The following is a 110,017-nucleotide window of genomic DNA, read 5'->3' on the forward strand; positions in this document are numbered from 1 at the left end:
AGTTACCAAATGAAAAAGATCCTACTGGCAAGCGTCGCGCTCAGCATGACCGCTGGCTTCGCGATGGCCGAAGCCCATGGCAAAACCATCCGCATGGGCACCGAGGGCGCCTACCCCCCCTACAACTTCATCAACGACGCCGGCGAAGTCGACGGTTTCGAGCGTGAGCTGGGCGACGAGCTGTGCAAGCGCGCCGAACTGACCTGCGAATGGGTCAAGAACGACTGGGACAGCATCATCCCCAACCTCGTGTCGGGCAACTACGACACCATCATGGCGGGCATGAGCATTACCGACGAGCGTAAGGAAGTCATCGCCTTCACGCAGAACTACTATCCGCCCACCGCCTCGGCCTATGTGGCGGCATCTGAGGACGCGGACCTCGAAGGCGGCGTTGTCGCCGGTCAGACCGCGACCATTCAGGCGGGCTATGTTGCCGAAAGCGGCGCCACGCTGATCGAATTCGCAACCCCGGAAGAGACCGTCGCCGCCGTACGCAACGGTGAGGCCGACGCGGTCTTCGCCGACAAGGATTACCTTGTGCCGATCGTCGAGGAATCCGGCGGTGAGCTGATGTTCGTGGGCGACGATGTGCCGCTCGGCGGTGGCATCGGCATGGGCCTGCGCCAGTCCGACACCGAACTGCGCGACATCTTTGACACCGTCATCACTGAGATGAAGGAAGACGGTACGCTCAACGAGATGCTCAAGAAGTGGTTCGGCGAAGACACCACCACCTACGAGTGATTCCATCTCAGGCGCGCCCGTCGCGGCGCGCCTGACCATGCCTGCGCGGGCCCCGCGCGCAGATCAGCCCACGGGGGCCCATGTTCTCTTTCTGCACCGATCCGTCGACCCTGAATGACTGGCTCTGGACCGCCTGTTACCTGACCACCGGCGTCCATATGTCCTTCTACCTGTCCTTCCTGAAGGTCCTGCTGCTTTTGGCGGTTACCGCCCCCGTGGCGCTGGCCTTCGGCTTTGGCGGGGCCATGATGGCACGCGCGCGTTTCGCGCCGCTCAGCTGGGTCGGCAAGGGCTATATCGCGCTGGTGCGCGGTGTGCCCGACATCGCCTTCTTCCTGTTTTTCGTGATCGCGCTCGATCAGGGCATCGAGTATCTGCGCCACAAGGTGCTCTGTCCCGATTGGGATATGCCGATCCGCCAAGGCAGCGACTTCGTCGTCTGCCAAGAGGCCAAGATGCCCTTGGGCAATGCCGCCCAATGGGTGCATGAGACCTATGGCTTCGGCCTTGCGGTCTTTACCTTTGCCATCGTTTTCGGGGCTTTCGCGGCCAATGTGCTTTTCGGGGCCATGCGCGCCGTGCCGCACCCGCAACTCGAAACCGCCGAAGCCTATGGCATGACCCATCGCCAGACCTTCTGGCGGGTGCTGGTGCCGCAGATGTGGGTCTATGCCCTGCCCGGCCTCAGCAACCTGTGGATGGTGCTGATCAAGGCCACGCCGCTGCTGTTTTTGCTGGGCGTCGAAGACATCGTCTATTGGGCGCGTGAACTGGGCGGGACCAAGACGCCGCGCTTTACCGATTACCCGCACCCGGACTGGCGCATGTGGTACTTCCTCGCGCTGCTGGTGTTCTACCTGCTCTTCACCCGCATTTCCGAGATCACGTTGGACCGTCTGATGAAACGACTGACACGCGGCCAAGCCACCACCGGCGGCGAAGCCCAGCGGAGGGCCGGCGCATGAGCTGTCTGCAAACGATTCAAGACTATGGCCTGCGGTCTCTTGGCTATGGCGAGCGGCTGCTGCCGCGCGACGGTTTCACGCTTTGCGAACAGTTCACGCTCATTGGCTCGGGCATGATCTGGAACGTCTATTTCGGCGTCGTCGCCCTGCTGACCGGGTTTTTCTTTGCCACGGCGCTTGGCGTCGGCAAGGCCAGCGCGAACCCGTGGTTTCGCAAACCGGCGGAGTGGTTCATCTTCATCTTCCGCGGCTCGCCGCTCTTCATCCAGTTCTTCTTTGGCTACTTCCTGTTTCTGTCGCTGAAATCGGAATACGCCTTCTTCGCCCCCTTCACCGCGGCATGGCTTGGCGCGTTAATCGTGCTCTTTCTTAACACTGCCGCATATTCGGGCGAAATTTTTTACGGCGCGCTGCAATCCATCCCCAAGGGCGATGTGGAGGCCGCGGATGCCTATGGTCTGTCCGGTTGGTCGCGCTTTCGCCGGGTGATCTGGCCCACCTCGCTGCGCCTTGCCTGGCCCGCCTATACGAATGAGGCGATTTTTCTGTTTCACGCCACGACACTGGTGTTTTTCAGCGGTTTCCCGGCATGGCAGCAGCGCGGTGACGCGCTCTATTACGCCAGCTATTTCGCGGATAAGACCTTCAACCCCTTCGTCCCCTATCCCATTCTTGCCGGTTATTTCATCCTTCTGACGCTCTGCATCATCGGCGTCTTCGGTTTGATCAATTCCCGCCTCAACCGCCACCTGCCCCAAGCGCAACGCCGTAAAATTCGCTTGCGTCCTAATTTGATCCGGTAGTATCCATTATTTGATCAAATTACGCGGCGCGTGGGCGCCAACCGCTTTTGCCCCCGGGCGAACCGCTTTGTGACATGCCCACCGCCCTTTCAGGTGATGTATGAACAACTGGCTTCGCAAAAATCCTCAGGTCCGCACCATTCGTGTGGCCGCCGCCGACCTCAATGGCCAAGCGCGCGGCAAGCGTATTCCCTCGCGTTTTGCCGATAAGGTGACAACCGAAGGCACCCGCTTTCCCGTCTCAGTGTTGAACCTCGACATCTGGGGCGAGGATATCGACGACAGTCCGCTGGTGTTCGAAACGGGCGATGCGGATGGCGTACTGAAACCGACCGAACGGGGCTTCATGCCGATGCCATGGCTCGACGCGCCCTCGGCCCTGCTGCCGATTTGGATGTTCCGCGAAGATGGCCGCCCCTACCCCGGCGATCCGCGCCATGCGCTGCGCGCGGTCCTGGACCGCTACAAGGCGCGCGGGCTGACGCCGGTCTGCGCCGTTGAGCTGGAATTCTTCCTGATCGACGATTCGGGCCGCAACCTTCAGGTGCCCGTCTCCCCCCGGTCGGGCAAGCGGCGCAAAGCGGCCGAGACCATGTCGATCCGCGCGCTTGACCAGTTCGATCTGTTCTTCACCGATCTTTATGACGCCTGCGAAGAGATGGACATCCCCGCCGACACCGCCATTTCCGAGGCGGGTCTGGGTCAGTTCGAGATCAACCTCATGCATTGCGATGACGCCCTGCGCGCCGCCGATGACGCATGGCTGTTCAAGATGCTGGTCAAGGGTCTGGCACGGCGGCACGGCTTTGCCGCAAGCTTTATGGCGAAACCTTATGAGGATTACTCCGGCTCCGGCCTGCACACGCATTTCTCGGTATTGGATGAGAAGGGCGACAACATCTTCGACGATGGCGGGCCGAAGGGGACCGACACGCTGCGCCACGCTGTGGCGGGCTGCATGAACGCGATGGAGGGCTCGGCGCTGGTCTTTTGCCCGCATGCCAATAGCTTTGACCGGATGGTGCCGGAATCCCACGCGCCCACCGGGGTTTGCTGGGCCTATGAGAACCGCACCGCCGCGATCCGCATCCCCTCGGGCAGCCACAAGGCGCGGCGCATCGAACACCGCGTATCGGGCGGGGATGTGAACCCCTATCTGATGCTCGCCGCCGTGCTGGGTGCAGCGCTCAACGGGATCGAAGATGCGCTTGAGCCGCCCGCCCCGATCACCGGCAACGCCTATGCCGCCGAATTGCCGCGCATGCCGAGCGATTGGAAAACCGCCATCGACCTGTTTGAAAGCTGCCCCCATGTCGCGCGGATTTTCGCGCCCGAGATGATCCGCAACTTCGTGCTGACGAAGCGTCAGGAATTGCATTACATGCAGGAATTGACCCCAGAGGAACAGGTCGAGATCTACCTCGACACTGTGTAACAGGTGACACATGAAAATCGGCATTCTGCAAACCGGCCACTCCCCCGACGACTTCCGCGAACAGCTCGGCGACTACGGGGAGATGTTCACCAAACTGCTGGATGGCCAAGGGTTTGACTTTCAAATCTGGTCGGTCGTCGATGGCATCCTGCCTGACAGCGTGACAGAGGCCGACGGCTGGCTCATCACCGGATCGAAACATGGCGCCTATGAGGATCACGATTGGATCCCCCCGCTTGAGGAGTTCATCCGCCAGACCTATGCCGATGGCCGCCCCATGATCGGCGTCTGTTTCGGACACCAGATCATCGCGCAAGCGCTTGGCGGGAAGGTCGAGAAATTCACCAATGGCTGGTCCATTGGTCGCACCGAATACGATATGGACGGTGACAAACTGGCGCTGAATGCATGGCATCAGGATCAGATTGTGGAACTGCCCGAAGGGGCCCGCGTCGTCGCCTCATCGGACTTTTGCGCCTATGCGGCGCTGGCCTATGACGACCGCATCTGGACAGTGCAGCCGCACCCCGAGTTCGGCCATGACTTCATCGATGGCTTGATCAAAACCCGTGGCAAGGGCGTGGTGCCCGAGCATCTGCTGGAACAGGCGACAGCCGCCTTGGGCGGCCCCATCGACAACCAAAAAATCGCGGACCAAATGGCCGCATTCTTTAAAGACAACAGGAAAGAGAGGGCCTGATGGCCGAGGATTGGACAGAAGCACTACCCGAAGCGGCGCGGGCCTATCTTGAGGGCCGGCGTCTGGACGAAGTGGAATGTATCATCCCCGACCTGCCCGGCATCGCCCGGGGCAAGGCCGTCCCGGCGTCGAAATTCGCGCGGCAAGAGTATTTCCACCTGCCCGACAGCATCTTTTACCAGACCATCACCGGCGAATGGGGCGAAGCGGCGGGCGATGACGGTTTCATCGAAAAAGACATGATCCTGCGCCCGGATATGGAGACGGCCACCGCCGCTCCTTGGACCGGCGATTGGACGCTTCAGGTCATCCACGACGCCTATGACCGCAACGACAAGCCGGTGGCCTATTCGCCGCGCAATGTGCTCAAACGCGTGGTGCAACTTTACCGCGACAAGGGCTGGGAGCCGGTCGTGGCCCCCGAGATGGAGTTTTTCCTTGTGGCCCGCAACATCGACCCGGCCAAGGAAATCCTGCCCATGATGGGCCGTTCGGGCCGCCCGGCGGCGGCGCGGCAGGCCTATTCGATGACCGCGGTGGATGAATTCGGCCCCGTGATCGACGACATCTACGACTTTGCCGAGGCGCAGGGTTTCGAGATCGACGGCATCACCCAAGAGGGCGGCGCGGGCCAGCTTGAGATCAACCTGCAACATGGGGATCCGGTGCGGCTGGCCGATGAGGTGTTCTATTTCAAACGGCTGATCCGCGAAGCGGCGATGCGGCATGAATGCTACGCCACCTTCATGGCCAAACCCATCGCCGATGAACCGGGCAGCGCCATGCATATCCACCATTCGGTGCTGGATGTGAAAACCGGCGAGAACATCTTTGTCGATGCCGAAGGGGAAGAGACCGCCCCCTTCCGCCATTTCATCGCCGGTTTGCAAAACCACATGCCAAGCGCGCTGGCCGTGATCGCGCCCTACGTCAATTCCTACCGTCGCTACGTCAAGGATCACGCCGCGCCGATCAACCTTGAATGGGGACGTGACAACCGCACCACGGGCATTCGCGTGCCGCTCTCGGGGCCAAAGTCGCGCCGGGTGGAAAACCGTCTCGCCGGGATGGACTGCAACCCCTACCTCGGCATCGCCGCCAGCCTTGCCTGCGGCTATCTGGGGCTGATCCAGCAGAAAGACCCGCTGCCCGAATTCAAGGGCGATGCCTATGTCGGCGAAGGGGATATTCCGCAGGTTCTGGGCCAAGCGCTCGACCTTTTCGAGGAGGCGACAGAGTTGCACGAGGCTTTGGGCCCGGATTTCGCCCGCGTCTATTCCATTGTGAAGCGAGCGGAATATGAGGAGTTCCTACAGGTCATCTCGCCTTGGGAACGTGAACATCTGCTGATGAACGTCTGAAGCCCGGAGGCCCGATGAACCTGCTCTACGCCAATGACACGCCCGGCCAGTACCCCACCAGCTGGTACGCCGCCACCGCCACGAAACACGCGGCCTACCCGCCGCTTCAGGGCGATACAAAGGCCGATGTCTGTGTCGTTGGCGGCGGCTACACCGGGCTTTCCGCCGCACTGCATCTGGCCGAGGCAGGTTACGACGTGGTGCTTTTGGACGCGCAGCGCGTCGGCTTCGGCGCCTCGGGCCGCAATGGCGGGCAATTGGGCTCGGGCCAGCGGGTAGAGCAGGATGGCCTCGAAAAGATGCTGGGCGAAGACCATGCCGCCAAGCTGTGGCAGATGGGCGAAGACGCCAAGGAACTGGTCAAATCCCTCATCGCGAAACATGAGATCGACTGTCACCTGAAGCCCGGCGTGGCTTGGACCGGCTCCACCACATCTGATGTGCGGCATCTGCATGATTATGCAGAGCATTTGCAAAAGCGCTATGGCTATGACCAGATCGAAGTGTTGGATCACGCCGCGCTGCAGTCGGTCTGCCCCTCGCCCGACTACAAGGGCGGCGTGCTCGACATGGGGGCCGCGCATCTGCATCCGCTGAACTACGCCCTCGGCCTTGCCCGCGCCGCTGTCGCCGCAGGCGTGCGCATTCATGAGACAAGCCCCGCCGAGAACATCGTCGAAGGCAGCAAGGCGCTGGTGCAAACCGCCACCGGCAGCGTCAGCGCCGATCATGTGGTGCTGGCCTGCAACGGCTATCTGGGCAAGCTCAACGGCGACGTGGCCGCCAAGGTCATGCCGATCAACAATTTCATCGCCGCGACCGAACCCTTGGGCGCGCGCGTGAAAGACGTGCTGCCCCGCGACGTGGCCGTGGCCGACAGCCGCTTTGTGGTAAACTATTTCCGACTGTCGCACGACGGACGGCTGCTGTTTGGCGGCGGCGAGAGCTATGGCTATCGCTTCCCGCAGGACATCGCCGCCAAGGTTCGCAAACCGATGTCGCAGGTCTTTCCGCAGTTGAAGGACGTTAAGATCGACTACGCTTGGGGCGGCACTCTTGGCATCACGATGAAGCGCCTGCCCTATGTGGCCCGGCTCGCGCCGAACATCCTCTCGGCCTCGGGCTATTCCGGTCACGGGGTTGGGACCGCGACCCATGCGGGCTATCTGATGGCCAAGGCGATCGAAGGCGATGCCGCGGGTTTCGACGCGATGGCCGCGATCCCGACGCAGGCTTTCCCCGGCGGGGCCTCTCTGCGGAGCCCGCTTTTGGTGCTTGCGATGCTTTGGTATGCGACGCGGGATCGGTTGGGGCTTTGACTTCGCTCTGAGCGGTCGCGCGGGTTTGGCTGGTGGTGGAGTGCGGGGGCTCTGCCCCCATCGCGCCTTTGGCGCGATTCCCCCGAGGGTATTTAGGAAAGGATGAAGGGGAAGAGGGGGTGGCCCATTGTGGGGGCATCCCCCCTTGGTTTGCGTAGGCGTTTGTTTTACTATTCTGGAAATCATTATTCAGGATTTTGAAATATGGCTTTGCCCGACATGCACCGTGCCGAACCGATCCCTGCCGAAGCGGAGGCCGCCATTGCGGTGCTTTTGCAAAGTGGCGATCTTTTTCGCTATACTGCGGCCAAGGACGCGCCTGTTTCCCTGTTGGAGGTCGAATTTGCGCAGATGATGGGCAGTGAATATGCGCTGGCCGTGTCCTCCTGCTCGGCCGCGCTGTTTCTATCCTTGCTTGCTTTGGACCTGCCGGATGGGGCGCCGGTGTTGATCCCCGGTTTCACCTTTGCTGCTGTGCCTTCTGCGGTGATCCACGCGGGCTGCAAGCCGGTGCTTTGTGAGGTGGGCGAGAATTACCGTGTGGATTTGGAGGATTTCGCCGCCAAACTGCCGGGCGTTCGGGCGGTGATCATCAGCCATATGCGGGGGCATACTTCGGATATGGATGCGATCATGGGGCTTTGCGAGGCCGCTGGCGTGCCGGTGATCGAAGACGCGGCCCATTCGCTGGGCACGCTTTGGCGGGGGCGGAAAATCGGGACGATTGGCAAGATCGGCTGTTTTTCCTTCCAGTCCTACAAGATGATTAACGCAGGCGAAGGCGGCATCCTGATCACCGATGACGCCGATCTGGTGGCGCGGGCGATCATCATGTCGGGCGCTTATGAGCATAATTGGAAGAAACACGCGGCCCTGCAAGACAGTTTTGCCAAGTGGCAGAACCGGCTGCCGCTGTACAATCTGCGCATGTCCAACCTTTCGGCTGCGATCATCCGGCCGCAATTGCCGCATTTGCCGCGCCGGGTGGCCGATGGGCTGCGCAATCACGATCACATGGCGGCGCGGCTGGCGGCCTCCCCCTTGATCGAGGTGCCGAGCCCCCTGCCCGGTGAGACCCGCGCGCCGGATTCGATCCAGTTCAATCTGGTGGGCCTCTCTGACGCCAGCATCCGCGCTTTCGCAACGGCGGCGGAAGTGGCGGGGGTAAAGGTGCAGGTCTTTGGCCAGAGCACCGACAACGCCCGCGCTTTTTGGAACTGGCAATTTATCGAAGACCTGCCCGAGCTGCCGCGCACCCGCGCCATGCTGATGCGGGCCTGCGACGTGCGGCTGCCGGTGCACTTGACGCTGGAGGAGATCGACGCCGTGGCGGATGTGATTTTGGGCGCGCTGAGGGATGTGGCCGAGGCGCAGGCAGCCTGAGGCGGGCGCGCGACGCCCGCGTCTTCTGGGGTTAGTTCAGCTTTGACAGTTTGTCCTGCAACTCTGCCAACTGCTTTTTGATCGCGTCCAGATCGTCGCCCTGTTCGGCCTGCTGTTTGGGCGGCTCTGGCGTGGTGGATTTGGCCCAGCCGCCGGTCATCGCCTTCATGAAGGCTTCTTGCTGCGCCTGCATCGCTTCCATGCCCGGCATCTTGGCCATCGGGTTCATCGCGCTCATGTTTTCGATCGCCTTGGACTGGCCATCGCGCAGCATGTCGAAGGAGGCCTGCAGGAACTGCGGCACCACCGAGACATTGCCCGACATATAGCTGCGCACCAGATCGGTCAGCACATCGACCGGCAAGACGGCCTCGCCCCGGCTTTCGTGTTCGGCGATGATTTGCAACAGATATTGCCGTGTCAGGTCATCGCCGGATTTCAGATCGACGATCTGAACCTCGCGCCCGTCGCGGATGAAACCGGCGATATCTTCCAGCGTGACGTAATCGCTTGTTTCGGTGTTGTAGAGCCTGCGGCTGGCATAGCGTTTTATCAGCAAGGGCTTCGGTTTGTCCGCCATGATGTTACTCCCGACCAATGGTGCTGCATCGCAGCTTAGGACAGCGATCGGCAAATAGAAAGAGCGCATGACAAAAGGGCAGGCCTGTCTGGACCTGCCCTTTCTTTAAGCATCCCCTGGCGCTGGAAAGCCCAGCGTCAGATTTACTTCACAGTCGCTTTCTTGGCGGCCGCCTGTGCGGTGGCCACGCCTTCGGTGGTCGCGGCTTTGGCGTCGCTTTGCAGGTCTTTACCAGCCGACATCATCAGCTCGACGGTGTCCATCTGAACCTTTTTCGCGATCTCGGCAAAGGCGGCCATATGCTCGGCCGCGGATTCGGCGGAGGCGGAGGCGAAATCGGTCATCGCTTTGGCATAGTCTGTGGGCTCGGCTTTGACCTTGGTCATCTCGGTCAGGCGGGCCAGCGTCTCTTTGGTCCAGGCGGTGGAGATATCGGCGGATTTTTCAGCCGCGTCGAAGGCAACGCCGGAGAGTTTCTCGTTCAGGGTGGCGGTGTTTTTGAATGCGTCTTGCATGGCGGCGTTATCCACCGGGAAAGCGCCCAGAACGTCTTTGAACATCGCGGTCATGTCAGGTGTCTTGGTCATGTCTCAATCCTTTTAATGCTACTGTGGCAAGGGAGCGGGGAGACCCGTCCGTTTCGCGTCTGACCACAACATAGATGCCGCAGCGCAGCATTTCAAGGTTTTTTCTGCATTGCAGCATGATCCCGAAGGGTGTTTGGATTACCTAAGGTAATCAGTCGTTTGCCTTGCGGGTCACATAACTGCCCGGGGCATCAGCGAGAATCTCGCGCCCATCGTCGCCGGGAAACCGTGCGGGAATCATTGCCCCTGCCCGTTTGGCGAGCCATTTGCCCCACCGTGGCCACCAAGACCCTTCGTGAAAGGCGGCGGCCTCGCGCCATGCGGCGTAGTCCTGCGTGAGATCGCCGTTCACATAGTGGCCGTATTTCTTCCGATTGGGTGGATTGACGATGCCCGCGATATGGCCCGATTGCGCCATGATGAAGGTCTTGTCCTTCGAGCCCATCTGCTGCACCCCGCGGTAGCAGTCTTTCCACGGCGCGATGTGATCCGTCTCACAGGCCACGGCGCAGAGCGGCACCTCGATATCATCCAGCGTCAGCCGCTCTCCGAGCAGTTTGAAACCGCCCTCGGCCAATTCGTTTCGTTGGCACAGGCCGCGCAGGTATTGCATTGCCATCTGCCCCGGCAGATTGGCCCCGTCGCCGTTCCAATAGAGCAGGTCAAAGGCCGGGGGTGTCTCGCCCATCATGTAGCTGCGCACGGCAGGGCCATAGACCAGATCGTTGGACCGCAGGAATGAAAAGGTGCGCGCCATGACGACCGAGGGCAGAATGCCTTTATCCGCCGTCTCGGCCTCGATCCCGTCGATGAAGTCATTGGTGAGGAAGGGCTGAAACTCTCCTTGATCCGAGAAATCGGTGAGCGCGGTGAAGAAGGTGGCGGATTTGATCGAGCTATCGCCACGTTTTTTCAACAGCGACAGGGTCAGCGCCAGCGTGGTGCCGGCGATGCAATAGCCCACCACGTTGAGGCGCTTTTCCTGAGTGATCGCCTTCACCTCTTCAATCGCGGCGAGGTAGCCTTCTTCGACGTAATCCTCCATGCCGATCTGGGCATAGCTGGCATCGGGGTTCACCCATGAGACGATGAACAGCGTGTGCCCCTGATCGACCAGCCATTTGACGAGGCTGTTCTGCGCCTTGAGGTCGAGAATGTAGAACTTGTTGATCCACGGCGGGAAAATCAACAGCGGGGTTTTATGGACCTCTTTGGTGCTGGGGGAGTATTGGATCAACTCGAACATGCGGTTGCGAAACACCACCTTGCCCGGCGTGGTGGCGATGTTGCGACCCAGCTCAAAGGCGCTGTCATCCGCCAGTTTCACGACCAGCTCGCCGTTATTGGCCTCCAGATCCGCGATCAGGTTCTCCAGACCTTTCACGAGGCTTTCGCCCTCGGTCTCCACCGCGCGTTCCAACACATCGGGATTGGTGGCGAGGAAGTTGGTCGGGGACATCATCGCGATGATCTGCTGGCTGAAATAGACCAGCCGCTTTTTCTCGGCCGGGTCCATGTCTTGGGCATCTTCGACCGCTTGGCGCAGCGCCTCGGCGTTGATCAGATACTGCTGTTTGATGAAGTTGAAATAGGGATGCGTCTGCCACAGCGGATTGGCGAAACGTTTGTCGGTCGGCGCGTCCTCTTCAACCGGGGCCAAACCGCCCTTGGCCAGCGCCTGCTGCGCCTCGACGAAATGGGCGACCGATTTGGTCCAATAGCCCATCTGATGCTCCATCAAACGGGCCGGATTGGTCATCGCTTCGGCCCAGTAAGACTGTGCCGCCTTGGCAAAAAGCTGTTGGTTCGGACCATCGAGCGCGGGCTGATGGCCCTCGCGCTGCGCCATCACACGGGTCAGGCGCTGGCTTAATTCTTCAACCTTTTTCAAGTTTTGCGCCATACGAGACAGGGCTTGAGGCTCGGCAATCTCCGGATTCTCGGATTCTGTTGTCATCTTAACCCTTACCTCCTATCTTCGCAGGTGCAGCATAAAGGAGCCCCCACATGCGCTATATGGCCACCTACGACATGATGGAGTCCATCCGGAACACCAATCAATGGCTCGGCGCGTCTGCGCTTGCTATGGCATCCTACCCGGCTTTCTCTCTGTTTCCAAACCCTGCGATGGAATGGCTCGCCGCTTGGGGTGAGGTGACGGAGCGGACCTTTGCCCGCATGGTCGTGAAACCCGATTGGGACATCCCCCCGGTGGTCGGCCCCAAGGGGCAGGACTGTCTGGTCAGCATCGAGCCGGTGATGGAACGGCCCTTTGGCGATTTGCTGAAATTCTCGGTCCAAGGCCGCGAAGAGACGGGCCGCAAGGTTCTTTTGGTCGCGCCGATGTCGGGTCATTACGCCACGCTGCTCCGTTCCACTGTGATCTCCCTGCTGCCTGATTGCGACGTCTATGTGACGGACTGGCACAATGCGCGTGATATTCCAGTTAGTGCGGGCAAGTTCGACATCGAGGATTATACGCTCTACCTCGTTGATTTCATGCATCACCTTGGCCCCGACACCCATGTGATCGCGGTCTGCCAGCCTGCGCCGCTGACGCTGGCCGCCACCGCCTATCTGGCCGAGGAAGCGCCCGAAGCGCAGCCGCGCACGCTGACGCTGATCGGCGGGCCGATCGACCCCGATGCCGCGCCCACAGACGTGACGGATTTCGGCCATAGCGTGACCATGGGCCAGCTTGAGCAGATGATGATCCAGCAGGTCGGCTTCAAATACGCGGGCGTGGGGCGCAAGGTCTATCCGGGGCTGTTGCAGCTTACCTCTTTCATCTCGATGAACAATGACACTCACCGCGATGCCTTTGCCAATCAGATCACCCGCGTGGCGCAAAAGACGGCGCATGAGCATGACAAGCACAACAAGTTCTACGACGAATACCTCGCCGTGATGGACATGCCGGCGGAGTTCTACCTGTCAACCGTGCAACGCATTTTCAAAGAGCGCGAGATCGCGCGCAACGTCTTCACCGTGGCGGGCCGTCAGGTCGACATCGGCAAGATCACCACCGTCGCCGTCAAAACGGTCGAGGGCAGCAAGGACGACATTTCGGCCCCCGGCCAGTGCATCGCCGCTCTTGATCTGCTGACTGGACTGCCGGATGCCAAGAAGGCCAGCCATCTTGAGCAGGGCGCGGGCCATTACGGGATCTTCGCGGGCAAAAGCTGGCGCAACAACATCCGGCCCTTGGTGCTCGACTTTATCGACGCGAACAACGGCACGCCTGCGCCGCAGAACCCTGCGCCCCAAACTCCCGGCCCGCAAAAGCCTGCCTCTCAGAAACCCGAGGCCAAGAAGAGCGATAAACCGGCAGCGGCCTGACCCGCTGCCCTATTGCAGCACCAGAGGTTGATGCAGCCAGTCGCGCAGCGCGGCGGTGGTCGCCTCTGGCTGCTCTAGGCTGGGCAGATGGCCCGCGTCTTCGAGCACCGTCAGCTTGGCATAGGGGATCATCTCGGCCATGAAGGCATGGCGTTTGACCGGGCAGAGCGTGTCATGCTCCCCACAAAGCACCAGCGCGGGCACCTTGCATTTGCGCAGCACCGCCTGTTGATCGCGCCGCCGTTGCAACGCGCGGGATTGGCGGACGAAGACATCGCCGCCCAGCGTCTCGGCCATCTCCATCGCGCGGGTCAGCACCTCCCCCCGCCCCTTGCCGGGGGCGAGGAAACCATTGGCCATCCGCGCCTGCATCGCCTCCCCCAGCTTGCCCGACTGCGCCATGATGATCTGCGGTTCACGGTCCGCGGCAATGGCGGGCAGTTCGGCCAGCACATGGGTCGCCAGCAGGGCGATGCGGCTGATCCGGTCGGGCGCGCGGCGCAGCAGTTCCAGCGCCACCACACCGCCCATGCCCTGCCCCACCAGCGCGAAACGCGGCGGCAGTTGATCCAACAGGCCCGAGGCGATCTCTTCGATCCGTTCGCCTTGGGTGATCGGGGCCAGCACCACGGTCCCGCGCGGCGAGAGCGCTTGAATCTGCGGCGTGAAGACACGCGCGTCGCACATCATGCCGGGCAGCAGAACGATCGGCTCAGCCATTGGCCAGGCTCCGGTGCGGTATGCGGTTGAAATGACGTGGTTTCATGCCGTCCCCCTTGGGTTTGGCAGTCTCTTAGCATGGGCGGTTTCGGGGGACAGCGGGGCGCAGGCGCGTCGGCGGTTCCATGCCCGCGCCCTTGGTCAGCCCTTGGTCACCCCGCGTCGCCGGAGACCGCGTTGATCGCCTCCACGATCATCGCCAGACAGCGCGCGTCCGAGAACCGGTGATCGGCATCCTCGACCAGCGTCAGTTGCATGTCGGGGCTTTGCGCATGCTCCAACAGCCGCACCGCCGTGGCCGTGCTGACGGCGGTGTCCGCCGTGCCCTGCAACAGGCGCACCGGGAACGGCAGGTTCAGCGGATCGCGCAGCACCAACCGCTTGCGCCCGTCCTCGATCATCCGGCGGGTGATGATGTAGGGCTCCATATAGTCCGACGGCAATTCGACCTGCCCGACCTCTTCCAACGACTGTTTCTGCGCCTCGGTGAAATTCGCCCAATAGCCATCTTCGGTGAAATCGGGGGCCGCGGCGATGCCGACCAGCCCGGCGACCCGCTCGGGCAGATGCCGCGCCAAGAGCAGCGCCTGCCAGCCGCCCATCGAGGAGCCGACGACGATCAGCGGCCCCTCGGTCAGCGCCGCGACTGCGGCCAGCGTGTCTTCGTGCCAATCGCCGATGCACCCTTCGGTAAATAGGCCCGACGATTCCCCATGGCCCGAATAGTCGAAGCGCAGAAAGGCGCGCCCCTCGGCCCGCGCCCAGTCTTCGAGATAGACCGCCTTGGTCCCCATCATGTCGGACTTCAGCCCGCCCAGAAACACCACGCAGGGCCCCGCCCCTTCGGTCTTGTGATAGGCGATGCGCCGCCCCTGCGGCGTGTCGATGAATTTGCTGTCTGCCATGCTGCCTCCGTCGTTCGTCCAATCATGGGCATCGCGGCGGATGAGGGCAAGTCAGTCCTCGGCCAGATGCTCAACCTCCGGCAGCCAATGGGCCAACACGGCGGCGGCCAGCGCCATGACGGCAAAAAGCATCAGCGTTGCTTGCGCCCCGATCAGCGCAGCCCCGCCGCCCAGCACGCCCGCCAGCAGCAAGAGCAGCCCGATCACTGTATTGCTCACCGCCGCATAGGCGGCGCGCTGGTCTTTCGGGGCCATGTCGACCAGATAGGTCGACCGCCCCTGCCGCACGCCGTGATAGGCGATCATCAGGATGAAGAGCACGGCGGGCATCGCCCAGACCGCCTGCGCCAGACCAAGGAACCACAGCCCCACCGCCAGCGCCATCGCCACTGCGCCAACGATGCCGGTCAGCATCAGCACCCGGCGGCTCGACATATCCGACAGCCGCCCCCAGACGTAGGAGCTGACCAAAGACGCCAGCGCCGAGGCCAGCACCAAGGCCCCCAATTGCCCCAACTGCCCGCTCTCTGACGAACCGGCAAGCACCACCAAATAGGGCGGCGCGAGCGCGGTCGAGACCAGAAGCCCGCGCACTAGAATGAAGAGCCACAGATCGTGGTTGCCGCGCAGCAGTTTGAAATCCACGCCATCGGCCTCTTCGGTCTCGCTCGGCGCTTCCATGATCGTCGAGAACAACAGCGCCGCGCCGATCCATAGCGCCGCCGCCAGCGCGATGGCTGCCACGACAACGCCCCGGCTTTGAAACAGCCCCGACATCAAAAGCCCGGCAAAGATCACCACCCCGACCGAGGAGACCGACCCCGCCAAACCTGTCACCGATCCGCGCCGGGTCTTGCCCACGGTCTTGCCCAGAATTTCCTTGAACGACACCGAACAGGCCGCGCGGCAAACGGCGAGCAGCGCCAGCGCGGCGCAAACCGCATAGCCCGCCATGGCCCCCTTAAGGCTGAGCGCAGCAAGGGCGATCAGCCCCGCCGCCACGCCCTGCCCGACCGAGCCCCAGACCCAAGCCCATTTTCGCCGCGCCATGCGCTGCACCACGCCCGCCAGCGCGATCTGCGGCAAAAGCGACCCGGCCTCGCGGATCGGCACCAAGGCGCCCGCGAAAACCGCAGGCGCGCCGAGGGCGCTCAACAGCCATGCTAAGACCAGTTTCGGGTCGATCAGACCATCGGCCACTTTGGTCATTGACAGCGACACGATATGGCGCAGCCCGTTGCGCGCCTCGGCCCTTTGCGCCTTGTCGTCCAACCCCGGTGCCGGGTCGTCCGCCCCCGAAATTGTCTCGAATGCGCGCTGCGCCGTGTCGTCTTGCATCTGACCGATCCTCACTGTTGCCCGCCTGACATAGCGCGCCATCGCCCTGCCGCAACTTTCCCGAAGCGGCCCCGCTTGCATTGACAAGCCGCGCCCGCCCCGCCACATAGGCCCAACACATAACCCGCAACCGGGCGTCTCGTAGGCGCCAAACCGACGAGGAGCGCCCAAGATGGCCCAAATCTCCCTAACCCTTCCCGATGGCAACAGCCGGCAGTACGACGCCGGGATCACCGCTGGTGAAGTGGCTGCCGATATCTCTAAATCGCTCGGCAAAAAGGCCATCAGTGCCACCGTGAACGGCGCGCATTACGATCTGGCTTGGCCGATCGAAACCGACGCCAGCATCGCCATCCACACCATGGCCGACGAGGAACAGGCCAACGAGCTGGTGCGCCACGACCTTGCGCACATCATGGCCCGCGCCGTGCAGGAAATCTGGCCCGACACCAAGGTCACCATCGGCCCGGTGATCAAGGACGGCTGGTATTACGACTTCGACCGCAAAGAGCCCTTTACCCCCGAAGACCTCGGCGCGATCGAAAAGAAGATGAAAGAGATCATCAACAAGCGTGACCCCGTCCGCACCGAGGTCTGGGACCGCGCCCGCGCGATCAAACATTACGAGGACCTGAACGAGCCCTATAAGGTCGAGCTGATCAACGCGATCCCCGGGGATGAGCCGCTGCGCATGTATTGGCATGGCGATTGGCAAGACCTCTGCCGTGGGCCGCATCTGCAACACACCGGCCAAGTGCCGGGCGATGCCTTCAAGCTGATGTCCATCGCCGGTGCCTATTGGCGCGGCGACAGTGACCGCGCCATGTTGCAGCGCATCTACGGCGTGGCCTTCACCGGCAAGGAGAAACTGCGCGCCCACCTCAACATGCTGGAGGAGGCCGCCAAACGCGACCACCGCAAGCTGGGCAAGGAGATGGGCCTGTTCCACATGCAGGAAGAGGCACCCGGTCAGGTCTTCTGGCACCCCAACGGCTGGCGCATCTACACCACCCTGCAAGATTACATGCGGCGGATGCAGGACCGCGACGGCTATGTCGAGGTGAACACCCCGCAGGTCGTGGACCGCAAGCTGTGGGAAAAATCCGGCCACTGGGACAAGTATCAAGAGAACATGTTCATCGTCGAAGTCGACGAGGACCATGCCCGCGAAAAGGCGGTGAATGCGCTCAAGCCGATGAACTGCCCCTGCCACGTTCAGGTCTTCAACCAAGGTCTCAAATCCTACCGCGACCTGCCGCTGCGCATGGCCGAGTTCGGCTCTTGCGCGCGCTACGAGCCTTCGGGCGCGTTGCACGGCATCATGCGGGTGCGCGGCTTTACCCAAGACGACGGCCATATCTTCTGCGCCGAGGATCAGATCACCTCGGAAACCGCGAAATTCATTGCCTTCCTGTCCAAGGTCTATGCCGACCTCGGCTTCCATAACTGGACCATCAAACTCTCCACCCGCCCCGAAAAGCGGATCGGCTCGGACGAGACCTGGGACCACATGGAACAGGCGCTTGGCGATGCCTGCAAGGCCGCGGGCTATGACTTCGAGGTGCTGGAGGGCGAAGGCGCCTTCTACGGCCCGAAGCTGGAGTTCACCCTGACCGACGCCATCGGGCGCAACTGGCAATGCGGCACCCTGCAAGTCGACGCGAACCTGCCCGAACGGCTGGAGGCGAGCTTCATCGGGCAGGACGGCAATAAGCATCGCCCCGTGATGCTGCACCGCGCCACCCTGGGCAGTTTCGAGCGCTTCATCGGCATCCTGATCGAGGAACACGCCGGCAAGCTGCCCTTCTGGATCGCGCCGAGGCAGGTGGTCGTGGCCTCCATCACCTCCGAGGCCGATGACTATGTGGCCGAGGTCGTGGAAACGCTGAGGGCCGCCGGCGTCCGCGCCGAGGCGGACATGCGCAACGAGAAGATCAACTACAAGGTCCGCGAGCATTCGCTGGGCAAGGTGCCGGTGATCCTCGCCGTGGGCGCGCGCGAAGTCGAAGAGCGCACGGTCTCGGTCCGGCGTCTGGGGCAAAAGCAGACATCCGTACAGCCGCTCGACGCACTCACCGCCGAACTGGCACAGGACGCGACCCCGCCTGACCTGCGCTAACGCACTGTAACAAACATGCGCTCCGGCGGATTTGCGGGCAATATGCCCCCTACCTGCCGGAGCGTTTTTGTAACAATCCCTCCCTTCCTGCGCGGGATCGTTACAACTTTCGCCGTTTTTCCGCGCGAATTCTGACGGGACTGTGACACACTCGCTCGTGACTGGCTTGTGAGCGAACGGGCTGCTCTAGTAACCCTGTCAACACCATCAGGAAGGAAATGACAATGTCCAACACACTCAAGACCGCCGCCATCGTAGGGGCCGTCGCCGCCGCACTCGGCAGCCACGCCACCACCGCAACCGCCGCCTCGCAAGAGAAATGCTACGGCGTGTCGCTGGCTGGTGAGAACGACTGCGCCGCCGGTCCCGGCACGACCTGCGCCGGCACATCCGTGACCGATTACCAAGGCAACGCATGGACCCTCGTCGACGAAGGCACCTGCACCGAGATCGACCTGCCCGCCATGGCCGACGGGACCGAGCGGACCGGCTCTTTGGAACCGCTCGACCGCGACCTGCCCGCTTAATCAAAGCGGTCCGGGCGGCACCCGCCCGGACCCTGCCCCGCCCCATGCCGGAGGCCGATATGCGCGACGATACCCCCCCTCTCACCACACTGCCCAATGCCCCCGGGGTCGGATATAGATCCCGGCACTTTGATGGCTTGATGGCTGATCCCGGCCCGGTCCGCTGGATCGAGGTGCATGCCGAGAACTACATGGGCGACGGTGGCCGCCCCCATGCGCAGCTGCGCGCCTTGCAGGAATGTTTCGCCCTGTCGGTTCATGGCGTCGGCCTGTCGATCGGCGGCGAAGGCCCCCTCGACGCAGACCACCTCGCGCGGCTCAAGACCCTCTGTGACCGAACCCAGCCCGCGTCCTTCTCCGAACATCTGGCGTGGTCGACCCATGGGATGGAATATCTCAACGACCTCCTCCCCCTGCCCTATACCGAAGAAACGCTGACCCGCGTCGCCGCGCATATCAATCAGGTGCAAGAGGTCTTGGGGCGGCAAATGCTGCTTGAAAACCCCTCAAGCTACCTCGCATTCGAAGAATCTGACTTGTCCGAAACTGACTTTTTAGCCGAGATCATCGCGCGCACCTCCTGCGGGCTCTTGCTGGATGTCAACAATGTCTTCATTTCAGCCACCAACCTCGGGCTATCGCCGCAGGGCTACATCGACGCCTTCCCGACAGACCATGTGGGGGAGATCCATGTGGGCGGCCATGACGACGACACCGACGATCACGGCGCGCCACTGTTGATCGACAGCCATGGCAAAGAGGTCGTCGATCCGGTCTGGGACTTGCTCAGCTACACGCTGGCCCAAACCGGTCCAAAGCCGGTACTGGTCGAGTGGGACAATGACGTGCCCGACTGGCCCGTCCTGCGGGCCGAAGCCAATCGCGCCGCCGAGGTGCTGGCGTGACCGACCAGCACAGTTTTCGCGCGGGGTTGCTTGATCCCGCACGCCCCGCCCCCGCGGGGCTGCGCGATGGCAAGGGGCAACCGGCGGGCGCGCGCTATGGCGTCTATCGCAACAATGTCACCCATTCCCTGATCGCCGCCCTCGAAGTGGCCTTTCCGCTGGTGCGCAAGCTGATCGGTGCCCGCAATTTTGCCGAACTCGCGCCGCTCTATGTCCGGGCGCATCCGCCGAAATCGCCCCTGATGATGCATTATGGCGCGGATTTCCCGGGGTTCATCGCAGGTTTCGCGCCACTGGCGAGGATCGGCTATCTCGCCGATGCCGCAAGGCTCGACCTCGCGCTGCGGTCTTCCTACCACGCCGCCGACGCGGCACCGCTGGTTCCGCAGACCTTCAAGGCGCTCCCTCCCGATGCGCTGATGGGGGCCAAGCTCACCCTCGCCCCCGCGACCCGCATTTTGCGATCAGATTGGCCGCTTTTCGACATCTGGCGCTATAATTTCAACGATAACGCGCCCAAGCCGCGCAACGTGGCGCAGGACGTGGTGATCACCCGCCCCGCCTATGACCCCGCCCCGCATCTGACACCGCCCGGCGCGGCGCAATGGCTCGGTCACCTTGCCGAGGGGCGGACCTTCGGGACGGCCCATGATGCCACAGTCGGTGCCGCACCTGAGTTCGACCTCGCCGCCGCCCTAGGCTTTGCCCTGAGCCACGGCGTCTTCAGCGCGATTTCCGTGGAGGAAAGCCAATGACCCGATTTCTGCCCCTTTACCGCACCACCGCCGACCGACTGGAGCGGGCCGGCTGGCTGCTTCCGACCCTTGCCCGGTTCCTCTTTGCCGCGGTGTTGCTGGTCTACTTCCTGAACGCCGGTCTAACCAAACTCGGCCCCGGCCCTTTGGGCATCTTCACCCCTTCCACCGGGGCCTACGCCCAGATCTTCCCCCGCGTTTTCGAGGCGGTCGGCTATGACAGCGACGCGCTTGGGCTGTTTCATTGGCTTGTTGTCGTCGCCGGAACAGTGGCGGAGTTCATCCTGCCCCTGCTCATCGTCATCGGGCTGCTGACCCGGCTGGCCGCGCTGGCAATGGTAGGCTTTGTCGTGGTGCAATCGCTGACCGATCTCTACGGCCACGGCAGCGCCCTCGGCGCGTGGTTCGACCGTTTCCCCGACGCCCATATCCTCGACCAGCGGGCGCTCTGGATCTTCTTGCTTTTGGTGCTCGTCATCAAAGGGGCCGGCCCCCTGTCACTGGACCGGCTGATAGCAGGCCGCGGTTAAAGCATCGCTTGAACGTCGGCTTCTATCTCTTTGTTCCACCCCAGAAACAGCCGATCATCCGCCGCAATCAGGGGCCGCTTCATCAGGGCCGGATGGGCTTTAATCAGGGCCAGCGGCTCTTCCTTGCGGGCCGCGTCATCCAAACCCCGCCAGGTGGTCGAACGGGTGTTGAGCAAGGCCGCACCAAACTGCGCATGGGCCTTTTCCAAGACCGCGGTGGGCACGCCCTCCTCCCGCACGTCGACCAATTGCGCCTCTGGCAGCGCCTTTTTCGCCTTACGACAGCTGTCACAATTTTTCAGCCCATAAATTAGCACATCCGTCTCCCTCAGCCTCGCGATCCCACGCCCAGTTGCGGATCTCGCAGCTGATCGCTTGATTTTTTTCCAGTCCGCGCGATCTTTCTATTATGGCGGGTCGCAATTCAATCGCTTTCGCCATTCTGCTGGACGCAGAGACGCAAAGACAAAGGAGGCGCGGAGATTATGCCAACTGGCACCGTGAAATGGTTTAACACCACCAAAGGCTACGGGTTCATCGCCCCCGAAAGCGGCGGTAACGATGTATTTGTTCATATTTCGGCGGTCGAACGGTCTGGCCTGACCGGCTTGGCGGACGATCAAAAGGTCAGCTATGAATTGACCGAAGGCCGCGACGGACGGCAGATGGCCACCGACCTCGCGCTGCTCTAGCCACGATATTGCAAGAAAACACCCGGCGTCCCGCGCCGGGGGTTGCTTGAAAGATCAGTTATACGAACAGCCCTTGGTCCCAACCGGGCAAGGCACGCGGGCTGAACGGCGCGCTGTGACCACGCGGTGACGGCGCTGCACGGGGTGCGCCTTGACCGCAGCATAGGTCATGGTCTGGTTCGGCGTGCCACAACAGATCGCCCCGCCAAGGGTCACCGGTTGCAGCCCCGCCGGGCAGTAATTTGCGGAACTGGGATAGGCGTAGACCTTGGGCTCTGCCGAGACCTGACTGGCCAGCCCGGCTGAAAGCAGCCCTGCCGCCACTGCAATAGCTGTCATTACACGCATGATAACCCTCGTAATTATGTATAATATTAACAAAGATTGCCGGGGCGATTTCTTTTAGTCCAGTCTTTTATGGCAGGCTCGCTTTAGTTCAGCCGCGCCGGGAGCGTCGCATAGCCGTGAAAGCGGATGCGTCCGCCCCCCTGCCGAGCCGCGCCGATTTCATAATCCGGGTAGCGATTTAGGAAGCGTTGAAGCGCGATCTTCCCTTCCATCCGCGCCAAAGTCAGCCCAACGCAGACATGCGGGCCACCGGCAAAGGCCAGATGCCGATTGGGCTTGCGCCCGATATCGAATTTTTTCGGCTTCTCAAAGACTTCCGGGTCTCGGTTCGCAGCCCCGATACAAAGGTGCAGGTTGCTGCCCGCGGCGATCTCGACCCCGCCGATGGTGACCGGGGCCGTGGTTTCCCGGTTGCCGAATTGATTGGGCGAGCGGAAGCGCAGCACCTCTTCGATACAAGGCCCGATCAGGGCAGGCTCGGCCAGCAGCCGGGCCTTTTGGTCGGGATGGTCATGCAGCAGCGCAAGGGCGCTGCCGATCAGATTGGTCGTCGTCTCATGGCCCGCGTTCAGGATGAAAATACAGTTCTGGATTAACTCGATCTCGGTCAGCTGGCCCCCGTCATCCCCCGCGATCAACCGGGTCAACACATCGGTTTCAGGATCCCCCGGTGCGGCCCGGCGCCGCGCGATGAGGTCTTGCAGATAGGCTTTGAACTCGCGCACCGCGGTATGGCCCGCCTCAAGTTCTGCATCGCTCAAGGTCGGCTCCAGCGCGCCGAGGATTGCCAGCGACCAATCGCGAAGCGGGCCACGCTCTTCCATCGGCACGTCCAGCAGATTGCCGATGATCTGCACCGGAATACAACTGGCATAGTCCTCGATCAGGTCCGGCGTGGGGCCCAGCCCCTCAAGCAGCCGGTCGACCGTATCGATCAACCCCGGCTCCATCCGCGCCAGCGCCTTGGGCGTAAGGGCCGAGGTCATGATCCGCCGCACGCGGGTATGCAAAGGCGGGTCATTGAAAACGAGGCTGGTGGTGTGATGTTCGAACAAGGGGCTGCCGGGGCCGAATTTCGGGGCAAAAGCGAGTTTCTTGTCCGAGATATAAAGCGTGGTGTCGCGGTAGATCGCGTTCAGATCCGCATGGCGGCAGATCAGGACCGAGCCGTCAGGCTGGCGCAGCACCGGGGCGTCGCGCAGCAGGCGGTCGTAATGGGGGAACGGGTTCTCGACAAACCCTTCGGGCGGTGCGGATAGATCAAACATGGCCCGCAGTGATGCCCGCCGCGCGGCCTATGTCAATGGCCGGTCAGCAACGGCGCAGCCACTCCCGCGCGATGGCACGCGGACTGGATGTGCGCAGGCAAAGGTTGCCCAATTCGATCCATTCGTCTGGGTCGAACGCGGGAAAGAACGCATCGGCGCCGTCGATCTCCACATCCACTTCGGTCACCAAAAGCCGGTCCGCAAGGGGCAAAAGCGCACGGTAGATGCCTTCGCCGCCGATGCCGTAGACCCGGCGATAGCCCTCTGCCGCGCAATAGCCCAAGGCGGCTTGCGGGTCGCGCGCCACATAGACGCCCTCGACCTCGCTGTTGGAAACGACGCAATTCAACCGGTTTTTCAACGGCTTGAAGGGCAGGCTCTCCCACGTTCGGCGCCCCATGATGATGGCCCCGCCGGTTGTTTCACGCTGAAAGAATTTCAAGTCTTCGGGCAGCGACCAAGGGATATCCCCGTCCTTGCCAATGGCGCCGTTGCGGGCGCGGGCGACGATCAGGCTCAGCATCAGACGGCCACCAGAGCTTTGATCGCGGGGTCCGGATCATAACCCTCAAACGTGAAATCCTCATAGCGGAAATCAAAAATCGAGCTGACCTCGCGGTTGATCCGCAGCTTGGGCAGCGGCTTGGGCGTCCGCGCAAGCTGGGTCTTCACCTGCTCCAGATGGTTGGAATAGATATGCGCGTCACCCATGGAATGCACGAAATCACCCGGCGCATAGCCAGTGACATGGGCCAGCATTTCCAAGAGCAGCGCATAGGAGGCGATGTTGAACGGCACGCCAAGGAACATATCCGCCGAGCGCTGGTAAAGCTGCAAATGCAGCTTGCCACCCGCGATACGCACCTGCCAAAGCGTATGGCAGGGCGGCAGCGCCATCTGGTCCACCTCGCCCGGATTCCACGCCGAAACGATCAGGCGGCGGCTGTCAGGAGTCTTGCGGATCGCCTCGACCAGTTTGGCGATCTGGTCCACCTGCCCGGCCAGATGCAGCACCGTGCCATCGGGCTGGGGCATCGGTTCACCCACCATCGGAAAACGCCGCCACTGGTGGCCATAGACCGGGCCGAGATCACCGTTCTCATCGGCCCATTCGTCCCAGATGCGAACGCCGTTTTCCTTGAGATAGGCAATGTTCGTATCCCCGGCGAGGAACCACAAAAGCTCATGCACGATGGATTTCAGATGCAGCTTTTTCGTGGTGACCAGCGGAAAGCCTTCGGCCATCCGGTAACGCTGCTGCATCCCGAAATGAGAGATCGTCCCCGTTCCCGTGCGGTCGGTCGAGGTCACCCCCTGCTCCAGCACTTCGCGCAGCGCATCATGGTACTGTTTCATGCGGCGACCCTCGTCAATCTTGGCATTTGCCTTTGCGTTGCCTTCCGGGCCTTTAGCCTACAGCCAATCATTGCGCAATCAACTGACATCGCCCGCCCACTTTGACACCGGCGGTTTCGCCCCTAAACTCCACCGCGAAGCGCGAAGGGTTAATTTGCCCCCGCCCGCTTTGAACGACATTCAAGCTTGGAAGGGGCGCCGCCCCGTTCAGGCCAGCCAACCAAAGGAAAACCGATGCCCATCAAATACCTGCACACCATGGTGCGCGTGAAAGATCTCGACGCCTCCATCGCATTTTACAAACTTCTGGGCCTGGTCGAGCGGCGCCGGATCGACAACGAAGGGGGCCGTTTCACGCTGGTTTTCCTATGCCCCCCGGGCATGGACGACGGTCATGCCGATGTTGAGCTGACCTACAATTGGGACGGCGACGACGCGCTGCCCAGCGACAGCCGCCATTTCGGCCACCTAGCCTATACCGTCGAGAATATTTATGAGACCTGCCAGCACCTGCAAGACAACGGCGTGACCATCAACCGCCCGCCGCGCGACGGGCGCATGGCCTTTGTCCGCTCGCCCGACAATATTTCCGTCGAACTGCTGCAAGAGGGTGACGCCCTGCCCGCGCAGGAGCCATGGGCCAGCATGGAAAACACCGGCCATTGGTAAGCGGCTGCATCGGTGCCGCTCTGGCGCTAATGGGCTCCGCGCGGGGGGTCTTCCCGCCTCCCGCGCTTTTCTGATGCTCTGCCGAAGGCGGAGAAAGTAGAGCGATGATCCGTGCCGCCCTCGCCCTTTTTATCAGCCTCACTGGCACGCAATGGGTTGAGGCCGCCTGTCGTCAGGCGCTGGCCTTGGGGCTGGACGTCTCCGGTTCCGTCGATGCGCGGGAGTATCGGTTGCAGATCGGCGGCGTGGCCGAGGCGCTGAACGATCCTCCCGTGCGAGACGCCCTGTTGGCGTTGCCGGGGCATCACGTCGATCTGATGGTCTATGAATGGAGCGGGTCCAGTGATCAGCGGGTGATCCTGCCTTGGACGCCATTGCGCGATGCGGCTACGCTTGACGAAGCAATCGCTCAATTACGCACCACTGAGCGGCGCGCGGCGTCGCCCGGAACGGCCTTGGGCGATGCCATGCAATTCGGCGCGCGGCAGTTGGCGACGCGTTCGGACTGCCGGAAACACACGTTGGATATTTCGGGCGATGGCATCTCGAACTTCGGACCGCGGCCCCGGGATATACGCAGCAGCCTCCAAAACCAGCCCCTTGGGCCACAAGGGCTGACCATCAACGGCTTGGTGATCGGCACAGAAGACGCAGCCCTTGGCGACAGCGGACAGGCCGAGGTCGGCGCGCTGGCGCCATACTACCGGGCCGAAGTCATCCTCGGCCCCGGGGCATTCGTTGAGGCGGCGGAGGGGTTCGAAGATTACGCCCGCGCCATGACCCGAAAACTTCTGCGTGAATTGGACGGGCGGGCCTATGCCCAGCTCCCCCCTGCCCGGGATCAGTAGATATAGCGGATCTGATCCGTCCAATACCGCTCCATCCGTTTGAGCGAGCGGGTAATATCCTCGATCCCCGCATCTCACAAGACGCCCTTGTTTTCCATCCCATCGGCATGGCGCGAGAAAAGATCGGCGACCACATCGCGGATATAGCGCCCCTTTTCGGTCAGCCGCACGCGCACGGAACGGCGGTCAATCTCGCAGCGCTGGTGGTGCATATAGCCCATTTCGACCAGTTTCTTGAGGTTGTAGCTGACGTTGCTGCCCTGATAGTAGCCGCGGCTTTTAAGCTCCCCCGCGGTGACCTCATTATCGCCGATGTTGAACAAAAGCAGCGCCTGCACCGCGTTGATCTCCAAAACGCCGACGCGTTCGAATTCGTCCTTGATCACGTCCAGCAGCAGGCGGTGCAGCCGCTCGACCAAAGACAGGGACTCAAGATAGCCTGCCATGAAACCCTTTATGGCCATCGGCTGCGTGGCGGGGTCTTGAATGCTCATGCGAAATCTCCGGTTCACTTTGTTTGAACCGGAAACTCGCTAAAAAATCAGAATAATTCGTTAAACCCTTTCGGGTTTTTTGAATTAGCCCCGCGCCTCGGCCAATTGCCCGCGGATATCCGCGATTAGAGCCGCATATTCGGCGGGTGCCTCGGCCTGTCCGCTGACCCAAAGATAGAGGTCGTGGTCATTCTCGTTCAGCATTTGGTCGTAGAGCGTGAGGCCCGCGTCATCCATCTGCGGCAACCGCGCCTCGGCATAGGCCGAGAGGATCAGGTCCATCTCTTTGATGCCCCGGCGCATAGAGCGCATTTGCAGGCGTTTGATCCGGTGTTCGGGGGCTTCAGCCATCTGCGGGCTCCATCATGAGGCGCCGAATGCGCTTTTCCAATTTGCCGACAGTCTCGGCCTTTTTCAGCAGGTCGCTGCGCAGGGCGCGCATGTCGGCCAGCACTTCTTCGAGGTCCACACGGCGCGCGGTCTCGCCCGCTTCGGGGGCATCGACCCCCTCGCCTTCGCCATTGATCAGCCACATCATCGAAACGTTGAGCAGCCCCGCCAGCATCGAAAGCCGATTGGCGCGTGGCTCGGACAAGTCCTCTTCCCAGCCGCGCAGGGTGGACAGGCGCACGCCCAGCCGTTTGGCCAGCATCGCCTGTGTCATGCCGGTCTGTTCGCGGGCCGCCGCGACCCGGTCGCCAAAGGTGGCGGCCTCGGGGCCGTACCAGTCAATCTCGTCGGTCATGCTTCCTCTCCTGCCAGACACCCTTGCCGGGTGCGGGGACGCCCCCTATGAACGTGGAGATATTCATAAGCAACCCGAGGCTGAAATGGAACTGCTGTCCGCGACCCTTGATCGGGTCAAACCGTCGCCCACCATCGCCGTCACCACCAAAGCGGCAGAACTCAAGGCCGCGGGGCGCGACATCATCGCGCTTGGCGCGGGCGAGCCGGATTTCGACACGCCGCAGAACATCAAAGACGCAGCCGTGGCCGCGATCAATGCGGGCAAGACGAAATACACCCCCGTCGACGGCATCCCCGAGCTGAAACAGGCGATCTGCGCCAAGTTCAAACGCGACAACGGCCTCGACTACAGGCCCGCACAGGTCAGCGTCGGCACCGGCGGCAAGCAGATCCTCTACAACGCGCTGATGGCCACGATGAACCCCGGCGAAGAAGTCGTGATCCCCGCGCCCTATTGGGTCAGCTACCCCGATATGGTGCTCTTGGCAGGCGGCACGCCGGTCATTGCCCCCGCGACGCTGGAGAACGATTTCAAGCTCACCCCCGAGGCACTGGAAGAGGCGATCACGCCCAAGACCAAGTGGTTCATCTTCAACTCACCCTCAAACCCCACCGGGGCAGGCTACAGCCGCGACGAGCTGAAGGCGCTGACCGACGTGCTGATGCGCCACCCGCATGTCTGGGTGATGACCGACGACATGTATGAGCACCTCGCCTATGACGGTTTCGAGTTCTGCACGCCGGCAGAGGTGGAACCCGCGCTCTACGACCGCACGCTGACGGTCAATGGCGTGTCGAAAGCCTATGCCATGACCGGCTGGCGCATCGGCTATGCCGCAGGGCCGGAAGAGCTGATTGGTGCGATGCGTAAGATCCAGTCACAGAGCACCTCGAACCCCTGTTCGGTCAGCCAATGGGCCGCGGTGGAGGCGCTCAACGGCACACAGGATTACATCGCCGAAAACAACGAGACTTTCGTGCGCCGCCGCAATCTGGTGGTTGAGATGCTCTCGGCCATCGAGGGCATCACCTGCCCCACGCCCGAGGGGGCGTTTTACGTCTATCCCTCCATCGCCGGGCTGATCGGCAAGACTTCGGCAGCGGGCACCAAGATCACGGATGACGAGGCTTTCGCCACCGCTTTGCTGGAAGAAACAGGCGTTGCGGTCGTCTTTGGCGCGGCCTTCGGGCTTTCGCCGAATTTCCGGGTCAGCTACGCTACTTCGGATGAGGCGCTGAAAGAGGCGTGCAGCCGTATCCAGAGCTTCTGCGCCGGGCTGACGTAAGGGACAACACCATGGCGGGCGATCTTCCCGACTATTACTTCAGGGTCCGCGAGAATGGCGCGGCGGTGTTTCGGCTGGACGCCGCCAACCGCCAGCGCCGGATCGAGATGGAGCAGATCGCCGTCGTCAACACCCGCAACGGAGAGGTAAAGCCCCATGGGCAGCACCGTTTGACCGAGGCCGATCAGGCCGAGATTGCCCGCTGGACCAAAGCCCGGCGCGCGACCCTCGCCGCGCGAGAGATCGACGACATCCGCCGCGCGGTGGAGCATCTGAACCTCACCACCCAATGGGCGCAGTCCCGCGCCACGGATGCCGAGCTTGAGGCGGTGACGGATGAGTTGCTGCTGGCGATGCACGACCTGCGCAGCACGCTGGTGCGCAAAAAGGCGGATCGGATGGACCGGGGCTAAGGCCTAAACCGCCAGCCGCTTGACGATGACGCCCCAGAAACGCGCATTCAGCAGCAGCCCGGCCACCGCCAGCCCTGCCACCAGCCCGGCCCAGATGCCCATGGCCCCGAAGCCCAGCACGAAGCCCAGCAGGTAGGAGCAGGGCATGCCGACGATCCAATAGCTGACCGCGGCCATGACCATCGGCACTTTGGTATCCTGCACCCCGCGCAACAGACCAAGGGCTACCACCTGCGCCCCATCGACCAGTTGGAACAGCGCCGCCATCACCAGAAGCCCGGTGCCGATGGCGAGGATTTCAGCCCGCGCGGGCTCATCCTCTTGCATGAAAACCGAGATCAGCGGCTCGGGCCAGCCGACAAAGCCAACCATGGTGAGCAGCGCAAAGACCAGCGACAGCACCAACACGATCACCGCGCCGCGCTTCATATGCGGCACATCGCGGCGGCCATAGGCATTGCCCGCGCGGATGGTGGCGACATTGCTTAGCCCCAGATGCACCATGAAGGTCAGTGAGGCGAGTTGGATCGCGATACCATGCGCCGCCAGCGGGATCGTTCCCAGCCAGCCCATCATCAGCGAGGAGGCCGCGAAAAGGCCAACCTCGCTCAGCGTGGTCAGGCCAATCGGCAGGCCCAGCGTGAACACCCGCAGCAACATCTGCCCGTCCACCCGCCAAAGCCGCAGGAACAGGCTGTGCTGCGGCAGGGCGATCAGCACATAGATCACCACCCCGATCAGCGAGACGCATTGCGTCGTGACCGAGGCCACAGCCGCCCCCATCACGCCAAGCTCCGGCGCGCCCCAGTTGCCGAAGATCAGCGCGTAATTCGCCAACGCATTGACCCCGGCGGCCAGCAGGGTGATCCACAGCACCACCTGCGTGCGCTCCAACGCGGCGAGGTAGGATTTCAACACCATCACCAAAAGCGCGGGCAGAATCCCCCAGCCCGCCACTTTGAGGTAATCGCCCGCCCGGTCAGCAAGGTTCGGCCCCTGCCCCAAAAGGTCCAGCACCGCGGGCGACCAGATCATCGCAGGCAGCGCGATCATGGCGAACCCCACCGAGAGCCACAGCCCCATGCGCGTGGCGCGGCGCAGGCCGATCTCGTCATCTTCGGCGTCATAGGCGGCCACCAAGGGCATTACCGCCATGGCAAAGCCCGACCCAAAGATAAACAGGACGAAGAAATAGGTGCTGCCCAAGACCACCGCCGCCAGTGCCTCGACCGAATACCAGCCGAGCATGACGGTATCGGTCACGCCGATGGCCATCTGTGCCAGATGCCCGCCGATCAACGGCAGGCCGAGTGTCAGGATCGCCCGGACGTGATTGCGGTTGGTCATTGTCTTGCTCATGACACGAGCCTTACGCCGGGTCGCTGCAAAGGGGAAGTGCGGTTTTTACGCTCTGCCATGGGTTTGCGGGGGGTCGATGCCACTGTTTTGCCATGAAATCCTTGCGTCCGCGGCCCTTAACGGCAAAGCTGGTGGCAGGAGGGCTCGCGATGGAACCGACACGGACCGAAACCCGCCGATTGAACGGTCAGGAGATTTTCATTCGCCACTGGGGCGATGAGAGCCTGCCGCCGTTGTTGATGCTCCACGGTTTTCCCGAATACGGCGGCGCGTGGCGTGATCTGGCACCGCTGCTCTGCCGAGATTTCCACTGCATCGCGCCCGACCAGCGCGGCTATGGCCAAAGCAGCGCGCCCGAGGGGATCGAACCCTATGCGATGGCGCATCTCATGGCCGATATGGCCGCTTTGATCGGCGACAGGCCAGTGACCGTCTTGGCACATGACTGGGGGGCCTCCGTGGGCTACGCTTTGGCGATGTTCCGGCCTGAGCTGGTGGCCCGTCTGATCGTGCTCAACGGCGTGCATCCCGTGCCGTTTCAGCGCGCCATGGCCGCAGGCGGGGTGCAGTCGCGCGCCTCGCAATATATTAACGCGCTGCGCGCCGAGGGCAGCGCGGTGCGGCTGGCGCGGGACGATTTCGCGGGACTGCTCGACCTTTTTTCCGCCAATATGGACCTCAGTTGGCTGACGCCCGTGCGGCTTGAGGACTACCGCGCGGAATGGGGGCGGCCTGGGCGGCTCAGGGCGATGATCAACTGGTATCGTGCCTCCCCCCTGCAAGTCGCCGCGCCCGGCAAGCCCCTGCGCGACCTGCCAGAATTCCCGGTCGACCGTTTGCGCGTCCCCTGCCCGCATCTGCTGATCTGGGGAACGGAAGACACCGCCCTTCTGCCCGAAGCCACCGCCGGGTTGGAGGCTTTCGCGCCGGACCTCACCCGGGTCGAGATCGAAGGGGCGGATCATTGGCTGCACCATCAAAAGCCGTCGGAGGTCACGGCGGCGGTGCTCGACTGGAGCAGGCAGCGGCCCTTGTAAAATGGGCGAAACAATGTATATTTGTATATACATTCAGGAGCCGCGCCATGACCCGCATTCACACCAACCACATCGCCACCATGACCGAGATGCGCGAGCCGCATAAGGTGTTAGAACGCTCGGGCGGCAAGCCCGTGGCGGTGATGAAGAACTCGCGCTGCGTGGGCTATTTCGTGCCCGCCGAGGCGACATTGCAAGAAGAGCCGCGCGTGGCCACGCTGGATGAGGTGATGGAGAGCATTGCCGCCACCCGTGAGCAAACCCAACCCGTGCTCGACTACCTCAAAGACAAATGACCTATGTCCTGCTTAACGCCGAGCTTGTCGAAACGATTCACGATGCCGTCTTGAACCCTGGCGAACTCGCGGGTCGGGCGCTGGATAAATCGCTCGATGGGGCACTGGGCCGCGTGGACAACAGGCTGCTTTACGGGATGATCGCGGATACCTTCGATCTTGCCGCCGCCTATTGCGTCGCCGTGGCCACCGGTCATGTCTTCAATGATGCGAACAAACGCACCGCCTATAAGACCATGATCGTCTGCCTTCACCTCAATGGCATCCGCATCGACCACGAAACCATCGAGGCAGGCGATCTGATCCGCGAAGTGGCTCAAGGCCGCATCGATGAAGAGACCCTTGCCGACTGGCTGCGCGCCAAAGCTGGCTAACCGGGGCAAAACAGCAGCCCAAGACAAACCCGCGATTGCCCCCGGCGCGCGGGGCTGTCAAAATGGCCCCCACCCACAAACAAAGAGCAGGCCCGCATGACCGACCTTCTTTCCGGCCAGGAACCCACCGAATACGATGCCTCCTCCATCGAAGTGCTGGAGGGGCTGGAGCCCGTCCGCAAGCGCCCCGGCATGTATATCGGCGGCACCGATGAGCGCGCCCTGCACCATATGGTGGCCGAGGTGCTCGACAACTCGATGGACGAGGCCGTGGCGGGCCACGCTAACCGGATCGAGGTGGAGCTGAACGCCGATTACTCCGTCACCATCCGCGACAACGGCCGCGGCATCCCGATCGACCCGCACCCGAAGTTCCCGGACAAATCCGCGCTAGAGGTGATCCTCTGCACGCTGCACGCGGGCGGCAAGTTCTCGGGCAAGGCCTATCAGACCTCGGGCGGTCTGCACGGCGTGGGCGCCTCGGTCGTGAACGCGCTGTCGGATTCCATGGTGGTTCAGGTCGCACGCAACCGCGAGCTTTTTGAGCAGCGGTTCTCGCGCGGCATCCCGCAAGGCCCGGTGGAGAAGATCGGCGCCGCCCCCAACCGGCGCGGCACTACCGTCACTTTCCACGCCGACGAACAGATTTTCGGCGCGCATCGCTTCAAACCCGCACGCCTGCTCAAGATGGTCCGCTCCAAGGCCTATCTTTTCTCCGGCGTCGAGATCCGCTGGAAGTCCGAGATCGAGGACGGCGACACGCCGATGGAGGCGACCTTCCACTTCCCCGGGGGTCTCGCCGACTACCTGCGCGAGACGCTGGGCAAGGCCACGACCTATGCCGAAAATCCCTTCGCCGGGACGGTCGAGTTTCAGGAACGTTTCGGCGTGCCGGGCAAGGTCGAATGGGCGATCAACTGGACGCCGGCACGCGACGGTTTCATCCAGTCCTATTGTAACACCGTCCCCACGCCCGAGGGCGGCACCCATGAGAGCGGCTTCTGGGCTGCGATCCTCAAGGGCATCCGCGCTTACGGCGAGCTCGCCAACAACCGCAAGGCCAAGGACATCACCCGCGACGACCTGATCACCGGGGGCTGCGCGCTGGTCTCCTGCTTCATCCGCGAGCCGGAGTTCGTGGGCCAGACCAAGGACCGTCTGGCCACCACCGAGGCGCAGCGACTGGTCGAAAACGCCGTGCGCGACCATTTCGACAACTGGCTGGCGGCGGACACGAAATCCGCGGGCGCGATCCTCGACTTCCTGGTGCTGCGCGCCGAGGAGCGGATGCGCCGCAAGCAGGAGAAGGAAACCGCCCGCAAATCCGCCACCAAGAAGCTGCGCCTGCCCGGCAAGCTGACCGATTGCACCAGCAAATCCCGCGAGGGCACGGAGCTTTTCATCGTCGAGGGTGACAGCGCCGGCGGCTCGGGCAAGGGCGCGCGCAACCGTGAGAAACAGGCGCTGCTGCCGCTCAAGGGCAAGATCCTCAACGTGCTGGGCGCGGCCTCAAGCAAGCTTTCGACCAATGCCGAGATCAACGACCTTTGCGAGGCACTCGGTGTCGGCATGGGCACGAAGTTCAACCTCGACGATCTGCGCTACGACAAGATCATCATCATGACCGACGCCGACGTCGACGGCGCGCATATCGCCTCGCTGCTGATGACCTTCTTCTTCACCCAGATGCGCCCGCTCATTGACGCGGGCCACCTCTACCTCGCCTGCCCGCCGCTGTTCCGCCTCACCCAAGGCGCCAAGCGGGTCTATTGCCTCGACGAGGCCGAAAAGAACATGTGGCTGGAGAAGGGCCTTGGCGGGAAAGGCAAGATCGACGTCAGCCGCTTCAAGGGTCTGGGCGAGATGGACGCGAAGGACCTCAAGGAGACCACGATGGACCCCGAGACCCGCAAGCTGATCCGCGTGACCGTGGACGAGGACGTGCCGGGCGAGACCGGGGATTTGGTGGAGCGTTTGATGGGGAAGAAGCCGGAAATGCGGTTCGCGTATATTCAGCAGAATGCGCAGTTTGTGGAGGAGTTGGATGTTTGAGGGGGTAGATTCATGAATTTAGACGTTTTGGATCAGCTATCTGCCGACGACGACAAAAAACTGAGAAAAGCACTATCGGCAGTAGCTGCCGTAACGATATTCGTCGCGGGAATCGAATTAGTCTCGGACGAAATAACTCTACTTGGTTTCTCGGCCCGCATACCGCAATCTAAGCTCCTATCAGGCGGACAGCTTGTGACATTACTTCTGCTGATCTCGTTTATTTTTAGGTCCCTTCCAACTCTCTATGCCTCGATCTCAGGAATATTTAGGAGCGCGGTCAAATCCAAACATGAGCGCGAACGCATACATCTCCAGCTTGACTGGGGGCATCCTGACTACCCGCAATTCGAAGATGGACCAACCGGAGAATTCGAAGAACTGGACTATCGACAAAGGATTAGCGTCAAATCACTCGAAGAAAGGATTAATATTGGGACTGTGGTTCTCAAATCTATCTCAATTATAATTATCGATTACTCTATACCCCTTTTGGTTGGTATTGTCGCTTTGTTCGCGCCTGAATATCCTAGCAACGTATTTTCCTAATTTTTGCACTCTATGGACAGACGCCTGCTATATTTAGTTTGGGGTATCGCAGACTGAGATATCGGGCGCGCCTATCGCGTTCCGCCGCAGGCACAACCAGCCACCTATGTTCCGTATCCCATGCGCCTTTGGCGCATAGCCCCTTCCCTTCCCCCCATGGGGAAGGGGCTTCCACACAACGATAGGTCGGAACCGCAACAATCGTTACCTACACCCTTCGCATTCAGCCCCCAAACTTCCCCCTTGATCCGCCGCCTCCCCCGCGCCTAACTCATCCCATGATCCGCGCGCTTCTCCTCTGCCTCCTCCTCGCCGCCTGCGGTCGACCGCTGACGGACAACGAACGCGCCTATCTCGCCACCCTCCACGGCCCCACCCTCGACTACGACCGCCTGCGTCTGCACGATGGCGCGCCCACCCGCGCGGTCACCTTCCGCCGCAAGCCGCGCCCGCGCACCACCTGCCGCGAGCGTATCCTGCCGCCGCAGGTGGGCGAGACCGTCACCTCGAAACCCGCCGCCGTGGCGCTCTTCAATCATGTGCTCTTCGACAAGGATTGGTACCTCGAGGATTACCTGCCCGATCACCCCGACCGCATCGGGCTGATCGCCGCCATGCTGCTGGCGCATGAGATCACCCATGTCTGGCAATGGCAGAACCGCGACCTCACCGGCTATTCGCCCCTGCGCGCGGCCTCCGAGCAATTCACCAGTCCGGACCCCTACCTCTTCGACGTGGATACCAAGCCGCGGTTTCTCGATTTCGGCTATGAGCAGCAAGGCTCGATCGTGGAGGAATTCGTCTGCTGCCGCGCGCTCGACCCGCAGGCGCCGCGCACCAAGCGGCTGCATGCGATGCTGTCGGAGGTCATGCCCGTGGCCCCCCTGCCCCAGAGCCGCCCCTATGACGTGGGCCTGCCCTGGAACGGGGTCGAGTTAGAAAACATCTGCGGCTGAGTCAGACCGGCACCAACTGCCCCGCCTCGAGCCGGATTTGCCGGTCCATCCGGGCCGCCAGTTCGAGGTTATGGGTGGCGATCACCGCCGAAAGCCCGGTGCCGCGCACCAGCGCCATCAGCGCGGCAAAGACCTGATCCGAGGTTGAGGGGTCGAGGTTGCCCGTTGGCTCATCCGCCAGCAGCAGGCGTGGCGCATTGGCCAGCGCGCGGCAAAAGGCCACCCGCTGCTGCTCACCGCCCGACATGGCGGCGGGGCGGTGATCGGCGCGCTCGGCGATGCCGACCTGCGTCAGTAGCTCCCGCGCCCGCGCCTCGGCCTCCTTGCGCACCACGCCATTTGCCAGCTGCGGCAGCACGATGTTTTCCAGCGCCGTGAACTCGGGCAGCAGGTGGTGGAACTGGTAGATGAAGCCCACGTCGGCGCGGCGCACGGCCGTGCGGCGGCGGTCGCTCTGGCCCGTCAGGTCATCGCCCGCGATCTGCACCGTGCCGCTGTCGGCGGTGTCCAAAAGCCCCGCGATATGCAGCAGCGTCGACTTACCCGCCCCGGAGGGCGCCACCAGCGCGACCACCTCGCCGGGGGCCACCTCAAGGTCGATGCCGCGCAGCACCTGCACCTCATTGGGTGCACCGGGGTTATAGGACTTGGAAATGCCGCTCAGGCGCAGGACGGGATCATTCATAGCGCAGGGCCTCCACCGGGTTCATCCGCGCCGCTCGGCGGGCGGGAAAGATCGTGACGACAAAGGACAGACCAAGCGACAGCGCCACGGCCGAGAGCACGTCGCCCAGTTGCAGTTTCGCGGGCAGGAAGTAGATGCCGCGGATCGAGGCGTCCCAGGCATTGCCGCCGCTGAGGTAGTTCACGAAGCCGAAGATCTGGTCGACGTAAGTGGCAAACAGCACCCCCAGCACGACGCCCGCGGCGGTGCCGATGATGCCGGTGAAGGCCCCGCAGATGAAGAACACCCGCAGCACCGAGCCCTCAGACAGCCCCATGGTGCGCAGGATGCCGATGTCGCGGCCCTTGTTCTTGACCAGCATGATCAGCCCCGAAACGATGTTCATCGCCGCGATCAGCACCAACACGCTGAGGATCACGAACATCACCCGGTCCTCGATATCAAGCGCCGAAAGGAAGGAGCTTGAGGCGTCGCGCCATGTCCAGACCTGCGCGCGCTCACCCGCCGCCTGCATCAGCGCGGGCGCCATGGCATCCACGCCTTCCGGGTCTTCGACCATAACCTCCAGCTCATCCGCCACGCCCTCGCGATTGAAAAAGCTCTGCGCCTCGGTGATCGGCAGGTAGACCCGTGTTTTATCAATATCGTAGCGCCCGGCAGAGAAGATATAGACCACCTCATAGGCATTGACCCGCGGGCTGGTGCCAAAGGCGGTCTTTACCCCATTGGGCGAGATCAGCTTGACGCTATCGCCGACCTGCACGCCCAAGGACTGCGCCACGCCGCTGCCGATGGCCATGCCCTCTTCAAAACGCGTGATGTCACCGAAAGAACGCTCCGAAGGCTGGATGCCGGGGATGGTCATCAAATCATCCGAAGCGATGCCGAAAACCTCAACCCCTGCGTTCGACTGGCGGCGATTGGCCATGACCTGTTGCCGCACCAGCGGGGCGACACGGGTCACGCCTTCGACGGCTGCCACCCGCTCGGCCATGGCCTCGTAATCGTCGATGGTGCGGTCGATCTGGCCGTTGGGCAGCACCTCGCCCATCGTGTAGACGGTGACATGGGCATTGGCCCCGAGGATCGTGTCGACGAACTCGGCGCGGAAGCCCGAGCGGACCGAGAGCGTGGCGATCAGCGCAAAGACCGCCAGCGTGATGCCGATAAGGCTGATCCACGTCATGACGCTGACGCCCCCTTCGGCGCGGCGGGCGCGCAGGTAGCGCCAAGCGATCATCCATTCAAAAGCCGCGAATGGGGCGGTGCGTGTGGGTTTGCTGGCCATGCGGGAAGGCTCCGGTCTGAGGTGCGCGCAACCTGAGGCTTTGCCCCAGCAGGGTCAAGAACGCAATGCCCGGCGGCGGCGGAAGCGCGCGGGCCATGTGGGCAGCCATAGCAGCAGGCGGGTGAGACTGGCCCCCGCGATGAACCCCAAACCAGCGAAGAGCCATTCGGCACGGCTGCGCGGGGCGGTGGGGGCAAAGCCGCGCGGGGCGGCGCGCAAAGCTCCGGCATCCGGGCTGCGCCATAGCAGATAGCAGCGCAGGAAGGGGCCCGCTGATTGGAGCCTCGGCAATGTGGCCTCAAGCCACCCTTGCCGTTCGATGTTGCGGCGCATGTCCAAGCCCCGGCGCTCCAGCAGCGCCGATCCGCGCAGCCGCGCCACGGCGCCTTCCCGGTCGAGCCCCGCGGCCTGCGCGGCGGCATCGAAATCCGCCACGACTTTGGCGAGGCGCTGCTCCGCCGCCTCGAGCTGAAACACATAGGCCCGGGTGAACCCCGGGCCTTGTGCGGCAATGCCTGCGCTTACGATCCCACCGGCCAATGTCAGCGCCCGCAGGATCATCGCGGCCCTCAGACGATACCGGCGTAGATCTTGGCGATCTTCTCAACCGCCTGTTCTGGCGGCAGTTCCTCGCTTTCGCCTGTCCGGCGGCTGGTGAGTTCGACCACGCCATTCTTCAGCCCGCGCGGGCCAACGGTGATGCGCCATGGCAGACCGATGAGGTCCATCGTGGCGAACTTCATCCCCGCCCCGCCCTTGCGGTCGTCATAAAGCGGATCGAGGCCCAGTGCCTTGAGGCTGTTGTAAAGCGCGTCGCAGGCCGCGTCGGCCTCCGCATCGCCCTGTTTGAGGTTCACGATCCCCGCGTGGAAAGGCGTCACCCCCTCGGGCCAAATGATGCCCTTGTCATCATGGCTCGCCTCAATGATCGCGCCCAGCAGACGGCTGACGCCGATGCCGTGGCTGCCCATATGCACCGGCACCTGTTTGCCGTCGGGGCCTTGCACCTTGGCGTTCATCGCGTCGGAATATTTGGTGCCGAAATAGAAGATTTGCCCCACTTCGATGCCGCGGGCGGTGCGCTGGCGCTCTTCGGGCACCTTGGCAAATACCTCCGGATCGTGGGTCTCATCCGTGCGGGCGTAGCGCGAGGTGAACTCCTCCAGCACCGCGCGGCAGGCGTCGTGATCATTGGGGTCGATCTCGCGGTCGCCAAAGGTCAGATCGGTGATCTCGCTGTCATAGAAAACCTCCGATTCACCCGTTTCGGCCAGCACGAGGAACTCATGCGTGTCATCGCCGCCGATGGGGCCAGAGTCGGCGCGCATCGGGATCGCTTGCAGGCCCATCCGCTCATAGGTGCGCAGGTAGCTCACCAGATGGCGGTTATAGGCGTGCAACGCGTCTTCTTTGGTGAGGTCGAAGTTATAGCCGTCCTTCATCAGGAACTCACGGCCCCGCATCACGCCGAAACGCGGGCGGATCTCGTCACGGAATTTCCACTGGATGTGGTAGAGCGTCAGCGGCAGGTCTTTGTAAGAGCCGACATGGCTGCGGAAGATATCGGTGATCATCTCCTCGTTGGTGGGGCCATAGAGCATGTCGCGGTCCTGCCGGTCGCGAATGCGCAGCATTTCGGGGCCATAGGCGTCATAGCGGCCCGATTCCTTCCACAGGTCCGCCGATTGCAGCGTCGGCATCAGCATCGGAATATGGCCCACACGCTGCTGCTCTTGATGCACGATCTCTTCGACCTTGCGCAGCACCTTGTAGCCCAGCGGCAGCCAGGAATAGATCCCCGCGCTGGATTGCTTGATCATCCCCGCCCGCAGCATCAACCGGTGGCTGACGATCTGCGCCTCGGCAGGGTTTTCCTTCAGCACGGGCAGAAAATATTGGGACAGACGCATGGTGTTTCCTCATTGACGCATTGCCCCCTGACTAGTGCATGTCAAAGGGCGAGACAATCACATCGCTGAGGTCTGGCGGCCCGCTGGGCCAGTTCCACCGCTTACCCGTTCCGCGCCCCTGACGCGCGCGCCACCCGCAGCCAAGACTTGAAACAAAACGCCACATGGGCGATGTGATGGCATTCCCTGCCGGAGAGCGCCATGGCCCTGCCAATCAGAGACCAATTGAAGTACTGGGGCATCGCGGCAGCGGTGTTCATGGTGGCGCTGTGGTTCATCGGCGATGTGATGCTGCCCTTCCTGTTGGGCGGGGCGATTGCCTATTTCCTCGACCCCGTGGCCGACCGGTTGGAGCGTTTGGGGCTCAGCCGCACCATGGCCACCGCCGTCATCACCGTGGTGGCGCTTTTGGTCTTCGTGCTGATGGCGCTTTTGGTGATCCCGACGCTGGTCAATCAGACCGTGAACCTGATCGAGACCGCGCCCAAGCTCACCCGTAATTTCACCGATTTCATCACTGACCGTTTCCCCTCTCTCTTGGACGATGATTCGACCCTGCGCACCTCGCTGACGACGCTGGGGACCACCATTCAGGAACGCGGCGGGCAATTGCTGCAAACCGCGCTCGCCTCCTTTGCCTCGCTCATCAACGTCCTGCTCTTGTTCGTCATCGTCCCGGTGGTCGCGGTTTACCTGCTGCTCGATTGGGACCGTATGGTCGCCGCGATCGACCGGCTGCTGCCGCGCGACCATGCCCCGACGATTCGCCAGTTGGCGCGCGAGATTGACGCGACGTTGGCCTCGTTCGTACGCGGCATGGGCACGGTCTGCTTGATCCTTGGCACCTATTACGCCGTGGCGCTGATGCTGGTGGGGCTGCAATTCGGTCTCGTCGTCGGCTTTGTCGCGGGGCTGGTCACCTTCATCCCCTACCTCGGGGCATTGATCGGCGGGGCGCTGGCAATCGGTCTGGCGCTGTTCCAATTCTGGGGCGATTGGCTCTCCATCGGTCTCGTCGCGGGGATCTTCGTGCTGGGCCAAGTGGTCGAGGGCAATTTGCTGACACCAAAGCTCGTGGGTAATTCGGTCGGGCTGCACCCGGTCTGGCTGCTGCTGGCGTTGTCGGTCTTCGGCACGCTTTTCGGCTTCGTGGGTCTGCTGGTCGCGGTGCCCGTGGCCGCCGCCATCGGGGTGATCGCGCGTTTCGCCACGGCGCGCTACCGCGAAAGCGTGCTCTACAAAGGCCGCGAGCCTGAAACGACCGTCGACGAGGACATCCGCTAACATGGCCCACCAACTCGGGTTGAACCTGCCCAGCCGAACGGCTCTGGGCCGCGACGCTTTCTTTGTCGCCCCCTCCAACGCCATGGCCATGGCGATGATCGACGGCTGGCGCGGTTGGGCGGGCGGCAAGCTGGCGCTGACCGGGCCGCAAGGCTCGGGCAAGACCCATCTGACGCATGTTTGGGCGGACCTTTCGGGCGCGCGGATCATCAGTGCGGCGAACCTGCTGGAGGCTGACATTCCCGCCCTCGCCCGTGGCCCCGTGGCGGTGGAGGATGTGCATCTGATCGCCGGAGACGCGGCGGCGCAAACGGCGCTCTTTCATCTGCACAACCTCGTGCTGGCCGAAGGTCAGGCGCTGCTGCTCACCGGCACCGGGCCGGTGGCGCATTGGGGCCTTACGCTGCCCGATCTGGTCAGCCGGATGCGCGGCGCCACGATGGTCGAGATGGAGGCGCCCGACGATGCGCTGCTCTCGGCCCTGCTGGTCAAACTGCTGGCCGACCGGCAGTTGACGCCCAAGCCTGAACTGATCAATTACCTGATGACCCGGATGGATCGTTCCTTTGCCGCCGCCATCGCGCTGGTCGACCGGCTGGATGCCGCCAGCCTCGCGCAGAAGCGCCCCCTGACCCGCGCACTGGCCGCGCAGGTGCTGGACATCGCCCCGCCGCGCGCGTGATACTAGAATAATTAACGCAAGCCTTCGCAAACCCGTTACATTCCAATGTCATGAGGCCCGCATGACCCAAGCCGATTTCCTGCAAGCGCCCTTTCCGCCCGCCACCGATCTGCCCGATCTCGACACCACCGGACCGGGCCGGTTCTTTAACCGTGAGTTGAGCTGGCTCGACTTCAACTGGCGCGTGCTGGAAGAGGCCGAGAACCCGCGCGTGCCGCTGTTGGAGCGGCTGCGCTTCCTGTCGATTTCGGCCACCAATCTGGATGAGTTCTATACCGTGCGCGTGGCGGGCCTGCGCGAGCTTGCGCAGGCGGGCAACACCACCGCCGCTGCCGATGGGCTGAGCCCCGGCGAGCAACTGGTGTTGATTAACGAGGACGCGCGCAATCTGATGATGTCCCAGCAACGGGTGCTGGTCGACCTCATGGCCGAGATGGACGCGCAGAACATCATGCTGGAACGCACCGCCGACCTGACCGAGGCCGATTACAAACATCTAGAAGGGGTGTTCCTCAACCAAGTCTTTGCCGTCCTGTCGCCGCTGGCCATCGACCCGGCGCACCCCTTCCCCTTCATCCCGAACACCGGCTATGCGCTGGCGCTGCAACTAGAGCGCACCCGCGATAAACGCCCGCTACAGGCGCTGCTGCCGATCCCGGCGCAGATCGACCGTTTCGTGCCCCTGCCCGCCCCCGATGGCAGCCTGCGCTATCTGCCACTTGAAGATCTGCTGATCATCAATATTCCCAACCTCTTTCCGGGCTACAAACTTAAGGCGCATTTCGAATTCCGTGTGCTGCGCGACAGCGATCTTGAGGTAGAGGACGAGGCCGAAGACCTCGTGCGGGAATTCGAAGTCGCGTTGAAACGCCGCCGCCGGGGCGAGGTCGTGCGCCTGACCCATTCCGCAGGCGCGCCGGAAAAGCTGAAATCCGTCGTCATGCGCGAGCTTTGCGTGCGCCCCCAAGACGTGATCGAGATCGACGGCATGCTGGGGATCGCCGACCTGTCAAAATTGGTGACCGATGCGCGGCCAGACCTGCTCTGGCCGCAGTTCACCCCGCGCGTGCCTGAGCGAGTCAGCGACCATGACGGCGATATGTTCGCGGCGATCCGGCAGAAAGACATGCTGCTGCACCACCCTTACGAGACCTTCGACATGGTGGTGCGTTTCCTTGCCCAAGCGGCGCGGGATCCGGATGTGGTTGCGATCAAGCAGACGCTCTACCGCACCTCGCGCGACAGCCCCATCGTCAGCGCGCTTTGCGAAGCGGCAGAGGATGGCAAATCGGTCACTGCGCTGGTCGAGCTGAAGGCCCGCTTTGATGAGGCCGCCAACATCCGCCAATCGCGCCGGTTGGAGCGGGCGGGCGCGCATGTGGTCTACGGTTTTCTCGACCTCAAGACCCACGCCAAGATCTCGACCGTGGTGCGGCGCGAGGGTGATCAACTGGTGACCTATACCCACTACGGTACCGGCAACTATCACCCGATCACCGCGCGGATCTATACGGACCTGTCGCTCTTTACCTGCGACTCGAGCCTTGGGCGCGATGCGACGAAAGTGTTCAACTTTCTGTCGGGCTACGCCCCGCCAGAGCAGTTGGAAAACCTCGCCATCTCCCCCACGACGCTCAAGCCGCGCCTGCTTGAGATGATCCGGGCCGAGGCCGAACACGCCCGCGCCGGACGCCCCGCCGTGATCTGGGCCAAGATGAACGCGCTCATTGACGCCGAGGTGATCGACGCGCTGTATGACGCGAGCCAAGCCGGGGTGGAAATCAGCCTCGTCATTCGTGGTATCTGCGGGCTGCGCCCCGGGGTGAAGGGGCTGTCGGACAACATCCGCGTCAAATCCATCATCGGGCGCTTTTTGGAACACAGCCGCATCGTCTGTTTCGGCAATGGCCACGGGCTGCCGCATAAAAAGGCACGGGTCTTCATGTCTTCTGCCGATTGGATGGGCCGCAACTTGAACCGCCGGGTCGAGACATTGGTCGAGATCGAGAACCCCACCGTCAAGGCGCAGATCACCAGCCAAATCATGGCGGCCAATCTGGCTGACGTGGCGCAAAGCTGGGTCATGGGGCCGGATGGTAAATTCACCCGCCCGGCGATCCCCGAAGGCACTTTCGCCTTCAGCTGCCACCGCTTTTTCATGGAAAACCCCTCGCTTTCCGGTCGGGGCAGCGCCGGGGCGTCGGATGTGCCCAAGCTAACCCATACCGAGGATTGACCGGCAAGCGCCCCTTTGGCAATTGACCTCACCGCCCCCCTGCGCCAATTATCCAGTGAAACGGATGGCCCGCAGGAGCATTGATGGCAGACCAGACCGACCCTTCCCGAGCCGCCCCCGTCCCTGAGACGGGTGTGGCGGAACTGGGCCTTTTCGGAAAACCCTTGTTTCAGGATCCGGGCGCGCGGGCGCTGGCGCGCGTCGGCGTGGTGGATGTGGGGTCGAACTCCGTCCGGCTGGTGGTCTTTGACGGCGCGGCGCGCTCTCCGGCCTATTTTTACAACGAAAAGATCATGTGCGCCTTGGGCGCGGGCATGGCCGAGACCGGGCATCTATCCCCCGAAGGGCGCGCCCGCGCGCTCTCAGCCCTGCGGCGGTTCAGCAAATTGGCCGACGGCATGGGCCTGTCGGAGCTTACCGTCGTCGCCACGGCGGCGGTGCGCGATGCCAGTGACGGGCGCGCATTTTGCGCCGATGTGCTGCGCGAGACCGGGTTGCGCATCTGGGTGATCGACGGCGAGGAAGAGGCGCGGCTCTCGGCGCAAGGGGTGCTTTTGGGCTGGCCCGGCGCTTACGGCCTTGTCTGTGACATCGGCGGCTCTTCGATGGAGCTTGCCGAAATATCGGGCGGGCGCGTCGGACGGCGGGTCACCTCGCAGCTTGGCCCGCTTAAGCTGCGCGACCTCAAGGGCGGGGCCAAGGGGCGGCACGCGCATATCAAAGAGGTCATCACCGGGCTTCAGGAAAAGATGGGCAGCCAGCGTGACCGGCTGTTCCTCGTGGGCGGCTCGTGGCGGGCGATCGCGCGGATCGACATGTACCGCCGGGGCTATCCGCTGCATGTGCTACACGAATACCGCATGACCGTGACCTCGGTTCGCGAGACCGTAAAATTCATCCAAACCTCCAATCTGGAAGAGCTGCGCAACGCCTGCGGCGTATCCTCAAGCCGGATGTCGCTGGTCCCCTATGCCGCCGAGGTGCTGAGCCGTCTGGTCAAGACCTTCCGCCCCAAGGACATCGCGATTTCCAGCTACGGCATCCGCGAAGGTATGCTTTACGAACAGATGCCGCAGCGCCTGCGCGACCGTGATCCGCTGATCGAAGCCTGCTATTTCGCCGAGGCCAAAGACGCGCGGATGCCCGGTTTCGGCAAGGTGCTTTATAACTTCATCCTGCCGCTCTACCGCTCTGCCCCCCATGCGCGCAGACGGTTGGTCAAAGCAGCCTGCCTGCTCCATGACGTGAGTTGGCGTGCGCATCCCGACTACCGCGCCGAGACCTGTTTCGACAACGCCACCCGCGCCAACCTCGGTGGCCTGAAACACGCCGAACGCATCTACCTCGGGCTGGCCTTGCTGCACCGCTACTCCAACAAGCGTGAGAACACCCGTTTTGAAGACCTCTATGAGATGGTCGACGAGAAGACCCGGTTGGAGGCCGAAATCCTTGGCAAAGCCATGCGCTTTGGCGCGATGCTCTGGATGGACAAGGGCGAACAGCGCGGCGAACTGCGCTGGTTCCCCAAGAAGAAGCAATTGGAACTCTGGCTCACCCCCGACATGGTGCCGCTTTTCGGCGAGGTCGCAGAGGCGCGGCTGAGCTCACTCGCCAAATCGCTTGAGGCAGAGGTGCATGTTCGGACCGGCAAACGCGCCGCGCGTTAAAGCTCGATCTGCGGCGCGGGTTCGGTCGGGGTCTCAGGCGGCACCATTGGGTGATCGGGCTTGCGGCGGATGATGATATCGCCGTTGGGCTGCATCTCGGGCGCTTGATAGGCGCTCCAATCCTCGACCTCGTCCAAAAGCTCCGTAAGCTTCGGCCCCATCTCCCGCGCGAAGTCACGCAGCGCGGGGCGCATGGCTTCGCTGAACCCTTCAAACCCCTCCATCACCGGGCCCATCTCATCCATGATCCCGTCCATGAACATCTGCGCGCCGCGCTCCATCAGGCCGAGGCCGCGTTCTTCGGACTCCTCCTGCGCATGGACGCCAAGGGGCAGCAGCGCACAAAGGGCGATAAGGGGCATAAAACGTCTCATGCGATTGAGGTAGGCGGCGCCGCGCGCATGTCCAGTCTTGGGCCACGCCGCTGGCAGCCCCCCGCCTAAAGATCGACATCCAGCGTGACGGGGAAGTGATCCGAAGCCGCCAGCAGCGCGTCGCGCAGGGCGATATTTTGCCAGCAGGCCGGGTCATCCATCGGGTGCCAAATCCGCCAGCGGTCCGCGCGGGCCGCGATCTTCGGGCTGACCATGATGTAGTCCAGCAGCGCCTGAAGATAGCGTTCCTCCGGCGCGATCCAGAAACGCGCGCTCGTTGGCGCGGCCCCCAAACGGCGGCTGAGCGCCTGTTTGGCATGGGGGTCGAACAGCGCCGGCGCCCCCTGCCCCAGCACGATCTCGACCGAGGACCGCCCGAAGAGGCTTTCGAATTCATCCAGCCCCGGCCCGTCGTTTAGATCGCCCAAGACCATCACGGGCCGCTCCCCCGCCAAATGCATGTCGATCCGCCGCCTCAGCCAGATCGCCTGCGCCAGTTGCTTGCGCCGATTGGCGATGGCGATGCGCAGCACATCGGCCTCTGACTTGGCCCCATGGGGCGCTTTGGATTTGAGATGCGCGCCGATCATCTGAAAGGCGAAACCGGCCTTCGTGGTGACCTCCAACTCCAAGGGCGGTTTGGAAAAGACCACCGCGTCTTCCGTCGCATCCACGTCAAGGTCGATCCGCAGCGTCTGGTCAAAGCGCGGGGCATGCGCGGCACCCTGCGGCACATGGCGGGCGCTGAGCTTGTCGGGGTCATAGAGCAGCGCGATCTCTTGCTCGGTGTCGTTGGAAAACCCCATGACGGCGGCCCGCGTGCGCAGGGAAAACCGCGCGGCAAAATGCTCAAGCGCCGCCACGGTGGATTGCCGCCGCCCGTGGTTCGGCGCTTCGATCACCATGACCGCATCGGCATCCAGCGCGCTGAACACTTGGCCCAAAGCCGCCGTCTGCTGGGTACGGGTCACCCCGTGCCGCCCGGCCCAAGCGTCATCGTCGTAAAGCCGGTTGTCATCGTCAAAAAGGCTCGCGAACCACTCAACATTGTAGGTCGCGATGCGCATCAAGCGTGTTTGCCCGAGAGCGTTTCCCATGCGCGGTTGATATCGATCATGCGTTTCTCGGCCATCTTGATCGCCTCTTGCGGCAAGCCCCGCGCCACCAGCGCGTCGGGATGGTTTTCGCGCACCAGCCGCCGCCAGGCGCGGCGGGCCTCTTCCAACGTCGCATTGGGGCCGATGCCCAGAACCGTGCGCGGCAGGGGCGAGCTATCGGGCACGAAACGCGCTTTCAGCGAGGCGAAAGCCTCTTCATCCATGCCGAAAATCGCGGCCACATCCTCAAGAAAGGCGTTTTCGTTGGGGTGGTAGATGCCATCGGCCATCGCGATGTGAAACAGCCCCTCCATCAGGTCATGCAGGGTCTGGGGCTGGTCGCTGAACATCCGCGCGATGCGGCGGGCGTAATCCTCGAAACCGGTCACGTCTTGGCGGGCAAGGTTAAAGACCCGCGCCGCCCCTTCCTGATCCGCTTCGGCGATCTGGAACACTTCGCGAAAGGCGGTCACCTCATCGCGGGTCACCAGCCCATCGGCCTTGGCCATCTTGGCGCCAAGCGCGATCACCGCGATGGTAAAGGCGACCGAGCGTTCGGGCGGGCTGCGCAGCCGGTCAAAGACAGCCGACAGCCCCTCGCCCGCGGTGAGGGCTGACAGAGCTTCGGAGATGCGCGTCCAGATCGACATGGGCTGACCCTTTGGTATTCGGCCCCCAGCTTAACCGCTGGCATCGGGGAAGTCAGGATGCAGTCAGCGTTTTTTGCATCAAGATGAGATCAAGCCATTGCCCATGTTTGCGCCCCACCTCGGGCATTCGCCCGACCTGCGCAAAGCCCAGTCTTTCATGGAACGTCACAGCACCGGGATTAGCGCTGCTGATCGCGGCGACCATGGTGTGGCAGCCCTGCGCCGCTGCCGCCTCTATGGCCTGTGTCATCAGGTCGCGGCCCAGCCCCCGCCCCTGCGCCGCCTCGGACAGGACGATGCTATGCTCCACCGTCGCCGCATAGCCCGGCCCGCCGCGAAAGCTGCCATAGGTGACAAAGCCCAGCACCGCGCCCTCCCCTTCGGCCACCCAAAAGGCACTGGCGCGGGCGGCGATCAGCGCTGCGATCTCCTCCGGTGTCTTTTCGTCGGTGGTGAAGGTCGACAGGCTGTCGCGGATCATGCCGTTCCACAGCGCCGCCACCGCGGCGGCATCCTGCGCCACGGCGGGGCGGATCACGCCGCCCTTCAGGGCGGCGCCTCCTTCCCCTTGCATCACTTCCGCGTCTCGCGGATCAGCTTCAGGATGTCCTGCGCGGCGGTCGGGATATTGGTGCCGGGACCAAAGATCGCCTTCACGCCCGCGTCTTGCAGGAACTTGTAGTCCTGCTGCGGGATCACCCCGCCGCAGATCACGAGGATATCCTCCGCCCCCGCATCCTTCAGCGCCTGAATAAGCTGCGGTGCCAAAGTCTTGTGCCCCGCCGCTTGGCTGGAGATGCCGATGACATGCACGTCGTTGTCCACGGCGTCCTGCGCGGCCTCCGCGGGCGTCTGGAACAGCGGGCCCACGTCCACGTCAAAGCCGATGTCGGCAAAGGCAGTGGCGATCACCTTGGCACCGCGGTCGTGGCCGTCCTGACCCATCTTGACCACCAACATACGCGGGCGACGGCCTTCGGCCTCCGCGAACTCATCGACCGATTTCTGAATGTCAGCAAAGCCCGCGTCGCCCTCGTAGGCCGCGCCATAAACGCCCGAGAGCGTCTTGACCTCGGCCCGGTGCCGTCCGAATTCCTTTTCCATCGCCATGCTGATTTCTCCCACTGTGGCGCGTGCGCGCGCGGCCTCGACCGCGGCGTCGAGCAGGTTGCCGCCCTCGGCCGCCCGCCGTGTCAGTTCCGCCAAGGCCGCGGTGCATGCCTCTTCGTCGCGCTCGGCGCGGATGCGCTCCAGACGCGCCACCTGTCCTGCGCGCACCTTGACGTTGTCGACGTCGAGAATGTCGATCGGCTCTTCCTTGTCGCGGCGGTACTTGTTGACGCCCACGATCACCTCGGTGCCGCGGTCGATGCCCGCCTGACGCTGGGCTGCCGCTTCCTCGATCCTGAGCTTAGGCATGCCCGAGGCCACGGCCTTGGTCATGCCGCCCATCTCCTCGACCTCCTCGATCAGCTTCCACGCCGCCTCGGCCAGATCGGCGGTCAGTTTCTCGACGTAGTAGCTGCCCGCCAGCGGGTCGACGACATTGGTGATGCCGGTCTCTTCCTGCAGGATCAGCTGGGTGTTGCGGGCAATGCGCGCGGAATGGTCGGTCGGCAGGCCGATGGCCTCATCCAGCGAGTTGGTGTGCAGCGATTGCGTGCCGCCCAAGACCGCCGAAAGCGCCTCGTAAGCCGTGCGCACCACGTTGTTGTAGGGATCCTGCTCGGCCAAGCTCACGCCGGAGGTCTGGCAATGGGTGCGCAGCATCGAGGACTTGGGGTTCTTCGGCTCGAACTCCTCCATCACCCGCGACCAGAGCAGACGTGCGGCGCGCAGCTTGGCGGCCTCCATGAAGAAGTTCATGCCGATGGCGAAGAAGAACGACAGACGCGGCGCGAAGCGGTCGACGTCCATCCCTGCCGCAATCGCCGTGCGCACATATTCGCGCCCATCGGCGATGGTGAAGGCCAGTTCCTGCACGAGGTTCGCCCCCGCCTCCTGCATGTGGTAGCCTGAGATCGAGATCGAGTTGAACTTCGGCATGTGGTCCGAGGTATATTCAATGATATCCCCGATGATCCGCATCGACGGTTCCGGCGGATAGACATAGGTGTTGCGCACCATGAATTCCTTGAGGATATCATTCTGGATCGTGCCCGAGAGCTTGGCCCGGCCATGCCCCTGCTCTTCGCCCGCGACGATAAAATTGGCGAGGATCGGGATCACCGCGCCGTTCATGGTCATGGAGACCGACACCTGATCGAGCGGGATGCCATCGAAGAGGATCTTCATGTCCTCGACGCTGTCGATGGCCACGCCCGCCTTGCCAACGTCGCCCTCCACGCGGGGATGGTCACTGTCATAGCCGCGGTGGGTGGCGAGGTCGAAGGCGACGGAGACACCCTGCTGGCCTGCCGCCAAGGCGCGTCGGTAGAAGGCGTTGGATTCCTCCGCCGTAGAGAAACCCGCATATTGCCGGATCGTCCAAGGGCGGCCCGCATACATCGTGGCTTTCACGCCGCGCGTAAACGGCGCCTCACCGGGGATGCTGCCGAGATGCTCCAGCCCGTCCACGTCCTCGGCGGTGTAGAGCGGCTGGACGTCGATCCCCTCCAGCGTCTTCCAGGTCAGATCGTCAAGGCTGCGCCCACGCAATTCGCCGGTAGCCAGTTCCTGCCAACGCGCCTTCGCGTCCTTTTGGTCGGATGTCATATGCTTGTCCTTCTCCCTTAGCGCCCGGCGGCAGGCATCGGCCTGCGCAACTGTGGCGGCTGAATTGTCAAAGGCCGCGCCCATAGGGGGATAAATCCCCCCTGCGGCGCTTTGCCCTTCGCAAACTGGCACAGGCCCCCTATATTTGAGGGGACAGGAGCCTTGATGAAACGTTTGATCTCACTAGTTTTTGCAGGATTGATGACCACGGCGGCCATGGCCCAAGGGGCCGATGCCCCGGTGGAGGATCCGTTGTTCCTGCCTGCCGATATGGCTGATCTCAGCACCTTCCAATGGACCAAACGGCCCGTGCTGGTCTTTGCCAATTCCGAGAACGACCCCGCCTTCGTCGCGCAGATGGAATACCTCCGCGAGCGTGAGGATGAGTTGCGCCTGCGCGATGTCGTCGTGCTGACCGATACCGACCCCGCCGCGCGGAGCCCGCTGCGGCTGCGGATGCGCCCGCGTGGTTTCATGCTGGTGCTGGTCGACAAGGAAGGCCAGATCGAGCTACGCAAACCCTTCCCTTGGGACGTGCGCGAGATCACCCGCAGTATCGACAAGATGCCGCTGAGGCAGCGAGAGATCAGAGAGGCGAAGGAGCGCGACATCATCCGCTGATGCCCCGCGCCCTGCCCGCCCTGATCGCCCGCGCGTCGCACCCTATTCGAACTCCATGATCACATCGTCCACCGCAAGGCTGTCGCCCGCACCGGCGTTGACCTTGCTGACGACGCCCTTCTTCTCAGCGCGCAGGATGTTTTCCATCTTCATCGCCTCGATGGTGCAGAGCGCTTGGCCCTCCTGAACCTCGTCGCCCACTTCTACGTCGAGCTTCACCACCAGACCCGGCATCGGGCAGAGCAGCATTTTCGACGTGTCAGGCGGCAGTTTCTCGGGCATCAGGGCCGCCAGTTCCGCCTGCCGCGGCGTGCGGACATGGACCTTCAGATCCGCACCGCGGGTGCGGATGCGGAAGCCGCCTGAGATTTTGCCGACCTTCAGCACCAAAGGCGCGCCATCGACGGTCATCTCGGCCAGTTGGTCGCCCGGGGTCCAGTCACCGCTGACCCGCATTTCGCTGCCGTCGGAGAAAGCCACCGTCGCCCCTTCGGGATCGGCCTTGGTGACAACATCAAAGTTCTCACCCTGAAGCTTCACGTTCCAGTCGCTGCCGACTTTGCGCTCGTGGTTGTCCATCCGGCCCGAGACGCGGGCGCGGCGGATTTCGCCGACGCGGTGCATGGCGGCACAGGCGGCGGCGATGCGGCGCAGCTCGCTCTCCGGCAGGGTCACACCTTCGAATCCATCGGGATATTCCTCGGCGATGAAGGCGGTCGTCATCTCGCCCGAGACGAACTTGGGGTGATCCATCACGGCGCTGAGGAACGGCAGGTTGTGTCCGATGCCCTCGACCTCGAAACTGTCGAGCGCCACGCGCATCTTCTCGATCGCCTCGGCGCGCGTCGGCGCCCATGTGCAGAGCTTGGCGATCATCGGGTCGTAATACATCGAAATCTCGCCGCCCTCGTAGACGCCGGTGTCGTTGCGCACGGCCATGTCACCGGCGGGCGCGTCGCCCTGCCATGTGCCCTGCTCCAGAAGCGGCCCCGCAGCCACCTCCTGCGGCGGGCGGTAGCGGGTCAGGCGGCCGATGGAGGGCAGGAAGCCGCGGTAGGGGTCCTCGGCGTAAAGACGGTTTTCGATGGCCCAGCCGGTCAGGGTCACGTCGTCTTGGGTGATCGACAGCTTCTCGCCATTGGCCACGCGGATCATCTGCTCCACCAGATCGACGCCGGTGATCAACTCCGTCACCGGGTGTTCCACCTGAAGGCGGGTGTTCATCTCGAGGAAGTAGAAGTTCTTGTCGCCGTCGACGATGAATTCCACGGTGCCCGCGCTGGTGTAGCCCACGGCCTGCGCCAATGCGACGGCCTGTTCGCCCATGGCCCGGCGGGTCTCTTCGTCAAGGAAGGGGCTCGGCGCCTCTTCGACCACCTTCTGGTTGCGGCGCTGGATCGAGCATTCGCGCTCACCCAGATAGATGCCATTGCCGTGCGCGTCACAGAGCACCTGAATCTCGATATGGCGCGGCTGCGTCACGAATTTCTCAATGAAGATACGGTCATCGCCGAAGGAATTCGCGGCCTCGTTCTTGGACGATTGGAAACCCTCGCGCGCTTCCTCGTCGTTCCAAGCGATCCGCATGCCCTTGCCACCACCGCCGGCGGAGGCTTTGAGCATCACCGGGTAGCCGATCTCATTGGAGATCTTCACCGCTTCCTCGGCGTCTTCGATCAGCCCCATGTAGCCCGGCACGGTGGAAACCCCGGCCTCTTTGGCGATCTTCTTGGAGGTGATCTTGTCGCCCATCTTCTCGATGGCCCCTTTCGGCGGGCCGACGAAGGCCACGCCAGCGGCCTCCAGCGCCTCGGCGAATTTGCTGTTTTCGCTCAAGAAACCATAGCCCGGATGCACCGCCTGCGCGCCCGATTGCTTGATCGCCTCCATCACCTTGTCGATGACGATATAGGATTGGTTCGCCGGGGGCGGGCCGATGTGAATGGCCTCATCCGCCATTTCCACATGCAGCGCCTGCGCGTCCGCATCGGAATAGATCGCCACGGTGGTCAGGCCCATCTTCTTGGCAGTCTTGATCACCCGGCAGGCGATTTCGCCCCGGTTGGCAATGAGGATCTTGTCAAACATCAGCAGTTCCTTTGACGGTGACAGGCCACGCAAAATGCCGCGTCAGCCGGAGCTGCGCGGGTGCCTGTAGGGGTAAAGATGAAAGGGGAGGCCGCCCTGCCCGCGCGGATGGCGGGCAAAGCGGCTATTGTAGCTGGATCAGTTACATTTGCCGGGATTGAGCTGGCAATAACCGACGTTGGCTGCAGCGCCAATGGCTGCGCCCTGCGCCAGCGACCCGCCTGTGACGGCTGCCGCACCTGCGCCGACGGCTGCGCCGCCCAGACCCTGCTCGCCGATGTTGTCACCGCATGCGGCCAGACCGGCTGTCGCGCCAAGCGCGAGAATGATGTTACGAATGGACATGTGCCTGTTCCTTCACTGCTATCTACTATCCGACCAACGCCCTGCCGTTTGACAAGTTCCCGGTCGGTTTTTCGGTCTGCTGCCCTGTGGCGCGAAAACCACCCTTTCGAAAAGTCGGGCAGCCCCGCACCAGCGCGCGACTGCCCGATAGGGGAAGGGGTATGGTCTTCATGTCCAGCAGCACGAAGGACAAATGATGTGCCGCCAGCCAATGCAAGCTTGGCCCACGCCGCCAGCGGTGCCAAGCCTGCGCCAGCCCCGGAGGGAACTTCGGCAAAGCCATGCTGATCTATGAACGGGCGCGGCGACATCATGCCGATCAATCCTCGAAAGCTTCGGGGAATGCGGCGCGGGCTGCAGGCACGTTGAGCACCAGCATAGCTTCGTAATCGGCAGGATCGAAAGGATCGGTCGCGGGCAGAACCTCACGGCCAAAAAGCCAAGACAGACGGCCCGCATCCAGATTGCCACGCTCGAAAGGATGCTCTCCAAAGGCCTCCCAGAGGGCTTTGACAAAGGCGGTATCGGCACGGCGGTCCGGAGCGCGGCGGTCGGGGCGACGCTCACGCCGGGTGATGGGCGTGACCCCTTTCGGGTTCGGGCGGCGAATTGTGAATTGGAAATCGGTGCCGGGCAGACGCCCGGGGAACCCGCGGTGTTTCAACATATAGGCGGGCATCAGACACCCCTCCCGGTTGCAGGGGTGGCTGGGATCAGGGCAGGCGCAAACGCCTGCCCTGCAACGGCATTACTTGTACTTGCCGGTGTAGACGGGCTCAACCGAGATGGGCTCGGGCTCAACCACGACGTACTCTTCTTCTTGCTGTGCGCAGGCCGAAACCGCTGCGACGAAACCGATAGCTGCCAGCAACTTGATGCTCTTGGACATGTATATCTCCTATTAATGTTAAATGAACCTGACACGACAACACGCCGGCCAAGCCCGGGTTCTGAGGTAAGGGATACGTGGGTATTCCTTGACCGCATCATATGCGATTCACATGGCAATGGATACGGTTGCAAGTGCAATCGGTCACGTTGTGACTCCAAAGCATCATTCCAATCCGAGGATCGGCGGATTCTTGCAAGATATTGCCTGCGCATCACAAACCCTCCCAAATGCAGGTGTCATCCTGCGCCCGGAAAGCTTCGAAATACTGGGTCGCCTCGGGGTCGGCCGCGCCGAATTCCACCGGACGGTCGGCGAGGGAGACGACGATCACCTGCCCCGCCAGCGCATGTTCAGTCATGTAAGGAAGTGCGACGACCGCGCAGAGATGTTCCATATCCGGCGCGGCGCGGTCATAGGCGATGGCCCCCGGCCCTTTGGCAATCTGCGGCGCAATGAAACGGAAGCGAAGCCAAGTCTCACCGCCGAGCTCCTCGACCAAGACCTCTTGCAGGTCAACTGTTTGTCCAGATGGGACATCAATGGCCCGCGCGGGGGCTGCAAGCCCGACCGCCAGCAGGGCTGGCAGCCAGGCCCGGCGCAGAAGAGCGCCTAGTGGTTGCGCAGCGCGTCGATCAGCGCGTCCTTGTCCATGTCCGAGCGCCCTTCGATCCCGAGCTCCTGCGCCCGGTCGTAGAGATCGCCCTTGGTCCAATCCTCGTAGGGCGGCTGTTTGCCCCCCTTCTTGCCGGGGTGCTGGCTGTCGTTGGCCTGCGCATTGGCGATCCGGGCGGCTTTCTCCTTGCTCGCCCCATCTTCGCGCAGGGACTTGTAAGTCTCTTCGTCCTTGATAGATGAATTCGGCATGATCCGGTCCTCCTTTGTAAGGAAAACCACCCAGCCCGCCGAGGGTTCCGCGCGCGGCCCTCGTGGGATCGGTATTTGAGAAAGGATGAAGCTGCATGATGGCGCTCAGAGCGGGATGTTGTCGTGTTTCTTCCACGGCGTCTGCACTTTTTTGTTGCGCAGAGAGGCGAAGGCGCGGGCGACCCGTTTGCGGGTGCTGCGGGGCTGGATCACCTCGTCGATGAAGCCACGTTCGGCGGCCACGAAGGGATTGGCGAAACGATCCTCGTAATCCTTGGTGTGTTTGGCGATCTTTTCGGGGTCGTTCAGATCCTTGCGGTGGATGATCTCGGTCGCGCCCTTGGCGCCCATCACGGCGACTTCGGCGGTGGGCCAAGCGTAGTTGAAATCCGAGCGCAGGTGTTTTGAGGCCATCACGTCATAGGCGCCGCCATAGGCTTTGCGCGTGATGACGGTGACCATCGGCACCGTCGCCTCGCCATAGGCGAAGAGCAGTTTCGCGCCGTGTTTGATGACGCCGCCGAATTCCTGACCGGTGCCGGGCAGGAAGCCGGGCACGTCGACGAGCGTGAGGATCGGGATCTCGAAGGCGTCGCAGAAGCGCACGAAACGCGCCGCTTTGCGCGAGCTGTCGATGTCGAGGCATCCGGCCAGCACCATCGGTTGGTTGGCCACCACGCCGACGGTACGCCCCTCAAGGCGGATGAAGCCGGTGATGATGTTCTTGGCGAATTCCTCTTGGATTTCGTAAAAGTCGCCCTCATCCGCCAGTTTGAGGATCAATTCCTTCATGTCATAGGGGGTGTTGGCGTTGGAGGGCACCAGCGTGTCGAGGGAGGGCTCGATCCGGTTGGGATCGTCGAAGAAGGGACGGACCGGCGGTTTTTCACGGTTGTTGGCGGGCAGCAGATCGACGAGGCGGCGCACCTCGGCCAATGCCTCCACGTCATTTTCGAAGGCCGCGTCGGCGACGGAGGATTTGCGCGTGTGGGTCGTGGCGCCGCCCAGCTCTTCGGCGGTGACGACTTCGTTGGTGACGGTTTTCACCACATCCGGGCCGGTGACGAACATATAGGAGCTGTCTTTGACCATGAAGATGAAGTCGGTCATCGCGGGCGAATAGACCGCCCCGCCCGCGCAGGGGCCCATGATGACGCTGATCTGAGGGATCACGCCGGAGGCTTCGATGTTGCGCTGGAATACCTCGGCATAGCCTGCAAGGCTGGCCACGCCTTCTTGGATGCGCGCGCCGCCGGAATCGTTGATGCCGATCACCGGGGCGCCGTTTTGCACTGCCATGTCCATGATTTTGCAGATTTTCTGGGCATGGGTTTCAGAGAGCGAGCCGCCGAAGACGGTGAAATCTTGGCTAAAGACATAGACGAGCCGGCCGTTGATCGTGCCCCAGCCGGTGACCACGCCATCGCCCGCGGGCTTTTGATCCTGCATGCCGAAATCGGTGCAGCGGTGGGTGACGAACATGTCGAATTCCTCGAAGGAGCCTTCGTCGAGCAGCAGATCAACACGCTCCCGCGCGGTGAGCTTGCCGCGGCTGTGCTGCGCATCGATCCGTGCCTGACCGCCGCCCAAACGCGCATCTTCGCGACGCCGCTCCAGTTGTTCGAGAATGTCTTTCATGACGCACCCCTATTGTGATTTCGACCAGTCTACCGGAGGAGCGCAACTGACCAAAGCGCAATTTTGCAAATTTGCAAAATCAATACAGGCGCGGTGAAGCAAAATGAAAAGTTGCAAAACAATCTAGTTAACATGGACATTTCCCATGCCCGCGACTACTTGCATTTGCATGAGCGATATCCCCCGGGTCCGGTATTTAGACCGGACGACCCCGTCCCATATTTCAACGCTGATCCTGCTGGCCGGGCTTTCGGCCATGGTCATGAACATCTTCCTGCCCAGCCTGCCGAAGATGGCAGAGCATTTCGGCACGGATTATGCGGTGATCCAGCTTTCGGTGCCGCTCTACCTGTTCTTCAGCGGGATACTGCAAATCTTCATCGGGCCGATTTCGGACAACCTCGGGCGGCGGCGGGTGATGCTTTGGGGCTTGGGCATCTTTTTCGTGGCCACGGTGGGCTGTCTGCTGGCGCCGAACATCGCCGTGTTTCTGGTATTCCGCATGGCGCAGGCTGTGATCGCCACGGGCATGGTGCTGAGCCGTGCGGTGATCCGCGACCTTTATACCCAAGACGAATCCGCCTCCATGATCGGCTATGTCACCATGGGCATGGCGCTGGTGCCGATGATCAGCCCGGCCTTGGGCGGTTTGCTGGAGCAGGGTTTCGGCTGGCAGGCTTCCTTCTGGGCGATGCTGATCCTCGGCGGGTTGGTCTTTTGGGTGGCTTGGGCGGATTTGGGCGAGACCGCCCGGGCCAGCGGCAAATCGCTGCGCCAGCAGTTTGGCGAATACCCCGAGTTGCTCCGCTCCCCCCGTTTTTGGGGCTATGCGCTGGCCACGGGTTTTTGCTCGGGCGCCTTTTTTGCCTATCTCGGCGGCGCGCCCTTCGTGGGCACCGTGGTCTTCGGGATGGAGCCTGCGGTGCTAGGCCTCTATTTCGGCGCGCCCGCGATTGGATATTTCATCGGCAACTTCGTCACCGCGCGGACCGCGACCCGTTTCGGCGTTAACACGCTGGTGCTTTGGGGCTGCATTTCCAACGCCGTGGGCGGCACGGTGTCGCTGCTGATCTTCCTGGCGGGCTACGGCTCTCCACTCAGCTTTTTCGGGCTGATGACGCTGGTGGGGCTGGGCAACGGGCTCTGCATTCCCAATGCCACCGCCGGGATGCTGTCGGTGCGCCCGCATCTGGCGGGTACGGCCTCCGGGCTGGGCGGGGCGATCATGATTGTCGGCGGCGCGGCTTTGAGCGCGCTGGCGGGCGCCCTTCTCACCCCCGAAACCGGGGCCTATCCGCTGTTGTGGCTCATGCTGCTGACGGCCATCGCCTCGGTCGCCTCCATCTGGGTGGTGATCCGGCGGGAGAAAGCTTTGGGCCTCTAGGCCCACGCTCTCCGCGCTTGTGACCCCGGCTTTGCAAAGCTAGGCTGCACCCGACTGCAAAGTTGCAAAGGTGCGCGGATGGCGATCCAGAAACTCTATGCCGGTGTGAAACTGCGTGAGACCCGCACCCGCGCGGGGCTGACGCAGAAAGACTTCGCCGCCCGGTTGGGCGTCTCCTTGCCCTATCTCAACCAGATGGAGAACAACAACCGACCCGTCAGCACCAATGTCGTGCTCGCCTTGGCGTCGGAGTTCAGGCTGGATGTGACCGAACTTTCCAGCGGCGATGGGGAGCGGTTGGTGAGCGATCTGCGCGAGGCGCTGGCCGATCCGATTTTCGCCGGAAAGGCACCCCCGGTGGCCGATCTGCGCCTTACCGCCTCCAACGCGCCGGGGCTGGCACATGCCTTTCTCGCGCTGCATCAAAGCTACCGACAGGTGCATGAACGGTTGGCCTCGCTGGACGAAGCCCTGGGCCGTGAGGATGCCCGCGCGATGCCCTCCCCGTGGGAAGAGGTGCGGGACTTCTTTCACTATTGCGACAATTACATCGATGCCGTCGACCGTGCGGCCGAGCATTTCGCGACCCGCGAAGGCAGCGGCAGTGATACGCGGGCGACCGCGGCGCGCGCTCTTGAGAGCGTCGGGGTGCGCGTGGTTTTTGAGGATGACGACCGGCTGCGCGCCTATGATCCCGCGCGCAAGGTGCTGCATCTATCGGCCCGTGCGGCACCTGAGACGCAGACCTTTCAGATGTTGTTGCAGGTGGCGCTGACCCAGCAGGATGCGCTGCTGGAGGCGACGCTGGACCTTGCCCGCTTCAACAGCGCCGCGGCGCGGGATATCGCAAAGATTGGGCTGGCCAATTATTTCGCCGGGGCAGCCCTCTTGCCCTATGGGCGGTTCTTGCAAAAGGCGCAGGATTGCCGCCATGATCTGGAGGTGTTGGCCGGGCATTTCGGTGCCTCGATCGAGCAGGTGGCGCATCGGCTGTCGACGATGCAGCGGCCCGGCGCGAAGGGGGTGCCCTTCTTCTTCGTCCGGGTCGATCAGGCAGGAACGATCACCAAACGCCATTCCGCCACCCGGCTGCAATTCGCGCGTTTCGGCGGCGCCTGCCCGCTTTGGAATGTCCACCGCGCCTTTGAAACGCCGGGGCGGTTCCTGCGGCAACTGGCCGAGACGCCGGATGGCGTGCGCTATATCAGTTTGGCGCGGGACATCTCGAAACCGGCGGGGCGGTTTGGCGCGCCAGTGCGGCGCTACGCGATTTCACTGGGCTGCGAGGTGCGCCATGCGCCCGCGCTGGTCTATGCCGATGGGATGGATGTCACCCGCAGCGATGCCTTTGAACCGATCGGCATTTCCTGCCGGATTTGCGAACGCCGGGATTGCCATCAACGCTCCGTCCCGCCGCTAGAGCGGCAGTTGGTGGTCGACCCGCATCTGCGCGACACCCTGCCCTACCAGGTGGAGTGATCAGCGCCGCGCGCGCCGCCACCCCGCGCCGCGGGCCTCGGCTTCGGAGCAGAACCAACGCTCGCCCTTGCGGGCGCTGATGCGGGTGCGGCTGTAAAATTCTTGCCCCGGCATATGATAGATCTTAACCCCCTTGGCGCTGATATTGCCTTTGATCTGGCAGCTCCCCTCGGGCCGGGCAGGCTCGGACCCGCTGCGGCGGGTCACGCGGTAGCGGGCGGGGGAAACCGTCTTGAACCCGTGAATCCCACGGCCTGCGACAAAGGCGGCCTTCTCATCCAGATCATAGTCCATCGAATATTTCCGATAGGCAAAGGCCAGCCCGTCACGCACCAGCGCCTGCCCCATGTCAACGTCGCCCACATGGCAGCGGGCGACGATGCGATCATAGCGGTCGCGGTCTAGTGCCTCACAACGCGCATCGGCCCCTTGGTATCTGTCGCGCACCTCCCTCGTTGTCCAATCTCCGCAGGCCCAGGCCTGCCCGTCATCGGTCTCGCAGGTCTGGCTGGATTCGAGCGCATCGATGCCGTGTAAGCGGATGCGCGTACCGCCGAGATCGAAAGTATCCCCGTCGATCACGCGAACCACGCCCGAGACGGTCTGCGCCCCCGCCGATCCAGTTGCGAGGCTCAGTGTCAGACTGAGGGCGAAAAGTGAACAAATCCTTAACATGAGGCAGGTATGACGCCCCGCCCCGCGGCCTTCAAGACAGGATGTTAAGGCAGGTTAACGATCAACGCTGCGCCACCTGCCAGTTCGGATGCACCCAAGGTTCGTCATTCGCGTGCGGCAGCGGATCGCGGCCCAGAAGCAGGTCTGAGACCTTTTCGCCGACCATGATCGAAGGCGCATTTAGGTTGCCATTGGTGATCCGCGGGAAGATCGAACTGTCGGCGACGCGTAGCCCCTCGACCCCGATCACCCGCGCCTGCGGGTCGACCACGGCGTTCGGATCGCCCGCCGCCCCCATGCGGCAGGTGCCGCAGGGGTGATAGGCGCTCTCGGCGTGTTCGGCGATGAAGGCGTCAAGTTCCGCGTCCGATTGCAGCGCTTCTCCGGGCTGGATCTCGTGTTTGACGAAGGGCTTGAAGGCATCCTGCGCGAAGATCTCCCGCGTGAGGCGGATGCAGGTGCGGAACTCTTCCCAATCGTCGGGATGCGACATGTAGTTGAAGCGGATGCGCGGCGCCTCGGCAGGGTCGGCGGAGCGCAGGGTGATCTCGCCCCGCGACTTCGAACGCATCGGCCCCGTGTGCGCCTGAAAGCCATGCCCCTCAGCCGCCGCCTGCCCGTCGTAGCGCACGGCAATGGGCAGGAAATGATATTGGATATCAGGGTATTCCACACCGGGCTTCGAGCGGATGAAGGCCGCAGATTCGAACTGGTTCGAGGCGCCCATGCCGGTCTTGGTGAACAGCCACTGCGCGCCGATGACGGCCTTCGACAAGAGGTTCCAGTGCTTGTAGAGCGTGATCGGCTGGCGCGAGGCCATCTGGATGTAAAGCTCTAGATGGTCCTGCAGGTTCTGCCCAACGCCCGGGCGGTCGGCCAGCACCTCGATCCCGTGTTCGGCCAGATGCGCGGCGGGGCCGATCCCCGAAAGCATCAGCAGTTTCGGCGAGTTGATCGACGAGGCCGCCAGCACCACTTCGCGGCTGGCGCGGATCACTTCCGTCGCGCGGCCACGCTTGACCTCGACACCCACAGCACGGCCCTCTTCGATCACCACGCGCTGCGCCAACGCGCGGATCAGGGTGACGTTGCCGGTCTTCTGCGCCGGGCGCAGATAGGCATTGGCCGCCGACCAGCGCCGCCCGTTCCAGACAGTCTGTTCCATCGGGCCGAAACCCTCCTGCTGGCGGCCGTTGTAGTCATGGGTCACCGGGTAGCCGGCCTGCGCCCCGGCCTGCACGAAGGCATCGAATAGCGGGTTCTCGCGCGGGCCGCGGCTGACGTGCAGCGGGCCATCCTTGCCGCGCCATGCCGGATCGCCGCCATGGCCGTTCTCATGCCATGTCTCCATGCGCTTGTAGTAGGGCAGCACATCGGCGTAGGACCAACCGCGCGCGCCGGACTCTTCCCAATGGTCGAAATCCTTGGCGTGGCCGCGCACATAGACCATGCCGTTGATCGAGGACGAGCCGCCGATCACCTTGCCGCGCGGGCAGACCAGCTCGCGGTTGTTGAGATGCGGCTCGGGCTCGGATTTATAGCCCCAGTCGTAACGCGGCATGTTCATCGGATAGCTGAGCGCCGCCGGCATCTGGATGAAAGGACCCGCGTCGCTGCCGCCGTGTTCGATGACGATGACCTTGCGGCCCGCCTCGGCCAAACGGTAAGCCATGGCGCAGCCCGCGGAGCCCGCGCCGACGATGACAAATTCAGCTTCCATAGCTCTTCCTTCCGTGATTCCCCGCCGGGTCAAGGATGCGCAGCACCGCGCGCAGGCGCGGCTTGTCCTTGAGGCGGTGGGGAATCGCTCCCCAGAATTGACGAGGTGACTTGAGGATCAGGCTGATCCCTCAAGCACCTCTCAGCAAATTCACCCCTTAGAAGGGCGCCTCGACATCGCCCATGCGCACGTAGACCGACTTCACCTGGCTGTAGTGCTCGATCGCCGCCTTGGCGTTCTCGCGGCCGACGCCGGAGTTCTTCATGCCGCCAAAGGGCGCTTCGACCGGCGCGTCGTTGTAGCTGTTGATGTAGCAGGTCCCGGCCTCGAACCCCGCCGCCACGCGATGCGCGCGGGCAAGATCACGGGTGAAAACACCGGCGGCGAGGCCGAACTCGGTGGCATTGGCGCGGGCCATGACCTCGGCTTCGTCCTCGAAGTCGAGCACCGCCATGACGGGGCCGAAGATCTCCTCGCGGGCGATGATCATGTCGTCCTCGACATCGGCAAAGACGGTGGGCTGCATGTAGAAGCCCTCACGCTCGATCCGCGCACCGCCATAGACCAGCCGCGCGCCCTCACCCTTGCCCTTCTCGACGTAGTCCAGCGCGATTTGCATCTGCCGCTCGCTGACCATCGGGCCAAAGCTGGTGTCGGGGTCCATCGGATCACCGATCACGGCGTTGTCCAGCCGCTCGGAAAGCCGGGCGAGGAACTTCTCCTTGATGCCGCGGTGCACGAAGACCCGCGTGCCGTTCGAGCAGATCTGGCCGGAACTGTAGAAGTTGCCCAAGATCGCGCCGCCGACGGCATTGTCGATGTCCGCGTCTTCGAAGACGATCAGGGGGGACTTGCCGCCCAACTCCATCGTCACGTGCTTGATGCCCTCGGCGGCGGCGGCATAGACCTTGCGCCCCGTGGGCACCGAGCCGGTGAGCGAGACCTTGTCGACGCGGGCATCGGTGACCAGCGACTGCCCGACCTCGCCCATGCCCTGCACCACGTTGAAGAGGCCCGCGGGCAGCCCGGCCTCGATCAGAATCTCGGCGACCTTCAGGGCGCAGAGCGGCGTGGTCTCGGACGGTTTGAAGATCATCGCATTGCCGCAGGCCAGCGCGGGAGCGGCCTTCCAGCAGGCGATCTGGGTGGGGTAGTTCCATGCCCCGATGCCGACACAGACGCCCAAGGGCTCGCGGCGGGTATAGACCCAGTCCTCGCCCAGTTGGATATGCTCGCCGGTCAGGCTGCCAGCGAGGCCGCCGAAATACTCCAACGCGTCCGCGCCGCTGGTGGCATCGGCGACGGAGGTCTCCTGATAGGGTTTGCCGGTGTCTTGGGTTTCCAGCACCGACAGATCGTGGTTGCGTTCGCGGATCATGTCGGCGGCGCGGCGCAGGATGCGGCCCCGTTCGGTGCCGCTTAGCGCGCCCCATGCGGCCTGCGCGCGGCGGGCCGAGGCGATGGCCTGTTCCACGATCTGAGGCGTGGCGGCATAGACCGTCGCGATCTTTTCGCCCGTGGCGGGATAGATCACCGGGATCGGCGTGCCATTGGTGTCTTCGACATAGGCGCCGTCGATGAAGTGGCTGGCGTTGGGTTGGGGATCATAGGACATCAAAGGGACTTTCTTGCCTGAGGCGAGGAGTGTTCAGTGAGGCGGAGCGCGGCGGTGCCGCCCGTCTCCGCGGTGTTCAACGGCCCGCTTTGAGCAGCAGGTCGAGTGTATAGAGCGCGCGGGTCATGGCCTCTGCCGCGCTGACGCCATCCGACAGCGCCGCGCGCAGGTAGAGCCCGTCGATCAGCGCCGCCAAGGTTTCGGCGTCGCCTTCGGGCTGGGGGCTGATCGGGCGCAGCGCATGTGTGAGGTTGGACCGCAACCGGCTTTGGTAAGCCGTCAGCAGCCGCCGGGTTTCGGGGTTGGTGCGGGCATGGGCGTAGAGTGTCATCCACGCGCTGATCGTGCCGGGGTGAAAGCCGGTATCGTCGAAACTGGCCACGATAATCGCCGCCGCGCGGTCATGCGGCGTGCGGGCCGTGGCAAGCCGCTCGCGGACCCCGGCGGCATATTCCGACAGGATATGCCGCATCGCCGCCAGAAAGATCTGGTTCTTGCCGCCGAAATAGTGATGCGCCAGCGCGCTCGACATGCCTGCCCGCTTGGCGATCTGGCTCACCGTCACATCCAGCGACTGGGCCTCGCCGATCTCGGCGATGGTGGCTTTGACCAGCGCAGAGCGGCGAATGGGTTCCATTCCGACTTTGGGCATTGGATTCGGATCCTTGGGGCATTGTTGACCGCCTCAGGATAGGGGAATCTTTATTGACTCGTCAATCAAGTACCGACTGACGGGGCGGAAGGTCAGAATTTCGTCGCATGCGAGGGGGGCGTGACCTGCCGTTTCAGCATCGCTTCGCGCCATGTGATAAAGGTGACAGAGCCCAAGATCACCGCCCCGCCCAGCACGACCCAGAGGTCCACCGGCTCGGCAAAGACCACCACGCCGAGGATCGTGGCCCAGACCAATTGCAGGAAAGTCACCGGCTGCGTCACCGTCACCGGGGCGGCGGCAAAAGCCAGCGTCATGGTGAAATGCCCCGCCGTTGCGAAAAAGGCGACCCCGGCGAGGATCAGCAGTTCCTGCGGTGTTGGCGTGATCCAGACGGCGAAGGCAAAGGGCGCCAGCCCGATGGTCACGAAGATCGACAGCATGGTCACGATCATCACCGGGCGCGCCTCATCCGCCAGCACCTTGGCCAAGAGGTAGGACCCGGCAAAGACCACCGCCGCCAGCAACATCGCCAAATGCCCGGTAGAGACTTCGCGAAAACCGGGCCGCAGGATGATCGCCGCACCCGCCAGCCCCAGACAGACCGCCACGATGCGCCGTGCGGCCAGCTTCTCTCCCAGAAAGATCGCGGCACCCACGGTGACATAGATCGGCGCGAGGTAGTTCATCGCGGTCACCTCGGCGATGGGCAGGCGGGTCATGGCGTAGAACCACAGGATCACCCCGCCCGCGTGGCACAGGCCCCGCATGCCGAAAAGCCCCCATTGCCGCCGGCTCACCGGTGTGGCCAGCAGCGACCGCAGGACCGGCAGGACAAAGACCAACCCCATGGCGTAGCGCAGGAAAGCGGCCTCGGCCGAGGGCAGCCGCGGCCCCATGTATTTCACCAGCGCGGTCACGCCTATGAAACAGGCCCCCGTCACCAACATCCAAAAGACCCCGACAAGCGGGCGGTTGGGCGGAGCGGGGATGTCGGGGGTGGTGGCGGGAGAGTGTGTCATGCCGCGACCCTTTCCCAAAGCGCTGCCAAGGGCAAGATGGGCGCGGCATTTTTATTCACATCGCAAGCAATTTGATGGCAATCGCCCACATGGTCACGGCGATAATGGCGTCCAAGACCTGCCAACTGCGCGGTCTGGCAAAGAGCGGCGCCAGCAGCCGCGCGCCATAGCCCAGTGAGAAGAAGAAGACGAAGCTTGCCAGCACCGCCCCGATGCCAAAGCTGAGCCGGTCGGGATATTGCGCCGAGATCGAGCCGAGCAGCACCAGGGTGTCGAGGTAGACATGCGGGTTCAGCCACGTCAGAGCCAGCAGCGTCAGGATCGCCTTGCGCAGGCTGCGGGTGGATTGCCCCTCGGCCTCCAGCGCCTCCCCGCCCCGCCATGCGGAAACCGCGTTGCGCCAGCCGTACCACAGCAGGAAAGCCGCGCCGCCATAGCGCATCAGCGGGCCGAACCACGGGGCCGCCTCGGCCAGCGCGCCAAAGCCCGCGACCCCCGACATGATCAACACCGCATCCGAGGCAGCGCAGACCAGCACCACCGGCAGGACATGTTCGCGGCGCAGCCCTTGGCGCAAGACAAAGGCGTTTTGCGCCCCGATGGCCATGATGAGGGTGAGGCTGAGGGCGAAGCCGGGAAGGAGTGAGGTGAACATCAAAGGCGTCCTATAACATGGGTTGCCTTTGCCTAGCCCGGCGGTTCAGATTACTCAAATTCAATAGTCTACGTTAGGATTAGCAAATCTTATGCAGCTCGATAGCGCGCAGCTAACCGCATTGGCCCATATCCTGCGGCTCGGCAGTTTTGATGCCGCGGCGGCGGTGCTGGGGGTGACCCCCTCGGCAATTTCGCAACGGGTGAAGGCGCTGGAGGATCGTGTGGGGGCCACCCTCGTTCTGCGCGGCCAGCCCTGCACCGGCACCCCCATGGGCCAGCGTCTTGCCAAACATGCGGAGGATGTGGCCCTGCTCGAAGCGCAGGCGCTTGGCGCGGGCGATGCCACCGCCCCGCCCCGGCTGCGCCTTGCGGTGCCTGCGGATGTCTTGGCCACATGGCTGATCCCGGCGCTGGCGCAGGTGCCCGACATGCTTTTCGATCTGATGATCGACGACCAAGACACCTCTGCCGATTGGCTGCGACGGGGGGAGGTCAGCGCGGCGGTGACGGCGCAAGCCCGCGCGGCACCGGGCTGCGACGTGCTGCCCTTGGGGGCGCTGCGCTACCATGCCACTGCCAGCCCCGCCTATCGCGAGACTTGGTTTGCCGAAGGCGTCACGACCGAGGCACTGGCCCGCGCGCCGATGCTCACCTTCGATCATAAGGATCAACTGCAAGGGCGATGGTTGATGCGAAAGACCGGGCAGCGACTGACCCCGCCAAGCCACCATCTGCCCTCAAGCCACGGCTTTGTCGCGGCGGCGCGTCAAGGGCTGGGCTGGGGGATGAACCCCGCGCCGCTGGTGGCCGAGGATATGGCGGCGGGGCGGCTCGTGTCACTGGACGAGGCGCTGCCGCTGGATGTGCCGCTTTACTGGCAGGTCGCGCGGATCATGGCGCCCGCGCTGGCCCCGCTCACCGCCGCCATAAGAGCCGCGGCGCGCGAGGCGCTGGTGCAAATGCCGCGTTAAAGCTGCGACATAACCTCGTCGGAGGCCTCAAAGTTGGTGGTGACGCGCTGCACGTCGTCATCTTCCTCAAGCGCATCGATCAGCTTCATCAGCTTTTCCATGTTCTCAAGATCCATCTCGGTGGTGGTGGTCGGACGCCAGATCAGCTTGGTCGATTCCGACTCGCCCAATTCGGCCTCAAGCGCGGTCGACACGTCGTTGAGATCGGTGTCGGCGCAATAGATCACATGGCCTTCTTCGGAGCTTTCCACGTCTTCGGCACCGGCTTCGATCGCCGCCATCATCACGGTGTCGGCGTCGCCGACGGAAGCGGGATAGATCACCTCGCCCTTGCGCTCAAACATGAAGCCGACCGAACCGGTCTCGCCCAGATTGCCGCCGTTCTTGGTGAAGGTCGAGCGCACAGTCGAAGCGGTGCGGTTGCGGTTGTCGGTCATCGCCTCGACGATCACCGCCACGCCATTGGGGCCATAGCCCTCATAGCGGATTTCCTCGTAATCTTCGCCCTCACCGCCAACGGCCTTCTTGATGGCGCGTTCGATGTTGTCCTTGGGCATGGACTGGCCCTTGGCCTCTTTCACCGCCAGACGAAGACGCGGGTTCTTGTCCGGGTCGGGGTCGCCCATCTTGGCCGCGATGGTGATTTCCTTGGAGAGTTTGGAAAACACCTTGGCGCGCAGCTTGTCCTGACGGCCCTTGCGATGCTGGATGTTTGCCCATTTGGAGTGACCGGCCATGAATACCTCGTTCTGGCAATGCGTTTGCGCCACTCTATATGCCAGCATCACCGCTGGAACAAGCCACCCGGCCTGTGCTTAGCTTTCCGCCGATGGGGCAACCACGTTAGACCGGATTTATGACCACTGATCAGATCATCCTATTCACCCTCTTCGGCGCGGTCTTTGGTCTGCTGCTCTGGGGGCGGTTTCGCTATGACATCGTGGCCTTCGGGGCGCTGATGCTCGGTGTGGTGCTGGGGGTGGTGCCCACGGAAAACGCCTTTGACGGTTTCGGCCATCCGGCCACGCTGATCGTGGCGCTGGTCTTGGTGGTTTCGGCTGGGTTGGTCCGTTCGGGCGCGGTGATGCTGATCACCCGCACGCTGGTCGACAGTTCGCGCAGCCTGGGCGCGCATATCACCATGATGGGCGCCGTGGGCGGGGTGCTGTCTGCCTTTATGAATAACGTGGCCGCCTTGGCTTTGCTGATGCCGGTCGACATCCAGACCGCACGCAAGGCGGGCCGCGCGCCGGGGCTGAGCCTGATGCCACTCAGTTTCGCCACCATCCTTGGCGGCATGGCCACGCTGATCGGCACGCCGCCCAATATCATCATCGCTTCCATCCGGCAGGAATCCTTGGGCGCGCCTTTCAAGATGTTCGACTTCGCCCCCGTCGGCGGGTTTGCCGCTATTGCCGGGCTGATCTTCGTCGCGCTGATCGGCTGGCGGCTGATCCCCGCCCGCGAAGACGCCATGATCGAGGCCGAGGACATCGCCCAATATATCGCCGAGCTGACCGTGCCCGAGGGCAACAAACAGATCGGCAAACGGCTGGCCGAGTTGCAAGAAGAGGCGCATCGCGCCGATGTGGCGATCTTGGGGCTGATGCGCGACGGCAAACGGCGCTATGGCACGGCGCGTAACGTGGTGCTGCAAGCCGGAGACGCGATCGTGCTTGAGGCCACGCCCGACGCGCTGGACGAATTCCGCAGCACGCTGAACCTCGCGCTGGCCGACCGAGACCGCGAAGACCTGCTGCTGGCTGACGGTGACGGGGTCGAGATTGTCGAGGTCGTGGTGACCGATGGCTCGCGGCTCAACGGGCGCACGGCGCAGGCGGTGGGCCTGTCGTGGCGGCAGCGCACGGTGCTGCTGGGCTTGTCGCGACAGGGCCGCAAGATCACCTCGCAACTGCGCACGACCGAGCTGAAACCGGGGGACATCCTGTTGCTGCTGGTCCCGCGCGACACGGTGGCCCATGTCACCGACTGGCTGGGCGTGCTGCCGCTGGCCGACCGCGGCCTCGCGGTGACGCAAGACAGCAAGACATGGCTCGCCATCGCGATGTTCGCGGGAGCCGTGGCGGCGGCCTCCTTCGGGCTGATCTACCTGCCCATCGCGCTTGGCATCGTGGTGGTCGGCTATGTGCTCGCCAAGATCGTGCCGCTGTCGGAACTCTACACCCATATCGAATGGCCGGTCATCGTTCTGTTAGGCTCCATGATCCCGCTTGGTGCTGCGCTCGAGACTTCGGGCGGGACCGAATTGATCGCGGGCGCGCTGGTGGGGCTGACCGAGGGGCTGCCCGCTTGGGTGGTCCTCACGGTGCTGATGGTGGTGACCATGTCGCTGTCGGATGTGCTCAACAACACGGCGACGACCATCGTCGCGGCCCCCGTGGGCATCCAGATGGCGCAGTCGCTCGGCGTCTCTCCCGATCCGTTCCTGATGGCGGTCGCGGTGGCGGCCTCTTCGGCTTTCCTGACGCCGATTGGGCATAAGAACAACACGCTGATCCTCGGCCCCGGCGGCTATTCCTTTGGCGACTATTGGCGCATGGGGCTGCCGCTGGAGATCATCGTCGTCGCCGTGTCGATCCCCGCGATCCTGTTCTTCTGGCCGCTTTAATTGCCGCCGCCGCGCGTCGGACTTGCCAGAGCATATTTGCCGCCCATAGGCTGAGTGTCAGCTTTGGGGGGACAAATGGACATTCTAATCAACGTCGTACTGCCGCTGTCATTGGCGATCATCATGCTGTCGCTGGGCGTGGGCCTCACGGTCCCAGACTTCACCCGCGTGGCGAAATACCCGCGCGCTTTTGCCTTGTGCGCGCTTTGCCAAGTGGTGCTGGTGCCCGCTGCCGCATGGGCGGTGGCCATGGCCTTTGGCCTGCGCGGAGAACTGGCCGTGGGGCTGATGATCCTCTCCTTCTGCCCGGGCGGCGTGACCTCGAATATGATCAGCAAATTCGCGCGGGGCGATGTGGCGCTGTCGGTGACTTTGACGGCAGTGGTCTCGCTTCTGAGCATCCTGACCGTGCCGGTCTTCACCGCCATCGCCGTGCGGCACTTCATGGGCGATGCCGCGCCGGATGTTTCGGTCGCGGCGCTGGCGGTGGCGATGTTCGTGATCACCACCCTGCCCGTGGCGCTTGGGCTTGCCCTGCGCCACCTCGCCCCCGGCTTTGCCGCGCGGATCGAGCCGGGCCTCTCCGCCCTCGCCGCGCTGCTCTTCGTGCTGATTGTCCTCGCCGCATTGGCCGGAAATTGGAGCGTTTTCACCGAGAACCTCGCCCGGCTTGGTCCCGCGCTTGTTAGCATGAACGCGGCGCTGATGTTGCTGGGGCTGGGCATTGCCGCCGCGGCCGGGCTGGCGTGGCAGACCCGCAAGACGATCTCAATCGAAGTGGGCACCCAGAACGCGACGCTTGGCATCACCCTCGCCGGGTTGATCTCGGGCCAAGCGTCGGGGTTCAGCGCCTATGCCCTGCCCTCGGCGGTCTATGGCATCACGATGTATCTGGTGGCCCTGCCCTTCGTCCTTTGGATGCGCGGACGCTGAGGGGGCGACGCCCGCCAAGCAAAAGGCGCGTCCAGAGGGACGCGCCTTTCGTTTTTAGACTGACGGCCCCTTAGGCCATGTCGAAGGCGTCATCCTCGCAGGTGTCGCCCCCTTCGTCTTCCTCCTCCGGCACGGAAGTGAGGGTCAGCGCGTCCATGAGGGCGCTCGCGGGGTCGGAGGTATCGGCATCGGAGTCCTCCATGTCAGGATCGACCATACCGGACACCTCAAGCACCTCGCCGCCGCTCTCATCCGAGTCCACCACGACACGCATGCCGCTCAGATCGATATCTTCGAAAGACAGCGAGCCGGGATAGGTCCAGAGGGTGAAGTTCGTGCTTGTGACCTCATCATCGGAACTGTCAGCGGTCGTGCCGAACTGCAGACCCACATCGAAGCTGCCTCCCGCTTGGGGACCATCGTCGAAACCGTCGACACCGTCATCCACGGCCTTCACATCCGTCAGGTGATAGCCTTCGGCGTTCACATCAGGGAAGAAGTTCAGTTCTTCGATTGCGCTGCCATCAGTCACATTGAAGAAAAGCCCGTTGATGTCAGCGTGGGATTCCGCTTCGGGATCAGTGGGCGAGAGGTTGAAGTGCAACTGCCCCTCCGGCGTTTCCGTGACGGCGATTGTGATCTCCCCACTCTCTCCCATCAGGAAATTAAGAACGGACTTATCGTCGCCACCGGTATCACCCCCTTGCGTACCACCCGAACCAGACCCCTTAGTGCCGCAAGAGCCGGAACCTTTGGTGCCGCCAGAGCCGGAGCCTTTCGTACCGCCAGAACCGGAACCCTTGGTGCCACCGGAGCCGGAACCCTTCGTGCCACCAGAACCGGAACCCTTAGTGCCACCCGAGCCGGAGCCCTTCGTACCGCCAGAGCCGGAACCCTTGGTACCGCCGGAGCCGGAACCTTTCGTGCCGCCAGAACCAGAACCCTTCGTGCCACCCGAGCCGGAGCCCTTAGTGCCGCCAGAACCGGAGCCTTTCGTACCGCCAGAACCGGAACCCTTGGTGCCACCGGAGCCAGAGCCTTTCGTACCGCCAGAGCCGGAACCCTTGGTACCGCCGGAGCCGGAACCTTTCGTGCCGCCAGAACCGGAGCCTTTCGTGCCACCAGAACCGGAACCCTTCGTGCCACCCGAGCCGGAGCCTTTCGTGCCTCCAGAGCCGGAACCCTTGGTCCCACCCAAGCCGGAGCCCTTCGTGCCACCGGAACCGGAGCCCTTCGTGCCGCCCGAACCGGAACCTTTTGTGCCATCGGAGCCGGAGCCTTTCGTACCGCCCGAGCCGGAACCCTTGGTGCCACCCGAGCCGGAGCCTTTCGTACCGCCAGAGCCGGAGCCCTTCGTGCCGCCAGAACCGGAACCCTTGGTCCCACCCGAACCGGAGCCTTTGCCGTCATCGTTCCCGTCGAACTTCCCGGCCAAGTGCTTGTCATACCACGTCGCGAAGGAGGAGCCCTCTACCCCGCCGTTGTGATAGGACTTCGTTCCGCTGGCATCGCAACCGCTGCCCGCTTCACCGCCAGTGGACCAGCTATTGTCCTTGCTGTTCCAACCCTTTGAGAATCTGTAACCCATGACGCCAATCCCTCATATGCATTTGCAGCCGCGGCCGCTTTGCAGCGCCGCATCCCCCACTGACCTGTGAAGCTAGCAGCGGCGCCTATTTCCGCCAAATTCTTTCCATTTTTTGGGTAAATTGGGCCGACAAAGCGTGATAAATCGAAACAGTGAGACACCCTGAGAGGGCATTGTTCTTTCGTATAGGTCAAATGCGCTGATGGGGTGCGAATCACTCCCGTCGGGATAGGTGGAAATTGCCTTTGTTTTGCCCAAAACCCGCCGTACCCTCGTCAGCCAGCCGACCTAGACAGGCGAAAACACCAGCGGAGGCCCCATGGCACGACCCAAGGAACAAAGCGCTCAGGCCCAGATCGTCGCGGCGGCGCGCAAGCATTTCGGGCAAGATGTGGCGCGGGTATCGGCCCCGGGCGGCGAAAACCGGTCGAGCTTTCGGCTGCATCTGACCGACCGCACGGTGATCGCCACCCTGCGCCCGAACTTCCGCCGCACCCATCTCGAAGCCCATGTGCTGACCGAGCTTGGCCGCCACTGCAGCGACCTGCCCGAATGTCTGGGCGTTGTGGGAGAGATCATGTTCCAATCCGACGTCGGCAAGCGCCGCCTCAACGTCGAGATCGCGCGGGTGGAACGCGCCGAACAGCTTGACCTCGCAGCCGAGGCCGTCTCAGCCATCTTCCGCATCCACGGCGCCGCGCGCCAGACCGAGTTGAACGCGATCATGCCGCATCTGGGCAACAACCGCGACTGGGTGCTGAACTTTGTCGATGCGGTGGATTTTCTGAAAGACCTCGGCGACGGCATCTCGGACCAGTTCGACCGCACCGCCGCCTATGAGCGCATCAACGCCCCGGTGCGGCAATTCGTCAAATGGGACTGCCGTTCGGGCAACGCCGCGATTGGCCGCGATGACAAGCTGCGCTGGTTCGACTTCGAATATGCCGGGCTGCGTCACGGGGCAGAAGACATCGCTTGGCTGATCGGGGATGAGGCATGGCCCATTGCCCCGCCAGACATGGTCGACGTGGTGATCGACGCCTTCGATCCGACCTGCGGCATCCCCCTGCCCGACTACCTCGACTATCTCTCGGTCTATCTGACCTTTCACGCGGTGCAACGGCTCAAGCTGATCAGCAAAGAGGCCAAGAAGCGTGGCTGGCTGAGCAAGGACCGCATCCGGCGCTATGACGACGCCGGGGTGCATCCTGAATTCGCGGCGCATATCTGTCGGGTCGGGGCCTATTTCTCGGACCAATCCGAACTCACCGCCCCGCTGACCCGTAACTTCCTTGAGGCGCAAGCGGGCTTTGACGCAATCGTCGCCCAGACCGAAAAGCAGCGCAGCGCCTGAGTTACCAAAACAGCGGGATCACCGCGCTTACCAACAGCGACATGCTCAGGTTCAGCGGGATCCCGATGCGCATGAAATCGGTGAATTTATACCCCCCCGGCCCGTACACCAACGTATTGGTCTGATAGCCAATGGGCGTGGCAAAGGCGCAGGAGGCCGCGATCATCACCGCCACCACCAGCGGCCGCGGGTCCATGCCAAGCGCGGTGCTGAGGCTGATGGCGATGGGCGTCATAATCACCGCCACAGCATTGTTGCTGACGATCTCGGTCAGGATGGTGGTCAGCAGGAACACCGCCCAAATGATGAAAAACGGCGGCAATTGCGCCAGCCCCGGCGCGATATTGTCGACGATTAGCGTGATCGCGCCGGAATTCTGCAAGGCCGCGCCAACCGCCAACATGGCAAAGATTAGCGCCAGCAGCCGCCCCTCGACGAAAGAGAAAGCCTCCTCCGCGTCGATACAGCCCGTCACCAGCACCACGGCCACGGCGATCACGGCCAGCAGGAGGATGGGCGCCACGTTGAAGGCCGCCAGAGCCACGATCCCCACGAGGGCGGCAATGGCGATCGGTGCATGACCCCGGCGGAACGCCCGGGCCGAAGGTTGGGTCACATCGACAAGGTTCATCTCGCTTGCCAGCCGCTGGATGTCTTCGGCAGCCCCTTCCAGCAGCAGCGTATCGCCGACCTTGACAATCAATTGGTCAAGCTGCTGGCCGATGTTCTGGTTCCGCCGATGCACCGCCAGCGGATAGACCCCATAGCGCCGCCGCAGCCGCATCGAGCCCAAGCTGCGCCCCACCATCCGGCAACCGGGGGTGATCAGCACTTCGACAGTCGTGGTCTCCACCGCCGACAGCTGGTCGACCCGGCGCAGTTCCTTGTTGTTTTGCAGGCTTAAAAGCTCGGTCATCTGGGTGCGCAGCACGACACGGTCGCCAACCTGAAGCGCGACCCCTTTGAGGTTGCGGCGCAATGAATCGTCGCCCCGCACCACGTCGATCAGCCGCACGCCCTCGCGTTTAAAAAGCTGCACGTCCAGCACTTCACGGCCAATCAGGTTGCTTTCGGGCGGAATCACAGCCTCGGTAAAGAATTTCATCTTGGAGCGGTCAGAGAGCATATTCGCCATGCTGTCGCGCGCGGGCAGCAGCCGGTCAGCAAAGAGCAGCATGTAAAGCAAGCCCCAAGCGCAGACCACAAGGCCCACGGGCAGGATCTCGAAAATGCCGAAAGGGGCCATGCCCTGCGACCGCGCCACACCATCGACCAAGAGGTTGGTAGAGGTGCCGATCAGCGTCAGAGAGCCACCCATGATCGCGGCATAGCTGAGCGGAATCAGCAGCTTGGAGGCTTTGGTGTTCAGCGTGCGGGTCAGTTGCACCACCACCGGGATCATCACCACCACCACCGGCGTGTTATTCATGATCGCACTGGCCGCCATGACCGACAGGATCACCCCCGCCACCGCCGTCTTGGGGTGGGTCTTGGCCGAGCGTTCGGCCAGCCGCGTCAACACATCCAGTGCCCCGGTGCGGACCAAGGCCCCCATGATGATGAACATCGCCGCGATGGTCCAAGGCGCGGGGTTTGAAAGCACCTCAAGCGCGTCGTCATAGGGCAGCACGCCAAGCGCCAGCAGCAAGGCCGCCCCGGCGATGGCGACGACTTCGGTCGGAAAGGCTTCGCGCAGGAAAAGCACGAACATCATGCCGACGACCACGAGGGTCAGCACCGCCGTCTCCATCGGAGAGAAGCTGAAAAATTCCATCAAGAACCTGTCATTCGGGCAAAAGGCCGTTGTCCAGTTACGCCGATTGCCGCCCTCGGTGCAAGCGCGACGCATGGGGCCGCGCCTTGCCGGTCTTAAGGGGCGCTGGCCTGAAGGGCACCGCCCTCACGCACCGGGACGATCCGCGTGGCGCGGCCCGTGCGGTCGTCAGTCTCGATATAGACGCCCGACAGGGTCGCCTCGCCATTGGCGGGGGTGAAACGTTCGCGCGGCATTCCGGTGATGAAACGGCGCAGCGGCTCGGCCTTATCCATGCCGATCACCGAATGATAATCGCCGCACATGCCAGCATCGCTCAGGTAGCCCGTCCCGCCCGGCAGGATCATCGCATCGGCCGTGGGCACATGGGTATGGGTGCCGACCACAAGGCTCGCCCGCCCGTCGCACCAATGGCCCATGGCCATCTTCTCACTCGTGGCTTCGCAGTGCATATCGACGATGATCGCCTGCGCCATGCCGCCCAACGGATGGGTTTTCAGCACCGGCTCCAGCGCCGAGAAAGGGTCATCGAAGGGCCGTTTCATAAAGACCTGCCCAAGCGCTTGGGTGACTAGAACCTTCTTGCCGTTCTGTGCCGTGAAGAGTTTAGCCCCCTTGCCCGGCGCGGATTTGGAGAAGTTCAGCGGGCGGATAACACGCGGCTCCTGCTCGATAAAGCTGAGCATGTCTTTCTGGTCGAAAGCGTGATCGCCAAGGGTCAGACAATCGGCCCCGGCATCGAGCAGCGTCTTGGCATGTGCGCCCGAAAGCCCCATGCCGCCGGTCGCATTCTCGCCGTTGACCACAATGAAATCGAGCTTCCAGTCGCGCCGCAGCCGCGCCAGATTTTCGGTGATCGCCCGCCGTCCGGCGCGGCCCATCACATCGCCAAGAAACAAAATCTTCATGCCCATGGACTAGGACGCGCGCGGCTTGGCGGCAACCCTTATTCCGCTCGGGACGGGGGTTGGCCCGGCGTCACCTCGATCACCCCGGCCTCGGTCACGATTAGATCGAGCGGCGCGTCGGTGTCTTCCAGCGGGACGTCGTCCCACTCCTGCCCCGCGAAAGCAAAGCCAATGGCCAGCGTGGCCCGCCGCCCGCGCAGCATCGCCAGCGTACGGTCATAAAAGCCGCCGCCATAGCCCAGCCGCCCGCCTGCGCGGTTGAAGGCCAAAAGCGGCACGATCACGATCTCAGGCTCGAAGAAATCGGGCTCAGCGGGGATCATCGCGCCAAAGGTGCCCGGCACCATCGCAGTCTCGGGGGTCCAACGGGCAAAGGACAGCGGGTGGTTCGGCTTTTTGATCACCGGCACGCCGACGGGACCATGGGCGCATGCCTCGGCCATGGCAGGGCGTGGATCAATCTCCGTTCGGATCGGCATGAAACCCGACAGCGGCACGCCGCGGTAGCCCGCCAAAACCTCGGAAAGATAGCCTGCCTGCGCTGCATTCGCCTGTTCGAACAAGGGCTTACGGCGGGCAAAGGCCGCCTTGCGCGCCTCGGCCTTCCGAGCGGCGCAATCGCTCACAACAGCACCATGGCGGCAAGGCCGAGGAAGGCAAAAAAGCCCACCACATCCGTCACCGTCGTCACAAACGCGCCCGAGGCGAGCGCCGGGTCCACCCCGAACCGCTCAAGCAAGATCGGGATGCCGGTGCCCGCAAGCCCCGCCACCACGAGGTTGATCACCATCGCCGTGGCGATGACATAGCCCAGACCCGGCGAGCCGAACCAGAGCACGCCGACAATGCCCATGATCACCGCAAATATCAGCCCGTTGACCAGCCCCACCAAGACCTCGCGCCGGATCACCCGCCAAACGTTGGAGCCGGTGAGGTCTTTGGTCGCGATGGCGCGCACCGCCACCGTCAAGCTCTGCGTGCCCGCGTTGCCGCCCATTGAGGCCACGATCGGCATCAACACGGCCAGCGCCACGATCTGCGCAATCGCCGCCTCGAATTGCGAGATCACCACGGAGGCCGCAATCGCCGTCACAAGGTTCACCGCAAGCCACGGCAGCCGCTGCTTCGTCGTCTCCGTCACCCGGTCAGAGAGCGACCCCTCGCCCACGCCCGCCAGTCGCAGGATGTCTTCTTCGTGTTCTTCGTCGAGCACGGCCATGGCATCGTCAATGGTGATGACCCCGATGAGCCGCCCCTCCTCGTCGACCACGGGGGCCGAGATCAGGTGGTACTGGTTGAAGGCATAGGCCACATCGCCCTCATCGCGCATGGCAGGGATGATCTGAAAGGTCTCCTCCAGAATATCCGCCAGCCGCGTCTCGCGGCGCGAGCGCATGAGCTTGCCCAAGGTCACATTGCCCACCGGATGCAGGCGCGGGTCGACCATGACGATGTGATAAAACTGATCCGGCAGGTCTTCTTCCTTGGTGGCGCGCAGATGGTCGATGGCTTGGCCCACCGTCCAATGCTCTGGTGCCATGACAACCTCGCGCTGCATCAGACGACCGGCGGAATATTCGGGCCAGTTCAGCGCCTGTTCCACCGCAACGCGGTCGGTCTCTTCCAATGCGTCGAGAATGGTTTCCTGCTGCGCGTCTTCCAGATCTTCGATCAGGTCGACCACATCGTCGCTGTCCAGCTCGCGCACCGCTTGGGTCAGAACCTGCGGCGTCAGAATGCTGATAACTTCCTCGCGGACCGACTCGTCGAGTTCCGACAGAATCTCCCCGTCGAATTCCTGCCCGTAAAGCCGGATCAAGGCGGCGCGATCGTCTTCGTCGATCTGCTCAAGAAGGTCGGCGATATCCGCGGCGTGTAGCGGCTCCATCAGTTGGGTCAGATGCGCCTGATCGTTGGCCTCTACCGCCTCAAGGATCGCGGCCACGGCTTTCCGGTCGAGCACATAGGCCTCGGCACGCTCTTCAGGGGAGGCCGCCGGATCCAGCTCTTCGATCTGCTCTGACATCCGCTGCTCTCCGTCTCTGCGCCTTTGTTGGGAAGGATGATATGCGAGCGCCCAAGCCGGTACAACGGCACCAGCGACGCTTCGGTATTGTTCCCCGTCCCGCCCTCACCTAAACCACTGGCATGACAAATCAACGACTCCTTTTGGGCGCGACGCTCACCTATTCCGGCAACCCGATGCAAAGCGTTTGGGAGGATGCCGTAAAGATCGACACCCAAGGCGGTGTGCTGATCGAAAATGGCCGGATCGCCGCCGTCGGCAAGGGGGAAACCCTGCGCGCCGCGCATCCGCAGGCCGAGGTGACGCGCTATGCCGATGCGTTGATCTGCCCGGGTTTCGTTGATGCTCATGTGCACTACCCGCAAACCGCGATCATCGCGTCATGGGGCAAGCGGCTGATCGACTGGCTGAACGCCTATACTTTCCCCGAAGAGATGCGCCTGTCGGATCCGGCTTATGCGAGCGAGATCGCGGCGCGCTATCTGGACCTGACGCTGGCGCATGGCACCACCACGGTCGCGTCTTATTGCACGATCCACCCCCACAGCGCCGACGCGCTGTTTCAGGCGGCGGAAAAACGCGGCCAGCGGATCGTCGCGGGCAAGACCTGCATGGACCGCAACGCGCCCGAAGGGCTGCGCGACACGGTGCAATCGGCCTATGACGACAGCAAAGCGCTGATTGAGCGCTGGCATGGCAAGGGCCGCGCGACCTATGCGATCACGCCGCGATTCTCGCCCACCTCCACGCCCGAGCAGCTTTCCGCCCTCGGCGCGCTTTGGGCAGAGCATCCGACCTGCCTGATGCAGACCCACCTCAGCGAGCAAACGGATGAGATCGAATGGGTCCGTGACCTGTTCCCAGAGGCGCGCGATTACCTTGATACCTATGAGGCCCACGGCCTGCTGGGCGAACGCGGCCTCTACGGCCATGCGATCCATCTGGAACCGCGTGAGATCGACCGGCTGGCGGAGGTCGGCGGTGCGCTGGTGCATTGCCCAACCTCAAACACCTTCATCGGGTCGGGGCTGTTCGACATGACCGGCCTTGCCGCGCGGGGCATCCCGCTGGCGCTGGCAACGGATACCGGCGGCGGCTCATCCTTTTCGATGCTGCGCACCATGGCGGCGGCCTATGAGGTCGGCCAGCTGCGCGGCACGCCGCTGCATGCGGCACAGCTCATCTGGCTGGCGACCGCAGGCTCGGCCCGCAGCCTGCATTTGCAAGATCATGTGGGTTCACTGACCGAAGGGATGGAGGCCGACATCACCGTGCTGTCGCTCGACTCCACGCCCGCCATCGCGCAGCGTCATGCCGCGGCCAAGGACATCTGGGAAAGTCTTTTCGCCACCATCATGATGGGCGACGACCGCGCGATCGCGGATGTTTGGGTGGCGGGCGCGCGGCGGGGCGGCACGGCGTAACGCCCCCCGCCTAGGGCTGGGCTCAGCAGGGCGCGCCCAGCACCATGACCCAGACCGCGTCATCAGCACGGACCAGCCCCATCTCCTCGGCCCGGGCGTCGACCATATTGCGGTAATGCCCCGGCGAGTTGGTCCAGCCGGTCATGACCTCATCGAGCGATTGCTGCCCCTTGGCAATATTCTCGGCCACGAAACACCATTCATAGCCCGCCACCGCCGCGCGGCGGCCAACATCGGTGCCATCGCGGCCTTGGTGGCTGAAATAGTCATGCGTGGCCATATCGCGGGCGTGGTCCTTTGCCGCCTGTTCCAAACGGCTGTCATAGCTCAGGGGCTGCAACCCCTTCACATCGCGCAGGGCGTTCACCCTGTCCAACCCCATCGGATCGGCCAAAGCGGGCATCCCCGCCAGCATCAGTATCGAGAATAAAACCGGCTTCATTCAGCCAAGCCTTTCGCCAAATGATTCTGCCGCGCCACCTGAGCGGCCAAGTCGATGGTGGTGATCTGACCATCGCGCACCACCTGTCGGCCTTCAACGAAAAGGTCGCGCACCGCCGTAGGACCGGCAAGAAGCAGCGCAGCCGGGTCCCAACTGCCCGCGCTTTGCACGCCCGAAACATCCCAGATCGCCACATCGGCCCGTTTGCCGGGCATCAGCCGCCCGCAGTCAGGCCGCCCCAGCACATCCGCACCGCCCCGCGTGGCCAGTTCGAGCGCCGCGCGCGGGCTCATCGCGTCGGCACCGCGGGCCACCCGCTGCAACAGCATCGCCTGCCGCGCCTCGGCAGCCAGATTGCCGCTGTCGTTGCTGGCGGAGCCATCGACGCCCAGCCCCAGCGGCACGCCCGCGTCCAGCATCGCCCGCACCGGCGCGATGCCCGAGCCGAGGCGACAGTTCGAGCAGGGACAATGCGCAACCCCGGTGCGGGTTCGGGCGAAAAGGTCGATCTCGGCCCCATCCAACTGCACGCAATGGGCGTGCCAAACGTCGTCGCCGAGCCAGCCGAGGCTTTCGGCATATTCCCCCGGGCGGCAGCCGAATTTCTCCTGCGAATAGGCCACATCCTCGGCATTCTCGGCCAGATGGGTGTGCAGCATCACGCCTTTGTCGCGGGCCAACAGCGCCGTGTCGCGCATCAATTCGCGGCTGACCGAAAAAGGCGAACAGGGTGCCAGCCCGACGCGGCACATCGCCCCTTCGGCGGGATCGTGAAAGGCGTCGACCACGCGAATGCAGTCTTCCAAAATGGCCGCCTCACGCTCCACCAGTGCATCGGGCGGCAGGCCGCCATCGCTTTCGCCGATGCTCATCGAGCCGCGGGTGGGGTGAAAGCGCAGCCCAAGTTCGGCGGCGGCGTGGATCGTATCCTCCAGCCGCACGCCGTTGGGGTAGAGATAAAGGTGGTCCGAACTTAGGCTACAGCCCGAAAGCGCCAGTTCCGCCAGCCCGATCTGGGCCGAGACGAACATATGCTCTGGCCCCATGCGCGCCCAGATCGGGTAGAGCCGTTGCAGCCAGCCAAAGAGCAGCGCGTCCTGCGCCCCCGGCACGGCGCGGGTCATGCTCTGGTAAAGATGGTGATGGGTGTTCACGAGGCCCGGTGTGACGACGCAGCCATTCGCCTCGACAATCTCACCCTCTGTCCGAAGGCCCTGCCCGATCTCGGCAATCACGCCGTCGCGCAGCAACAGGTCCGCGCCCGCAAGCTCCCGCCGGGTGTCGTCCATCGTGAGAAGGTAATCCGCGCCGCGGATGAGGGTCTCTGCCATAGGTCACACTTTCGCTATGCCCGTCTCATGCAAAGCGTGTGTGATCGGTGGAAAACGGGCGAGAGAACCGACCTTCTGCGGGATTTATCGCATCCCGCCGGGGCCGGTCAATCCGGGCTTTCCCGACAATTGGATCAATAGGCGGAAAGGATCGCAAGCGCTTGGGCGTGGATGTCGCGATTGGCCGCGGCCAGCGCCCTGCCCCCTTCATGCACCGGGTTGCCCTGCCAATCGGTCACGATGCCCCCGGCGGCTTGGATCACCGCAATGGGCGCTTGAATGTCATAGGCGTTCAGCCCCGCCTCGATCACCAGATCGACCTGCCCGGCCGCGACCAGCGCATAGGCATAACAATCCATGCCATAGCGGGTCAGCAACGCCTGCGAGGCGACGGCGCGAAAGGCGCTGCCCTCCTCACTGCTGCCGACCTCGGGGAATGTGGTGAAAACGATGGACTGCCGCAAATCCCGCGCCTCGCGGGTCTGCAAGGGGTGGCTGCCGTGGGGCCCGCTCAACAGCGCGCCATCCGGCGCCCCCTCGAACCGCTCCCCGATATAGGGCTGGTCAATGATGCCATAGAACGGCCCCGAGACGTCGGAGACCGCAATCAGCACGCCCCAAGTCGGTGTACCGCTGAGAAAGCCGCGCGTCCCGTCGATGGGGTCGAGCACCCAAGTCAGCCCCGATGTGCCGGGCTGCGCGCCATATTCCTCACCCAGAATACCATCCGCAGGCCGCTCCGCCGCCAAGATATCGCGCATCGCCCGTTCGGCGGCGCGGTCGGCCTCTGTCACCGGATCGAAACCCGTGCCGAGCTTGTTGTCGGCCTGCAAATCGAGCCTGCGGAAATAGGGCAGGATCACCTGCCGCGCCCCATCCGCCATCAGATGGGCAACGCGGCGGATATCGGGATCGAAGTCACTGGTGTTCATCATGGCGAAGACCTGACAGTTTGCGCCCCTTTGCGCAAGCCTGTCAGTGCGTTAGAGCCACGTCCAGACGCGGGCGGGCAAGCTCAGGCCACGTCACTCAAGACGCGGGCCAGTTCAAACAACCGGCGGCGCTGGTTCTCGGGGATGGCGTAGTAAGAGCGCACCAGTTCCATCGCCTCCTTGTCAGCCATCAAATCGGCAGGCAGCCCGTCCATCGGCGCGCCCTCGGCGACCTCCTCATCCTTCAACCCTTCGAAAAAGAAGGACACAGGCACCCCAAGCGCATCGGCGATATCCCACAGCCGGGACGCGCTGACGCGGTTCGCGCCGGTTTCGTATTTCTGTATCTGCTGGAATTTGATCCCAACCAGTTCCGCCAGTTTCTGCTGGGTCATCCCCGTCAGCCAGCGGCGCTGCCGGATACGTTTGCCTACATGTACATCTACCACATGCACCATATTCTCTAATCCTTATAGGGCACATGCGACCGTGCCAATCTCAGTTCCAAACAAGGACGAAGTGTGCCGTCGCCTCGCACGATACCGCAGGGGTTGCGCGAAAGTTCTGCCTCCTATCATAGCGGTTGCGTTGAGTTCGGCCAAGAATTTTCACGGGATGGTAAAAATCTGCCCTGTATCGACTGCAACCTCAGGCGGTGCACTGCCCCTCTCTCTCTGCGACCGGCGGGTGTGAAATCCCCAAGTTTCCTTGGGCCTGTCGGTTTCCCGCTCGGCAACCACTGGATGAACGCGAAGAATATCAATCGGTTCCCGTCGGAATGCGTCAAATGCCATCTTTCCGTGTTTGGGGCGGTGGGAATGGCTGCCGCCCGCGCGCGCGCCGCTTGAAATGCATCGGTGCTTTTCCGCCGATCGACCGCTCGCGGCAGTCCCGTCCAAGGCGCGCGCAGGGCAAGCCGACGCCCCGCGCACGCCCCGAACATCCCTACCCGTAAAACCCGCGATTATTGCCGTGTTATCAGCCCGCAAGACACTTGAAATTCGCCCCCTCAGGCCCGATATTCAGACCCAAGAACGTGTCGGCCGGGTTTCGACACGCAACTTTGCCAATGGGAGTCACTAAATGGCTGACGTCAATTCAATTCGCTCTGCTGCCGGGTCGCGCGTCTCCGCGATCGACGAGGGTCTGCGCGCTCATATGAACAAGGTGTATGGCACCATGTCGATCGGCATGCTCATCACCTTCGCCGCGGCCTGGGCCATCTCGGGCCTGTCGGTCACCGCCGACCCCTCCGCCGCCGTGGCGCAGCTCAGCCAGGATAAATACCTGACGCAATTGGGTTATGCGCTCTATGCCTCGCCGCTGAAATGGGTCGTGATGTTCGCACCCCTTGCCTTTGTTTTCGGCTTTGGCGCCATGATCAACCGCATGTCCGCCGCCACGGCGCAGGTTGTGTTCTACGCCTTCGCCGCCGTCATGGGCATCTCGATCAGCTCGATCTTTCTGGTCTTCACCGGCTATTCGATCGCGCAGGTTTTCCTGATCACCTCCATCGCCTTCGCGGGTCTGTCGCTCTGGGGCTACACCACTAAGAAGGACATCTCCGGTTGGGGCAGCTTCCTGATCATGGGTGTGATTGGTCTGGTCGTCGCGTCGATCGTCAACATCTTCCTCGCCTCCTCGGCGCTGATGTTCGCGATCTCGGCGATCGGTGTTCTGATCTTCGCGGGTCTGACCGCCTATGACACCCAGAAGATCAAAACCGAGTATCTGGCCCACGCCCATCACGGCGACACCGAGTGGCTGGGCAAAGCCGCGATCATGGGCGCGCTGAGCCTCTATCTGGACTTCATCAACATGTTCATGATGTTGCTGTCGCTCTTCGGCAACCGCGAGTAATCGCTCTGCCATCTAATGCGAAAGGCCGGCTCCGAAAGGGGCCGGCCTTTTTCTTTGGCACCGTCTTAGGCCAAGCCGCTTATCCAATCGCGCCGAACAGATGCCCGACCCCGGCCGTGACGGCCATCGCCAGACCGCCCCAAACCACGACGCGCCCGATGGCGGGCCGCTTTGGCGCACCGCCCAGTTGCGCGCCGCCCGCGCCGAGCAGTATCAGCGCTAGCAACGCCACCAAGGCAATGGTCACGCCGCGCAGCCCCGCAGGCGCCAGAACCGCCGCAAACAGCGGCAGCCCGCCCCCCAAGGCAAAGGCCAATGCCGAAGCGCCCGCTGCCTGTAGCGGATCGGCCTGACCGGCGAGGCCGAACATGCCCAACTCTTCGCGCGCATGGGCGCCGAGGGCGTCATGGTCCGTCATCTGGGTGGCGACCTCTAGGGCGAGGTCGCTTTGCACGCCCCGGTTCTCCAGCCCTTCGGCAAGTTCGCTCAGTTCATAGTCCGGGTCTTCGATCAGGGCGACGCGCTCGCGCTCCAGATCGGCCTTCTCCACATCCGCCTGCGCCGAGACCGAGACATATTCCCCCGCCGCCATCGACAGCGCCCCGGCGGTTAGCCCCGCAAGCCCCGTCAGCAGGACATTGCCCTGCGTCATGCCCGCCGCGCTCACCCCGACCAGCAGGCTGGCCGAGGAGACGATACCATCATTGGCCCCCAGAACGGCGGCGCGCAGCCAGTTGCTGCGGTTGATGAAGTGGCCTTCTTTGGGCATCTGACCCGCCTTGCGTCTACTGCGGCTGATACACCGACAGATGCGCCGGGAAGATGACCGGCCTGTCACCGCCCACCCCGGTAAAGCCGACACTGCCGGTGGGTTCGGCCCGGCTCAACGGGGCGCAGGCCCCCAGTGTCAGCAGCAAGATCACGGCAGTCGATTTGGCAAACATAGCATTCCCCGGCAATTCCTTCAGGTATCCCCCGTTCCGCCCCGCCGCGCAAGGCGTCGGGGCGGAGGAGGATCAGACGGTGATCGGCTGCATCACCTGCGGCTCAACCACATCGACGCCCGGAAGCCCGTCGATCAGCGTCTGCGCCGATTGCTCCAACGCGTCGAAGGTGCGGTAGTGGCAGGGGATGACCGTCTTGAAATCGAAATAGCGTCTGGCGGCATAGGCGGCCTGCGCCATGTCCATCGTGAAATGCCCGCCCGCCGAGAGAATGCCGATATCGGGTTTGTGATAGTCGCCCATCCAATCCATATCCGCCATGATCGCCGTATCGCCGGAATGATAGATCGTATGCCCCTCACCCGAGATCATGAAGCCGGTCTCCATTCCGGTGTAGATCGGCCCGTTTTCGCCTTCCACCGATGAGGAATGCGAGGCCGGGACCATGGTGATCGCCACCGCGCCTGCGCGGATCGTCCCGCCTTTGTTGAAGCCAGTGGTCTGCTGCACACCTTTGCTGTCCAGCCAACTCATCAGCTCGACCATCCCCGCCACCGGGGCGTTGGTGCGGCTGGCGATGTCGGCGATGTCTGCCGTGTGGTCGAAATGGCCGTGGGTAACGAGGATCTGCGTGGCGCCTTTGATTGCATCGGCATGGTGCGCGTCGTCCAGCATGGGGTTTTCTTTGAGCCAAGGGTCGATCAGCAGCACTTGGTCTTCGATCTCGATGCGGAATGAGCCATGGCCGAGCCAGATGATGTTCATGGGGGTCCTCCTGATTGCGGTGGGTCTAACATCAGATTTGACCCTATGCTGCGCGGAATCAAGTAACACCCGAACATGCCACCCTAGCCCGGAATCAAGGGCGCATGCCCGACGGGCTGGCGCTTCTGCAACACCGACGCCATCCCGACATTACCGAATACCGCCGCGGCCATGAATTGCCCAACTGCCTCGGAGCAAGCACCATCCCCCGGTCTGGCGCCGCCCGGCTCCGTTCCGAACCTCTCAAACCCTTGCGAGGCCCGCCCCCAAACGGTAGAGGAGCCTCAAAGAGATGGAGATGTTCATGTCGATCGACGAAAACACCGCCGCACGCGTGGCGAAACTGGCCCGGATCAAGGTTGAACCCGACGCGCTGCCGGCGCTGGCGGAAGAGTTCAACACCATCCTCGGCTTTATCGAACAGCTGTCCGAAGTGGATGTCGACGGCGTCGAGCCGATGACCTCCGTGACCCCGCAGCGCCTGAAACGGCGCGAGGACGTGGTCACCGATGGCGACCAGCAGGACCGCGTGCTGGCCAATGCCCCCGATGCCCGTGAAGGGTTCTTTGCCGTGCCGAAGGTGGTGGAATAATGACCGATCTGAACAAATTGAGCCTGGCCGAGGCCCGCGACGCGCTGCGCAAGGGTGAGACCACGTCGAAAGACCTGACCGAGGCCTGCCTCAAAGCCATCGACGGCGCAGGCGCGCTGAACGCCTTTGTTCACCGCACGCCCGAAATCGCGATGGAACAGGCCGCCGCTGCCGACGCCCGCATCAAACAGGGCGACGCGCCCGCCATGTGCGGCCTGCCCATCGGCATTAAGGACCTCTTCTGCACCAAAGGCGTGCCGAGCCAAGCGGGCAGCCGCATCCTCGAAGGCTTCCTGCCCGAATATGAGAGCACTGTCAGCCAGAAGCTGAAAGACAGCGGCGCGGTGATGCTGGGCAAGCTCAACATGGACGAGTTCGCCATGGGCTCGTCGAACGAAACGTCCGTCTACGGCAACGCGGTGAACCCGTGGCGTCGCGAAGGTGACACGGCAGAACTGACACCCGGCGGCTCCTCGGGCGGCTCTGCTGCCGCCGTGGCAGCCGACCTCTGCCTTGCGGCCACCGGCACCGACACCGGCGGCTCGATCCGGCAGCCTGCGGCTTTCACCGGCACCGTGGGCATCAAGCCGACCTATGGCCGCTGCTCCCGCTGGGGCATCGTCGCCTTCGCCTCCTCGCTCGACCAAGCCGGGCCGATGACCAAAACCGTGCGCGACGCGGCGATCATGCTGGAGGCCATGTGTGGCCATGATGCCAAGGACAGCACCAGCGCCGATCTGGCCGTGCCGGACTTTGAAGCGGCGCTGACCGGCGACATCCGCGGCAAGAAGATCGGCATCCCCCGCGAATACCGCATGGACGGCATGCCTGCCGAGATCGAGAAGCTGTGGGCCGACGGCATCGCCATGATGAAGGACGCGGGCGCCGAGATCGTCGACATCTCGCTGCCGCACACGAAATATGCCCTGCCCGCCTATTATGTCATCGCGCCTGCCGAGGCATCCTCGAACCTCGCGCGCTATGACGGGGTGCGCTTTGGCCACCGCGCTAAGCTCGACCACGGCGACGGCATCACCGAGATGTACGAAAAGACACGCGCCGAGGGCTTCGGCCATGAGGTTCAGCGCCGCGTGATGGTCGGCACCTATGTGCTCTCCGCCGGTTTCTACGACGCCTATTACAACCGCGCCCGCAAGGTCCGCACGCTGATCAAGAAGGACTTCGAAGACGTCTTCGCCCAAGGCATCGACAGCATCCTGACCCCGGCGACGCCTTCGGCGGCCTTTGGTCTGGGCGAGATGAAGGACGCCGATCCGGTGGCGATGTATCTCAACGACGTCTTCACCGTGACGGTGAACCTCGCCGGTCTTCCCGGTGTCGCGCTGCCGACGGGCCAAAGCGCGACGGGTCTGCCGCTGGGTCTGCAACTGATCGGGCGCCCGTGGGAAGAGGCAGACCTGCTGTCCTCCGCCTATGCGCTGGAGAAGGCCGCCGGTTTTGTGGCCAAGCCCGAGAAATGGTGGTAAGCCGCAGAGCGGTGAACAAGAGGCGAGAGCGGGTCAGATGATCACACGGACACTTCTAGCGATGACGGCAGGCGGTCTTTTGGCAGCCTGCCAACCGGCGATCCCCGATTCCGGGAACATCAACACCGGGCGCGGTGTCGGCTTTGGTGACGGTAGTTTCGAGGCCGAGCAGCGCGCGCGCGATGCCGCGCTGGCGGGCGACGGCAGCTACATGCCCGCCGCCTCAGAGGTGACCGCCCAGCCTTTGGATGACGGCTCTCCCGAAGCGACGGCGGCGGAAACCGCCCGCGTTCTCGCCGCCACCCGTCCGGGTGGGGCCAGCAACGGTCTGGGCAATGATGCGGCCACCAACTCGGGCGTGGCCCCGGTGAACGCCAGCCCGTCGAACCCGCCCCCCGCCGCGGTCAACGCCGTGGGCATCTCGAACGAGAACAACTTTGACGCCGTGTCGGGCCAGCGCAGCATTCAAGACGACGCCGCCCGCGTGGCCGCGAACCGCGCGCAATATGAGGTCGTCCAACCCGAGGCCCTGCCCGAGCGCCGCAATGTCGGCCCGAATATCGTCGCCTACGCGCTGCAAACCAATCAGTCGGTCGGTCAGCAGATTTATAGCCGCATCGGTTTCAACAAGGCCCGCAAGTTCGAACGCGCCTGCGCGCAATACGGCCACGCCGACCAAGCGCAGATCGCCTTCCTTGAGGCCGGTGGCCCCGAGAAAGACCGCCTTGGCATGGACCCCGATGGCGATGGTTTCGCCTGCGACTGGGACCCCACCCCCTTCCGCCGGGCTGCACAGGGCTGACAGATGCCTGCCGCGCCTGATGTGACGGCGCATCCCTCGCCCAATTGCGGCCCGCGGCGCGGTGGGCTGCGCCCCCGGCTGATCGTCTTGCACTACACCGCCATGACCAGCGCCCAAGCGGCGCTGGAGCGCCTCTGTGACCCCTCTGCCGAAGTCTCGGCCCATTACCTGATTTCAGGCCGCGGAGAGGTCATTCGGATGGTCGAGGAAGACCAACGCGCGTGGCATGCAGGCGCGGGCGAATGGGCGGGGTTGGAGGACATCAACTCACGCTCCATCGGGATCGAGTTGGACAACCGCGGCGATCACCCGTTTTCCGAGCCACAGATGCGGGCGCTCGAAACCCTCCTGCCCGGCATCATGGCCCGCCACGGCATCCCGCCCGAAGGGGTGATCGGCCATTCCTGCATGGCGCCGGGCCGCAAGATCGACCCCGGCCCCCGATTCGATTGGGCCCGGATCGCAGAGCGCGGGCTGGCACTTCCTGCGGGCGATGGCCCTCTTTCTGACAGCGTAACCACAGAAACCTTCCGCGCCGCCGCGCAGGCCACAGGCTTCACCGCGCCTTGCGACGATGACACGCTGCTAAACGCCGTGCGGATGCGTTTCAGGCCATGGGCGCGCGGCCCTCTCACCCCCGCCGACCTTGCCGCTCTGCCCGCCCCCATTGACGCGCCGCGCGGCGGCGTCTAGGGCGGGGCTGCGCGGAAGGCTGGATGGCCGCTGCGTCGACTCGCGTCGCATGACCGACATCCGCTCTCGTCACACGCATGTGTGACATCCGCGGCGTCGCTTTTGCGGGGCAAAGCGACGTAGAGGAAAGTCCGGACTCCAAGAAGGAACGGTGCCGGGTAACGCCCGGGCGGGGCAACCCGACGGAAAGCGCCACAGAAATGAAACCGCCCCTACGGTCCGGCTTGCCGGAACAGCCGAGGGGGTAAGGGTGAAACGGTGGGGTAAGAGCCCACCGCGGGGCTGGCAACAGTCCCGGCATGGCAAGCCCCACCGGGAGCAATGCCAAATAGGGACCGCGCGCCGATGACCTTCGGGTTAAAGGCGGGGCTCTTCTGCCCCAGCAGGTCCGGGTTGGCAGCTATAGCCGCATCGGCAACGGTGCGGTCAGAGGAATGGTCATCGCCTGTTTTCGGACAGGTACAAAATCCGGCTTATAGGCCTTCCGCGCATATTTCTGCTCTTTCGAGGCTGAAAGGCAGGTTTTTCGACGAAACCGGCGTCTTTCGGCACCGGGCGGGCAAATAGCGGTTGACTCGGGCGCGGGTCTGACTAGAACCCGAAATTCAGAATTCACGCAGGCCTGCGCGGCGCTGCAGCAGGAGAAGACACATGGCGAAGCCAACCACGATCAAGATCCGCCTGAACTCGTCCGCGGGCACAGGCCATTTCTACGTGACCAAGAAAAACGCACGCACCATGACCGAAAAGATGGTCATCAAAAAGTACGACCCCGTTGCGCGCAAGCACGTCGAATACAAAGAAGGCAAGATCAAGTAAGATCGCCTGACTTTTGAGTTTCAAAAGGCCACGCGGTTTCGCGTGGCCTTTTGCGTTGTGCAGGGCCAGCGGGTGCTTCAGCACCGGGGGCGCATAGCGCGCCCGCCCTGGAGGCGGGTCGGGCCCGATCCGGACGCGGGGCGTCCGAATAATCGTTGAGACGCCTGAATGCCATCCCCGGTCAGGCGCTGCCCGGCTAGCGGTCTCTCTTCTCGCGGAAAAACCTCACGAGCATCTCTTCCGCCTCTCCCGCCGCGATCCCGTCGAAGACCTCTGGCACATGGTGACATTGGGGATGCGAGAACACCCGCGCGCCCTGCGCCACGCCGCCTGATTTGGGGTCCGCCGCACCGTAATAGAGCCGCTCCACCCGGGCGGCGGCGATGGCACCGGCGCACATGGCGCAGGGCTCCAGCGTGACGTAAAGCGCGTGACCGATCAGCCGTTCCGAGCCGACGGCGGCGCAGGCGGCGCGCAGGGCCAGCATCTCGGCATGGGCAGTTGGGTCATTGCGGGCGCGGGTCTCATTGCCTGCGGCGGAAACGATCTGCCCTTTCGGAGAGACGACGACTGCCCCCACCGGCACTTCGCCGCGCGCGGCGGCGGCGCGGGCCTCGGCCAAGGCCTGTCCCATATACGAGCGAAACTCCATCCCGTCACATGGCCGCAAACGCCACCCTTTCGCAAGCCCGTGAAACAGGGTAAGCGCAGTGCATGAACGCAAAAACGCCCCCTTCCGGCTCCGGCCCGCAAAACCCCCACACCGATGCAAGTGCAGGCACCCCCACCGGCGACCGCATCGCCAAGGTGCTGTCGCGCGCGGGCATCGCCTCGCGCCGCGAGGCCGAGCGCATGATCGAAGCGGGCCGCGTGCGCGTGAACGGGGAGCAGATCACCTCGCCCGCGCTGAACGTCACGCCAGAGGATAAGATCACCGTCGACAACACCCCCGTCGGCGCGCCCGAGCCGCCGCGCATGTGGCTGTATCACAAGCCTGCCGGACTGGTGACCACCGCCCGCGATGAAAAGGGCCGCGAGACGATCTTTGACGCCCTGCCCGAGGATATGCCCCGCGTGATGACCGTGGGTCGGCTCGACCTCAACTCCGAAGGGCTCTTGCTGCTGACCAATGACGGCGGGGTGAAGCGCAAGCTGGAACTGCCCAGCACCGGATGGCTGCGCCGCTACCGCGCGCGGGTGAATGGCCGCCCCACCGATGAGATACTGGAGCCGCTGCGCAAAGGCATCACCGTGGAAGGCGAGAACTTTCAGCCGATGGACGTGACGCTCGACCGCCAACAGGGGGCCAACGCCTGGCTGACCGTCGGCCTGCGCGAAGGCCGCAACCGCGAGATTCGCCGCGCGATGGAGGCCGTGGGCCTGACCGTGAACCGGCTGATCCGCATCTCCTACGGCCCGTTCCAACTGGGCGAATTGAAGATCGGCGAGGTGGAAGAGCTGCGCCGCAAGGTCGTGCGCGATCAACTGGGGCTCGAGTTGGAAGACCCCAGCGGCACCGCCACCAAGAAACCCACCGGTCTGCGCCGCCCGCCGCGCCGCAAGCCCGGCGGTTTCGGCGGCGCGGGCCAACCGGGCCTGCCCGTGCAACGGGGCGAAGACGACGAACCGCCGCCCCGCCGTGGGGGCGGCAAGGCAAAGAACGCACCGCGTGGCAAGGCCGCGATGGGCAAGACGGTTGGCAAAGCAGGCGGCAAGGCAAGCGGCAAACCGGGGGCGCGCCCGACAGGGCGACCGAATGGCAAACCGGGGCCAAAACCCACAGGCCGGGGGCCAAAACCCCGCCGCTGACCGGCCCTGCCCCGAGCTGCCCCTGCGCGTTTCCGGAACGCGGCCGACCTGCGTGCGTTGAATAGAGAACAGCAGGCAAGATCAGCGCGAAACCGCTGTCAGAAAAGGGCAATATGGCGCGAATAGTGATGTTTTTGGTGGCCTTGGCCGCGCTCGTGGTTATCATCCTCGGCGCAGCCTCGCTCGTGGGGCGCGCGGCTGACAGTGCCGGTACGGCGCTGCGCCCGATCTGGGGCAGCAAAAGGGGAAACATGATGGCGCCAACTACCTTTCAGAAAATCGCCTTTGGCGCGTTGCTGGTGCTGCTGCTCGGGCTCACCAGCGGTTTCCTCGGGGGGCTTTGATCCATGGCGCAGCGCTTTGGCGGCAAATATAGCCCCGACACCGATGCCGCTCCCGGCCGCACTTCGCGCAAGACGCAGCGCCTGCGGGTCGATCCAGCGGGCGGGCGTGTAAACCTGATGTTCCTGCCCCCGGTCCTGCTCGCAGCAACCTCGCTCATCGGCGGGGCGGGCACGCTGGTTCTTGGCCTCGGCGGCGCGTTCTTGCTGGCGTCAGGCGTCTGGCTTCTGCGCGACGGCCTGCTGGCCGAGGCCGAATACAACGAACGCAAAGTCGCCCGCCGCCCCGTCTTGCCGCGCAAAATTCTGGCCGCCCTCTTGGCCGGTGCAGGCGCTGCCCTCGCCGCCTACGCCAATGAGCCGAGCCTTACCGCAGCCCTGCTCTATGGTATCGCCGCCACGGCACTGCACCTCGCCGCCTTCGGCATTGATCCGTTACAGAACAAGGGCATGGAAGGCATCGACACTTTCCAGCAAGACCGCGTCGCCCGCGTGGTGGATGAGGCCGAAAAACTGCTGTCGGGCATGAGCCAAGCGATTCAGCGCGCGGGCGACCGCCGCGCCGAAGCGCGGCTGGCCGAGTTTCAGGAAACCGCCCGCCATTTGATCCGCACGGTCGAAGAAGACCCCCGCGACCTGACCGCCGCGCGCAAATACCTTGTCGTCTATCTACGCGGCGCGCATGATGCGACGGTGAAATTCGCCGACCTCTATGCCCGCAACCAAGACACCCAAGCACGCGATGACTACCTCGCCTTGCTGGACGATCTGGATCAGAACTTTGCCGCGCGCACGGCCAAATCGCTGCTGGACGACCGCAGCGATCTGAACGTGGAAATCGACGTGCTGCGGGCGCGCCTCTCTCGTGAGGGGGTCCGACTGGAGCAACCCACCCCTGCAAATACTAAGGAAGATCAGTGATGACCGATGCCCTCCGTGAGAAAGCTGCCCAATCGCAAGGGTTGGTGGAAGAAGTGAACGCAACTGTCTTGCCCGAACCGGCGGATGCCAATGCCATCGTGCCGCTGAACAAAGCCGATCCCGAACAGAGCGCGGAAATCCAAAAGCGCATGGCCGAGATCGACGTGACCGATACCCAGTCCATCGTCAGCTTCGGCTCTGCCGCGCAGGCCGAGTTGCAAGAGATCAGCCAATCCATGCTGGCCGATGTGCGCAACAAAGATGTCGGCCCCGCGGGCGACAGCCTGCGCACCATGGTCAGCGCGATCCGCGGCTTCTCGGTCTCGGAATTGGACGTGCGGCGCAAGCAAAGCTGGTGGGAGAAACTGCTGGGCCGCGCCACGCCCTTTGCCAAGTTCACCGCCCGTTTCGAAGAGGTGCAGGGCCAGATCGACCGGATCACCGACAACCTGCTGGCGCATGAGCATACGCTGTTGAAAGACATCAAATCGCTCGACCTGCTTTATGAAAAGACGCTGCAATTCTACGACGAACTGGCGCTTTATATCTCTGCCGGTGAAGCCAAGATCGAAGAGTTGGATCACAAGACCATCCCCGCCAAACAGACCGCGCTGGATAAGGCGGGCGAGGACGATCAGGTGATGCGCGCGCAGGAGCTGCGCGATCTGCGTGCCGCCCGCGATGATCTGGAGCGTCGGGTGCATGACCTGAAACTGACGCGGCAGGTCACCATGCAATCGCTGCCCTCGATCCGTCTGGTGCAGGAGAATGACAAGAGCCTTGTGACCAAGATCAACTCGACCTTGGTCAACACCGTGCCTCTGTGGGAGACGCAATTGGCGCAGGCCGTCACCATCCAGCGCAGCGGCGAGGCGGCAAATGCGGTGCGCGAGGCCAATGACCTCACCAATGAATTGCTCACCTCCAACGCGAAGAACCTGCGCGACAGCAACAAGGTGATCCGTCAGGAGATGGAGCGCGGCGTCTTCGACATCGAGGCGGTGAAACAGGCCAATGAAGACCTGATCGGCACCATCGAGGAATCCCTGCAAATCGCGGATGAGGGCAAGGCGAAACGCGCCAATGCCGAGAAAGAGTTGCAGGAGATGGAAGGCCGCCTGCGCGACACGCTCGCCGCCGCCAAGGCCCGCGAAACGGGGTTGGGCGATACCACCGGCAACGCGGTGCCAAGCTAAGACCGACGTGAGGGAACAGGCCATGCAAGGACGTCTGCGCAGAAATCTGCGCGCCGCAGGGGCGCTGGCGCTGAGCACGCTGCTCTTGGCCTGCGCCGAACCTGCGCCCGTCTTGCAAAAGGTCGCCAAACCGCAGGCCCGCCCTGCCGCCGCCACCCCTTCCCCGGCGGCGGTGGCGAAACCGACCTCGCAGAAAAGCGCCATGCTGCGCAGCTATCTGCATCAGGTCGAAAAGGCGCAGTTGGGCCAAGATCTACTGCGCCAAGACGGGGGCGGTGTGGACACACCCTTCACCAGCGAAATGCTGGCGCGCAATTTCGAGCAGATCGCGCTATATAACGAATATGACGGCAATTTCTCAGGCCAAGGCGGCGCCAGCCCGCTGCGCCGTTGGGATGCGCCGGTGCGGATGCAAATCATCTTTGGCGACAGCGTACCGCCCTCGCAGCGCCGATCCGACACCGCCAAGATCAGTGCCTTCGCCCGCCGTTTGGCGCGGGTGACCGGGCATTCGGTCTCAATCGGCGACAGGCCGAATTTCATGGTGGTCGTGGCCTCGGAAGATGACCGCGTCGATGCGCTGGCCCAAGCGGCGGAAGAGGTCGCGGGCGTCAGCAAATCCTCGCTCCGGGCCATGCGCAACATGCGCCGCGACACCTATTGCGCCGTGGCCGCCTATGCCGCGGGCGACAACCCCAATGTCTATACCGCCGCCGTGGCCGTGATCCGTTCGGAAAACCCCGAATTGCTGCGGCTTTCCTGCATTCACGAGGAATTGGCGCAGGGCTTGGGCCTTGCCAATGACAGCCCCGCCGCGCGACCGTCGATTTTCAATGACGACGACGAATTCGCCCTGCTTACCAAACATGACGAACTTCTGCTCAAGATGCTCTACGACCGGCGCCTGCGCCCCGGCATGACGGCAGAGCAGGTCAACCCGATCACCCGGATCATCGCGCGCGAGTTGACGGACGGCCCGGTGTAACGCAGCATTACGACGAAAGAATAAGGACCATCCCCATGGGCATTTTCGATTTCCTCTCTGGCCAGTTCATCGACGTCATCCATTGGACCGACGACACCCGCGACACGATGGTTTGGCGGTTCGAGCGTGAGGGCCATGAGATCAAATACGGCGCCAAGCTGACTGTGCGTGAGGGGCAAGCGGCGGTTTTCGTGCATGAGGGGCAGTTGGCGGATGTCTTCACCCCCGGTCTCTATATGCTTGAGACCAACAACATGCCGATCATGACGACCCTGCAGCACTGGGATCACGGCTTTCGCAGCCCGTTCAAGTCTGAGATCTATTTCGTCAATACGACCCGCTTCAACGACCTGAAATGGGGCACCAAAAACCCGATCATCGCCCGCGACCCTGAGTTTGGCCCCGTGCGCCTGCGTGCCTATGGCACCTATTCCGTGCGGGTAAGCGACCCCGCGAAATTCCTCACCGAGATTGTCGGCACCGATGGTGAGTTCACCATGGACGAAATCTCGTTCCAGATCCGCAACATTATCGTTCAGGCTTTCTCGCGCACGCTCGCCTCCTCCGGCATCCCGGTGCTCGACATGGCCGCCAATACGCGCGAGTTGGGGCAGTTGGTGGGCAAGGATATCGCCGCCCAGATCGCAGAATACGGGCTGGCGATGCCCGAGCTTTACATCGAGAATATCTCTCTCCCGCCCGCGGTCGAAGCGGTGATGGACAAGCGCACGTCCATGGGCGTGGTCGGGAACCTTAATGAATACATGCAGTTCCAAGCGGCTGAGGCGCTTGGCCGCGACGGTGCGGGCGGGGCCGCGATGCAAACGGGCCTCGGCGCGGGGCTGGGGATGAGCATGGCCCAAGCCGCCACCGCGCAGGCTGGCCCTTGGGGCGCGCGCCCTGCCCCCACCGCCGCCGCACCGGTGCCGCCACCCCCGCCGCCGGTCGAAAAGGTCTGGCATATCGCCAAGGACGGCGCGACCTCTGGCCCGTTTTCCAAAGCCGCGATGGGCCGCAAGGCGAGCGAGGGTAGTCTTACCCGCGATTCTCTGGTCTGGACGCCGGGCCAAGATGGCTGGCAGCGGGCCGAAGACGTGGCAGAACTGGCGCAGCTTTTCACCGTGATGCCCCCGCCACCGCCGCCGCCCCCGGCCTGATCCGCAGGCGCGTGGGCAAAAGACCTTCGCGCGTCCCGCCCGTGGCCCCTCAGGTCCACGGGCCACCCCCATCCGCTCCGCCGCGATTGACCTTGCAAAGCACCCCTTATGTCCGCCACCGATCTGCCCCCCGCCGCCCCGCTTGAAGAGCACCGTTTCCCCTGTGACACCTGCGGGTCGGACATGCGCTTTGACCCGGCGCAGGCGCTGCTGATCTGCGATCACTGCGGCAATGTGGAGCCGATCGACGGCAGCGGGCGCCACGCCCATGCCATCGCCGAACAGGATTTTCGCGCCGGATTGCAGGCCGCCCTGCCCGCCGCCGAGATGGAAGAGACCCGCGTTACCACCTGCCCCAATTGCGCAGCGCAGGTGGAGTTCGAGCCCGGCAAACATGCCGCCGAATGCCCCTTCTGCGCGACGCCCGTGGTGATCGACACCGGCACCAACCGCCATATCAAACCCCGCGCCGTGCTGCCCTTCGCCCTGCCCGAAGAACGCGCCCGCGATGCGATGAAAGACTGGCTGGGCAGCCTCTGGTTCGCGCCCAACGGCCTGCAACAATATGCCCGCAAGGGCCGCCGCATGCAGGGCATCTATGTGCCCTTCTGGACCTATGACGCGCAAACGGCCTCAAGCTATCGCGGGGAGCGGGGCACGGTCTATTACGTCACGCGCACGGTTATGCGCAACGGCAAGCGGGTAAAGCAGCAGGTGCCGAAAGTCCGCTGGCGGGCGGCGTCAGGGCGGGTTGCACGCTTCTTTGACGATGTGCTGGTGCTGGCCTCGCGGTCGCTGCCCAAGAAACACACCGACGCGCTGCACCCTTGGGACCTCTCGGCGCTGGAGCCCTATGCGCCCGAATATCTCGCCGGTTTCCGGGCCGAGGCTTACGGCATTACGCTGGAGGAAGGCTTTGTTCAGGCCCGCGCCCATATGGACCGGGTGATCGAGCGGGACGTGAAATTCGACATCGGCGGCGACCGCCAGCGCGTGCATGACATCAACACGCAGGTCAGCGATGTGACCTTTAAACATATTCTGCTGCCGGTCTGGCTTGCCGCCTATAAATACCGCGGCAAGACCTATCGTTTCGTGGTCAACGGCCATTCGGGCAAGGTGCAGGGCGAACGCCCCTACTCCGCGGTCAAAATCACCTTCGCCGTGGTGCTGGGGCTTATCGCAGCCGCCATCGTCGGTTATTTCATGGCACAGCAATGACCCAGGCCTACGACCAATTCACCGCCCTTTTGCAAGCGCGCTATTCCTGCCGCGCCTTTCGGCCCGATCCCGTCCCCAAAGAGAGCATCACCCAGATCGTCGGCGCCGCGCGCCATGTGCCCTCGTGGTGCAATGCGCAGCCATGGCAGGTGACCATCACGCGCGGCGCGGGCACCGATGCCTTTCGCGCAGCCCTCCTTGAAGCCGCCAGCGCCAATACCCCGGTCGCGCCAGACCTGCCATGGCCCACGGGTTACTCCGGGGCCTATGCCGAACGCCGCCGCACCTGTGGCTTCCAGCTTTACGACGCGGTGGGCATCGCCAAATCCGACCGCGCCGCGCGTCAGGCGCAGATGCTGCGCAACTACGCGCTTTTCGACGCGCCGCATGTGGCCATCGTGACCGCCCCGGCCGAGCTTGGCCCCTATGGCGCGATGGACTGCGGCGGCTTCGTCACCGCCTTCACCCTCGCCGCGACGGCGCTTGGCGTGGCCAGCATCCCGCAGGCCGCCATCGCCGCCTATGCGCCCTTGGTGCGCGAGGTGTTGGCGTTGCCCGAGGATCGGCTGGTGCTCTGCGCGATCTCCTTCGGTTATGCCGATGAGACGCATCCCGCGAACGCCTTTCGCACCGAGCGGGCCGCCCCTTCTGACATCATTGATTGGAAAGACTGACATGCGCGCATTGCTGCAACGGGTGACCGAGGCTTCGGTCACGGTCGAGGGCGAGGTTATCGGCGAGATCGGCTCCGGCCTCCTGATCCTCGTCTGCGCCATGCCCGAAGACACCGAAGAGACCGCCGAGAAACTGGCCCTAAAGATCTCCAAACTGCGGCTGTTCAAGGACGATGGCGGCAAGATGAACCTGAGCCTAGCCCAAACCGGTGGCGGCGCCTTGGTGGTGAGCCAGTTCACCCTCGCCGCCGATACTTCGCGCGGCAACCGTCCCGGCTTTTCCGGCGCGGCGAAGCCTGACATGGCCAAGGCGCTCTACACCCATTTCGCCCGCAGCCTCGCTGGCCTCCATATCCCCGTGCAGACGGGACGGTTCGGCGCGGACATGTCCGTGGCGCTGGTCAATGATGGGCCGGTGACCCTCTGGCTCGACAGTGCAGCGGCTTGATATCGTCGTGGAAAGCATGGGCCGGCAAGCTTGGGAGGAGGTAAGCTTGCCGGCCGGTATAACGGGTCCGGGAGGAGGAGGACCGTTAATATGCGGTGTCAGATCAACCCGGGAAGGAGCGGGGTCCGGCACCTGACAATGCAGCGCGTAAGGCGCGACATTGATGGCTGAGGGTCTATAAGCGCAGTGGCTTAGAGACCGTCGTATTCTTCGGTCACCAGCGCTTGGGCGTGCTGGGGAATTTGGTTGCGGTCGATGCCCGCACGCTCAAGCTGCGCGTCGCTCATGCTGTTGAGGACGGCCCGCATGCGCGAGATCTGCATCTGGGTGACGCCACGCGCCAGCAGGTTGCCGACCTTGCCCGCAGCGGTGCCGAGCGCACCGAGAACCGGAGCGGACGCATCACGCAGGGAGAAACCGTGGGGGGCGGATAGGGTGTTGTCATACTTCATAGGTCTGTTCCTTTGAAAGTTCTTCCGACGCCACACGCCGGATCTCGCACCGTGCGATGCCGATATCGGACAGTTCGCGATCGCTCAGTACGTTGAGTTCTGTGAAAGTTCGGTTGTAAGCTGCGCGCCGGGCTTTGATCTGGGCCACGCGACGGCGCATGCCGTCAACGCTGTGATGAAGCCCATCGAGCGCGGAGCTCAGGGTAGTGCCACGTGAGATTGCCGTCGTCATAAGCGCAACTCCTTTCAGAATGCTGCAAGTGCATTATCAATGCTGCAATGCAGAAGTAGTACGCTCTGACCCTATTTTGAACCCGCAGAATTTGCATAGGCGCTATGCCCGAAACGAAAGGCCGGGGGCTAACTACAGGTAAACAGCCTAAAATTTTTGCGCCGATACACAGGAAATGTGCATCGGCGCAACGCAGCGGGGCTGCAATCAGGGGATTTGGGGACGGGCGGCGGCGTGCCGCCCTTTCTTGTGTGAGTCGATTAGCTCACCGGTTCCCAAGGGCGTGTGTAGACGCTGAGCACCTTTGACACCTCGTCATGGGTCGCGTCGTTCATCGTGACCTGCGCCACCAAGCCGCGTTTCTTGTCGTCCACCACCTCGGTTACCCGGGCGGCACAGCCCGCCTTTTCAAGGCTGCCGTTATAGACCCGCGTGATCGCGTCCTTGCGCAAATCGGGTTTGAAGATCTTGCCAACAGCCGTCTTGGGCAGCTCGTCCATGATCTTGAGGTGCTTGGGCTGGGCTGCGCGTTCGGCGACATGTTCCCGCGCATAGGCCAGCAGTTCCTCTTCGGTGACATTGGCCCCCTCGACGAGTTCGACAAAGGCGCAGGGCACCTCGCCCGCGTGGGGGTCGGGCTGGCCGATGGCACCCGCAAAGGCGACAGCCTCATGGCCCAGCAGCGCCTCTTCGATCTCGGCAGGGTCAATATTATGACCGCCGCGAATGATCAGGTCTTTGGCGCGGCCCGTGATCCAGATATAGCCATCGCTGTCGATCCGGCCCAGATCGCCGGTGCGCAGGTATTTGCCGTGGTAGAAGAGGTCTTTGTTCTTGTCCTCCTCGACATAGGTATGGCCCGAGAAGACGCCGGGGTTCGACACGCAGATCTCGCCAATCTCATCCGTCTCCGCGTCGATCGGCCCATCCACAGTGCCCTTGATGATCCGCACGTCTGAATAGGGGAAGGCGATACCGATGGAGCCAACCTTCTTGATGCCGTCCGTCGGGTTGCAAGAGACAAGGCAGGTCGCCTCGGTCAAGCCGTAGCCTTCGACCAGCGTGACGCCCGTGGCCTTCTCAAACCGGCGGAAGAGTTCAAGCGGCAGCGGGGCGGAGCCGGAGAAGGCGGTTTTCACCGTGCTGACATCCGCATCAATCGGGCGCTGCATTTTGGCCGAGATCGCCGTCGGCACGGTGATGATAAAGGTGATCTTCCACCGCTCGACCAGCTTCCAGAAGTTATCGAACACCCCATCCCCGCGATAGCCCTGCGGCGTCGGGAAGACCACATGCGCGCCTGACGACACGGCGGCCATCAGGATCACATGGCAGGCAAAGACGTGGAACAGCGGCAGCGGACACATGATATTGTCCTGCTCGCTGAACAACAGCCGATGCCCCAGCCAGCCGTTGTAAATGAGGCCCGAATACTTGTGCTGCGCCACCTTTGGCATCCCGGTCGTGCCGCCAGTGTGGAAATAGCAGGCAACGCGATCTTCTTGCACATCCTCGAAGTTGAGCGAGGTGTTCTGCTTGGCGATCTCCGCGTTGAAGTTGAGGTATTTAGCTTGGTTGTTCACCATCCCCTTGGGCCGCACCAGCGGGACGATCCAGCTTTTCGGCGGGGTGAGATAGCGCACCAGATCGACCTCGAGCACCGTGTGTACCTTGGGCGCAAGCCGCACCGCTTCGGCGGTCTTTTGGGCCACATCCGTTTTCGGGAAAGGCCGCAGGGTGACGACGACCGAGGCGCCCACTTCGCGCAGGATGGCACCGATCTGTTCGGCGTCGAGCAGCGGGTTGATCGGGTTCACGATCCCGGCCACGGCACCGCCCAACAGGGTGATCGTCGTCTCGTTACAGTTGGGCAGCACATAGGCCACCACGTCCTTCTCACCCACGCCGAGGCTGCGGAACAGGTTCGCCGCCTGCGTCACGCGGCCATGCAACTCTTTCCAAGACAGCGTTTCGGCCTTGTCCTTGGGGCCCGAGAAAATCTGATAGCTGACGGCATTGTGGTTGGGGAATTTCGCGGCCGTATTGCTTAGCATTCCGTAAAGCGTCTTGGCCACGTCGCGGTCTTCCCACGGCATTTCCGCCGCGATGGCATTGCGGTCTTCGATCCCGGCGAATGTCATGGTGTCTCCTCCCCTGTGCCGGTGTTCCGGCTTATTCTCCTCGCGCCAGATTGCGGCGAAACGCGCCGTTTCGCAAGCAATCGGCGGCAACAAACGCAACGTCACACTAGGGTGACGTAACGCCGGGGTTGCACTGTTCAAGGGCGGCTCAGGCCGCGGCGGCGGCCCCATCGGTGAACTGAAGCCGCGCTAGGCGCGCATAAAGCCCGTCACTGGCGACCAATTCGTCATGGGTGCCGATGGCCGCGATGCGCCCGGCCTCCATCACCACAATCCGGTCGGCCTTTTTCACGGTCGCCAGACGGTGCGCCACGATCAGCGTCGTGCGATCCGCGCTGAGCCGGTCGACGGCGGCCTGCACCAGCCCCTCGCTCTCGGAATCCAGCGCCGAGGTCGCCTCGTCCAACAGCAGCACCGGCGCGTCGCGCAGGATGGCCCGGGCGATGGCGATGCGTTGTTTCTGCCCGCCCGACAGCATCACGCCGCGTTCACCCAGATAACTGTCATAGCCATCGGGCAGCGCGGTGATGAAGTCATGCGCGGCGGCGGCGCGGGCGGCTTCCTCGACCTCGGCGTCACTGGCATCGGGGCGTCCGAACCGGATGTTCTCAGCAGCCGTGGCGGCAAAGATCACCGGGTCTTGCGGCACTAGCGCCACCGAACGGCGGAAGTGGTCTCGCGCCACATCGCGCAGGTCGACCCCATCCAAGGTGATCCGCCCCGACTGCGGGTCATAAAAGCGCAGGATCATCTGGATGATCGTCGTTTTCCCCGCGCCCGAGGGGCCGACAAAGGCCACCGTCTCGCCGGGGTTGATCTCAAGGTCGACACCATCAAGCGCCGCGACATCCGGGCGCGCGGGATAGGTGAACTGCACGTTCTCAAAGGCGATCCGGCCCGCGACAGGCTGCGGCAGGCTGCTCTGGCTTGCGGGCGCCGGGTCTTGCACCGTGTCCTCGCTTTGCAACAGGTCGATCAACCGTTCCGTGGCGCCCGCGGCGCGCTGCAACTCGCCCCAGATCTCTGACAGGGCGGCGACCGCGCCCGCGACCATGACCGCATAGATCACGAATTGCACCAGCGCGCCCGCGCTCATCACCTCCGCCCGCACGTCTCGCGCGCCGATCCACAGCACGCCCACCACGCCCGCGAAGACCAAAAAGATCACGATCATCGTCATCACGGCGCGGGTCTTGATCCGGCGCTGCGCGGCATCGAAAGAGGCTTCGGTCATCTGCGCGAATTGGCCCCGGCTTGCGGCCTCATGGGTAAAGGCCTGCACCGTTTGCACCGCGCCCAGCGTCTCAGAAGCGTTGCCCGAACTCGCCGCGATCCAGTCTTGGTTCTCGCGGCTGAGCACCCGAAGGCGGCGGCCCAGCGTCAGGATGGGGATCACCACGGCGGGCACGATCAGCAGCACCAGCCCGGTCAATTTGGCCGAGGTCAGCAGCATCAGCCCCAAGCCGCCCACGAAGATAAGCAGGTTGCGCAGCGCTATTGAAACCGAGGAGCCGATCACCGAGAGGATCAGCGTGGTGTCGGTGGTGATCCGGCTGAGCACTTCGCCGGTCATGATGCGTTCATAAAAGGCGGGGCTCATGCCCACGACACGGTCAAACACCGCGCGCCGGATATCGGCCACCACCCGTTCGCCCAAACGCGTCACCAGTGCATAGCGCAGCCCGGTGCCAAGGGCGAGCAGCCCCGCGATCAACAGTGCGGCGATGAAATAGAGGTCGAGCAATTCGCTCTCCCCCGTGCCGAAATTGTCGATCACCCGCCGCACGGCCAAGGGCAAGGTGAGCGAGATCATCGCGGTCAGCACCAGCGCCGCCCCGGCGGCGGCCATCAACCAGCGATAGGGCGCCATGAAGGGCATCAGCGCCGCCAAAGCCCCGATCCGCCGCGACTTTTCGCGTTCGTCTTTGGCGCTTGGTGCGGGGGCTGGGGTGCGTGCCATGGGCTTTCCTTTGTCTTTCCACATCGGTCATGGCGCGGGGGCTGGGCGGGGTCAAGCAAGACCGCCTCGATAAGGACAATCTGCCGCCCCCGACAGACAGCGGCGGGCGCATCTATCCCGCGCGGCGGCGGTCACGAAAGCTTCGGGGAAAGAGTGGAGCGGGCGACGGGAATCGAACCCGTATCATCAGCTTGGAAGGCTGAGGTCTTACCATTACACAACGCCCGCGCTACGGCTCCTCTCCTATTTTATCGCTCCCTGAGCGTCAAGTGGAGCGATGCCCCTTTGGCAAGATCAATCACATGAGCCTGCTCTCGCCTGTGGCCCGTGATGAAGGTGGCAGCCCGGCCCAAGGGGCACTAGCTTAGCCTCACGGGATGAAAACGAGGCATTGGAATGGACGCCAGACCGGCCCAAGACCAAAAGCGCGAGGTCGTCATGACCCACGGTGTTCTCAGCGAGGACCCCGAGGATCTGTTTCACGGCACCGGGTTGCGGGTGGTGCGGGCCGTCCTGCACGAAGCGGTGCTGCGGCTGTGGAGCGATGATGCTTTCGGCATGGCCGGAAACGTGGCCTTTCGCGCGCTGCTGGCGATCTTTCCATTTCTGATCTTTACCAGTTCGCTTACCGCCTTTGTCGGCGACCGGTCGATGGCCGACGACCTGATCCATTTCCTGATCGCCATTGTCCCCCCTGCCCTGATCGAGCCGATCGTGTCGGAGGTGGAAAAGGTCATGACCGTGCCGCGCGGCGATCTGCTGAGCGTGGGTATCCTGCTGACCGTCTGGTTCGCCGTGGGCGGGGTCGATGGGGTGCGCGTGGGGTTAAACCGCGCCTATGGGCTGCGCGAGACGCGGTCGGTCTTCACGATCTACGCGGTGCAGGTGGCCATGGTGCTGCTGGCGAGCCTGATCCTCGTGATCGTAGGGTACCTTTTGGTGCTGGCCCCGCGGGCCGGGTCTTGGCTGCATATGCTGATGCCGGGCTTCGATCCGCGCTCGGTCACCGTGGGGCTTGTCCGTTTTCCGGCCTCGGCCACGATCTTGCTGGTCGCGCTTTTCGCGGCCCATGTGATCCTGCCCGCACGCCGCACCAAGTTTAACAATATCTGGCCCGGCGTGGTGGCCACCGCCGTCGCTTGGACGGTGCTGGCGGTGCTGTTTTCATCCTACCTGCGCAGCTTTGGCACCTATGCCAGCTATTACGCGGGCATGGCGGGGATCATCGCGGCGCTTTACTTCATGTATCTCGCGGCACTGGTGCTGATCTTTGGCGGAGAGTTGAACCGCGCATTGCGCATCCGCAGATTGGCCCGCGCGATGAGCGATCAGCCCTGATCCCCCGCGCAGGGCGTGCCCGCAGCGCCCCAGACCGTCACGTCATGCACCAGCGCATCGAGCGTCCCTTCGGGCACTGATCGCCCCGCGCCGGGGGCGAAACCCCAGTTGACGAAGGCCGAATTTTGCAGGTGATCGACCAATGAGGCGATGTCATGCCCGTCATTGGTCTCAGGGTCGCGCAACTGGGTGCAGACCTCTGCCGAGGTCTTGCCGAGCCACGCCAATTCCACCGGCGGCAGCCGCCATGCATCGTCGATATGCGGCGGGGCGTGGGGCACGGTGTTCGCAGCGGCAGAGGTGACGTGGCAGGCGTCGCAAGGGATGCTCTCGGCCCCAATCCGGCTCTCGCCCGCGCGCACATTCATGCCGTGCTCCGCCTCCGGCCCATAGCCCAAGCCCTGCCACATCGGCTCCCCCTCTTCGCCGACATGGCAATTGGTGCAACGCGGATGCGCGGTGACGGTAAAAATCCGATCCCAAGCGGCCAGCCCTTCGGCGCGATCAGGCGCCTCCTGCGCAAAGGCGGGGGCGGCCAGCATCAGCGCGGCACAGGCAAGCAGGTATTTCATGCGAAATCCACGGATTTGGAGAGGGGGAGTTCACGGATACGTTGGCCCGTGGCGGCAAAGATCGCATTGGCCAGCGCGGGCGCGGCAGGTGGCACGCCCGGCTCACCGATCCCGCGCAGCTTGCCGCCATTCTCCAATCCACGCACCTCGATCTTGGGGGTTTGATACAGGCGCAGCCCTTCGTAGAGGTGATAGTTATCCTGCTGCGGCACCCCATCGCGATAGGTAAGCTCGCAGTTCATCGCATGGCCCAAGCCCCAGATCACCGCGCCGGAGAGTTGCGCCTCGAAGTTCACCGGGTCCATCACGCGGCCCACTTCGGCGGCGACGAAAACGCGGTCGATCTTGAGGCCCGCGTCGGTCTGGCTAACCTCGACCACCTCCGCCACCGGCACACCAAAGGACAGGCAAAAGGCCAGCCCCCGTCCCCGCCCCGGGCCGAGGTCCGCACCCCAATCCGACATTTCGCCCACAGCCTCCAACACCTTGCGCGACGGCGCATGGGTGCAAAGGCGCAACCGTTCCTCCAAAGGGTCGACACCCGCCGCATGGCACATCTCATCCATGAAGCTTTCGTGCAGGAAGCCGTTACCCGATGCCCCGACCGACCGCCAAGAGCTGACCGGCACCATCGCCGGCACCCGGTGGCCGGTCACGCGATAATCGGCGATCGCAAAGGGCTGATCCCACGCGCCCGCCACGATGGCGATATCAGGTCCGAAGACAGGTTGGTTCAACCGCGCCATCTGCGATTCCGCTGTCGAAGGTGCCGCGATGGCCAGATCATAGGCCGCGATCTGCCCCTCCGAAACCTTGCCCCGCGCCCGCGCCATGGCCAGCGGGCGGGGGAAGTCATGGGTGAAATCCTCCTCGCGCGACCAGACCATCTTGATCGGCGTGCCGGGCATCTGCATCGCCACTTCGACGGCGCGCAGGGTATAGTCATCCTCAAGCCGCCGCCCGAAACTGCCGCCCGACATCAGCACATGGATATGCACATTCTCAGCGTCGATCCCGGTCAGCGCGGCGACATTGGCCTGCATGAAACGCGGGATCTGCGTGCCGGTCCAAATATCGACGCGGGCCTTCTCCAGCTTCACCACCACGCTCATCGGCTCCAGCGGGGCATGGGCCAGATAGGGGATGCGGTACTCGGCCTCCAACACCTCCCCATCGGCCAGTGCTGCGGTGACATCGCCGTCATCGCGAAACCGGCTGTCCTGCCGGTCATCGGTGAAGGAGGCCGCCACGGCTTTGAATTGATCCGCCGTGTCGCCGATATAGGGCGACGGGCCCCAATCACATTTCACCGCCTGCGCGGCCTGAAAGGCCCGCCAGGTGTTGTCGGCCACCACCGCGACACCGCCGGTGATGGGCAAGACCGCCTTCACGCCGCGCATCTTTTCGGCGCGGCCCGCGTCAAAGCCCATGATCGCCCCGCCCTGCGCCGGGTTGGTGCGGGTCGTGGCGTGAAGCATCTCCTCCATCATCATATCGATGCCATAGGTCTGGGTGCCAGTGGATTTGGCCATGATATCGGTGCGCATCTGCGCCTTGCCAAGGTGCCGCCACGCGCCGGGGTCGCGCAGTGTGACCTCGGTCACCGGGGCGATCTCCGCCGCGGCGGCGGCGAGGTCTTGATAGGCCAGCCGCATGCCGTCGGGCAGCACAACCGCGCCCGCCTCGGTCTTGAGTTGGCTCCGCTCCAGCCCCGTCTGCGCCACGGCGGCGGCCAACAGGGTTTCGCGGGCCACGGCCCCGGCCATGCGCAGCCGGTCGTACATATCCGGCACGGTCGAACTGCCGCCGGTCAATTGCAGGCCAAGCAGCTTTCCCGCCACATCCGAGGCGCCGCGCCCGGTCCGCGCCAGCAGCGTTTCCGAGGTCGCGGCGATCGGCATCGCCTCAACCCCGACCACGCCGTTGTAATAGACCGGCGAGGGCGGCCCGGGCGTGATCTGCACCGTATCGAGGTCGACATCCAATTCCTCGGCAATCATATGGGCTTGGATCGAATAGGCCCCCTGCCCCACATCGGCGCGCGGGGTGATCAGGGTGACGCCGCTTGCATCAATCTTGACATAGGGCGTGATCGCCGCCGCACCGGGTGGCAGCCCCTCAAGCAGCGGGTTCTTCAGGTCACGTTTGTAAAGATAGGTGCCAAAGGCCACGCCCCCGGCAATGGCGACGGAGCCGACGATAAAGCTCCGGCGGGTGATGGTGCGCAGGCGCGACATGTCAGGCCCCCCGCAGCCGCGCGGCGGCGCTGTGAACAGCGGCGCGAATGCGCGGATAGGTGCCGCAGCGGCAGAGGTTCCCGCTCATCGCGGCGTCGATCTGATCGTCGGTCGGCTCGGGGTTCAGCTCCAGAAAAGAGGCCGCCTGCATGATCTGCCCCGATTGGCAGTAACCGCATTGCGCGACCTGATGCTCCACCCATGCCGCCTGCACCACATGCAGCGCCTCGGGCGTGCCCAAGCCTTCGATGGTGGTGACATCGCCGTTCACATCCGCCGCTCGCAATTGGCAAGACCGCACGGCCAGCCCATCGACATGCACCGTGCAGGCACCGCATTGCGCGATGCCGCAGCCGTATTTCGGCCCGGTGATCCCCAACTCGTCGCGCAAAACCCAGAGCAGCGGCATGTCGTCTTCCACGTCCACCTCGTGGACCGTGCCGTTAACCGTCAATTCCATCGGTGATCCTTCCGCGCTGGTGCCCCCAATGTAGCGGGCAGCGCCTATCGCGCAAGACCGCGCGAAGCGGCTCGCGCAGCGTCACCTTGGCGGGGCGTGCATGGCGGCGGGTGCCGCCGCTTCGCTTATTCGAGGTCTTGCGCCGTCAGCGCGCGGTGAATTTCGCGGCGGACCAATTTGCGCACATTGCGGGTGATCCGCTCGCCCAAGGCACCCTGAAGCTCGGCGCGGACGATCTCAGTCACCATGTCGCGCAGTGCTTCCTCGTCGAGGAACTGATCCTCACCCGCGCTGCCCGCCTCCTGCGCGGGGGCGGCATAGTCGAATTCCGGCGCGGTGGCGGCGGGATCGGCCACACGCGGGCCGCTGTCGGCGAAACGGCGCACCTGCTCTTCGTGCTGCGGTGTCGTGGGCTGCGGGCGGTTTGGCGCTGGCGTCTCAGCCTCTACCGTCGCCGTATCGGCAATCGGGGCCTCAGGCGCGTCAAGCTCCGCATCGTCTTTCCACTCCATCGCCGGAGGTTCGGTGCCGGAATAGTCATTATCGCCGGGCGCGTCCGGATCCCAATCGTCAGAGATCTTGCCGATGGCCGTCTCAAGCGCCGCCAGCTTGTCGCTACGGCTGGCCCCGGTCGCCTTGGCCACGGCGTCGGAGACGGCGCGGGCCCGGGCCTCATCCGCGGTCTCCGCGGCGGGGGTGCGATAGTCCTCGGCATGCAGATCGCTCGGATCGTCATGCAGCATGTCATAGTCCAAGGGCGAGACCTTGGCCGGATCAACGGCAGCGGCCTTTGGGCGATCCTCGCCATCCGACGTGGCGACTCTGAGTGCGGGGGTCAGCACCAACCGGTCGCTCGACGCCGCGGGAGCCTTGTCGGCAGGCGGGGTCGCGGGGTGACGGGCCGAGACGAATGGACGCTCTGCCTCATCGACACTGTCTTCCGCTTCGGTCTGCATGGCTTGGGTCAAGCTCAGCGGCTGCGGCGCGGCTTTGGATGCTTCACCGACGCCCTCGTCAGAAGCGGGACGCGGCGTGCCGCCCGAGGCTGTGCGCAGCGACAGATGCGAGGTGAAATCCTCAGAGGTCACGCTATCCGATGTCGGCTCGTCCAATGCGCCCCGCATGCTTTTGAACGCGGCCCCGGTGTCATTTGCAGAATCGCCAGCCTCCGGCTTGGAAACCGGCGTAGGGTTGGACGTTTGCAGGGGACGCTTGTCTTCGGACACCAATCGGCGAATCGACGACAGGACGTCTTCCACCTCCGCGTTTGTGACGGGTTCGGACATATTTCTCTACCACTCTTGCCTCGCGGATAGCTTAACCGCGTGGAAGGATTCTCACAATGGGGCGGCGCAAAATGCCAAACGACCGTGCAAACCGTCAGTCTTTTTGCAGCGCGCGCAGCACCCGATCCAGCGCTTGGCCCTCTTTCGAGTGTTTAGCAGGGGCGTCCTTAACAAGGTTGTAATAGGCCCCCGCGTCATAGATCTGCACCGGCAGCTTCAGGTCCTGCGCGGTCAGACGGCCCGTGGCCGCCAGCACGGAATAGGCCGCCACATAGAGGTTGGCGCGGGCCGACACGCGGGTCGATTCCGCA

General features: G+C 63.5%; 112 protein-coding genes, 1 tRNA gene, 1 other RNA gene and 1 pseudogene (1 of these 115 running past the window's edge). 54 read left to right on the forward strand and 61 right to left on the reverse strand.

The window, feature by feature from the left end; translation table 11 throughout:
* Positions 1-9: 9 nt before the first annotated feature.
* The 8 genes from ACGYLI_RS01355 (at position 10) to ACGYLI_RS01390 (ending at position 8,713) form a co-directional block, all read left to right on the forward strand.
* Positions 10-747, forward strand: a complete 738-nt coding sequence (locus tag ACGYLI_RS01355) for a transporter substrate-binding domain-containing protein (protein WP_394416525.1) — start codon at positions 10-12, stop codon at positions 745-747.
* 80 nt (positions 748-827) lie between these two features.
* A complete protein-coding gene (locus ACGYLI_RS01360; RefSeq protein WP_394416527.1) occupies positions 828-1,712 on the forward strand; it encodes an ABC transporter permease in 885 nt (294 codons plus the stop codon).
* Positions 1,709-2,515, forward strand: coding sequence for an ABC transporter permease (locus ACGYLI_RS01365; RefSeq protein WP_067260997.1), 807 nt, complete (start codon positions 1,709-1,711; stop codon positions 2,513-2,515). The genes ACGYLI_RS01360 and ACGYLI_RS01365 overlap by 4 nt, the downstream gene beginning before the upstream one ends.
* 100 nt (positions 2,516-2,615) lie before the next feature.
* A complete protein-coding gene (locus tag ACGYLI_RS01370; RefSeq protein WP_394416529.1) occupies positions 2,616-3,950 on the forward strand; it encodes a glutamine synthetase family protein in 1,335 nt (444 codons plus the stop codon).
* Positions 3,951-3,960: 10 nt separating this feature from the next.
* Positions 3,961-4,650, forward strand: a complete 690-nt coding sequence (locus ACGYLI_RS01375; RefSeq protein WP_394416531.1) for a type 1 glutamine amidotransferase — start codon at positions 3,961-3,963, stop codon at positions 4,648-4,650.
* Positions 4,650-6,011: a glutamine synthetase family protein gene (locus ACGYLI_RS01380; protein ID WP_394416533.1), complete on the forward strand. Its 1,362-nt coding sequence runs from the start codon at positions 4,650-4,652 to the stop codon at positions 6,009-6,011. Before ACGYLI_RS01375 ends, ACGYLI_RS01380 begins: the two co-directional genes overlap by 1 nt.
* 14 nt (positions 6,012-6,025) lie before the next feature.
* Entirely contained in the window at positions 6,026-7,330 is a 1,305-nt protein-coding gene (locus ACGYLI_RS01385; RefSeq protein WP_394416535.1) for an NAD(P)/FAD-dependent oxidoreductase, read from the forward strand.
* Positions 7,331-7,534: 204 nt separating this feature from the next.
* Positions 7,535-8,713: a DegT/DnrJ/EryC1/StrS family aminotransferase gene (locus ACGYLI_RS01390; RefSeq protein WP_394416537.1), complete on the forward strand. Its 1,179-nt coding sequence runs from the start codon at positions 7,535-7,537 to the stop codon at positions 8,711-8,713.
* A 31-nt stretch (positions 8,714-8,744) separates the two neighbouring features.
* Here the strand turns inward: ACGYLI_RS01390 and phaR are convergent, their stop codons facing one another.
* From phaR to ACGYLI_RS01405, 3 genes are all read right to left on the reverse strand, one after another.
* Positions 8,745-9,293: a polyhydroxyalkanoate synthesis repressor PhaR gene (gene phaR, locus ACGYLI_RS01395; protein ID WP_271687875.1), complete on the reverse strand. Its 549-nt coding sequence runs from the start codon at positions 9,291-9,293 to the stop codon at positions 8,745-8,747.
* Between the two features lie 143 nt (positions 9,294-9,436).
* The gene (locus ACGYLI_RS01400) at positions 9,437-9,880 is read right to left on the reverse strand and encodes a phasin family protein (RefSeq protein WP_067260985.1); all 444 of its coding nucleotides are present in this window, start codon (positions 9,878-9,880) and stop codon (positions 9,437-9,439) included.
* 151 nt (positions 9,881-10,031) lie between these two features.
* Complete coding sequence (locus ACGYLI_RS01405) at positions 10,032-11,837, reverse strand: PHA/PHB synthase family protein (protein ID WP_394416539.1); 1,806 nt, start codon at positions 11,835-11,837, stop codon at positions 10,032-10,034.
* A 50-nt stretch (positions 11,838-11,887) separates the two neighbouring features.
* On the opposite strand from ACGYLI_RS01405, the gene phaZ reads away from it, so the two are divergent.
* A complete protein-coding gene (gene phaZ / locus ACGYLI_RS01410) occupies positions 11,888-13,219 on the forward strand; it encodes a polyhydroxyalkanoate depolymerase (RefSeq protein ID WP_394416541.1) in 1,332 nt (443 codons plus the stop codon).
* 9 nt (positions 13,220-13,228) lie between these two features.
* Here the strand turns inward: phaZ and ACGYLI_RS01415 are convergent, their stop codons facing one another.
* The 3 genes from ACGYLI_RS01415 to ACGYLI_RS01425 all read right to left on the reverse strand — a co-directional run bounded on the left by ACGYLI_RS01415 (position 13,229) and on the right by ACGYLI_RS01425 (position 16,182).
* Positions 13,229-13,939: an alpha/beta fold hydrolase gene (locus ACGYLI_RS01415; RefSeq protein ID WP_271693275.1), complete on the reverse strand. Its 711-nt coding sequence runs from the start codon at positions 13,937-13,939 to the stop codon at positions 13,229-13,231.
* A 152-nt stretch (positions 13,940-14,091) separates the two neighbouring features.
* A complete protein-coding gene (locus ACGYLI_RS01420) occupies positions 14,092-14,844 on the reverse strand; it encodes an alpha/beta hydrolase (protein ID WP_394416543.1) in 753 nt (250 codons plus the stop codon).
* Between the two features lie 51 nt (positions 14,845-14,895).
* Positions 14,896-16,182, reverse strand: coding sequence for an MFS transporter (locus ACGYLI_RS01425; RefSeq protein ID WP_394416545.1), 1,287 nt, complete (start codon positions 16,180-16,182; stop codon positions 14,896-14,898).
* 172 nt (positions 16,183-16,354) lie between these two features.
* Here ACGYLI_RS01425 and thrS point away from each other — a divergent pair, with 172 nt between their 5' ends.
* The 5 genes from thrS to ACGYLI_RS01450 all read left to right on the forward strand — a co-directional run bounded on the left by thrS (position 16,355) and on the right by ACGYLI_RS01450 (position 21,018).
* Entirely contained in the window at positions 16,355-18,301 is a 1,947-nt protein-coding gene (gene thrS / locus ACGYLI_RS01430) for a threonine--tRNA ligase (RefSeq protein WP_394416547.1), read from the forward strand.
* 224 nt (positions 18,302-18,525) lie between these two features.
* Entirely contained in the window at positions 18,526-18,828 is a 303-nt protein-coding gene (locus tag ACGYLI_RS01435; RefSeq protein WP_394416549.1) for a DUF2282 domain-containing protein, read from the forward strand.
* 59 nt (positions 18,829-18,887) lie between these two features.
* Positions 18,888-19,733, forward strand: a complete 846-nt coding sequence (locus ACGYLI_RS01440; RefSeq protein ID WP_394416551.1) for a DUF692 domain-containing protein — start codon at positions 18,888-18,890, stop codon at positions 19,731-19,733.
* Positions 19,730-20,488 carry a putative DNA-binding domain-containing protein gene (locus tag ACGYLI_RS01445; RefSeq protein WP_394416553.1) on the forward strand — a complete coding sequence of 253 codons (759 nt, stop codon included), beginning with the start codon at positions 19,730-19,732 and terminating at the stop codon, positions 20,486-20,488. The genes ACGYLI_RS01440 and ACGYLI_RS01445 overlap by 4 nt, the downstream gene beginning before the upstream one ends.
* The gene (locus ACGYLI_RS01450; RefSeq protein ID WP_394416555.1) at positions 20,485-21,018 is read left to right on the forward strand and encodes a DoxX family protein; all 534 of its coding nucleotides are present in this window, start codon (positions 20,485-20,487) and stop codon (positions 21,016-21,018) included. The genes ACGYLI_RS01445 and ACGYLI_RS01450 overlap by 4 nt, the downstream gene beginning before the upstream one ends.
* Here the strand turns inward: ACGYLI_RS01450 and ACGYLI_RS01455 are convergent.
* Positions 21,015-21,335 (reverse strand): ArsC/Spx/MgsR family protein, encoded by a 321-nt coding sequence (locus ACGYLI_RS01455; RefSeq protein WP_394416557.1) that lies wholly within the window; start codon positions 21,333-21,335, stop codon positions 21,015-21,017. The genes ACGYLI_RS01450 and ACGYLI_RS01455 overlap by 4 nt on opposite strands.
* Positions 21,336-21,503: 168 nt before the next feature.
* Here ACGYLI_RS01455 and ACGYLI_RS01460 point away from each other — a divergent pair, with 168 nt between their 5' ends.
* On the forward strand, positions 21,504-21,710 hold the full coding sequence (locus ACGYLI_RS01460; protein ID WP_067262111.1) for a cold-shock protein: 207 nt from the start codon (positions 21,504-21,506) through the stop codon (positions 21,708-21,710).
* Positions 21,711-21,764: 54 nt separating this feature from the next.
* Here ACGYLI_RS01460 and ACGYLI_RS01465 read toward each other — a convergent pair whose 3' ends face one another.
* The 4 genes from ACGYLI_RS01465 to ACGYLI_RS01480 all read right to left on the reverse strand — a co-directional run bounded on the left by ACGYLI_RS01465 (position 21,765) and on the right by ACGYLI_RS01480 (position 24,682).
* Positions 21,765-22,049 carry a hypothetical protein gene (locus ACGYLI_RS01465; protein WP_394416559.1) on the reverse strand — a complete coding sequence of 95 codons (285 nt, stop codon included), beginning with the start codon at positions 22,047-22,049 and terminating at the stop codon, positions 21,765-21,767.
* Between the two features lie 92 nt (positions 22,050-22,141).
* Entirely contained in the window at positions 22,142-23,326 is a 1,185-nt protein-coding gene (locus ACGYLI_RS01470) for a cytochrome P450 (protein WP_394416561.1), read from the reverse strand.
* 43 nt (positions 23,327-23,369) lie between these two features.
* Complete coding sequence (locus ACGYLI_RS01475) at positions 23,370-23,849, reverse strand: dihydrofolate reductase (RefSeq protein WP_394416563.1); 480 nt, start codon at positions 23,847-23,849, stop codon at positions 23,370-23,372.
* Complete coding sequence (locus tag ACGYLI_RS01480; RefSeq protein WP_394416565.1) at positions 23,849-24,682, reverse strand: thymidylate synthase; 834 nt, start codon at positions 24,680-24,682, stop codon at positions 23,849-23,851. Before ACGYLI_RS01480 ends, ACGYLI_RS01475 begins: the two co-directional genes overlap by 1 nt.
* 234 nt (positions 24,683-24,916) lie before the next feature.
* Here ACGYLI_RS01480 and ACGYLI_RS01485 point away from each other — a divergent pair, with 234 nt between their 5' ends.
* Both ACGYLI_RS01485 and ACGYLI_RS01490 read left to right on the forward strand, forming a co-directional pair.
* On the forward strand, positions 24,917-25,351 hold the full coding sequence (locus tag ACGYLI_RS01485; RefSeq protein WP_067262125.1) for a VOC family protein: 435 nt from the start codon (positions 24,917-24,919) through the stop codon (positions 25,349-25,351).
* A gap of 104 nt (positions 25,352-25,455) precedes the next feature.
* Positions 25,456-26,199 (forward strand): DUF1194 domain-containing protein, encoded by a 744-nt coding sequence (locus tag ACGYLI_RS01490; protein WP_394416567.1) that lies wholly within the window; start codon positions 25,456-25,458, stop codon positions 26,197-26,199.
* Here ACGYLI_RS01490 and ACGYLI_RS01495 read toward each other — a convergent pair.
* The 3 genes and pseudogenes from ACGYLI_RS01495 to ACGYLI_RS01505 all read right to left on the reverse strand — a co-directional run bounded on the left by ACGYLI_RS01495 (position 26,193) and on the right by ACGYLI_RS01505 (position 27,438).
* Positions 26,193-26,693, reverse strand: a pseudogene (locus tag ACGYLI_RS01495) (MarR family winged helix-turn-helix transcriptional regulator). The gene ACGYLI_RS01490 and the pseudogene ACGYLI_RS01495 overlap by 7 nt on opposite strands.
* Before the next feature lie 84 nt (positions 26,694-26,777).
* Complete coding sequence (locus ACGYLI_RS01500) at positions 26,778-27,044, reverse strand: succinate dehydrogenase assembly factor 2 (RefSeq protein ID WP_322328133.1); 267 nt, start codon at positions 27,042-27,044, stop codon at positions 26,778-26,780.
* Entirely contained in the window at positions 27,037-27,438 is a 402-nt protein-coding gene (locus ACGYLI_RS01505) for a multiprotein-bridging factor 1 family protein (RefSeq protein ID WP_394416569.1), read from the reverse strand. The genes ACGYLI_RS01500 and ACGYLI_RS01505 overlap by 8 nt, the downstream gene beginning before the upstream one ends.
* Positions 27,439-27,523: 85 nt before the next feature.
* Here ACGYLI_RS01505 and ACGYLI_RS01510 point away from each other — a divergent pair, with 85 nt between their 5' ends.
* Together ACGYLI_RS01510 and ACGYLI_RS01515 are read left to right on the forward strand one after the other, a co-directional pair.
* A complete protein-coding gene (locus tag ACGYLI_RS01510) occupies positions 27,524-28,726 on the forward strand; it encodes a pyridoxal phosphate-dependent aminotransferase (protein ID WP_394416571.1) in 1,203 nt (400 codons plus the stop codon).
* 11 nt (positions 28,727-28,737) lie between these two features.
* A complete protein-coding gene (locus tag ACGYLI_RS01515; RefSeq protein WP_394416573.1) occupies positions 28,738-29,139 on the forward strand; it encodes a hypothetical protein in 402 nt (133 codons plus the stop codon).
* A 3-nt stretch (positions 29,140-29,142) separates the two neighbouring features.
* On the opposite strand, the gene ACGYLI_RS01520 is transcribed toward ACGYLI_RS01515, so the two are convergent.
* Positions 29,143-30,498 carry an MATE family efflux transporter gene (locus ACGYLI_RS01520; protein ID WP_394416575.1) on the reverse strand — a complete coding sequence of 452 codons (1,356 nt, stop codon included), beginning with the start codon at positions 30,496-30,498 and terminating at the stop codon, positions 29,143-29,145.
* Positions 30,499-30,647: 149 nt separating this feature from the next.
* Between ACGYLI_RS01520 and ACGYLI_RS01525 the strand changes: the two genes are divergently transcribed.
* From ACGYLI_RS01525 to ACGYLI_RS01550, 6 genes are all read left to right on the forward strand, one after another.
* Positions 30,648-31,535 (forward strand): alpha/beta fold hydrolase, encoded by an 888-nt coding sequence (locus ACGYLI_RS01525; protein ID WP_394416577.1) that lies wholly within the window; start codon positions 30,648-30,650, stop codon positions 31,533-31,535.
* A 47-nt stretch (positions 31,536-31,582) separates the two neighbouring features.
* The gene (locus ACGYLI_RS01530) at positions 31,583-31,831 is read left to right on the forward strand and encodes a hypothetical protein (RefSeq protein WP_067263649.1); all 249 of its coding nucleotides are present in this window, start codon (positions 31,583-31,585) and stop codon (positions 31,829-31,831) included.
* Entirely contained in the window at positions 31,828-32,205 is a 378-nt protein-coding gene (locus ACGYLI_RS01535; RefSeq protein WP_394416579.1) for a type II toxin-antitoxin system death-on-curing family toxin, read from the forward strand. The genes ACGYLI_RS01530 and ACGYLI_RS01535 overlap by 4 nt, the downstream gene beginning before the upstream one ends.
* A 96-nt stretch (positions 32,206-32,301) precedes the next feature.
* Positions 32,302-34,257 (forward strand): DNA topoisomerase IV subunit B, encoded by a 1,956-nt coding sequence (gene parE / locus ACGYLI_RS01540; protein ID WP_271693252.1) that lies wholly within the window; start codon positions 32,302-32,304, stop codon positions 34,255-34,257.
* Between the two features lie 12 nt (positions 34,258-34,269).
* Positions 34,270-34,806, forward strand: a complete 537-nt coding sequence (locus ACGYLI_RS01545) for a hypothetical protein (RefSeq protein WP_394416581.1) — start codon at positions 34,270-34,272, stop codon at positions 34,804-34,806.
* A gap of 278 nt (positions 34,807-35,084) precedes the next feature.
* Entirely contained in the window at positions 35,085-35,762 is a 678-nt protein-coding gene (locus tag ACGYLI_RS01550; protein WP_394416583.1) for a hypothetical protein, read from the forward strand.
* Between the two features lies 1 nt (position 35,763).
* On the opposite strand, the gene ACGYLI_RS01555 is transcribed toward ACGYLI_RS01550, so the two are convergent.
* The 4 genes from ACGYLI_RS01555 to proS are packed head-to-tail and all read right to left on the reverse strand — an operon-like array spanning position 35,764 to position 39,645.
* On the reverse strand, positions 35,764-36,447 hold the full coding sequence (locus ACGYLI_RS01555) for an ABC transporter ATP-binding protein (protein WP_394416585.1): 684 nt from the start codon (positions 36,445-36,447) through the stop codon (positions 35,764-35,766).
* Positions 36,440-37,735 carry a lipoprotein-releasing ABC transporter permease subunit gene (locus ACGYLI_RS01560; protein WP_394409915.1) on the reverse strand — a complete coding sequence of 432 codons (1,296 nt, stop codon included), beginning with the start codon at positions 37,733-37,735 and terminating at the stop codon, positions 36,440-36,442. Before ACGYLI_RS01560 ends, ACGYLI_RS01555 begins: the two co-directional genes overlap by 8 nt.
* Positions 37,736-37,789: 54 nt before the next feature.
* Positions 37,790-38,296, reverse strand: a complete 507-nt coding sequence (locus ACGYLI_RS01565; protein ID WP_394416587.1) for a DUF2937 family protein — start codon at positions 38,294-38,296, stop codon at positions 37,790-37,792.
* Between the two features lie 8 nt (positions 38,297-38,304).
* On the reverse strand, positions 38,305-39,645 hold the full coding sequence (gene proS / locus ACGYLI_RS01570) for a proline--tRNA ligase (RefSeq protein ID WP_394416589.1): 1,341 nt from the start codon (positions 39,643-39,645) through the stop codon (positions 38,305-38,307).
* A 201-nt stretch (positions 39,646-39,846) separates the two neighbouring features.
* Here proS and ACGYLI_RS01575 point away from each other — a divergent pair, with 201 nt between their 5' ends.
* The 4 genes from ACGYLI_RS01575 to ACGYLI_RS01590 all read left to right on the forward strand — a co-directional run bounded on the left by ACGYLI_RS01575 (position 39,847) and on the right by ACGYLI_RS01590 (position 45,514).
* Entirely contained in the window at positions 39,847-40,929 is a 1,083-nt protein-coding gene (locus tag ACGYLI_RS01575) for an AI-2E family transporter (RefSeq protein WP_067265471.1), read from the forward strand.
* Between the two features lies 1 nt (position 40,930).
* The gene (locus ACGYLI_RS01580; protein ID WP_067265468.1) at positions 40,931-41,611 is read left to right on the forward strand and encodes a DnaA ATPase domain-containing protein; all 681 of its coding nucleotides are present in this window, start codon (positions 40,931-40,933) and stop codon (positions 41,609-41,611) included.
* A 61-nt stretch (positions 41,612-41,672) separates the two neighbouring features.
* Positions 41,673-43,847, forward strand: a complete 2,175-nt coding sequence (locus tag ACGYLI_RS01585; protein ID WP_394416591.1) for an RNA degradosome polyphosphate kinase — start codon at positions 41,673-41,675, stop codon at positions 43,845-43,847.
* 83 nt (positions 43,848-43,930) lie between these two features.
* Complete coding sequence (locus ACGYLI_RS01590) at positions 43,931-45,514, forward strand: Ppx/GppA family phosphatase (RefSeq protein ID WP_394416593.1); 1,584 nt, start codon at positions 43,931-43,933, stop codon at positions 45,512-45,514.
* On the opposite strand, the gene ACGYLI_RS01595 is transcribed toward ACGYLI_RS01590, so the two are convergent.
* From ACGYLI_RS01595 to scpA, 5 genes are all read right to left on the reverse strand, one after another.
* A complete protein-coding gene (locus tag ACGYLI_RS01595; RefSeq protein ID WP_394416595.1) occupies positions 45,511-45,876 on the reverse strand; it encodes a hypothetical protein in 366 nt (121 codons plus the stop codon). The genes ACGYLI_RS01590 and ACGYLI_RS01595 overlap by 4 nt on opposite strands.
* 77 nt (positions 45,877-45,953) lie before the next feature.
* Positions 45,954-46,955, reverse strand: coding sequence for an endonuclease/exonuclease/phosphatase family protein (locus ACGYLI_RS01600; protein ID WP_394417123.1), 1,002 nt, complete (start codon positions 46,953-46,955; stop codon positions 45,954-45,956).
* Entirely contained in the window at positions 46,955-47,635 is a 681-nt protein-coding gene (locus ACGYLI_RS01605) for a molecular chaperone DjiA (RefSeq protein ID WP_067261634.1), read from the reverse strand. The genes ACGYLI_RS01600 and ACGYLI_RS01605 overlap by 1 nt, the downstream gene beginning before the upstream one ends.
* A 52-nt stretch (positions 47,636-47,687) precedes the next feature.
* Entirely contained in the window at positions 47,688-48,209 is a 522-nt protein-coding gene (locus tag ACGYLI_RS01610) for a GNAT family N-acetyltransferase (protein ID WP_394416597.1), read from the reverse strand.
* Positions 48,209-50,350, reverse strand: coding sequence for a methylmalonyl-CoA mutase (gene scpA, locus ACGYLI_RS01615; protein WP_394416599.1), 2,142 nt, complete (start codon positions 50,348-50,350; stop codon positions 48,209-48,211). Before scpA ends, ACGYLI_RS01610 begins: the two co-directional genes overlap by 1 nt.
* Before the next feature lie 165 nt (positions 50,351-50,515).
* On the opposite strand from scpA, the gene ACGYLI_RS01620 reads away from it, so the two are divergent.
* Positions 50,516-50,971, forward strand: coding sequence for a DUF4174 domain-containing protein (locus ACGYLI_RS01620; RefSeq protein WP_394416601.1), 456 nt, complete (start codon positions 50,516-50,518; stop codon positions 50,969-50,971).
* Between the two features lie 42 nt (positions 50,972-51,013).
* Here the strand turns inward: ACGYLI_RS01620 and ACGYLI_RS01625 are convergent, their stop codons facing one another.
* The 7 genes from ACGYLI_RS01625 to ACGYLI_RS01655 form a co-directional block, all read right to left on the reverse strand.
* Positions 51,014-53,059, reverse strand: a complete 2,046-nt coding sequence (locus tag ACGYLI_RS01625) for an acetyl-CoA carboxylase biotin carboxylase subunit (protein ID WP_394416603.1) — start codon at positions 53,057-53,059, stop codon at positions 51,014-51,016.
* Between the two features lie 138 nt (positions 53,060-53,197).
* Entirely contained in the window at positions 53,198-53,404 is a 207-nt protein-coding gene (locus ACGYLI_RS01630) for a hypothetical protein (protein WP_067261646.1), read from the reverse strand.
* Positions 53,405-53,723: 319 nt separating this feature from the next.
* Positions 53,724-54,071 (reverse strand): hypothetical protein, encoded by a 348-nt coding sequence (locus ACGYLI_RS01635; RefSeq protein WP_394417125.1) that lies wholly within the window; start codon positions 54,069-54,071, stop codon positions 53,724-53,726.
* Positions 54,072-54,152: 81 nt separating this feature from the next.
* A complete protein-coding gene (locus ACGYLI_RS01640) occupies positions 54,153-54,293 on the reverse strand; it encodes a hypothetical protein (RefSeq protein ID WP_168613065.1) in 141 nt (46 codons plus the stop codon).
* Positions 54,294-54,507: 214 nt separating this feature from the next.
* A complete protein-coding gene (locus ACGYLI_RS01645) occupies positions 54,508-55,008 on the reverse strand; it encodes a DUF6497 family protein (protein WP_394416605.1) in 501 nt (166 codons plus the stop codon).
* The gene (locus ACGYLI_RS01650; RefSeq protein WP_394416607.1) at positions 54,906-55,160 is read right to left on the reverse strand and encodes a Rho termination factor; all 255 of its coding nucleotides are present in this window, start codon (positions 55,158-55,160) and stop codon (positions 54,906-54,908) included. Before ACGYLI_RS01650 ends, ACGYLI_RS01645 begins: the two co-directional genes overlap by 103 nt.
* A gap of 105 nt (positions 55,161-55,265) precedes the next feature.
* Complete coding sequence (locus ACGYLI_RS01655; RefSeq protein WP_067261649.1) at positions 55,266-56,798, reverse strand: acyl-CoA carboxylase subunit beta; 1,533 nt, start codon at positions 56,796-56,798, stop codon at positions 55,266-55,268.
* Between the two features lie 169 nt (positions 56,799-56,967).
* Between ACGYLI_RS01655 and ACGYLI_RS01660 the strand changes: the two genes are divergently transcribed.
* Together ACGYLI_RS01660 and ACGYLI_RS01665 are read left to right on the forward strand one after the other, a co-directional pair.
* The gene (locus ACGYLI_RS01660; RefSeq protein WP_394416609.1) at positions 56,968-58,182 is read left to right on the forward strand and encodes a multidrug effflux MFS transporter; all 1,215 of its coding nucleotides are present in this window, start codon (positions 56,968-56,970) and stop codon (positions 58,180-58,182) included.
* Between the two features lie 78 nt (positions 58,183-58,260).
* Positions 58,261-59,661 (forward strand): short-chain fatty acyl-CoA regulator family protein, encoded by a 1,401-nt coding sequence (locus ACGYLI_RS01665; protein ID WP_394416611.1) that lies wholly within the window; start codon positions 58,261-58,263, stop codon positions 59,659-59,661.
* On the opposite strand, the gene ACGYLI_RS01670 is transcribed toward ACGYLI_RS01665, so the two are convergent.
* The 6 genes from ACGYLI_RS01670 to ACGYLI_RS01695 all read right to left on the reverse strand — a co-directional run bounded on the left by ACGYLI_RS01670 (position 59,662) and on the right by ACGYLI_RS01695 (position 66,000).
* Positions 59,662-60,336, reverse strand: a complete 675-nt coding sequence (locus ACGYLI_RS01670) for a thermonuclease family protein (protein ID WP_394416612.1) — start codon at positions 60,334-60,336, stop codon at positions 59,662-59,664. It lies immediately after the preceding gene.
* Between the two features lie 61 nt (positions 60,337-60,397).
* Positions 60,398-62,056 carry a choline dehydrogenase gene (gene betA / locus ACGYLI_RS01675; protein ID WP_394416614.1) on the reverse strand — a complete coding sequence of 553 codons (1,659 nt, stop codon included), beginning with the start codon at positions 62,054-62,056 and terminating at the stop codon, positions 60,398-60,400.
* Positions 62,057-62,213: 157 nt separating this feature from the next.
* The gene (gene betB / locus ACGYLI_RS01680) at positions 62,214-63,671 is read right to left on the reverse strand and encodes a betaine-aldehyde dehydrogenase (protein ID WP_394416616.1); all 1,458 of its coding nucleotides are present in this window, start codon (positions 63,669-63,671) and stop codon (positions 62,214-62,216) included.
* Between the two features lie 76 nt (positions 63,672-63,747).
* Complete coding sequence (betI, locus tag ACGYLI_RS01685) at positions 63,748-64,323, reverse strand: choline-responsive transcriptional repressor BetI (RefSeq protein WP_209219056.1); 576 nt, start codon at positions 64,321-64,323, stop codon at positions 63,748-63,750.
* A gap of 92 nt (positions 64,324-64,415) precedes the next feature.
* The gene (locus tag ACGYLI_RS01690; protein WP_136720479.1) at positions 64,416-65,345 is read right to left on the reverse strand and encodes a DMT family transporter; all 930 of its coding nucleotides are present in this window, start codon (positions 65,343-65,345) and stop codon (positions 64,416-64,418) included.
* A 55-nt stretch (positions 65,346-65,400) separates the two neighbouring features.
* The gene (locus ACGYLI_RS01695) at positions 65,401-66,000 is read right to left on the reverse strand and encodes a LysE/ArgO family amino acid transporter (RefSeq protein ID WP_394416618.1); all 600 of its coding nucleotides are present in this window, start codon (positions 65,998-66,000) and stop codon (positions 65,401-65,403) included.
* 91 nt (positions 66,001-66,091) lie between these two features.
* Between ACGYLI_RS01695 and ACGYLI_RS01700 the strand changes: the two genes are divergently transcribed.
* Complete coding sequence (locus ACGYLI_RS01700) at positions 66,092-66,973, forward strand: LysR family transcriptional regulator ArgP (protein WP_394416620.1); 882 nt, start codon at positions 66,092-66,094, stop codon at positions 66,971-66,973.
* Here the strand turns inward: ACGYLI_RS01700 and ACGYLI_RS01705 are convergent.
* Positions 66,970-67,710, reverse strand: coding sequence for a YebC/PmpR family DNA-binding transcriptional regulator (locus ACGYLI_RS01705; protein ID WP_394402223.1), 741 nt, complete (start codon positions 67,708-67,710; stop codon positions 66,970-66,972). The genes ACGYLI_RS01700 and ACGYLI_RS01705 overlap by 4 nt on opposite strands.
* Positions 67,711-67,829: 119 nt before the next feature.
* On the opposite strand from ACGYLI_RS01705, the gene ACGYLI_RS01710 reads away from it, so the two are divergent.
* Positions 67,830-69,602, forward strand: a complete 1,773-nt coding sequence (locus ACGYLI_RS01710) for an SLC13 family permease (RefSeq protein WP_394416622.1) — start codon at positions 67,830-67,832, stop codon at positions 69,600-69,602.
* A gap of 75 nt (positions 69,603-69,677) precedes the next feature.
* Entirely contained in the window at positions 69,678-70,535 is an 858-nt protein-coding gene (locus tag ACGYLI_RS01715; RefSeq protein ID WP_394416624.1) for a bile acid:sodium symporter family protein, read from the forward strand.
* A gap of 70 nt (positions 70,536-70,605) precedes the next feature.
* Here the strand turns inward: ACGYLI_RS01715 and ACGYLI_RS01720 are convergent, their stop codons facing one another.
* Positions 70,606-72,123, reverse strand: a complete 1,518-nt coding sequence (locus tag ACGYLI_RS01720) for a hypothetical protein (protein WP_394416626.1) — start codon at positions 72,121-72,123, stop codon at positions 70,606-70,608.
* Positions 72,124-72,442: 319 nt separating this feature from the next.
* Between ACGYLI_RS01720 and ACGYLI_RS01725 the strand changes: the two genes are divergently transcribed.
* A complete protein-coding gene (locus ACGYLI_RS01725) occupies positions 72,443-73,477 on the forward strand; it encodes a hypothetical protein (protein WP_394416628.1) in 1,035 nt (344 codons plus the stop codon).
* Between the two features lies 1 nt (position 73,478).
* Here the strand turns inward: ACGYLI_RS01725 and ACGYLI_RS01730 are convergent, their stop codons facing one another.
* The 4 genes from ACGYLI_RS01730 to mgtE all read right to left on the reverse strand — a co-directional run bounded on the left by ACGYLI_RS01730 (position 73,479) and on the right by mgtE (position 78,185).
* Entirely contained in the window at positions 73,479-75,251 is a 1,773-nt protein-coding gene (locus tag ACGYLI_RS01730; RefSeq protein ID WP_394416630.1) for an SLC13 family permease, read from the reverse strand.
* 95 nt (positions 75,252-75,346) lie between these two features.
* The gene (locus ACGYLI_RS01735; protein WP_067267593.1) at positions 75,347-76,159 is read right to left on the reverse strand and encodes a TIGR00282 family metallophosphoesterase; all 813 of its coding nucleotides are present in this window, start codon (positions 76,157-76,159) and stop codon (positions 75,347-75,349) included.
* 38 nt (positions 76,160-76,197) lie between these two features.
* Positions 76,198-76,785: a 5-formyltetrahydrofolate cyclo-ligase gene (locus tag ACGYLI_RS01740; protein ID WP_394416632.1), complete on the reverse strand. Its 588-nt coding sequence runs from the start codon at positions 76,783-76,785 to the stop codon at positions 76,198-76,200.
* Positions 76,782-78,185 carry a magnesium transporter gene (mgtE, locus tag ACGYLI_RS01745; protein WP_271687952.1) on the reverse strand — a complete coding sequence of 468 codons (1,404 nt, stop codon included), beginning with the start codon at positions 78,183-78,185 and terminating at the stop codon, positions 76,782-76,784. Before mgtE ends, ACGYLI_RS01740 begins: the two co-directional genes overlap by 4 nt.
* Positions 78,186-78,307: 122 nt before the next feature.
* On the opposite strand from mgtE, the gene guaD reads away from it, so the two are divergent.
* Positions 78,308-79,609: a guanine deaminase gene (gene guaD / locus ACGYLI_RS01750; protein ID WP_394416634.1), complete on the forward strand. Its 1,302-nt coding sequence runs from the start codon at positions 78,308-78,310 to the stop codon at positions 79,607-79,609.
* Between the two features lie 22 nt (positions 79,610-79,631).
* Here the strand turns inward: guaD and ACGYLI_RS01755 are convergent, their stop codons facing one another.
* The 4 genes from ACGYLI_RS01755 to ACGYLI_RS01770 all read right to left on the reverse strand — a co-directional run bounded on the left by ACGYLI_RS01755 (position 79,632) and on the right by ACGYLI_RS01770 (position 82,772).
* Positions 79,632-80,051 (reverse strand): CAP domain-containing protein, encoded by a 420-nt coding sequence (locus tag ACGYLI_RS01755; RefSeq protein WP_271693224.1) that lies wholly within the window; start codon positions 80,049-80,051, stop codon positions 79,632-79,634.
* Positions 80,048-81,382, reverse strand: coding sequence for an 8-oxoguanine deaminase (locus ACGYLI_RS01760; protein WP_394416636.1), 1,335 nt, complete (start codon positions 81,380-81,382; stop codon positions 80,048-80,050). The genes ACGYLI_RS01755 and ACGYLI_RS01760 overlap by 4 nt, the downstream gene beginning before the upstream one ends.
* A 134-nt stretch (positions 81,383-81,516) precedes the next feature.
* Positions 81,517-82,317, reverse strand: coding sequence for a histidinol-phosphatase (gene hisN / locus ACGYLI_RS01765; RefSeq protein WP_394416638.1), 801 nt, complete (start codon positions 82,315-82,317; stop codon positions 81,517-81,519).
* Between the two features lie 80 nt (positions 82,318-82,397).
* The gene (locus ACGYLI_RS01770) at positions 82,398-82,772 is read right to left on the reverse strand and encodes a helix-turn-helix domain-containing protein (protein WP_168612238.1); all 375 of its coding nucleotides are present in this window, start codon (positions 82,770-82,772) and stop codon (positions 82,398-82,400) included.
* Positions 82,773-83,397: 625 nt separating this feature from the next.
* Between ACGYLI_RS01770 and ACGYLI_RS01775 the strand changes: the two genes are divergently transcribed.
* Positions 83,398-84,174 carry a Bax inhibitor-1/YccA family protein gene (locus ACGYLI_RS01775; protein WP_271693221.1) on the forward strand — a complete coding sequence of 259 codons (777 nt, stop codon included), beginning with the start codon at positions 83,398-83,400 and terminating at the stop codon, positions 84,172-84,174.
* A 79-nt stretch (positions 84,175-84,253) separates the two neighbouring features.
* On the opposite strand, the gene ACGYLI_RS01780 is transcribed toward ACGYLI_RS01775, so the two are convergent.
* From ACGYLI_RS01780 to ACGYLI_RS01790, 3 genes are all read right to left on the reverse strand, one after another.
* The gene (locus tag ACGYLI_RS01780) at positions 84,254-84,943 is read right to left on the reverse strand and encodes a VIT family protein (RefSeq protein ID WP_067267575.1); all 690 of its coding nucleotides are present in this window, start codon (positions 84,941-84,943) and stop codon (positions 84,254-84,256) included.
* A 16-nt stretch (positions 84,944-84,959) separates the two neighbouring features.
* Complete coding sequence (locus ACGYLI_RS01785) at positions 84,960-85,118, reverse strand: hypothetical protein (RefSeq protein ID WP_394416640.1); 159 nt, start codon at positions 85,116-85,118, stop codon at positions 84,960-84,962.
* 72 nt (positions 85,119-85,190) lie between these two features.
* On the reverse strand, positions 85,191-85,883 hold the full coding sequence (locus ACGYLI_RS01790; protein ID WP_394416642.1) for a metal-dependent hydrolase: 693 nt from the start codon (positions 85,881-85,883) through the stop codon (positions 85,191-85,193).
* A gap of 304 nt (positions 85,884-86,187) precedes the next feature.
* Between ACGYLI_RS01790 and gatC the strand changes: the two genes are divergently transcribed.
* The 6 genes from gatC to rpmG all read left to right on the forward strand — a co-directional run bounded on the left by gatC (position 86,188) and on the right by rpmG (position 90,276).
* Complete coding sequence (gatC, locus tag ACGYLI_RS01795) at positions 86,188-86,475, forward strand: Asp-tRNA(Asn)/Glu-tRNA(Gln) amidotransferase subunit GatC (RefSeq protein WP_209219074.1); 288 nt, start codon at positions 86,188-86,190, stop codon at positions 86,473-86,475.
* A complete protein-coding gene (gatA, locus tag ACGYLI_RS01800) occupies positions 86,475-87,962 on the forward strand; it encodes an Asp-tRNA(Asn)/Glu-tRNA(Gln) amidotransferase subunit GatA (protein ID WP_394416644.1) in 1,488 nt (495 codons plus the stop codon). The genes gatC and gatA overlap by 1 nt, the downstream gene beginning before the upstream one ends.
* A 37-nt stretch (positions 87,963-87,999) precedes the next feature.
* Entirely contained in the window at positions 88,000-88,764 is a 765-nt protein-coding gene (locus tag ACGYLI_RS01805; RefSeq protein WP_271687965.1) for a hypothetical protein, read from the forward strand.
* Between the two features lie 3 nt (positions 88,765-88,767).
* Positions 88,768-89,457: an N-acetylmuramoyl-L-alanine amidase gene (locus tag ACGYLI_RS01810; RefSeq protein ID WP_394416646.1), complete on the forward strand. Its 690-nt coding sequence runs from the start codon at positions 88,768-88,770 to the stop codon at positions 89,455-89,457.
* Positions 89,458-89,468: 11 nt separating this feature from the next.
* Positions 89,469-89,949, forward strand: an RNA gene (gene rnpB / locus ACGYLI_RS01815) — RNase P RNA component class A.
* Positions 89,950-90,108: 159 nt separating this feature from the next.
* Entirely contained in the window at positions 90,109-90,276 is a 168-nt protein-coding gene (gene rpmG, locus ACGYLI_RS01820) for a 50S ribosomal protein L33 (protein WP_007119221.1), read from the forward strand.
* Between the two features lie 196 nt (positions 90,277-90,472).
* On the opposite strand, the gene ACGYLI_RS01825 is transcribed toward rpmG, so the two are convergent.
* Positions 90,473-90,928 carry a nucleoside deaminase gene (locus tag ACGYLI_RS01825; RefSeq protein ID WP_067267564.1) on the reverse strand — a complete coding sequence of 152 codons (456 nt, stop codon included), beginning with the start codon at positions 90,926-90,928 and terminating at the stop codon, positions 90,473-90,475.
* Positions 90,929-90,990: 62 nt separating this feature from the next.
* On the opposite strand from ACGYLI_RS01825, the gene ACGYLI_RS01830 reads away from it, so the two are divergent.
* The 9 genes from ACGYLI_RS01830 to dtd all read left to right on the forward strand — a co-directional run bounded on the left by ACGYLI_RS01830 (position 90,991) and on the right by dtd (position 99,028).
* Positions 90,991-92,085 (forward strand): pseudouridine synthase, encoded by a 1,095-nt coding sequence (locus ACGYLI_RS01830; protein WP_394416648.1) that lies wholly within the window; start codon positions 90,991-90,993, stop codon positions 92,083-92,085.
* 128 nt (positions 92,086-92,213) lie between these two features.
* Positions 92,214-92,429, forward strand: coding sequence for a hypothetical protein (locus ACGYLI_RS01835; protein WP_067267561.1), 216 nt, complete (start codon positions 92,214-92,216; stop codon positions 92,427-92,429).
* A gap of 3 nt (positions 92,430-92,432) precedes the next feature.
* Positions 92,433-93,347: a 5-bromo-4-chloroindolyl phosphate hydrolysis family protein gene (locus ACGYLI_RS01840; protein WP_394416650.1), complete on the forward strand. Its 915-nt coding sequence runs from the start codon at positions 92,433-92,435 to the stop codon at positions 93,345-93,347.
* Positions 93,347-94,543, forward strand: coding sequence for a toxic anion resistance protein (locus tag ACGYLI_RS01845; protein ID WP_394416652.1), 1,197 nt, complete (start codon positions 93,347-93,349; stop codon positions 94,541-94,543). Before ACGYLI_RS01840 ends, ACGYLI_RS01845 begins: the two co-directional genes overlap by 1 nt.
* A gap of 22 nt (positions 94,544-94,565) precedes the next feature.
* Entirely contained in the window at positions 94,566-95,528 is a 963-nt protein-coding gene (locus ACGYLI_RS01850; RefSeq protein ID WP_394416654.1) for a DUF2927 domain-containing protein, read from the forward strand.
* A gap of 35 nt (positions 95,529-95,563) precedes the next feature.
* Complete coding sequence (locus ACGYLI_RS01855; RefSeq protein WP_394416656.1) at positions 95,564-96,685, forward strand: SPFH domain-containing protein; 1,122 nt, start codon at positions 95,564-95,566, stop codon at positions 96,683-96,685.
* Positions 96,686-96,793: 108 nt separating this feature from the next.
* A complete protein-coding gene (locus ACGYLI_RS01860) occupies positions 96,794-97,906 on the forward strand; it encodes a primosomal protein N' (replication factor Y) - superfamily II helicase (RefSeq protein WP_394402176.1) in 1,113 nt (370 codons plus the stop codon).
* Positions 97,903-98,580: a nitroreductase gene (locus ACGYLI_RS01865; RefSeq protein ID WP_394416658.1), complete on the forward strand. Its 678-nt coding sequence runs from the start codon at positions 97,903-97,905 to the stop codon at positions 98,578-98,580. The genes ACGYLI_RS01860 and ACGYLI_RS01865 overlap by 4 nt, the downstream gene beginning before the upstream one ends.
* 1 nt (position 98,581) lies before the next feature.
* Positions 98,582-99,028, forward strand: coding sequence for a D-aminoacyl-tRNA deacylase (dtd, locus tag ACGYLI_RS01870; protein WP_394416660.1), 447 nt, complete (start codon positions 98,582-98,584; stop codon positions 99,026-99,028).
* Between the two features lie 191 nt (positions 99,029-99,219).
* Here dtd and ACGYLI_RS01875 read toward each other — a convergent pair whose 3' ends face one another.
* The 5 genes from ACGYLI_RS01875 to ACGYLI_RS01895 form a co-directional block, all read right to left on the reverse strand.
* Entirely contained in the window at positions 99,220-99,480 is a 261-nt protein-coding gene (locus ACGYLI_RS01875; RefSeq protein ID WP_394416662.1) for a hypothetical protein, read from the reverse strand.
* A complete protein-coding gene (locus ACGYLI_RS01880) occupies positions 99,470-99,712 on the reverse strand; it encodes a DUF1127 domain-containing protein (RefSeq protein ID WP_394416664.1) in 243 nt (80 codons plus the stop codon). Before ACGYLI_RS01880 ends, ACGYLI_RS01875 begins: the two co-directional genes overlap by 11 nt.
* Before the next feature lie 260 nt (positions 99,713-99,972).
* Entirely contained in the window at positions 99,973-101,853 is a 1,881-nt protein-coding gene (locus tag ACGYLI_RS01885; protein WP_271687984.1) for an acyl-CoA synthetase, read from the reverse strand.
* A gap of 148 nt (positions 101,854-102,001) precedes the next feature.
* Positions 102,002-103,813 carry an ABC transporter transmembrane domain-containing protein gene (locus tag ACGYLI_RS01890; protein ID WP_394416666.1) on the reverse strand — a complete coding sequence of 604 codons (1,812 nt, stop codon included), beginning with the start codon at positions 103,811-103,813 and terminating at the stop codon, positions 102,002-102,004.
* 154 nt (positions 103,814-103,967) lie between these two features.
* Positions 103,968-104,041, reverse strand: a tRNA-Gly gene (locus tag ACGYLI_RS01895).
* Between the two features lie 168 nt (positions 104,042-104,209).
* On the opposite strand from ACGYLI_RS01895, the gene ACGYLI_RS01900 reads away from it, so the two are divergent.
* Positions 104,210-105,151, forward strand: a complete 942-nt coding sequence (locus ACGYLI_RS01900; protein ID WP_394416668.1) for a YihY/virulence factor BrkB family protein — start codon at positions 104,210-104,212, stop codon at positions 105,149-105,151.
* On the opposite strand, the gene ACGYLI_RS01905 is transcribed toward ACGYLI_RS01900, so the two are convergent.
* From ACGYLI_RS01905 to ACGYLI_RS01925, 5 genes are all read right to left on the reverse strand, one after another.
* Positions 105,142-105,723 carry a hypothetical protein gene (locus tag ACGYLI_RS01905; RefSeq protein ID WP_394416670.1) on the reverse strand — a complete coding sequence of 194 codons (582 nt, stop codon included), beginning with the start codon at positions 105,721-105,723 and terminating at the stop codon, positions 105,142-105,144. The two genes, ACGYLI_RS01900 and ACGYLI_RS01905, sit on opposite strands and share 10 nt — an antisense overlap.
* The gene (locus tag ACGYLI_RS01910) at positions 105,720-107,960 is read right to left on the reverse strand and encodes a molybdopterin cofactor-binding domain-containing protein (protein ID WP_394416672.1); all 2,241 of its coding nucleotides are present in this window, start codon (positions 107,958-107,960) and stop codon (positions 105,720-105,722) included. The genes ACGYLI_RS01905 and ACGYLI_RS01910 overlap by 4 nt, the downstream gene beginning before the upstream one ends.
* Position 107,961: 1 nt before the next feature.
* Complete coding sequence (locus tag ACGYLI_RS01915; protein WP_322328186.1) at positions 107,962-108,420, reverse strand: (2Fe-2S)-binding protein; 459 nt, start codon at positions 108,418-108,420, stop codon at positions 107,962-107,964.
* 125 nt (positions 108,421-108,545) lie between these two features.
* Positions 108,546-109,706, reverse strand: a complete 1,161-nt coding sequence (locus ACGYLI_RS01920; RefSeq protein WP_394416674.1) for a hypothetical protein — start codon at positions 109,704-109,706, stop codon at positions 108,546-108,548.
* Positions 109,707-109,800: 94 nt separating this feature from the next.
* Positions 109,801-110,017, reverse strand: the 3' end of a protein-coding gene (locus ACGYLI_RS01925; protein ID WP_394416676.1) for a TolC family outer membrane protein. It continues 1,220 nt past the right edge of the window; the window shows 217 of its 1,437 coding nt (coding positions 1,221-1,437); its start codon lies beyond the right edge, outside the window — the gene reads right to left on this strand; it ends in the stop codon at positions 109,801-109,803.

It is taken from the genome of Sulfitobacter sp. 1A13421 (assembly GCF_043557285.1).
GTDB lineage: Bacteria > Pseudomonadota > Alphaproteobacteria > Rhodobacterales > Rhodobacteraceae > Sulfitobacter > Sulfitobacter faviae.

What these genes read in the sequence shown, in the direction of transcription:
- ACGYLI_RS01695 (WP_394416618.1), bottom strand. Translation starts at nt 66,000, where the DNA reads ATGTTCACCTCACTCCTTCCCGGCTTCGCCCTCAGCCTCACCCTCATC.
- ACGYLI_RS01780 (WP_067267575.1), bottom strand. Translation starts at nt 84,943, where the DNA reads ATGCCCAAAGAAGGCCACTTCATCAACCGCAGCAACTGGCTGCGCGCC.
- ACGYLI_RS01515 (WP_394416573.1), top strand. Translation starts at nt 28,738, where the DNA reads ATGGCGGGCGATCTTCCCGACTATTACTTCAGGGTCCGCGAGAATGGC.
- ACGYLI_RS01830 (WP_394416648.1), top strand. Translation starts at nt 90,991, where the DNA reads ATGAACGCAAAAACGCCCCCTTCCGGCTCCGGCCCGCAAAACCCCCAC.
- ACGYLI_RS01400 (WP_067260985.1), bottom strand. Translation starts at nt 9,880, where the DNA reads ATGACCAAGACACCTGACATGACCGCGATGTTCAAAGACGTTCTGGGC.
- ACGYLI_RS01610 (WP_394416597.1), bottom strand. Translation starts at nt 48,209, where the DNA reads ATGCAAGGGGAAGGAGGCGCCGCCCTGAAGGGCGGCGTGATCCGCCCC.
- ACGYLI_RS01555 (WP_394416585.1), bottom strand. Translation starts at nt 36,447, where the DNA reads ATGAATGATCCCGTCCTGCGCCTGAGCGGCATTTCCAAGTCCTATAAC.
- ACGYLI_RS01730 (WP_394416630.1), bottom strand. Translation starts at nt 75,251, where the DNA reads ATGGAATTTTTCAGCTTCTCTCCGATGGAGACGGCGGTGCTGACCCTC.
- ACGYLI_RS01885 (WP_271687984.1), bottom strand. Translation starts at nt 101,853, where the DNA reads ATGACATTCGCCGGGATCGAAGACCGCAATGCCATCGCGGCGGAAATG.
- ACGYLI_RS01560 (WP_394409915.1), bottom strand. Translation starts at nt 37,735, where the DNA reads ATGGCCAGCAAACCCACACGCACCGCCCCATTCGCGGCTTTTGAATGG.
- ACGYLI_RS01825 (WP_067267564.1), bottom strand. Translation starts at nt 90,928, where the DNA reads ATGGAGTTTCGCTCGTATATGGGACAGGCCTTGGCCGAGGCCCGCGCC.
- ACGYLI_RS01725 (WP_394416628.1), top strand. Translation starts at nt 72,443, where the DNA reads ATGGCACGACCCAAGGAACAAAGCGCTCAGGCCCAGATCGTCGCGGCG.
- ACGYLI_RS01625 (WP_394416603.1), bottom strand. Translation starts at nt 53,059, where the DNA reads ATGTTTGACAAGATCCTCATTGCCAACCGGGGCGAAATCGCCTGCCGG.
- ACGYLI_RS01360 (WP_394416527.1), top strand. Translation starts at nt 828, where the DNA reads ATGTTCTCTTTCTGCACCGATCCGTCGACCCTGAATGACTGGCTCTGG.
- ACGYLI_RS01850 (WP_394416654.1), top strand. Translation starts at nt 94,566, where the DNA reads ATGCAAGGACGTCTGCGCAGAAATCTGCGCGCCGCAGGGGCGCTGGCG.
- ACGYLI_RS01580 (WP_067265468.1), top strand. Translation starts at nt 40,931, where the DNA reads ATGGCCCACCAACTCGGGTTGAACCTGCCCAGCCGAACGGCTCTGGGC.
- ACGYLI_RS01710 (WP_394416622.1), top strand. Translation starts at nt 67,830, where the DNA reads ATGACCACTGATCAGATCATCCTATTCACCCTCTTCGGCGCGGTCTTT.
- ACGYLI_RS01670 (WP_394416612.1), bottom strand. Translation starts at nt 60,336, where the DNA reads ATGTTAAGGATTTGTTCACTTTTCGCCCTCAGTCTGACACTGAGCCTC.
- ACGYLI_RS01485 (WP_067262125.1), top strand. Translation starts at nt 24,917, where the DNA reads ATGCCCATCAAATACCTGCACACCATGGTGCGCGTGAAAGATCTCGAC.
- ACGYLI_RS01660 (WP_394416609.1), top strand. Translation starts at nt 56,968, where the DNA reads ATGAGCGATATCCCCCGGGTCCGGTATTTAGACCGGACGACCCCGTCC.
- ACGYLI_RS01425 (WP_394416545.1), bottom strand. Translation starts at nt 16,182, where the DNA reads ATGCAAGACGACACGGCGCAGCGCGCATTCGAGACAATTTCGGGGGCG.
- ACGYLI_RS01530 (WP_067263649.1), top strand. Translation starts at nt 31,583, where the DNA reads ATGACCCGCATTCACACCAACCACATCGCCACCATGACCGAGATGCGC.
- ACGYLI_RS01420 (WP_394416543.1), bottom strand. Translation starts at nt 14,844, where the DNA reads ATGGCAGACAGCAAATTCATCGACACGCCGCAGGGGCGGCGCATCGCC.
- betB (WP_394416616.1), bottom strand. Translation starts at nt 63,671, where the DNA reads ATGTCCTATGATCCCCAACCCAACGCCAGCCACTTCATCGACGGCGCC.
- betA (WP_394416614.1), bottom strand. Translation starts at nt 62,056, where the DNA reads ATGGAAGCTGAATTTGTCATCGTCGGCGCGGGCTCCGCGGGCTGCGCC.
- ACGYLI_RS01605 (WP_067261634.1), bottom strand. Translation starts at nt 47,635, where the DNA reads ATGTCGATCTGGACGCGCATCTCCGAAGCTCTGTCAGCCCTCACCGCG.
- ACGYLI_RS01525 (WP_394416577.1), top strand. Translation starts at nt 30,648, where the DNA reads ATGGAACCGACACGGACCGAAACCCGCCGATTGAACGGTCAGGAGATT.
- ACGYLI_RS01735 (WP_067267593.1), bottom strand. Translation starts at nt 76,159, where the DNA reads ATGAAGATTTTGTTTCTTGGCGATGTGATGGGCCGCGCCGGACGGCGG.
- ACGYLI_RS01575 (WP_067265471.1), top strand. Translation starts at nt 39,847, where the DNA reads ATGGCCCTGCCAATCAGAGACCAATTGAAGTACTGGGGCATCGCGGCA.
- gatC (WP_209219074.1), top strand. Translation starts at nt 86,188, where the DNA reads ATGTCGATCGACGAAAACACCGCCGCACGCGTGGCGAAACTGGCCCGG.
- ACGYLI_RS01440 (WP_394416551.1), top strand. Translation starts at nt 18,888, where the DNA reads ATGCGCGACGATACCCCCCCTCTCACCACACTGCCCAATGCCCCCGGG.
- ACGYLI_RS01355 (WP_394416525.1), top strand. Translation starts at nt 10, where the DNA reads ATGAAAAAGATCCTACTGGCAAGCGTCGCGCTCAGCATGACCGCTGGC.
- ACGYLI_RS01500 (WP_322328133.1), bottom strand. Translation starts at nt 27,044, where the DNA reads ATGGCTGAAGCCCCCGAACACCGGATCAAACGCCTGCAAATGCGCTCT.
- ACGYLI_RS01890 (WP_394416666.1), bottom strand. Translation starts at nt 103,813, where the DNA reads ATGGCACGCACCCCAGCCCCCGCACCAAGCGCCAAAGACGAACGCGAA.
- ACGYLI_RS01805 (WP_271687965.1), top strand. Translation starts at nt 88,000, where the DNA reads ATGATCACACGGACACTTCTAGCGATGACGGCAGGCGGTCTTTTGGCA.
- ACGYLI_RS01435 (WP_394416549.1), top strand. Translation starts at nt 18,526, where the DNA reads ATGTCCAACACACTCAAGACCGCCGCCATCGTAGGGGCCGTCGCCGCC.
- ACGYLI_RS01370 (WP_394416529.1), top strand. Translation starts at nt 2,616, where the DNA reads ATGAACAACTGGCTTCGCAAAAATCCTCAGGTCCGCACCATTCGTGTG.
- ACGYLI_RS01900 (WP_394416668.1), top strand. Translation starts at nt 104,210, where the DNA reads ATGGACGCCAGACCGGCCCAAGACCAAAAGCGCGAGGTCGTCATGACC.
- ACGYLI_RS01375 (WP_394416531.1), top strand. Translation starts at nt 3,961, where the DNA reads ATGAAAATCGGCATTCTGCAAACCGGCCACTCCCCCGACGACTTCCGC.
- ACGYLI_RS01465 (WP_394416559.1), bottom strand. Translation starts at nt 22,049, where the DNA reads ATGACAGCTATTGCAGTGGCGGCAGGGCTGCTTTCAGCCGGGCTGGCC.
- ACGYLI_RS01865 (WP_394416658.1), top strand. Translation starts at nt 97,903, where the DNA reads ATGACCCAGGCCTACGACCAATTCACCGCCCTTTTGCAAGCGCGCTAT.
- ACGYLI_RS01595 (WP_394416595.1), bottom strand. Translation starts at nt 45,876, where the DNA reads ATGCCCCTTATCGCCCTTTGTGCGCTGCTGCCCCTTGGCGTCCATGCG.
- ACGYLI_RS01480 (WP_394416565.1), bottom strand. Translation starts at nt 24,682, where the DNA reads ATGAAACAGTACCATGATGCGCTGCGCGAAGTGCTGGAGCAGGGGGTG.
- ACGYLI_RS01835 (WP_067267561.1), top strand. Translation starts at nt 92,214, where the DNA reads ATGTTTTTGGTGGCCTTGGCCGCGCTCGTGGTTATCATCCTCGGCGCA.
- ACGYLI_RS01490 (WP_394416567.1), top strand. Translation starts at nt 25,456, where the DNA reads ATGATCCGTGCCGCCCTCGCCCTTTTTATCAGCCTCACTGGCACGCAA.
- ACGYLI_RS01715 (WP_394416624.1), top strand. Translation starts at nt 69,678, where the DNA reads ATGGACATTCTAATCAACGTCGTACTGCCGCTGTCATTGGCGATCATC.
- ACGYLI_RS01600 (WP_394417123.1), bottom strand. Translation starts at nt 46,955, where the DNA reads ATGCGCATCGCGACCTACAATGTTGAGTGGTTCGCGAGCCTTTTTGAC.
- ACGYLI_RS01450 (WP_394416555.1), top strand. Translation starts at nt 20,485, where the DNA reads ATGACCCGATTTCTGCCCCTTTACCGCACCACCGCCGACCGACTGGAG.
- ACGYLI_RS01545 (WP_394416581.1), top strand. Translation starts at nt 34,270, where the DNA reads ATGAATTTAGACGTTTTGGATCAGCTATCTGCCGACGACGACAAAAAA.
- ACGYLI_RS01620 (WP_394416601.1), top strand. Translation starts at nt 50,516, where the DNA reads ATGAAACGTTTGATCTCACTAGTTTTTGCAGGATTGATGACCACGGCG.
- ACGYLI_RS01915 (WP_322328186.1), bottom strand. Translation starts at nt 108,420, where the DNA reads ATGGAATTGACGGTTAACGGCACGGTCCACGAGGTGGACGTGGAAGAC.
- ACGYLI_RS01565 (WP_394416587.1), bottom strand. Translation starts at nt 38,296, where the DNA reads ATGATCCTGCGGGCGCTGACATTGGCCGGTGGGATCGTAAGCGCAGGC.
- ACGYLI_RS01705 (WP_394402223.1), bottom strand. Translation starts at nt 67,710, where the DNA reads ATGGCCGGTCACTCCAAATGGGCAAACATCCAGCATCGCAAGGGCCGT.
- scpA (WP_394416599.1), bottom strand. Translation starts at nt 50,350, where the DNA reads ATGACATCCGACCAAAAGGACGCGAAGGCGCGTTGGCAGGAACTGGCT.
- ACGYLI_RS01405 (WP_394416539.1), bottom strand. Translation starts at nt 11,837, where the DNA reads ATGACAACAGAATCCGAGAATCCGGAGATTGCCGAGCCTCAAGCCCTG.
- gatA (WP_394416644.1), top strand. Translation starts at nt 86,475, where the DNA reads ATGACCGATCTGAACAAATTGAGCCTGGCCGAGGCCCGCGACGCGCTG.
- guaD (WP_394416634.1), top strand. Translation starts at nt 78,308, where the DNA reads ATGACAAATCAACGACTCCTTTTGGGCGCGACGCTCACCTATTCCGGC.
- ACGYLI_RS01790 (WP_394416642.1), bottom strand. Translation starts at nt 85,883, where the DNA reads ATGAACATCATCTGGCTCGGCCATGGCTCATTCCGCATCGAGATCGAA.
- ACGYLI_RS01380 (WP_394416533.1), top strand. Translation starts at nt 4,650, where the DNA reads ATGGCCGAGGATTGGACAGAAGCACTACCCGAAGCGGCGCGGGCCTAT.
- ACGYLI_RS01590 (WP_394416593.1), top strand. Translation starts at nt 43,931, where the DNA reads ATGGCAGACCAGACCGACCCTTCCCGAGCCGCCCCCGTCCCTGAGACG.
- betI (WP_209219056.1), bottom strand. Translation starts at nt 64,323, where the DNA reads ATGCCCAAAGTCGGAATGGAACCCATTCGCCGCTCTGCGCTGGTCAAA.
- ACGYLI_RS01875 (WP_394416662.1), bottom strand. Translation starts at nt 99,480, where the DNA reads ATGAAGTATGACAACACCCTATCCGCCCCCCACGGTTTCTCCCTGCGT.
- mgtE (WP_271687952.1), bottom strand. Translation starts at nt 78,185, where the DNA reads ATGTCAGAGCAGATCGAAGAGCTGGATCCGGCGGCCTCCCCTGAAGAG.
- ACGYLI_RS01920 (WP_394416674.1), bottom strand. Translation starts at nt 109,706, where the DNA reads ATGTCCGAACCCGTCACAAACGCGGAGGTGGAAGACGTCCTGTCGTCG.
- ACGYLI_RS01785 (WP_394416640.1), bottom strand. Translation starts at nt 85,118, where the DNA reads ATGTTTGCCAAATCGACTGCCGTGATCTTGCTGCTGACACTGGGGGCC.
- ACGYLI_RS01755 (WP_271693224.1), bottom strand. Translation starts at nt 80,051, where the DNA reads ATGAAGCCGGTTTTATTCTCGATACTGATGCTGGCGGGGATGCCCGCT.
- ACGYLI_RS01415 (WP_271693275.1), bottom strand. Translation starts at nt 13,939, where the DNA reads ATGGCTGAGCCGATCGTTCTGCTGCCCGGCATGATGTGCGACGCGCGT.
- hisN (WP_394416638.1), bottom strand. Translation starts at nt 82,317, where the DNA reads ATGATGAACACCAGTGACTTCGATCCCGATATCCGCCGCGTTGCCCAT.
- ACGYLI_RS01640 (WP_168613065.1), bottom strand. Translation starts at nt 54,293, where the DNA reads ATGTCCAAGAGCATCAAGTTGCTGGCAGCTATCGGTTTCGTCGCAGCG.
- ACGYLI_RS01505 (WP_394416569.1), bottom strand. Translation starts at nt 27,438, where the DNA reads ATGACCGACGAGATTGACTGGTACGGCCCCGAGGCCGCCACCTTTGGC.
- ACGYLI_RS01650 (WP_394416607.1), bottom strand. Translation starts at nt 55,160, where the DNA reads ATGCCGAATTCATCTATCAAGGACGAAGAGACTTACAAGTCCCTGCGC.
- ACGYLI_RS01460 (WP_067262111.1), top strand. Translation starts at nt 21,504, where the DNA reads ATGCCAACTGGCACCGTGAAATGGTTTAACACCACCAAAGGCTACGGG.
- ACGYLI_RS01475 (WP_394416563.1), bottom strand. Translation starts at nt 23,849, where the DNA reads ATGCTGAGCCTGATCGTCGCCCGCGCCCGCAACGGCGCCATTGGCAAG.
- ACGYLI_RS01720 (WP_394416626.1), bottom strand. Translation starts at nt 72,123, where the DNA reads ATGGGTTACAGATTCTCAAAGGGTTGGAACAGCAAGGACAATAGCTGG.
- ACGYLI_RS01910 (WP_394416672.1), bottom strand. Translation starts at nt 107,960, where the DNA reads ATGTCGCGCCTGCGCACCATCACCCGCCGGAGCTTTATCGTCGGCTCC.
- parE (WP_271693252.1), top strand. Translation starts at nt 32,302, where the DNA reads ATGACCGACCTTCTTTCCGGCCAGGAACCCACCGAATACGATGCCTCC.
- ACGYLI_RS01880 (WP_394416664.1), bottom strand. Translation starts at nt 99,712, where the DNA reads ATGACGACGGCAATCTCACGTGGCACTACCCTGAGCTCCGCGCTCGAT.
- ACGYLI_RS01510 (WP_394416571.1), top strand. Translation starts at nt 27,524, where the DNA reads ATGGAACTGCTGTCCGCGACCCTTGATCGGGTCAAACCGTCGCCCACC.
- ACGYLI_RS01470 (WP_394416561.1), bottom strand. Translation starts at nt 23,326, where the DNA reads ATGTTTGATCTATCCGCACCGCCCGAAGGGTTTGTCGAGAACCCGTTC.
- ACGYLI_RS01700 (WP_394416620.1), top strand. Translation starts at nt 66,092, where the DNA reads ATGCAGCTCGATAGCGCGCAGCTAACCGCATTGGCCCATATCCTGCGG.
- ACGYLI_RS01905 (WP_394416670.1), bottom strand. Translation starts at nt 105,723, where the DNA reads ATGAAATACCTGCTTGCCTGTGCCGCGCTGATGCTGGCCGCCCCCGCC.
- ACGYLI_RS01550 (WP_394416583.1), top strand. Translation starts at nt 35,085, where the DNA reads ATGATCCGCGCGCTTCTCCTCTGCCTCCTCCTCGCCGCCTGCGGTCGA.
- ACGYLI_RS01845 (WP_394416652.1), top strand. Translation starts at nt 93,347, where the DNA reads ATGACCGATGCCCTCCGTGAGAAAGCTGCCCAATCGCAAGGGTTGGTG.
- ACGYLI_RS01860 (WP_394402176.1), top strand. Translation starts at nt 96,794, where the DNA reads ATGTCCGCCACCGATCTGCCCCCCGCCGCCCCGCTTGAAGAGCACCGT.
- ACGYLI_RS01690 (WP_136720479.1), bottom strand. Translation starts at nt 65,345, where the DNA reads ATGACACACTCTCCCGCCACCACCCCCGACATCCCCGCTCCGCCCAAC.
- ACGYLI_RS01775 (WP_271693221.1), top strand. Translation starts at nt 83,398, where the DNA reads ATGGCTGACGTCAATTCAATTCGCTCTGCTGCCGGGTCGCGCGTCTCC.
- ACGYLI_RS01855 (WP_394416656.1), top strand. Translation starts at nt 95,564, where the DNA reads ATGGGCATTTTCGATTTCCTCTCTGGCCAGTTCATCGACGTCATCCAT.
- thrS (WP_394416547.1), top strand. Translation starts at nt 16,355, where the DNA reads ATGGCCCAAATCTCCCTAACCCTTCCCGATGGCAACAGCCGGCAGTAC.
- phaR (WP_271687875.1), bottom strand. Translation starts at nt 9,293, where the DNA reads ATGGCGGACAAACCGAAGCCCTTGCTGATAAAACGCTATGCCAGCCGC.
- ACGYLI_RS01365 (WP_067260997.1), top strand. Translation starts at nt 1,709, where the DNA reads ATGAGCTGTCTGCAAACGATTCAAGACTATGGCCTGCGGTCTCTTGGC.
- ACGYLI_RS01665 (WP_394416611.1), top strand. Translation starts at nt 58,261, where the DNA reads ATGGCGATCCAGAAACTCTATGCCGGTGTGAAACTGCGTGAGACCCGC.
- ACGYLI_RS01390 (WP_394416537.1), top strand. Translation starts at nt 7,535, where the DNA reads ATGGCTTTGCCCGACATGCACCGTGCCGAACCGATCCCTGCCGAAGCG.
- ACGYLI_RS01585 (WP_394416591.1), top strand. Translation starts at nt 41,673, where the DNA reads ATGACCCAAGCCGATTTCCTGCAAGCGCCCTTTCCGCCCGCCACCGAT.
- ACGYLI_RS01630 (WP_067261646.1), bottom strand. Translation starts at nt 53,404, where the DNA reads ATGTCCATTCGTAACATCATTCTCGCGCTTGGCGCGACAGCCGGTCTG.
- proS (WP_394416589.1), bottom strand. Translation starts at nt 39,645, where the DNA reads ATGCGTCTGTCCCAATATTTTCTGCCCGTGCTGAAGGAAAACCCTGCC.
- ACGYLI_RS01635 (WP_394417125.1), bottom strand. Translation starts at nt 54,071, where the DNA reads ATGTTGAAACACCGCGGGTTCCCCGGGCGTCTGCCCGGCACCGATTTC.
- ACGYLI_RS01760 (WP_394416636.1), bottom strand. Translation starts at nt 81,382, where the DNA reads ATGGCAGAGACCCTCATCCGCGGCGCGGATTACCTTCTCACGATGGAC.
- ACGYLI_RS01840 (WP_394416650.1), top strand. Translation starts at nt 92,433, where the DNA reads ATGGCGCAGCGCTTTGGCGGCAAATATAGCCCCGACACCGATGCCGCT.
- ACGYLI_RS01520 (WP_394416575.1), bottom strand. Translation starts at nt 30,498, where the DNA reads ATGAGCAAGACAATGACCAACCGCAATCACGTCCGGGCGATCCTGACA.
- phaZ (WP_394416541.1), top strand. Translation starts at nt 11,888, where the DNA reads ATGCGCTATATGGCCACCTACGACATGATGGAGTCCATCCGGAACACC.
- ACGYLI_RS01770 (WP_168612238.1), bottom strand. Translation starts at nt 82,772, where the DNA reads ATGGTGCATGTGGTAGATGTACATGTAGGCAAACGTATCCGGCAGCGC.
- ACGYLI_RS01535 (WP_394416579.1), top strand. Translation starts at nt 31,828, where the DNA reads ATGACCTATGTCCTGCTTAACGCCGAGCTTGTCGAAACGATTCACGAT.
- dtd (WP_394416660.1), top strand. Translation starts at nt 98,582, where the DNA reads ATGCGCGCATTGCTGCAACGGGTGACCGAGGCTTCGGTCACGGTCGAG.
- ACGYLI_RS01655 (WP_067261649.1), bottom strand. Translation starts at nt 56,798, where the DNA reads ATGAAAGACATTCTCGAACAACTGGAGCGGCGTCGCGAAGATGCGCGT.
- ACGYLI_RS01385 (WP_394416535.1), top strand. Translation starts at nt 6,026, where the DNA reads ATGAACCTGCTCTACGCCAATGACACGCCCGGCCAGTACCCCACCAGC.
- ACGYLI_RS01810 (WP_394416646.1), top strand. Translation starts at nt 88,768, where the DNA reads ATGCCTGCCGCGCCTGATGTGACGGCGCATCCCTCGCCCAATTGCGGC.
- rpmG (WP_007119221.1), top strand. Translation starts at nt 90,109, where the DNA reads ATGGCGAAGCCAACCACGATCAAGATCCGCCTGAACTCGTCCGCGGGC.